At 72.8% G+C, this 82,372-nt stretch carries 63 protein-coding genes and 2 pseudogenes (1 of these 65 running past the window's edge); 20 read left to right on the top strand and 45 right to left on the bottom strand.

What is annotated here, in order from left to right; translation table 11 throughout:
• On the bottom strand, positions 1-1,056 hold a 1,056-nt coding region (locus ACPFP2_RS21270; protein ID WP_424090926.1), incomplete at its 3' end, for a pectate lyase family protein.
• Positions 1,057-1,678: 622 nt separating this feature from the next.
• Between ACPFP2_RS21270 and ACPFP2_RS21265 the strand changes: the two genes are divergently transcribed.
• Both ACPFP2_RS21265 and ACPFP2_RS21260 read left to right on the top strand, forming a co-directional pair.
• On the top strand, positions 1,679-2,116 hold the full coding sequence (locus ACPFP2_RS21265) for a hypothetical protein (RefSeq protein ID WP_424090921.1): 438 nt from the start codon (positions 1,679-1,681) through the stop codon (positions 2,114-2,116).
• Positions 2,109-5,810, top strand: a complete 3,702-nt coding sequence (locus tag ACPFP2_RS21260; protein ID WP_424090920.1) for a tetratricopeptide repeat protein — start codon at positions 2,109-2,111, stop codon at positions 5,808-5,810. The genes ACPFP2_RS21265 and ACPFP2_RS21260 overlap by 8 nt, the downstream gene beginning before the upstream one ends.
• Positions 5,811-6,172: 362 nt before the next feature.
• Here the strand turns inward: ACPFP2_RS21260 and ACPFP2_RS21255 are convergent, their stop codons facing one another.
• From ACPFP2_RS21255 to ACPFP2_RS21245, 3 genes are all read right to left on the bottom strand, one after another.
• Positions 6,173-6,661: a hypothetical protein gene (locus tag ACPFP2_RS21255; protein ID WP_424090919.1), complete on the bottom strand. Its 489-nt coding sequence runs from the start codon at positions 6,659-6,661 to the stop codon at positions 6,173-6,175.
• Positions 6,662-6,887: 226 nt separating this feature from the next.
• On the bottom strand, positions 6,888-8,156 hold the full coding sequence (locus tag ACPFP2_RS21250) for a M48 family metallopeptidase (RefSeq protein ID WP_424090925.1): 1,269 nt from the start codon (positions 8,154-8,156) through the stop codon (positions 6,888-6,890).
• A gap of 128 nt (positions 8,157-8,284) precedes the next feature.
• Positions 8,285-9,640, bottom strand: a complete 1,356-nt coding sequence (locus ACPFP2_RS21245; RefSeq protein ID WP_424090918.1) for an APC family permease — start codon at positions 9,638-9,640, stop codon at positions 8,285-8,287.
• A gap of 71 nt (positions 9,641-9,711) precedes the next feature.
• Here ACPFP2_RS21245 and ACPFP2_RS21240 point away from each other — a divergent pair, with 71 nt between their 5' ends.
• On the top strand, positions 9,712-10,761 hold the full coding sequence (locus ACPFP2_RS21240) for a GlxA family transcriptional regulator (protein ID WP_424090917.1): 1,050 nt from the start codon (positions 9,712-9,714) through the stop codon (positions 10,759-10,761).
• A 111-nt stretch (positions 10,762-10,872) separates the two neighbouring features.
• Here ACPFP2_RS21240 and ACPFP2_RS21235 read toward each other — a convergent pair whose 3' ends face one another.
• Together ACPFP2_RS21235 and ACPFP2_RS21230 are read right to left on the bottom strand one after the other, a co-directional pair.
• Positions 10,873-11,097, bottom strand: a complete 225-nt coding sequence (locus ACPFP2_RS21235; RefSeq protein WP_157745121.1) for a hypothetical protein — start codon at positions 11,095-11,097, stop codon at positions 10,873-10,875.
• Between the two features lie 126 nt (positions 11,098-11,223).
• Entirely contained in the window at positions 11,224-13,470 is a 2,247-nt protein-coding gene (locus ACPFP2_RS21230; RefSeq protein ID WP_424090916.1) for an ATP-binding protein, read from the bottom strand.
• A 164-nt stretch (positions 13,471-13,634) separates the two neighbouring features.
• Here ACPFP2_RS21230 and ACPFP2_RS21225 point away from each other — a divergent pair, with 164 nt between their 5' ends.
• From ACPFP2_RS21225 to ACPFP2_RS21215, 3 genes are all read left to right on the top strand, one after another.
• On the top strand, positions 13,635-14,090 hold the full coding sequence (locus ACPFP2_RS21225) for a carboxymuconolactone decarboxylase family protein (RefSeq protein ID WP_424090915.1): 456 nt from the start codon (positions 13,635-13,637) through the stop codon (positions 14,088-14,090).
• 107 nt (positions 14,091-14,197) lie between these two features.
• Complete coding sequence (locus ACPFP2_RS21220; protein ID WP_424090914.1) at positions 14,198-14,656, top strand: iron chaperone; 459 nt, start codon at positions 14,198-14,200, stop codon at positions 14,654-14,656.
• Between the two features lie 128 nt (positions 14,657-14,784).
• Positions 14,785-15,339, top strand: a complete 555-nt coding sequence (locus ACPFP2_RS21215; protein ID WP_424090913.1) for a hypothetical protein — start codon at positions 14,785-14,787, stop codon at positions 15,337-15,339.
• Positions 15,340-15,416: 77 nt separating this feature from the next.
• Here ACPFP2_RS21215 and ACPFP2_RS21210 read toward each other — a convergent pair whose 3' ends face one another.
• From ACPFP2_RS21210 to ACPFP2_RS21200, 3 genes are all read right to left on the bottom strand, one after another.
• Positions 15,417-16,268, bottom strand: a complete 852-nt coding sequence (locus ACPFP2_RS21210) for a hypothetical protein (RefSeq protein ID WP_424090912.1) — start codon at positions 16,266-16,268, stop codon at positions 15,417-15,419.
• Positions 16,269-16,325: 57 nt separating this feature from the next.
• Entirely contained in the window at positions 16,326-17,972 is a 1,647-nt protein-coding gene (locus tag ACPFP2_RS21205; RefSeq protein WP_424090911.1) for an FAD-dependent oxidoreductase, read from the bottom strand.
• A gap of 155 nt (positions 17,973-18,127) precedes the next feature.
• The gene (locus tag ACPFP2_RS21200; protein ID WP_424090910.1) at positions 18,128-18,361 is read right to left on the bottom strand and encodes a DUF2249 domain-containing protein; all 234 of its coding nucleotides are present in this window, start codon (positions 18,359-18,361) and stop codon (positions 18,128-18,130) included.
• A 308-nt stretch (positions 18,362-18,669) separates the two neighbouring features.
• Here ACPFP2_RS21200 and ACPFP2_RS21195 point away from each other — a divergent pair, with 308 nt between their 5' ends.
• The 6 genes and pseudogenes from ACPFP2_RS21195 to ACPFP2_RS21170 all read left to right on the top strand — a co-directional run bounded on the left by ACPFP2_RS21195 (position 18,670) and on the right by ACPFP2_RS21170 (position 25,389).
• Positions 18,670-21,108 (top strand): nitric-oxide reductase large subunit, encoded by a 2,439-nt coding sequence (locus ACPFP2_RS21195; RefSeq protein WP_424090909.1) that lies wholly within the window; start codon positions 18,670-18,672, stop codon positions 21,106-21,108.
• On the top strand, positions 21,105-21,479 hold the full coding sequence (locus ACPFP2_RS21190; RefSeq protein WP_424090908.1) for a hypothetical protein: 375 nt from the start codon (positions 21,105-21,107) through the stop codon (positions 21,477-21,479). The genes ACPFP2_RS21195 and ACPFP2_RS21190 overlap by 4 nt, the downstream gene beginning before the upstream one ends.
• Before the next feature lie 101 nt (positions 21,480-21,580).
• Entirely contained in the window at positions 21,581-22,291 is a 711-nt protein-coding gene (locus tag ACPFP2_RS21185) for a helix-turn-helix transcriptional regulator (protein WP_424090907.1), read from the top strand.
• Between the two features lie 285 nt (positions 22,292-22,576).
• Positions 22,577-22,876: a FeoA family protein gene (locus ACPFP2_RS21180; protein WP_424090906.1), complete on the top strand. Its 300-nt coding sequence runs from the start codon at positions 22,577-22,579 to the stop codon at positions 22,874-22,876.
• Positions 22,873-24,823: pseudogene (gene feoB, locus ACPFP2_RS21175) on the top strand (ferrous iron transporter B). The gene ACPFP2_RS21180 and the pseudogene feoB overlap by 4 nt, the downstream one beginning before the upstream one ends.
• On the top strand, positions 24,820-25,389 hold the full coding sequence (locus tag ACPFP2_RS21170; RefSeq protein WP_424090905.1) for a NifU family protein: 570 nt from the start codon (positions 24,820-24,822) through the stop codon (positions 25,387-25,389). Before feoB ends, ACPFP2_RS21170 begins: the two are co-directional and overlap by 4 nt.
• An 83-nt stretch (positions 25,390-25,472) precedes the next feature.
• On the opposite strand, the gene ACPFP2_RS21165 is transcribed toward ACPFP2_RS21170, so the two are convergent.
• On the bottom strand, positions 25,473-26,507 hold the full coding sequence (locus tag ACPFP2_RS21165; RefSeq protein WP_424090904.1) for a poly(3-hydroxybutyrate) depolymerase: 1,035 nt from the start codon (positions 26,505-26,507) through the stop codon (positions 25,473-25,475).
• A gap of 359 nt (positions 26,508-26,866) precedes the next feature.
• Between ACPFP2_RS21165 and ACPFP2_RS21160 the strand changes: the two genes are divergently transcribed.
• Complete coding sequence (locus ACPFP2_RS21160; RefSeq protein WP_424090903.1) at positions 26,867-27,727, top strand: mechanosensitive ion channel family protein; 861 nt, start codon at positions 26,867-26,869, stop codon at positions 27,725-27,727.
• Positions 27,728-27,843: 116 nt separating this feature from the next.
• Positions 27,844-29,034 carry an NAD(P)/FAD-dependent oxidoreductase gene (locus ACPFP2_RS21155; RefSeq protein ID WP_424090902.1) on the top strand — a complete coding sequence of 397 codons (1,191 nt, stop codon included), beginning with the start codon at positions 27,844-27,846 and terminating at the stop codon, positions 29,032-29,034.
• 91 nt (positions 29,035-29,125) lie between these two features.
• Here ACPFP2_RS21155 and ACPFP2_RS21150 read toward each other — a convergent pair whose 3' ends face one another.
• The 25 genes and pseudogenes from ACPFP2_RS21150 to ACPFP2_RS21030 all read right to left on the bottom strand — a co-directional run bounded on the left by ACPFP2_RS21150 (position 29,126) and on the right by ACPFP2_RS21030 (position 52,440).
• On the bottom strand, positions 29,126-29,419 hold the full coding sequence (locus ACPFP2_RS21150; protein WP_424090901.1) for a hypothetical protein: 294 nt from the start codon (positions 29,417-29,419) through the stop codon (positions 29,126-29,128).
• A gap of 145 nt (positions 29,420-29,564) precedes the next feature.
• Positions 29,565-30,443: an alpha/beta fold hydrolase gene (locus ACPFP2_RS21145; RefSeq protein WP_424090900.1), complete on the bottom strand. Its 879-nt coding sequence runs from the start codon at positions 30,441-30,443 to the stop codon at positions 29,565-29,567.
• Positions 30,444-30,587: 144 nt separating this feature from the next.
• On the bottom strand, positions 30,588-31,031 hold the full coding sequence (locus ACPFP2_RS21140; protein ID WP_424090899.1) for an SRPBCC family protein: 444 nt from the start codon (positions 31,029-31,031) through the stop codon (positions 30,588-30,590).
• 23 nt (positions 31,032-31,054) lie between these two features.
• Positions 31,055-31,393 (bottom strand): ArsR/SmtB family transcription factor, encoded by a 339-nt coding sequence (locus ACPFP2_RS21135; protein WP_424090924.1) that lies wholly within the window; start codon positions 31,391-31,393, stop codon positions 31,055-31,057.
• Positions 31,394-31,401: 8 nt separating this feature from the next.
• Positions 31,402-31,863: an SRPBCC family protein gene (locus ACPFP2_RS21130; RefSeq protein WP_424090898.1), complete on the bottom strand. Its 462-nt coding sequence runs from the start codon at positions 31,861-31,863 to the stop codon at positions 31,402-31,404.
• A 237-nt stretch (positions 31,864-32,100) separates the two neighbouring features.
• Complete coding sequence (locus ACPFP2_RS21125) at positions 32,101-32,301, bottom strand: hypothetical protein (RefSeq protein ID WP_424090897.1); 201 nt, start codon at positions 32,299-32,301, stop codon at positions 32,101-32,103.
• A gap of 168 nt (positions 32,302-32,469) precedes the next feature.
• Positions 32,470-33,408 (bottom strand): hypothetical protein, encoded by a 939-nt coding sequence (locus ACPFP2_RS21120; protein ID WP_424090896.1) that lies wholly within the window; start codon positions 33,406-33,408, stop codon positions 32,470-32,472.
• A 5-nt stretch (positions 33,409-33,413) separates the two neighbouring features.
• Positions 33,414-33,605, bottom strand: a complete 192-nt coding sequence (locus ACPFP2_RS21115) for a hypothetical protein (protein WP_424090895.1) — start codon at positions 33,603-33,605, stop codon at positions 33,414-33,416.
• A 46-nt stretch (positions 33,606-33,651) separates the two neighbouring features.
• Positions 33,652-35,724, bottom strand: coding sequence for a glycosyltransferase (locus ACPFP2_RS21110; RefSeq protein WP_424090894.1), 2,073 nt, complete (start codon positions 35,722-35,724; stop codon positions 33,652-33,654).
• 35 nt (positions 35,725-35,759) lie between these two features.
• Positions 35,760-36,872, bottom strand: coding sequence for an alpha-hydroxy acid oxidase (locus tag ACPFP2_RS21105; protein WP_424090893.1), 1,113 nt, complete (start codon positions 36,870-36,872; stop codon positions 35,760-35,762).
• Between the two features lie 6 nt (positions 36,873-36,878).
• Positions 36,879-39,292, bottom strand: a pseudogene (locus ACPFP2_RS21100) (SAM-dependent methyltransferase).
• Between the two features lie 41 nt (positions 39,293-39,333).
• Positions 39,334-39,615 carry a phosphopantetheine-binding protein gene (locus ACPFP2_RS21095; RefSeq protein WP_424090892.1) on the bottom strand — a complete coding sequence of 94 codons (282 nt, stop codon included), beginning with the start codon at positions 39,613-39,615 and terminating at the stop codon, positions 39,334-39,336.
• A 55-nt stretch (positions 39,616-39,670) separates the two neighbouring features.
• On the bottom strand, positions 39,671-40,573 hold the full coding sequence (locus ACPFP2_RS21090; RefSeq protein WP_424090891.1) for a hypothetical protein: 903 nt from the start codon (positions 40,571-40,573) through the stop codon (positions 39,671-39,673).
• Between the two features lie 32 nt (positions 40,574-40,605).
• Positions 40,606-41,421: a 4'-phosphopantetheinyl transferase family protein gene (locus ACPFP2_RS21085; protein ID WP_424090890.1), complete on the bottom strand. Its 816-nt coding sequence runs from the start codon at positions 41,419-41,421 to the stop codon at positions 40,606-40,608.
• 8 nt (positions 41,422-41,429) lie between these two features.
• The gene (locus ACPFP2_RS21080) at positions 41,430-42,815 is read right to left on the bottom strand and encodes an MATE family efflux transporter (protein ID WP_424090889.1); all 1,386 of its coding nucleotides are present in this window, start codon (positions 42,813-42,815) and stop codon (positions 41,430-41,432) included.
• Positions 42,812-43,957 carry an acyl-CoA dehydrogenase family protein gene (locus ACPFP2_RS21075; protein ID WP_424090888.1) on the bottom strand — a complete coding sequence of 382 codons (1,146 nt, stop codon included), beginning with the start codon at positions 43,955-43,957 and terminating at the stop codon, positions 42,812-42,814. Before ACPFP2_RS21075 ends, ACPFP2_RS21080 begins: the two co-directional genes overlap by 4 nt.
• Complete coding sequence (locus ACPFP2_RS21070; protein WP_424090887.1) at positions 43,950-44,588, bottom strand: acyl-CoA dehydrogenase family protein; 639 nt, start codon at positions 44,586-44,588, stop codon at positions 43,950-43,952. The genes ACPFP2_RS21075 and ACPFP2_RS21070 overlap by 8 nt, the downstream gene beginning before the upstream one ends.
• On the bottom strand, positions 44,534-45,337 hold the full coding sequence (locus ACPFP2_RS21065; RefSeq protein ID WP_424090886.1) for a hypothetical protein: 804 nt from the start codon (positions 45,335-45,337) through the stop codon (positions 44,534-44,536). Before ACPFP2_RS21065 ends, ACPFP2_RS21070 begins: the two co-directional genes overlap by 55 nt.
• 91 nt (positions 45,338-45,428) lie before the next feature.
• Positions 45,429-45,695 (bottom strand): acyl carrier protein, encoded by a 267-nt coding sequence (locus tag ACPFP2_RS21060; RefSeq protein WP_424090885.1) that lies wholly within the window; start codon positions 45,693-45,695, stop codon positions 45,429-45,431.
• Positions 45,692-46,945, bottom strand: coding sequence for a type III PLP-dependent enzyme (locus ACPFP2_RS21055; protein ID WP_424090884.1), 1,254 nt, complete (start codon positions 46,943-46,945; stop codon positions 45,692-45,694). The genes ACPFP2_RS21060 and ACPFP2_RS21055 overlap by 4 nt, the downstream gene beginning before the upstream one ends.
• Positions 46,942-48,297, bottom strand: a complete 1,356-nt coding sequence (locus tag ACPFP2_RS21050; protein ID WP_424090883.1) for an ATP-grasp domain-containing protein — start codon at positions 48,295-48,297, stop codon at positions 46,942-46,944. The genes ACPFP2_RS21055 and ACPFP2_RS21050 overlap by 4 nt, the downstream gene beginning before the upstream one ends.
• Positions 48,294-49,226 (bottom strand): 3-oxoacyl-[acyl-carrier-protein] synthase III C-terminal domain-containing protein, encoded by a 933-nt coding sequence (locus ACPFP2_RS21045; RefSeq protein WP_424090882.1) that lies wholly within the window; start codon positions 49,224-49,226, stop codon positions 48,294-48,296. The genes ACPFP2_RS21050 and ACPFP2_RS21045 overlap by 4 nt, the downstream gene beginning before the upstream one ends.
• A gap of 78 nt (positions 49,227-49,304) precedes the next feature.
• Positions 49,305-50,651, bottom strand: coding sequence for a nucleotide sugar dehydrogenase (locus tag ACPFP2_RS21040; RefSeq protein WP_424090881.1), 1,347 nt, complete (start codon positions 50,649-50,651; stop codon positions 49,305-49,307).
• Complete coding sequence (locus ACPFP2_RS21035; protein WP_424090923.1) at positions 50,648-51,631, bottom strand: alpha/beta hydrolase; 984 nt, start codon at positions 51,629-51,631, stop codon at positions 50,648-50,650. Before ACPFP2_RS21035 ends, ACPFP2_RS21040 begins: the two co-directional genes overlap by 4 nt.
• Before the next feature lie 5 nt (positions 51,632-51,636).
• The gene (locus ACPFP2_RS21030; RefSeq protein WP_424090880.1) at positions 51,637-52,440 is read right to left on the bottom strand and encodes a sugar phosphate nucleotidyltransferase; all 804 of its coding nucleotides are present in this window, start codon (positions 52,438-52,440) and stop codon (positions 51,637-51,639) included.
• A 411-nt stretch (positions 52,441-52,851) separates the two neighbouring features.
• On the opposite strand from ACPFP2_RS21030, the gene ACPFP2_RS21025 reads away from it, so the two are divergent.
• On the top strand, positions 52,852-53,733 hold the full coding sequence (locus ACPFP2_RS21025; protein WP_424090879.1) for a transglutaminase domain-containing protein: 882 nt from the start codon (positions 52,852-52,854) through the stop codon (positions 53,731-53,733).
• Positions 53,734-53,889: 156 nt separating this feature from the next.
• On the opposite strand, the gene ACPFP2_RS21020 is transcribed toward ACPFP2_RS21025, so the two are convergent.
• Together ACPFP2_RS21020 and ACPFP2_RS21015 are read right to left on the bottom strand one after the other, a co-directional pair.
• Positions 53,890-55,152, bottom strand: coding sequence for an LVIVD repeat-containing protein (locus ACPFP2_RS21020; protein ID WP_424090878.1), 1,263 nt, complete (start codon positions 55,150-55,152; stop codon positions 53,890-53,892).
• A gap of 373 nt (positions 55,153-55,525) precedes the next feature.
• Positions 55,526-56,968: an MFS transporter gene (locus ACPFP2_RS21015; RefSeq protein ID WP_424090877.1), complete on the bottom strand. Its 1,443-nt coding sequence runs from the start codon at positions 56,966-56,968 to the stop codon at positions 55,526-55,528.
• 424 nt (positions 56,969-57,392) lie between these two features.
• Between ACPFP2_RS21015 and ACPFP2_RS21010 the strand changes: the two genes are divergently transcribed.
• From ACPFP2_RS21010 to ACPFP2_RS20995, 4 genes are all read left to right on the top strand, one after another.
• Complete coding sequence (locus ACPFP2_RS21010; protein WP_424090876.1) at positions 57,393-57,695, top strand: glutaredoxin domain-containing protein; 303 nt, start codon at positions 57,393-57,395, stop codon at positions 57,693-57,695.
• Between the two features lie 152 nt (positions 57,696-57,847).
• On the top strand, positions 57,848-59,017 hold the full coding sequence (locus ACPFP2_RS21005; RefSeq protein ID WP_424090875.1) for a winged helix DNA-binding domain-containing protein: 1,170 nt from the start codon (positions 57,848-57,850) through the stop codon (positions 59,015-59,017).
• Between the two features lie 120 nt (positions 59,018-59,137).
• Complete coding sequence (locus ACPFP2_RS21000; protein WP_424090874.1) at positions 59,138-59,650, top strand: DUF402 domain-containing protein; 513 nt, start codon at positions 59,138-59,140, stop codon at positions 59,648-59,650.
• A 188-nt stretch (positions 59,651-59,838) separates the two neighbouring features.
• Positions 59,839-61,098 (top strand): aminotransferase class I/II-fold pyridoxal phosphate-dependent enzyme, encoded by a 1,260-nt coding sequence (locus tag ACPFP2_RS20995; RefSeq protein ID WP_424090873.1) that lies wholly within the window; start codon positions 59,839-59,841, stop codon positions 61,096-61,098.
• Between the two features lie 51 nt (positions 61,099-61,149).
• On the opposite strand, the gene ACPFP2_RS20990 is transcribed toward ACPFP2_RS20995, so the two are convergent.
• On the bottom strand, positions 61,150-62,160 hold the full coding sequence (locus ACPFP2_RS20990) for a histidinol-phosphate transaminase (protein WP_424090872.1): 1,011 nt from the start codon (positions 62,158-62,160) through the stop codon (positions 61,150-61,152).
• A gap of 207 nt (positions 62,161-62,367) precedes the next feature.
• On the opposite strand from ACPFP2_RS20990, the gene ACPFP2_RS20985 reads away from it, so the two are divergent.
• Positions 62,368-63,942, top strand: coding sequence for an MFS transporter (locus tag ACPFP2_RS20985; RefSeq protein WP_424090871.1), 1,575 nt, complete (start codon positions 62,368-62,370; stop codon positions 63,940-63,942).
• A gap of 197 nt (positions 63,943-64,139) precedes the next feature.
• Here the strand turns inward: ACPFP2_RS20985 and ACPFP2_RS20980 are convergent, their stop codons facing one another.
• The 7 genes from ACPFP2_RS20980 to ACPFP2_RS20950 form a co-directional block, all read right to left on the bottom strand.
• A complete protein-coding gene (locus tag ACPFP2_RS20980; protein WP_424090870.1) occupies positions 64,140-65,342 on the bottom strand; it encodes an FAD-dependent oxidoreductase in 1,203 nt (400 codons plus the stop codon).
• 20 nt (positions 65,343-65,362) lie between these two features.
• The gene (locus ACPFP2_RS20975) at positions 65,363-65,896 is read right to left on the bottom strand and encodes a class I SAM-dependent methyltransferase (protein ID WP_424090869.1); all 534 of its coding nucleotides are present in this window, start codon (positions 65,894-65,896) and stop codon (positions 65,363-65,365) included.
• The gene (locus ACPFP2_RS20970) at positions 65,854-66,702 is read right to left on the bottom strand and encodes a thioesterase II family protein (protein ID WP_424090868.1); all 849 of its coding nucleotides are present in this window, start codon (positions 66,700-66,702) and stop codon (positions 65,854-65,856) included. The genes ACPFP2_RS20975 and ACPFP2_RS20970 overlap by 43 nt, the downstream gene beginning before the upstream one ends.
• Positions 66,703-66,705: 3 nt before the next feature.
• Entirely contained in the window at positions 66,706-67,890 is a 1,185-nt protein-coding gene (locus ACPFP2_RS20965; protein WP_424090867.1) for an acyl-CoA dehydrogenase family protein, read from the bottom strand.
• On the bottom strand, positions 67,887-75,443 hold the full coding sequence (locus tag ACPFP2_RS20960; protein WP_424090866.1) for an amino acid adenylation domain-containing protein: 7,557 nt from the start codon (positions 75,441-75,443) through the stop codon (positions 67,887-67,889). The genes ACPFP2_RS20965 and ACPFP2_RS20960 overlap by 4 nt, the downstream gene beginning before the upstream one ends.
• Positions 75,440-81,586, bottom strand: coding sequence for an amino acid adenylation domain-containing protein (locus ACPFP2_RS20955; RefSeq protein ID WP_424090865.1), 6,147 nt, complete (start codon positions 81,584-81,586; stop codon positions 75,440-75,442). The genes ACPFP2_RS20960 and ACPFP2_RS20955 overlap by 4 nt, the downstream gene beginning before the upstream one ends.
• 264 nt (positions 81,587-81,850) lie before the next feature.
• Positions 81,851-82,372, bottom strand: the end of a protein-coding gene (locus ACPFP2_RS20950; protein ID WP_424090864.1) for an FAD-dependent oxidoreductase. 693 nt of this gene lie beyond the right edge of the window; only the last 522 of its 1,215 coding nucleotides appear in the window; the start codon falls outside the window, past its right edge — the gene reads right to left on this strand; the stop codon is at positions 81,851-81,853.

Genomic DNA, 82,372 nt, shown 5'->3' with positions numbered 1-82,372 from the left:
CTGCGGGGTGCAGTTGCCGTCCGACACCTGCAGGCCCTTGTTGGCGCCGGCGGTCTGGCTGATGACGCCGGGCACGCAGTTGGCCCCGTCGAGGCGGTAGGAGTAGGGGATGCTGACGGTGGTGTTGGACTGCGGGTTGGGGCCGGCGGGGTTGTGGTCGCTGCTGCGCGCCGACCAGGTCACGTTGTCGAAGGTGTTGCCGCTGACCTGCCAGTAGCCGGCTTCGCTGGTGTAGAAGGTGCCCAGGACGTCCTTGGAGTCCTTGAAGTAGTTGTTGTCGACCTTGGCCTTGGCGCCGGCGCGGGAGTTGATGCCGGACTCGTGGAGGTTGACGTAGTGGTTGTTGTAGATGTGGGCGATGCCGCCGCGCAGCAGGGGCGTGCGGGAGTCGATGTTCTCGTACTTGTTGTGGTGGAAGGTGACGAAGCCGTTGGAGCGGTCGCTCTCGCTGGAGCCGATGAGGCCGCCGCGGCCGGAGTTGCGCAGGATGCTGTAGGACAGCGTCACGTACTGGGTGTTGTTCTTCATGTCGAAGAGGCCGTCGAAGCCCTCCGACTCGCCGCCCGAGGCCTCCAGGGTGACGTGGTCGACCCAGACGTTGCGGACGTTGTCCTCCATGCCGATGGCGTCACCGCCGTTGGACGTGGGGGAGCCCGACTTCTTGACGTTCCGGACGGTCACGTTCTGGATGATGATGTTGCGGGAGTTGCGGATGTGGATGCCGAGCTGGTCGAAGACCGCACCGCCGCCGACACCGAGGATCGTGACGTTGCTGATGTCCTTGAGTTCGATCAGCCCGTCGGCGGTGTTGCAGCTCGCACCCGACACCTTGCTGGTGTTGCCGTGGTTGATGGTCCCCTCGACCTGGATGATGATCGGGGTGCTGCTACTGGCCCGACTGCACAGGGCCGCGTGGATCGCGGTCCCCGTCGTGGCCCGCACCGTCTGCCCACCCGCGCCGCCGGTGGTCCCACCGTTCTGGGTCGCGAAGCCGGTGACGCCGCCGACCGCTGCCGACGCCTGCGGCACCGCCAGGATCGCGCTGACCGCCGTCACCGCGGCGACCGCGGTCCCGCCCGCAACGAGCTTGAGTCTCGCCTTCGATCTCACTGTGGACTCCTCTGGAGTGAGCACGTCGGGAGGGCTGCGCCCTACAACCCCACGCCGCACGTGACTTCGACACTGACTCTTGCCCGGACAAGGATTAACATCGATGAAACACAGGCTAGGAAAGCGCTTACCGGCAAGGCAAGGTTTGCGACGTGCAGGTTTGTTGCAGATGGACGGGGCTGAGTATCCGCAGCTTCGTGGCGGCGCGGCGCCGACGGTGCCTGCTCGCTGCCCGGTCGGGACGAACAGCAGGTGGTCGTCGACGTCCGGGCTGCGGCCCGGTGCGGCTCGCCTCCGGCCCCGCCCGCTGCGATCGGCCGGGGCCGGAGGTACCACCATGCGAACCACACCGCCACCATTGCCGGCACCCCGCTGCCACTGAATCTGCCCAGCTCACGGACATCGGGTGGTGCCCGATGGACCCGCCCGACTGACCGAGCCGCCGACGCTGGTGCGGGCGAGGGTGCTGTCGAGTAGGCCAATGCGGTACCTGTTACCCCTCGTTCGGGGCGAACAGCCGGTCACGCCAGCGGATGTCCACCTTGACGTTGCGTGTCAATATCCTGCTGTGGACATCTTCAATGTCATCGTCGGCATCGTCGGTCTCCTCGCCGCACTGTTCGCCGTCTACGTCTTCATCGATGCCAGGCGCAAGGAGGCCATCGAGACACAGAAGGCGGCTGAGTATCAGCAACGGCTGGCGGACCTGCTTTCCATGACAAACGCGGTCGCCAAGCAAGCGACCATGATCACCGCACTCAGTGATCGCGACAGCGTCACCAAGAGCGAGCTCAAGCACCTGCTGATCGCGCAGCTCGCGACGGTGGAGAGCCTGCAGTCGAGTCTCGTCCGGACGCACGCGGTCGAGCAGCGCTGGCAGTTCGGTGTGCCGGCTACCTACCGCACCATCCCCGTCAGCGCGGCACCCGGGTCGCCCCCTCCAGCCCCCGCGCCCGTGTCGCCGCCGCACCAGCCTGCCAACGGCCAGCAGACGACCAGTGGCTGAGAACGTCTACACCTTCGCCCCATCGGAGTACCTACGGCAGGCGACCCCCCCGCCCGACAGCGACGACGCCTACGCCCATCGCGTCGGCGACGTGGTCCAACTGATCCTCGGGCGCCCGCCGGTGGAGGTCCTGGCCCGGCACATCGGCGGGTTCGGCGTCGTGTATGTGACCCGGTCGATCACCGACGGCGTGCTTTCTGCGGTCAAGACGCCCCGCATCGACCGTTACCGCGACAAGAGCACACTCGACGACTTCGCTCGTGAGGCGACCCTGTGGCGCAACCTGCCGCCGCACCAGTTCGTACTGCCCGCACTGCGCGTCTTCCGGTACGATTTGCGGCCGTACGTGCAGATGCCGTACGTTTCGCCCCTCACCGCATCTGGATCGTCGCTGGCCAGCCTGCTCACCGACGGGGCGAGGCACGGCGGCCTGGCCACCGGAATACTGACGATGGTGGTCGGCCAACTGCTCCAGGCGTTGGCGTTCATGGAGGCCGAGGTCCCGGAGTTCGCGCACGGCGACATCAAACCGGCCAATGTGCTGCTCAACGCTCCGGGTGGCGTGCTGTCCGACGACATCAGCGCCCAGCTGTCGGATTTCGGCCTGGCCCGCGTCCTTGATCAGCCCGGATCGCCGGACGGCGTCTCGGGCGACCTGAACTACCTGCCGGCCGAGTGGCTGCGGTCCGGAGCAGTGGCCACCAGCGCCGCCGGACAGCCGATCACCAAGCTTCAGGACCTGTACGCGTTCGGCTGCACGACGATGGAGTTGCTGCTCAACCTGCGCTGGCAGGCTCCCGATCCGGTAGACGGCCGGTGGCGGACCCTAACCGACCGTGGTCTCACCCTCGACGATCTGCGGAAGGCTCGGCCCGACGTCGGCGACGGCCCGCTGGGCGTCCTCTGGCAGTGCGTCGCCGTGCCTCCAGAGCAGCGCTGGCTCTCATTCCGTGACGTGGCGCAGGCTTGGCAGGAGGCCATGGCCGCGAAGCCGGGCGTCGCTGTCCGTGAACTGTCCTCGTGGACGCAGCTCGGAGCGGACCTCGTTAGAGACTCTACGGCAGAGTCGAACGCCACCTATCAGTACCTGACACGGTCCGGCACGGCAACGGTCGAGGAAGCGACCCGGGTGGCGGCTGCACTTTGGGACGCCAGCCAGTTCCGTGCCGTCGGCCGCGTGAAGGAGTCGTCGGAGATCCTGTCGGAGATCCGCAGGACCTACCCGAGACTGGCGACGGCGGTCGCAAGCAAGGCGCACGGGCTGTCGTTACTGGAGGACCGGTGGACCGAGGCGGTCCCGCTCTATCGACACGCCCTCGACCTGTACCGAACCGACGAGCTACAACGAGAGCTCGACAGTCTCGGATTTGCGGCTGCCTGCACGACCCTGGCCCAGCTGTTGCTGCTCGAAGACGACGAGGACGGCGCCGCGTCAGCCGCGGCCCTCGCCAGGGAAGCGATCGCCGCCAATTCCTCGATCGGGCTGGCACACGTCACGCTCGGCCACGCACTCATGGCGCTTGGCGAATTCGATGGCAGTATCGAGGCACTCGATCGGGCGGAACGACTCGACCCGGGGCGCAGCTCCGTCAAGATCGCGCGGCGAGCTGCGCGAGGTCTCGCCATGGGCGCGTTCCTCGATCCGGTCGGCATCGACGACCTAGACCCGGATCAGCGGGTCCGGGCTCGGATGTTGTGGGCCAGCCTGTCGCCGCCGCTGCGGGAGATGAAACGGCTGGAGGCAGTCGGCCGGTTCGATGACACGGCGGCCGTCGCCGCCGCCGCCGTACGCCGATGCCGGAAGCAGGGCGATCGCGGCGGGGAAGCCCAGGGCCTGACGATTCTCGCGAACGCCTTGCGCAGAGCTGGGCGCCTCGACGAGGCCGCAGTGGCGTTTCACGACGCCGCTGAGGTGTTTACCGCCATCGGGCGGCCCAACAGCGGGGCCGATGCGATCGTCTCCGTGGGAAGCATCCGCTACGAACAGGGCCGATTCGCCGAGGCGGCCGCCGCTCACCGCCAAGCGACCGAGGTCTTCAGCGAGGTGACGCAGAAGGATCGGCGGGCACACGCGGAGCTGGCGCTTTCCATGGCGCTGGGCAAGCTGCGCCGGTGGGACGAGGCGGTGGTGGCCGCGAGGACGGCTGTTCGCCTCCGGGCCGAGTATGGCGCGCCGGCCGACGAGGCGCTCGCGTGGTTCACGTTGGGCGAGTTGCACCGCGAGGCGGGCCAGGCGCAGGCGGCGCTGGCACCGCTGCGAAAGGCGCTGGAACTGTACCGGTCGGTGAAGAGCAATCAAGGGGTGGGGAGCGCTCTGGATCACCTTGGACTGGTTCTCACCGCTCTGGGCCAACCGGCCCAAGCGCTGGACCTCTACCGCGAAGCGGTGACCCTGCTGACGGCCGCCGACGACAGGAATGCCGTCCTCGTCGCGCGCGGGCACATGGTGGCGCTGCTGGTCAGTGAGAAGGCGTTCGACCAGGCGATCGAGTTGGCCAGGGACGCCCTGGAGGCCGATCCGGCCACCGCGACGGACCCGGGAGCCGCAGCGGTGTTCAACAATCTCGGTCTTGCTCTGGCCGGGCGGTCCAGATTCGCCGAGGCGGTCGACGCGCACCGGCGGGCCGCCGAGCTTCACGAGGCGAATCACAATCCGTCTGGGCAGTCGCTGGCGGTCAACAACATGGGTGCGGCCCAGCACGCCGCCGGGAACCTTGACGACGCCGAAGCGGCCTTTCGCACCGCGGTCCGCTTGGGCGCCGAGGCCGGCGATCCGGGCCGGGAGGCGGCGGCGCTGTTCAACCTCGGGCTACTGCTTGCGGACATGGATGACTACCCGGCCGCCGCTGCGACGCAGCGCCGTGCTGCCGATCTGTATGACGCGGCAGGCGAAACCGAACAGAAGGGCCGGGCGCTGCATCAAATCGGCCGCGTACTGAGCGCGCTGGGGCTGCCAGGGGAGGCTGCCGCCTCGTATGAGGCGGCGGTCGAGGCCCGTCGCTATGGTGCTGACCGGATCGGCCTCGGACGATCCTACTTCCACCTCGGCATGGTTCGTCATCAGCTCGGGCACCACGACCTCGCCGTCGACGCTCTGTCCGAAGATCTTGCGATCTGCCGAGCGGTTGGTCACGTTGCGGGAGAGGCGCAAACCCTGCGCAGTCTGGGTGACGTCCTGCACGCCGCCGGCCGGCTCGACGACGCGGACGCGGCGACTCGTTCCGCCGCTCAGCGATACGCCGACGCCGGCAACCACGCCGAGCAGGGCGAGGTTCTATATGGCTTGGGCCGGGATCTCGTCGAGCGACAGCGTGCGGGAGAAGCCGAGGAGACACTACGGAAATCGGCCGACGTGCTCGAGCGGGCCGGCGAGGTCGCCCTCTGCAGCAGGGTGCTGACCGACCTGGGCTTGCTGCTCACGAGAACCGGACCGATCGAGGAGGCAGAAGCGCAGTGTCGGGCGGCGGTGACCATGTCCGAAGCGCTGGATCAACCTCTTGTGGCCGGCTACGCCCACATGGGACTCGGTGTCGTCCTCTTCGGCGCGAGTGACCTCGCTGAGGCGGAGCGCACACTGACAGCCGCACGTAGCTACTTCGTCGAAGGGGACAACTCCGAACTAGTGTCCGCGACGAACCAATTGCTCGCGACCGTCGCAGCCGCGGTCGCCGCGGCGGGAGAAGGCAAGCCCTGACGCGCCAGAGCAGATGGCCGGCAGGTCCTGGGACATCTTTTCGGCGAAGATCTCCGCACACAGATCGAGGGCCTCGTTGGCGCTGGTCAACTGAGGTGATCGACCAGGAAGTGGATGCCCTCGACGCCCGACGACGTGCGGCAGGCACCTTGAAGAGGCCCGCCCCGCACAGCCTGGCAGCCGTCACGGGTCACGGCGGGCTGGTCCCGCATGGAAGATCAACAAAGTGGGGCGGGCGGGACTCGAGCCCGCGACCGAAGAGTATGAGATCAGGCTGCCCGTCCTTCAGACTCGCAGGAACAGCCGTGGGCGACTCTTCCTGCAAGCTGAAGCCCTGCCGCAGGTCCCCGTGTCAGCCCGCCTCAGATGAGGCAGCGGGCGAGTTCTGAGTGGTCGTAGGTCCAGTACCCGAAGAATCCGGACCATACCCAGCGCTTCACGTGCCAGTAGTGGTACTCGTACTCCAGGTAGAACCCTGGCCAGCCCGGATTCGGCTCGAGGCCGGTCCGCGCGCCTACGTACTGGTACTGGGTGGTTGAGGTGCTGCCGCAGCGATCGCCGCCGGTGGCGGTCACGGCCAGATCCGTGGCGGTGGCGATCGTTTCGCCGCTGCACCGCACGACGTAGCTGCGCTGGTAGTTGTCGGAGGCGGCGTCGACGACGTGCCAGTACCGATAGGTGCTCACGGAGCCGACCAGCCAGAAGGTCGTCGGCGTGCCGTCGACGACGCGGCTGTAGCTTCCCGCCGCAGCGCAGGCCAGGCTGTCCGGTGCGGCATGGGCCGCGGCGGGGAGGACGATGACGGACGCCAGCGCCGCGGTCGCGACGGCAAGGGCGAGTCTGAGTCTCATGGCCACGCAACCTACGGTCGATCGTCGCATTGCCGCACGTCAGTGGCGGTTTCCCGACACGGCTCCCGGCGAGCCGCCTTCCGGAGTCAGATGTCGGAGACCGTCATGACCGGCGAGCACGGGCGAGGAAGGCCCTCTTCGAGGCCCTGACCGAGGACGTCGAGATCCTGTCCGACGACAGCGTGGTCCCCCCGCCAACCGTATGCCCGCCGCCGGACACGACAGCTCAGTCGGTGGCCCAGGCGAGCTGACGGCCGACGCGCTCGAAGTGCCGCGCCAGTTCGGCGTCCAACTGCTCCGCCCGCGTCTCGGTCAGCGTCACCCGGGAATCCTGCCGGGCACGGGCGGTGAGCATCCGGTGCCGTAGGCCCTGCGGCGGATGCGAGGCGAACAGCGAGGTCCGCTCGCGGATGGAGAACTGGCGCAGCAACGGGAGCCGGTCGGCGGCGGCGGTCAGCGACCGGCCGACGTCCGCCCGCCATGTGGCCGGTCCCGCACCGCCCCGGCACGACTGCCGGACGACCTGCAGCACCGCGTCACCGTGCAACACGGTGTCCAGCATCTGGGTGGCACCGGCCGTGCCGGCCGCCCGGGCCGCCATCTCGTCGGCCAGGTACTCGGCCCGTTGGCTGTCGCGCAACGCGGTCACCACCAGCAGCAGATGGGCACCGAACAGCAGGCGGGACACCGTCCAGGACAGCATCCTGCCCAGGGCGTCGCCGATCATCTCGATGATGCCGCCACCGACCGAGCTGTGGCCGGGGCGGAACAGGTCGGCGGCGTTGCCGAGCATGGTCAGCGCCGGTTGGGTGACCAGCAGCCGCCGCACGTCACCGTTGACGAAGTGGCCCGGCTCGTGCCCGAGCAGCGCGATCCGCGCCTGGCCGTCCAACGCGCCCCACAGCGGCAGCCCCAGCACCAGGACCCGCCGCCGGCGCAGCCCGACCGATGTGGTGTAGGCGTTGAACGAGTCGTCGACCGCGACGACGTGCGGCAGCGGAGCACCGACCGCGCCGGCGACCTCGTCCACCAACGCGTGCAGTCCCGGAGCCTGCTCCCGCGAGACGACGTCCAGGTCCGGGTCGAGGCGACCGAACCGCGGCCGCAGCGCCACCGCGAGGCCGATCATGGCCACCCCGAGGACGACGGCCACGTTCGGGAACGGGAAGGCGAACAACAGCCACACCCCGATCGCCGCCAGCACGACGACCCCGGCGGTGAGCAGGATCGACGCCACCGCGGTCAACACGCCGGCCAGGCCGAGGCCGGACGACTCCAGCGGTCGATCGACCAGCACCGCGTACTGCTGGCGGTTCAGTCGCGCCGCGAGTCGATAGGTGCCGCGGTCGATCCAGGCCCAGCCGAACTCCGATGCCCGACCAGCCCGGTCGAAGGTGTCGAGGTTCCACTCGCAGACGGCACACCAGGGCACCGCCTCGCGGATGGACACGGTGGCCTGCCCGCAGCGGGGGCACGCGCTGCCGCGACTGATCATGATCACGACCGCTGATCATGCCGGGGCGATTCGTGGCGGAAACCAGCCGTTCGGCCTCTGTTGGCCTACTTCCGTGCCGGCCTCTCGGGGTACCGGGGCCAGATGCTGGTAGCGCCGCCTCCTTGCCCTCACCTGATGTCGGTCCGTCCGACCTGCGCGGTCCGCGTCCACACCCCACCGTCGGCCACCTCGTTGGGAGCCGAGGCCGGCGCTCCGGTGCGGGAGGCCCGGTTGCCCGTTAGCCGCAGGTAGAGCAGGGCCGCGCCGGTGACGATCAACGGCCACACGAGGTAGACACCGGTCATGACCAGCAGGAAGATCACCGCGCCGACGGTCGCCACGGCGGCGTACCAGGTCCTGCTGCGGCGCGGCAGCAGTCGCAGCGCCGCCGCGACGCCCACGGCGTACACCGTGACGAAGGACCCGGTGGTCAGCAGCACCAACGGGCGGGGGCCGACAGCGGCGACCAGCACCACGAGCAGGGCCAGGAAGGACAGCCCGGCGTTGACGGCGAGACTGTGCCGGGGTACCTCGCCTGCCACGCTTCCTCGGGCCAGCCAGGCGGGCAGCGCCCCGTCGCGGCCGAGGGCCGCGCCGAGCTTGGCCGCCCCGGCGTAGTAGGCGTTCATCGCCCCGAAGGTGAGCAGCAGCGCGGTCGCGGCGGCCGGCCACCGGGCGTCACCGCCGAGCGCGACGGCGAACAGCTCACCCAGCGGGGCGTCGGCCTCGGCTGCGGCCGATCCGAGTACGGCGACGACGGCGAAGGCCACCGCGAGGTACAGCACGCCCACCACGACGACCGCCGCGGCGGTGGCCCTGGGCAGGTCGCGGGCCGGACGGCGGAACTCGGCGGTCAGGTGGGTGATCGCCTCCCAGCCGACGAAGCTCCAGACCAGCAGCGCGGCGGCCGGGCCGATCGCCGTCCAGCCGTGCGGCGCGAACGGCTGCAGGTTGCCGGTCGAGGCGTGCGGCAGGGACAGCAGCACGGCCACGAGCAGGAAGGTGACCAGGATGCCGGCCAGCGCGAGCTGCACCCGCCCGGCGAGTCGGACGCCGAAGAAGTTGGTGGTCGTGACGACGACCATGAGCAGCAGGGCCGTGATCGCCACGGTCGTGCCGCCGCCGCCCACGGCCGCCTCGACGTACGCGCCGCCGAAGAGCGCCGCGGCGGCGGCGCCGGGCGGCACCGCGAAGTAGAAGCACCAGCCGACGACCGCTGCGGCTGGTGTCCCGAAGGCCATCCGGGCGTACGTGGACACACCGCCCGCGTCGGGGTAGCGGGAGCCGAGCGCGGCGAAGGTCGCCGCGAGCGGCGCGGACACGATCACCAGCAGCAGCCACGCGAACAGTGACGCGGGGCCGGCGGCCTCGGCCGCCAGCGCGGGAAGTGCGATGACTCCGGTCCCCAGGACGGCGCCGACGTACAGGGCGGTGCCCTGCGCGACGGTCAACCGACCCGTCGCCGGCGCGGGTGTCTCAGCCATGTGATCACCTTCGCCCGGACCGGCCGGGGTGAGACAGGTCGATTCGTGCCGGGCTGCGCTAGATTCCTGCCATGGCAGGGCACGTCGTCGCGGTGGCGGTGACCGACAACCTGCCGATCTTCGAGCTGGCGGTGCCCCAGGAGGTGTTCGGCACCGACCGCCGGGACATCACCGACCCGTGGTACGAGATGCGCATGTGCGCGGTCACCCCGGGCCCGCTGCGCCTGAGCGGAGGCGGCTGGCTCGACCCGCCCTACGGGCTGGACGACCTCGTCGAGGCGGACACGGTGCTGGTGCCGGCGCTCGCCCGGGCGACGCAGGTCGACCCGCCGGCCGACCTGGTCGAGGCGCTGCGGGTGGCGTACGGGCGAGGCAGTCGCATCGTGGGCCTCTGCACGGGCGCGTACGTCATGGCGGCGGCCGGCCTGCTCGACGGACGGCGGGCGACGACCCACTGGATGAACGCGCAGGACTTCGCGGCGCGCTACCCGCTGGTGCACCTCGATCCCCGGGTGCTGTACGTGGACGAAGGTGAAGTCCTCACCTCCGCCGGGACGGCTGCCGCCATCGACCTGTGCCTGCACCTGGTACGACGCGACCACGGCGCGGCGGTCGCCCATGAGGTGGCCCGGCGGATGGTGGTGCCGCCGCATCGGGCCGGGGAGCACGCGCAGTACCCGCCGCCGCCGGTGCGCGGTGTGCCGTCGGACGCGTTGAGCCCGGCGCTGGAGTGGGCCCGCAACCGACTCGACCAGCCCTTGACCGTCAACGACCTGGCCCGGGAGGCGAACCTGAGCCCCCGTACCTTCGCCCGACGGTTCCGGGACACACTGGGGACCACTCCCCTGCAGTGGCTGCTGGAGCAGCGGGTGCGGCTGGCTCAGGAGTTGCTGGAGACCACGGACGACTCGGTGGAGCGGATCGCGCACCGCACCGGCTTCGGCACGGGCGCCAACCTGCGTCAGCACTTCGGTCGGGTCAGTGGCGTCAGCCCCCGGACCTACCGGCACGTGTTCCGGTACCGGGCCGCCGCCGCGGCGCCACCCGCCGCACGGCCGGCGGTGTGGAGCACCCCGGACGGGCAGGCGACGGCCGCCCGCTCGGACGGCGGCGCGGCCTGACGCACCTGCCCGGTCGACCGGGCAGCTGGCTTCCTCGCAACGCCCCGGGAGCGCGTGCGGGCGGCGTCTTGCCGGTGCAGCCTCTGGGCGGCCGGCAGACGCGAGGTCCCCTCAGCGCGACGTCGCCGGGAGCCTGGCCGCCCACCACATCCCGACGGCGGCCTCGACGGCGCCGAGGGCCCGGGTGAGGGCGGGACGTTCGGCGAAGACGCGCATCGGCCGCCACCGTTGTGGCCCGAGGATCCAGCGGGAGACGTGACGCTCGGGCATCACCGTGCCGAGTACGCCGTCGCCGATCATGACCATGGCAGCCAGCTCGGATGCACGAACAGCCATCAAGGCCCCCTCAGGTCCGGCACGACGCGATCGGTGACTGTCGGCGGCGTATACCCGCGATCGCACCGGGCAAAAGCCCGACCCACTCCGTCGGACGAACGCCACACCCGCCCCGGTGGTACCGGGTCAGCGGGCAGCTAGCACGCTCTCCCGCGCCGCGCGGGCGCGCTCGTCGTCGTACGGCCGGCCCAGCTCACGCGCGAACTCGGTGATCCGGTCGAGCAGCGTCAGCGCCTCGTCGTGGCGGCCCGCCACGCGGCACGTCTCGGCGTAGGTGTGCAGGACGTCGATCTCGAGCTGCACCTCGGCCAGGGGTTCCAACAACTCCAGGGCGCGCCGGTGGTGCTCGAGCGCCTCCTCGGCCGACCCCGCGATCCGCAGCGCGACACCGAGGCAGCTGTGGCACCACGCCTGATGGTGCGCCAGATCGTGCTGCTCGGACAGGCGCAACGCGTCGTGCAGCGTGCGCAGCGACTGCTCCGGGTCGTCGGACGCCAGCGCGACACCGAGGGTAACCAGCCCGGTGATGCGGGCGGGCCCGTCGGCCAGGGCGACGGATGCCCGGGCGAGTTCGACGGCTTCGCCGGGCTGCCCGAGGTGAAGGGTCACCCATCCGTCGAAGGCCAGCGCCTGTGACTGTCCGGCGCGGTTGCCGAGCCGGTCGAACAGCTCGCGGGCCCGCCGGAACTGCGCCTGCGCCGCCGGCAGGTCACCGAGGTCCCGGCGTACGAGGCCGAGGCGCAGTCCCAGAGCGGCGGCGAGGTCGTCGTACGGCCCGGACTGCGCGGCCAGTTCGTAGGCGGCAAGCGCGTCGGTGAGGCGTCCGGCGGCGGCGCGGGCGAACCCGAGGTCCGCGAGCAGCGAGGCCCGCTGTTGGTCGCGGCCGAGGCGTGCGGCGGCGGCCGCGGCGGCTTCGAGCAGGCGTACCTGGTCGTCGGTGCCGCGGTGCCGGAAGAACCAGACCCGCATGGCCTGCGGCAGCTCGGCGACCACCTCGTCCACGCCGAGCCGGACGGCGGCGTCGAAGCAGGCCACCAGGTTGACGTACTCGAGGTCGAACCAGGCCAGCGCCTTGACCGGATCTCCCGGCGTGGGGTGCTTGCGGTGCGGTGAGGGCAGCGTCTCGTCGTGGGCGACGGCCTGCGCCAGGTAGTGGCGCAGGACCCGGCGCAGGGCGGCGTCGGCCTGCGGCTCCTCGTCGGCGGCGAGGTCCGCCGCGTACCGGCGGATCAGGTCGTGCATCCGGTACCGCCCGGGTGCGGGCTCCTGGACCAGGTGGGCATCGACCAGTTCGTCCAGCGCCGCGCCGGCGCGCCCGGGTGGCAGGTCGGTGAGCGCGCCCACCGTCGCCGCGTCGAAGTCGGCGCCCGGCAGGACGCCCAGCAGCCGGAACACGCGACGCTGAACGGTGTCGAGCTGCCGCAGCGACATGCCGAACACCGAGTCGAAGCGGTTGGCGCTGTCGCGCAGCCGCACGGCCAGCACCGCCACCGTCCAACCCGGTCGGTGACGCAGCCGCGCCCCCGCCATCCGCAGCGCCAGCGGGAGCCCGCCGCACAGTCGCAGCACCTGGCCGGCCGCTTCCTCCTCGGTGAGCGTGAGTCCGGCCGCCCGGCCGAACAGGTGCGCCGCGTCCACGTCGGCCAGTGGCTCCAGGGCCACCGGCGGCACACCGTCCAGGCTCACCAGGCGGTGGCGGCTGGTGATCAGGACCCCGGACCTGCCCGCGCCGGGCAGCAGCGGGCGCACCTGGTCCGCGTCGACCGCGTTGTCCAGCACGACGAGCACCCGCCGGCGCGACAACTCCGAGCGCCACAGCGCCGCGCGTTCGGCCGCGCCCGCGGGGGGATGTGGGACGTCCAACGCGCTGAGCAGGCGACCCAGCGCGGCCTGCGGTTCCAGCGGTTCCTGGCCCGGGGTGAAGCCGTGCAGGTCGAGGTAGAGCCCGCCGTCCGGATACGTCGGGGCGAGCCGATGGGCCACGTGCACGGCCAGGCTGGACTTGCCCACGCCCGCCATGCCGTCGATCGCGACCGCGCCGGCGGCCCGCAGCAGCTCTTCGACCAGCGCGGCTTCCGCTTCCCGGCCGGTGAAGTCGAACAGGTCGGCCGGCAGATCGTTGCGGCGCGGGGCGGGCGCCGCGCCGGCCTTGTTCGCCTCGGCCCACACCGCCCGCAGTGGCCGGGGGTCGCGACCGACGGCCCGGCACAGCGCCACGACGGCGTCCCAGGGTGGCACGAGCCGACCGGTCAGGTACCGCGAGAGCGACGAGCTGCTCAGACCCGCCCGGCCGGCGAGGGCGCGCAGGCTGAGCCCACTCAGCTCCTTGATCCGGGCGAGTTGGGCCACCAGTTGCTCCTGGGGGCTGGACACGTGCCACACCGTACCCGTCCCGCACCGCGCGTCTGGAAAGGTGAGGTGTTTGCGCTGCTCAGCCTCGTTGCTGGTGTCCCACGGTGTCCCACGGACCACGCGGGCACCGGTACGCCGATGGTCGGATGACTCCTGTCAGGAACACCCGCGACGAAGGAGAAACGATGTCGACCGAGCGCATGCCGAACCCGGCGGTTCTGATCCCCGAGGCGATGGAGGCCCTGATGGCGGTCAACCGGGCCGTCGTGGGCGCCGGGGTCGACGGCAGGCTGCTGGCGCTGAGCCACCTGCGGGCCAGCCAGATCAACGGCTGCGGCCCGTGTGTGGCCGGGGGCGCGCACCAGGCACGCCAGCACGGGGCGACCACGGAGCAGGTCGACGCCGTCGCTGCGTGGCGGGAGACGCCCTGGTTCAGCGACGAGGAACGCGCCACGCTGGCCCTGACCGAGGCCGTGACCCGGCTCGCCGACCGGCCGGACCCGGTGCCGGACCAGGTGTGGGACGTGGCCGCCACGCACTTCGACCAGAAGGAGCTGGCCGCGCTGCTGCTCAACATCGCGATCACCAACGCCTTCAACCGGCTCAACGCCCCGACCCGCCAGCAGGCGGGCTCCTGGTGACATCGTCCTCGACCACGATTCGAGGACAGGCTCCACACGCCGCCCCGAACAGGGCTCCACTGACCGGCACCGCCCGTAGCAACCCGCCACAGAAAGAGGACACTGCCATGTCGAACACGACGAAGACCACCGCCGCGAACGGCGACAAGTACGACGGTTTCACCGACGAGGAGCGCGCCGCGATGAAGGAGCGCGCCACGGAGCTGAAGACGCGCACGCGCCGCGGCCCCAGGCCGGACCCGGAGATCGACGTGCTCGCGAAGATCGCCGAGATGTCGGAGTCCGACCGGGCGATCGCCGAGCGGCTGCACGCCGTCATCAAGGCCAACGCGCCGGCCCTCGCACCCAAGCTGTGGTACGGGATGCCCGCGTACGCCCGCAACGGCAAGGTGGTCTGCTTCTTCCAGAGCGCGGCGAAGTTCAAGACGCGGTACGCCACCCTCGGCTTCAGCGACGAGGCGAACCTCGACGACGGCACCATGTGGGCGACCTCGTTCGCCCTGACCGAGCTGACCGCCGACGACGAGGCCAGGATCGGCGCGCTCGTGCGGCAGGCGGTGAGCTGAGGCTCGCCACGTACCGGGTCGGCCGGCACCGCTCGGTGCCGGCCGACGTGCACCCGCTCGGGCGGCGGCGCGCACTGCCGCGAGCCACGGCGGCAAACGGCTCGCGGCAGGAAGGGTCGACTGCCACGATGACCACCGTGACGCACTGGCGCAGTCCCCTGCTCGCCGGTGTCGTCGCGACCATCGAGGTCGAGCTGCGCCGGTCCTGGCACCGACTGCTGACCGACCTCGAGGTCACCCCGGACAGCGCCGACGAGGTCGAGGTGGCCTGGCTCGTCGCGCACGATCCCGCCGGGTACGAGTGGCGGACGGTCGACGGCGCGCTCGATCGGCTGACCTGCCCGTCCTGCGCATCGACCCTGACCAGAGGGCCGGTGACCTGCGAGACGTGCGACTTCCACCACCGCATGCGGTTCGGGGCACGCGAGGTCGACCGGCCGCACGTCCCGCCGGGCAACGAGCACGCCCTGCGGGTGGCGACCGCGGTGGCGCGCTGCCGTCACCGGTACTCGCCCCGGGCCCGGGTGGGCTACGAGTTGCTGCTGCCTGATCTGGTCGCCGGGGCGCTGCCCACCACCCGGCAGGCCCAGGCCGGCAAGGCGCTGATCAACAAGCTGACCGACGACGAATGCGATCGCGTCACCAGTCTCGTCGAGGTCGAGCAACTGGCACGCCACCGTTGAGCACGACGGCCGGCGCCGGCCCTGACGGCCGGCCGGGCCGGCGATTCGCCGGCGCGGCGACGGCACGGGTCGCGGGGTCAGCGCTGGTCGCCACCGGTTGGTGCGGCGAGCAGCTCGTCGATCGCGGCGTGAAAGTCCTCGAACGTGCGTATCCGAGGCAGTGCGGCGAGGTAGCGGCGGAAGGCCGCGCTGTAGTGGTCCGCCAGGTCCCACACCCGGTCGGTGGGGCCGAGGGTCTTGACGGTCAGGTAGTTGGTCCAGCCCATCGGGTAGTCGCGCACGACGGCCAGGTCGACGAAGACGTCACCGGGCCGCAGGAGATGGCGGAGTTCCGGGCGGTCGGGCCGGTCGAGCACGTCCGCGAGTCCCGGTGAGCGTCGGCCCGCCGGGCCGCCCAGGCCGAACAGGGTGAGCTCCGAGGCGGCGTCGCCACCGACGGCCAGCTCCAGTGCCGTGAGCTGCGCGAACGTGTCCAGCGGGAACAGCCCGGCCCGCTCGCGGTGATCCCGCTGCCACCGGTCGGGCGCCGGCCGCAGCGGTACGCAGGCCCTCGCCGGGACGAATCCCCGGTCGGCGGCGGGCCAGTCGGCCCGCTCGACGTCGACCTCGTACTCCCAGCCCACCGTGCGGATCGTGGCACGATCGACACCGAGCAGGTTGGCCGCCTCGTCGCGGTAGTAGCAGGGAATGGCGTGCCGCTCGGTGCCCTCGGTCAGCGCCCAGGCCAGGGCCCGCCACACCGCCGGCGCCTCCCCGCACGAGTTGTTGATCCCGTGTCGCAGGTACGGGCTCAGTTCCGGCGCGGTGGGATACGACTGCTCCCACAGCCCCGGCCAGAGCGGCTCCGGCATGTCCTGCTCACCGACCCGGGCCACGTAGGTGTGCACGCCGTCGCGTTCGGCGTGCTCGAACCGCAGGAACCGCTCCACGCACCGACTGTAGGAGCACCGGGTGACACGCTGCGGACCGCAGTGACGTGGCGCTGCTCAGCCGGCCCGCTCGGCCTGCGGCTCGGCGGTGGCGACGGACCAGGTTCGGAAGCCGCCGTCGAGGTTGGCGGCGTGGTGACCTGTGCCGGTCAGCAGGCTGGTGGCGGTGTGCCCCCGCATGCCGAGCTGGCAGTAGACGATCAGCTCACCGTCGGGCAGGTCGTCGAGCCGGCCGGGCAGGTCGTCGACGGGAATGTTCAGCGATCCGGGGATGCTGCCGGCGGCGTGCTCGGCGGCGGTCCGTACGTCGAGCAGGTACGCCCCGGCGGCGACCCGGTCGATGATCTCGTGCCACTGCACGGTACGGGTCATCCCGGTGCGGATGTTCTCGGCGATGTAACCGAGCATGTTGACCGGGTCCTTGGCCGACCCGTACTGAGGTGCGTACGCCAACTCGAGGTCGGCGAGGTCCTCGGCGGGCAGCCCCGCGCGCAGCGCGACGGCGAGTACGTCGATGCGCTTGTCCACTCCCTCGCCGCCGACGCCCTGCGCGCCGAGGATCGCCCCGTTCTCCGGGTCGAAGAGCAGCTTGAGCGACATCGGGTCGGCGCCGGGGTAGTAGCCCGCGTGGGACAAGGGGTGGGTGTGCACGGCCTGATGGGCGCGGCCGGCCGCGCGCAGACGTTTCTCGTTCCACCCGGTGACCGCGACGGTCAGGTCGAAGACCCGGACGACGGCGGTGCCGATCCGGCCGGTCAGCGTGGCCGGACGACCGGCGATGACGTCGGCGACCAGGCGGCCCTGGCGGTTGGCGGTGTTGGCCAGCGGCACCGGGATCGTCGAACCGTCGAGCCGGTCGGTCTTCTCGACCGCGTCGCCGACCGCGTGGATGCGCGGGTCGCTGGTGCGCATCGACTCGTCCACGGCGATGCCGCCGCGCGGGCCCAGGTCCAGGCCGGCCTGCCTGGCCAGCCGGGTCTCCGGGCGTACCCCGATGGCGAGCACGACGAGGTCCGCCGGGAGGACCTGCCCGTCGCCGAGTTCCACGGCGTCGGGCAGCACCTTGGCCAGGCCGGCGCCGAGCACCAGCCCCACCCCGTGCCGGCGCAACTCGGTGTGGACCAGGGCCGCCAGCTCGGGGTCGATCGGGGCGAGGACCTGGCTGTCCAACTCGACCACGGTGACCCGCAGGCCACGCCGGTGAAGGTTCTCCGCCGTCTCCAGCCCGATGAAGCCGCCACCGACGACGACCGCCGTGGCGGGGCGCTGCTCCCGCAGCAGCGCGGTGAGCCGGTCGGCGTCGGCGACGCTGCGCAGCGTCAGCGCCCGCTCGATGCCGGGAAGGTCCGGCACGAACGGGGCCGCGCCGGGGCTGAGCACCAACCGGTCCCAGCTCTCGCGGTATTCGGTTCCGGTGTCGAGGTCTCGTACCCGCACGGTCCGCGCCTGCCGGTCGATCGCCACGACCTCGCTGCGGACCCGCACGTCGAGGTCGAAGCGGGCCCGCAGGCTCTGCGGAGTCTGCAGGAGCAGGTCGCGGCGGTCGGGGATGACGCCGCCCACGTGGTAGGGCAGGCCACAGTTCGCGTACGACACCTCGCTGCCGCGCTCGAACACGACGATCTCGTGCTCCGGTCCCAGCCGGCGCAGCCGCGTCGCCGCCGACATACCGCCGGCGACCGCCCCCACGATGACCACCTTCACGTCTGCCTCCTCCGGTCGTCCACCGTGGGCCACGGTACCCCCGGGGGTATACGCGAACCAGGGTCCAACGACCCCTGCCGGCCGACCTGGGCTACGCCACCACCCCCGCCGGTCGGGCATCCGACCGGCACCGAGACCGACCGACCGGAAGCCGCCTACGCGGGGCGACCGATGCGTACCTGCCAGCGCTCCGGGCCGGTCTCCAGGTAGTCCCAGCTGAACCGTCCGGCGTGCTCGGCGGCGAACTGGTAGTACAGCGGCTTCGGGTCGTGGTCGTTGACCAGCACGAAGCTCTCACCCACGCCGAGCGAGTGATACGTGCCGAAGATGAGGTCGTGGCGGCGCGCCGGCGCCTCCTGACGGACGTCGAGCTGACGGTCCTCGATCATGACTGCCTCCCTTGAGGTCGCGGATACTCATGTTTATACGAAGCGTCTCGTCATAAATCTAGATCCGGACCGCGAGGCCCTCGTCACGAGGGCCTCCCCCAGTTCCGCCCGACGGGCGGATTGGCACCGGCAATCCCGCAAAACCCCCGTTCACTGGGTCTCTTGGCCCGAGCCGAAGGTCCTATGAGGGTTTTCACGCGGCCTCGATTGTTTCTACCAGCAGACTCGTGTTTTAAGGTCTGGCCGCTGGACCTGGTCGCACCGAGGCAGGATGCCGCTCGCGGCCTTCGCACCCACGAGGAGATCGCATGGTCGTGTCAGAAGCTCCCGGTGCCGCCGTACCCGAGCCGGCCCCGCCCCCCACCGGCACACCCGCCGGCAAGCGGGGCCGCATGATCGGCCGCGGCTGGGTGCAGGCCGCCGTCCTGGTCACCCTCGTCGGGTTCTTCGTCCTCGGGTTCCTGGCGATCCGCACCTACCAGGCGCAGCCGCCGATCCCCGACAAGGTGACCACCTCGGACGGTCAACTGCTCTTCACCGGCGAGGACATCCGCCAGGGCCAGGAGGTGTTCCTGCGCAACGGCCTCATGCAGTACGGCTCGATCTTCGGGCACGGCGCGTACCTCGGCCCGGACTTCACCGCCGACTACCTGCACCGCGCCGCGACGTCCGTGCAGGAGCAGTACGGCGGCGCGGAGGCCGGACACGCCCGCACCGTCGAGGACTTCCGGGTCAACCGGTACGACGAGAAGACCGGCACCCTGGTCTGGAGCCCCGCCCAGGGCAAGGCGTTCACCGAGTTGACCGGCCACTACGCCGCGACGCTCAACTCTCCGGACGGCAAGAACGGGCTACGCCCCAACGCGATCACCGACCCGGCCGAGATCCACGACCTGACGGCGTACTTCGGCTGGACGGCGTGGGCGGCCGCCGCGGAGCGGCCCGACAAGACGTACTCCTACACCAACAACTGGCCGTCCGAGCCGCTCGTCGACAACGCGCCGACCGGCCACACGGTGACCTGGAGCGTACTGTCGCTGATCTTCCTGTTGGTCGGGGCCGGCGCCCTGTTCGCGGCGTTCGGCCGGTGGAACTTCCTCGGCTGGCACAACCGCGACCACCGGGAACTGCGCTTCCACGCCCCGCGCGCCGTCCTGCTCACCCCCGCGCAACGCGCCACCGCCTGGTTCTTCTTCATCATGGCCGGGCTCTTCCTGGTGCAGACCCTGCTCGGCTCCGCCACCCAGCACTACCGGGCCGACCTGGAGAGCTTCTTCGGCCTCCCGCTCGACCACTGGCTGCCGTACAACCTGACCCGCACCTGGCACGTGCAGCTCTCCATCTTCTGGGTGGTCACCTCCTTCCTCGCCATCGGCATCTTCCTGGCGCCACTGATCGCCCGCGGTTGGGAGCCGAAGCGGCAGGCGCTGCTGACCCGGCTGCTGCTCGGCGCGCTCGTCGTGGTGGTCGTCGGCAGTCTGCTCGGCGAGATGGCCGGCATGCGCGGCTGGCTCGGCCCGTTGTGGGCGCAGCTGGGCAACCAGGGCTTCGAGTACCTCGACCTCGGCCGGATCTGGCAGGTGCTGCTGACCGCGGGTATGGGCATCTGGGCGTTCATCCTGTTCCGCGGGCTCCGCCGGCGGCTGCGCACCGAGCACGTGGCGAACATGCCGTGGCTGTTCTTCCTCGCCGCCCTCGCCCTGCCGGCGTTCTACGCCGTGGGTCTGCTCGCCAGCCCGGACAGTCACTTCACCGCGGCCGACTTCTGGCGGTTCATCGTGGTGCACCTGTGGGTCGAGGACTTCCTCGAACTCTTCACCACCGCCACCGTCGCCTACCTGTTCGTGCTGCTCGGGGTCGTACGGGAGCGGGTCGCCCTGTCGGTGATCTTCCTCGACATCGTCCTCTACAGCGCCGGGGGCGTCATCGGCACCATGCACCACCTGTACTTCTCCGGGGAGCCCGCCGAGCACCTGGCGCTCGGCGCGACGTTCTCCGCGCTCGAGGTCGTACCGCTGCTGTTCCTCACCGTGGAGGCCTGGAGCTTCCTGCAACTGGGCGCCCGTCGCCAGAGCGCGTCGAGCACCCCGTTCCCGCACCGGTGGGCGGTCATGTTCCTCGCCGCCGTCGGATTCTGGAACTTCCTCGGCGCCGGCGTGTTCGGCTTCCTGATCAACCTGCCGATCGTCTCCTACTACGAGATCGGCACCGGCCTGACCGCCAATCACGCGCACGCCGCGATGATGGGCGTCTACGGCATGCTCGCGGTCGGATTCGCCATGTTCGCGCTGCGCTACCTGATCCCCGAGGAGCGCTGGTCGGACCGGCTGGCCTCGATCTCGTTCTGGTCGCTCAACCTGGGACTGGCGTGGATGTCGTTCGCCACCCTGCTGCCCGCCGGAGCCCTGCAGCTCTACCGGGTCGTGGACGCCGGGTACGCCGACGGTCGCAGTCTCGGCTACCTGCAGGGCGGCACCAACATGTTCCTCGAGTGGCTGCGGCTCCCCGGTGACGTGGTCTTCATGCTCGGCGGCGTGCTGCCGCTGCTGTGGATGACCTACCTGGGCATCCGCTACCGCAGCAAGCGGACCCGGGCACCCGAGGCGCCGGCCGAGACACTGCTGTTCACCGAGGTCGTGCCCGACAGCGACGACGACGCCACGGACACCGACGCCGCCGACCTGGTCGTCGGGGTGGCCGACAAGCTGGGCGGCGGATCCGGCGAACCGGCAGAGGCCCCCCGATGAGCGGCGAGGCGGCCTTCGCCGCCGGGTACGTGCTGGTGCTGCTCGCCGTCGTGGTCGCGCTGCAGATCTGGGGGCGGCAGCCCACCAGCGCCTGGGCGTCGCGGGTCTTCGCCGGCTTCCGTCGGGCCGTACCCGACGCGCCTCAGCCGGCCGACCAGACCGACTGGCCGCACTCGGAGGTGGGCCGCTTCCACGCGGTGATCGCGCTGTCGGTCGCGGTGATCGCCGTGTTCCTGGTGGCGGCCGCGTTGGTGCGCAACCACCGACCGGTCGAGGTCGCCATCCTCGTCGCGGCGGCACTGCCGCACTGCGTCCTGCTCGCCCGGCAGACGCCGAGGCTGCTCCGTCGGCCGGAACCCCCTCCCGGCTGACCGCGGTCGCCTCTGGTGATGGCGAGGAGGTGGGGCGAGCCCTACCTCCTCGCCATCATGCCCGACAGTTTCTACTAGTTTCTATTGGATAAACTACGCCTGTGGACAGGCGACGGTGGATCGACCGCGAGCAGCGGACCGGGCTCGGTGAGAGCCGTGAACAGGTCCTCGACCTGCTGCGGACCGCGGAGCAGGCCCTGGGCGTACGGGAGGTGGCCGAGCGGACCGGCCTGCACCTCAACACGGCCCGCTTCCACCTCGACGGGCTCGTCGACGCCGGACTGGCCGTACGCGAGACCGAAGCCGGCGGCCGGCGCGGCCGTCCCCGGGTGATCTACCGGCCCTCGACCACCGCGGCGACCCCGGCCGCCACCGGCGCCCGCAGCTACCGGCTGCTCGCCGAGATCCTCACCGGCGTCGCGACGCGCGCCCACGCCGAGCCCTCGGCCGTCGCCAGGGAGGCCGGCCAGGACTGGGGACGCTACCTGGCCGACCGGCCCGCGCCGCTGCGCCGCACCACGGCCGGTGAGGCGGTCGACAAGCTCACCGCGATCCTCGCCGACATCGGCTTCGACCCCGAGACCGTGCCGGACGAGCACCGGCCGCAGATCCTGCTCCGGCACTGCCCGTTCCGGGAGATCGCCGAGCACAGTCAGCAGGTGGTCTGCGCGATCCACCTCGGGCTCATGCAGGGGGCGTTGGCGGAGATGCGGGCGCCGGTGACGGCCGAGCGGCTCGATCCCTTCGTGCAGCCGAACCTGTGCCGCGCGCACCTGAGCCGCCAGGACGGGACACGCCCCGCCGCCGGGTGACCGCGCCTGGGCGCCGGTTCCCGGCCGAGAGCAGGACCAGCCTCGTCCGATCGGCGACGACGACCGGCTGCGCGCGGTCGCGGGCGCCCGATCTCCCCCGTCGCGTGGGTGCGGGCGACGGGCCGAGGAACACCGACGCGCCCATCTCGTCGGGGCCGCTGCGTCACGTGTCCGGCTCGGGACCATGGTCCCGTGCCGGACGGGCAGAAGGTCCCGGATCATGAGCGGTAAGTGAGGTTAGCCTCGCCTTAGGAGCTGAGAGCCGATCGGCAGCGGGGAGGACCGATGAAGGGCAACGCGGCGGAGGTTCGGCACGGCGACCGGGGCGGCCTCGACGACGGGGACGAGGTGCCGTTGGCCGAGTTGCGTCCGGGCGCGGAGGCGACAGTCGTCCGGGTCGAATCCGCAGCCGCCCCGGCGATCGCCCGACGCCTCGCCGATCTGGGCTTCACCCCGGGCACCCGGGTCCGGGTGCAGCGCCGAGCGCCGTTGCGCGACCCGGTCCTCTACCGGGTGCGGGACTACGAGGTCTGCCTGCGTCGGGCGCAGGCCGCATGGGTACGGGTGGTCGGAGTGGGTTCGTGACCGAGGGCTGCCACGGTGGCGGCGTCGACGCGCCCGCGCCGACCGAGGCGATCCGCATCGCCCTGGTGGGCAGCCCCAACGCCGGCAAGACCAGCGTGTTCAACGCGTTGACCGGGCTCACCGCCAAGACGGGCAACTACCCGGGAGTGACGGTCTCCCGCTACGTCGGCACCTGCCGCTCGGACGACGCCCGGTTCACCGTCGAGGATCTGCCGGGAGCGTACAGCCTGGAGCCGATCAGCCCGGACGAGCAGGTCGCGGTGGACGTCCTGGACGGGCGACTGGACGGCTCCGCGCGTCCCGACGCGCTGCTGATGGTCGTCGAGGCCACCACACTGCGCCGCTCCCTGGGCCTGCTGGCGCAGGTCCTCGGTCGCGGACTGCCGACCTGTGTGGTGCTCACCTTCACCGACGAGCTGACCCGCCGACAGGGGCACCTGGACACGGCCAGTCTCGCCACGGCGCTCGGCGTGCCGGTGGTGCCGGTGCTGGGGCACCGCGGCCACGGCGTGGACGTGCTGCGCGACCGGCTCGCCGGCTGGCGGGAGTGGCCCGTCCCGGTGGTGCCGCCGCCGGTCGACCCGACCGAACGGGACGCCTGGATCGAGTCGGTGCTGGACTTCGCCCGCTACCGGGCGGCACAGCCGCACCGGGCCACGCAGCGGGTCGACGCCGTGCTGCTGCATCCGATCTGGGGCACGGTGGTGTTCCTCGCCGTGATGACGCTGTTCTTCCAGACGATCTTCACGCTCGCCGCGCCGTTGCAGGATGCCGTCGAGTCACTCTTCGTGCTGCTCGGACGCCTGGTGGACCGGCACGTCGACAACCCGTGGCTGGCCGGGTTCCTCGGGGACGCGCTGATCGGCGGAGTCGGCGGCGTGCTGGTCTTCCTACCCCAGATCGCCCTGCTGTTCCTCCTGCTCGCCCTCCTGGAAGGGGTGGGCTACCTGTCCCGGGCCGCGTTCCTGATGGACCGCGTGATGGCCCGGGTGGGCCTGGAGGGCCGCGCGTTCGTCGCGCTGCTCTCCTCCTTCGCCTGCGCCATCCCCGGGATCATGGCGACGCGGACCCTGCCGTCGGCCCGGGACCGGCTGGCCACCATGCTCGCCGCCCCGCTGATGACCTGCTCCGCCCGACTGCCGGTGTACGTGCTGCTGATCAGCCTGTTGGTCGACCCGTCGGCGCGGTGGGGGCCGTTCGGCGTGCAGGGCCTGGTCATGTTCGGCATGTACCTGCTCGGCACCGTCTCGGCGATGCTCACCGCCTGGCTGTTCAAGCGCGTGGTGGACCGGCGCGGCGCCGTGCTGCCGTTCTACCTGGAACTGCCCCCCCTACCGGCTGCCGTCGGCCCGGTCCGTGCTGATCGCGGTGTGGGACGCGGCGAAGTCCTTCCTCCGCAAGTGCTCGACCATCATCCTGGTCACCACGGCGGCGCTGTGGCTGCTGCTCAACCTCCCCCAGCACTCCGACGCCGACCTGCGTAGTGCCGGGGTGGACACCGGCAACCCGGCCGCGGTGTCCGCGTACGTGGTGGACCACAGCCACGCCGCCGGCCTGGGGCGGCTGGTGGAGCCCGTCTTCGCCCCGCTGGGCTTCGACTGGCGGATCAGTGTCGGGGTGCTGTCGGCCCAGTCGGCCCGGGAGACGTTCGTCGCCACTCTCGGGCAGGTGGCCGCCGCCGAGGACCCCGAGCAGCCGACGCAGGCGCTGCGGGACCTGACGTACTTGGACGGTCCGCGGGCCGGCCAGCAGGTCTTCACCCCGCCCACTGTGATGGCCGTGCTGGTCTACTTCGCATTCGCCCTGCAGTGCATGGCCACGGTCGGAGTGATCCGCCGGGAGACCGGTACGTGGAAATGGCCCCTCGTAGCGTTCGGCCATCTCACCGGCCTCGCCTGGGTGCTCGCCTTCCTGGCCCGGCAACTCACCACCCTGGTCCTGCCATGAGCGTCGTCCCGCTGCACCCGCAGGCGGATCCGGACCGGCCGGAGCGGGTCCGCTGGGTCGTGCCCGCCGGTGCCGTACCGGCGGCAGGACGACCGGCCGTGCTACCGGCGTCGTTGGCGGCGATGCTGGCCGAGGGAGTCCTGACCGCCGTGGTGGTGGAGCCCGGCGCCGTGCTGACCGACCTCGCCCCCGGCCGCAGCTGGACCGACGAGGGCCCACGGGTCCGGACGGCGCTGCACGCCGCCCTGACCACACCCGACGGCTGGCAGTTCCGGCCCGCTGCGGGCGCAGAGCAGGACGCGGCGCTCCGGAGATCTGTCCAGCGGCTGCTCGACGGGCCGGTCGGCGACGTCGCCCGGTCCCACGGGGGTCACCTCGAACTGGTCGACGTCCGCGACGGGCAGGTGCGGGTCCGGCTGGCGGGCGCGTGCGACGGGTGCCCGGCCTCCCGCTTCACCCTGCGACACCGGCTCGAAGCCGAACTGCGCCGCCACCATCCCCACCTGGGTGGTGTCGTCGCCCTCCCGAGAGCACCGTCGGCTTCCCACGGTCGATGGTGGGAGTGAGGAGGGGTTCAGGCGGTCCTGCGGACCCTACCCGCCCTGCCGCCGCACCGGTGGCGGTCGAGCCCGGCGGCGGCGTGCGCCGATCAGCCGTCCAGACGGCGGACCATATTCATGATCGTCTCGACCTGGTAACCGCCCTTGATCGGGTAGTTGGTAGAGCCGAGGTAGCCCCACCAGTCCCAGCAGCCGTTCGGGTTCACCCCGGTCGCGATGGCCTGCGGGTAGAGCACTATCAGGCGGTTGGTGTCGGCGTACTGGTTGAGGTTGGCCCGGTCGACGAAGGCCGTGCCGATCTTCGCGTACCCCTGGGCGCAGCCGTGCAGGGCGACCAGCAGCCGGCAGGTCTGCCCGGCCGCACAGGCGCTCGGGACGTACGCGAAGCCGGCGGAGTCCATGCTCAGCCCGTTGGCCCAGCCGTTGACGGCGAAGGTGTTCTGGCTGAACCGGACGAGGGTGCCGCCGAGCGGGCCGGTGTTCGGCGGGGCGACCGAGCCGAGCAGCTTGCCGAGGAAAGTGCCCTGTGGGTCGGTGCCGCAGTCGTTGAGGTACGGCGAGGCGGTGGCGGTGCAGCCGACGGTGCCGTACGGGGTCACCCAGGCGTGACCGGCGCCGCCGGTGCCGTCGTAGCGGACGCTGGCCCCGAAGTCCTGGTAGTACCGGACGAGATCGTCGGTGACGGACTTCTTCACGGTGGCGTCGCCGCTGCCGTGGTAGACGTACACCGGCTGGCCGGCGAGGTTGCCGGTGCCGTCGATCCAACCGTAGGACGCCCAGGTACGGGTGTAGTTCTCCAGCGCGGAGACGTGCGTCGGATAGATGTTGTCGCCGCAGCCGTAGAGAGCCTGGGCGACGGTGTTCTGGGCGCAGTAGTACGGGCCGGCGGCGAAGACCGCCGCGCCGCGGATCCGCGACGAGTACGCGACCTGGAGCTGGGTGGCCATGTACCCGCCGGAGGAGACCCCGGCGACGTACACGGCGGAGACGTGGTAGGTGCCGAGCGACCCGGAGACCGGGGTCCTGGTGTACGGCGTGGTGGCGGCCCGGGCGGCCAGGCCGCCGGGCAGGACGAGGAGGAGGGCTGCGGCGAGGGTGGTGACGGCCTTCCACGGTGTCTTCATGGTGTTCTCCCGTCGGAGTGCCGGCGGGACGGGCCGGCGTGCGGGAACGCTAACGTGACATCGACCACACCGGATATCCGTGCGGCCGACACCCCGCCGGCGGTGGTGGTGTGGGCCGACCACCCGGTCCGCGCTCCGCCTGGCGGAGGCGCGGTGAGCCGCTCACCGCCAACGGCCCCTTCGCCCAGGTGCTCGAGCTGGTACTGGCCGCGCGTTTGCGAGATTCCGCCGCCGGATGCCGCCTATGGTGGCAACGACGCGACAGACACGAGTCGGCGGCCGCGCCGGGACGATGGGCAAGCAGCATGGAGCGGTTCCTTGAGGCTGTCTGGGACACCAGCAGCGTGAGCGGTCGCCTCGTGACGAGCATCGTCCTCATCGTGCTGGCCGTCGTCATCGCGATGCTCGCCGGCCGCCTGGCCACCCTTCGGGTGAAGGACACCACCAACCGCTACTACCTGCGCAAGGCGGTGCACTACCTGACCGTCGTGGCGTTGCTGTTCGCGCTGGCGCTGCTGTGGCGGCCGTTCGCCGGTCGGATCGGCGTGGTCTTCGGACTGCTCGTCGCCGGCCTCGCCCTGGCCATGCAGGAGGTCATCGGCGCGTTCGCCGGATGGGTCAGCATCCTCACCGGGCGGCAGTTCCGGGTCGGTGACCGGATCCAGATGTGCGGGGTCCGCGGCGACGTCCTGGACATCACCCCACTACGGACCCGCATCCTGGAGAGCGGCTCCTCCGCCGACCCGGAATCCTGGATCCGCGGCCGCCAGTACACCGGACGGGTGGTGTCCCTGTCGAACCGCTTCGTGTTCAGCGCACCGGTGTACAACAGCAGCGCGGTACTGGACCATCTGTGGGAGGAGCTGACCCTGCCCGTCCCCTACGAGGCGGACTGGCACCTGGCGGAGCGCATCCTCTGCGACGAGGCGACGAACGTCTCCTCCACGGTCGAGGCGCGGCGCGCCATCGAGCAGATGCGCCACCGCTATCCCGTCGCCGAGGCGGAGGTGGATCCCCGCGTGTTCGTCCGTGCCACCCCGAACTGGGTCGAGCTGTCGGCACGGTTCGTGGTGCCGGTCCGCGCCGCCCGGCAGGTCAAGGACCAGGTGACCCGTCGGGTGTTGGACCGTTTCGCCGAGCACGGCATCCGGGTGGCGTCGGCGACGCAGGACATCACCATCCATCCGCCGCACACCTCGCAGCCCGCCGACAGGCGGTAGCCCCCGGCGTAGCCGACGGCAGCAGCCGGCAGCTGCCGGGTGACCTGTCCCACGCCCTGTCACGACTGCCGGCCGGGCGGCGTCTTCAGACCGAACCCCCTGACGAAGGAGACGCCATGACCGGGAACACCGATGTCGTCGTGATCGGCGGCGGATACGCCGGCGTCCTGGCGGCCAATCGCCTGACGCGGCGCAACGACGTGACGGTCACTCTGATCAACCCGCGCCCGAGGTTCGTCGAGCGGATCCGCCTGCACCAGTTGGTGGGTGGGTCCGACGACGCGGTCGTCGACTACCGGGACGTCCTGGCCGAGCGCGTCCGGCTGGTCGTCGACACGGTGGCACGGATCGACGCCGCCGAACGCCGCGTGACGTTGGCGACGGGCGGCACGCTCGACTACGACTACCTGATCTACGCGGTGGGCAGTGGCAGCGCCGACCCCGCTGTGCCCGGAGCAGCCGAGTTCGCCTACCCGATCGCCACCTTGGAGGAGGCGCAGCGGTTGCGGCCCGTTCTCGACGCGGCCCCCGCCACGGCCGCGGTGACGGTGGTCGGAGCCGGTCCGACCGGCATCGAAACCGCCGCCGAGCTGGCGGAGGCGGGCCGCACGGTGACCCTGGTCTGCGGCGGGGTGCTCGGACCGTACCTGCACCCTCGGGGTCGACGCTCGGTCGCCGAGCGGCTGACCGGACTCGGTGTGACCGTGCTCGACGGCCCCGACACGACAGTGACCGCCGTGACGCGCGACGCCGTGCGGCTCGGAGACGGCCGCGACGTGCCCAGCACGGTGACCGTCTGGACCGCCGGATTCAGCGTGCCGGACCTGGCCGCGCGCAGCGGACTGCGCACCGACGCCCTGGGGCGCCTGCTCACGGACGAGACGTTGACCAGCGTGGACGACGTACGCATCGTCGCGGCCGGCGATTCGGCGGCGCCGTCGAACCTGCCGTTCCGGATGAGCTGCCAGGCGGCGGTCCAGCTGGGTCCGCACGCCGCCGACACGGTGCTCAGCCGGATCGCGGGTCGGCAACCCGCGCCCGTCAGCGTGGTGTTCGCCGGCCAGTGCCTCAGCCTGGGTCGTCGCGCCGGCATGTTCCAGTTCGCCCGCCGGGACGACACCGCGGTGAGCCTCCACCTGGGCGGCAGCCCTGGCGCGAGGCTCAAGGAATTCGTCTGCAAGCAGACCGTCAAGCAGTTGGCCGACGAGGCACGCAAGCCCGGCTCGCGTAGCTGGGCCTGGCCCAGGGACGGCAAGCGCCAGAAGCTGCTGCGGGCCGAGCGGGGTGAGGCACCGGTGACCCGCTGAACGGACCGGCCCGGCCAGCGGCATTCGTGGCCGGGCCGGTCGCCCTCAGCGGCCAGGTGCCGGGGGTGCGGATCGCCGACCGGCTCGGCCTTCAGCTGAGACCGCGGTGGGCCGCCCACATCGCGCTGGCGACACCGGCGGCCTGGTCGACGAGGGCCGCCAGCTCGGGCTTGTCGGGCAGGGGAAACGAGACGTATGTGCCCCGACCTCCGCCGGTCGGGCGGCCGTATGCCTTCGCCGCGAGGCGCCCGTCCGGGAGGAGCCGGACGTTGAGTGTGCTCAGCTGGAACTCCTCACCGCGTCGCATGTCGGTCCAGCGGAGTTCTTCCGGAATCGTGACGTTGATGGCCAGGGCGCTGACATCGGGGAGCAGGTCGTCGCTCATGGACGCATGTTCGCACGCGCCCCGCCGCCTGCTCCTTCCACTTACCGTATGGTCGCGTCACGTGCCCGCCACGTGGGTCGCCATTTCCGGACATGGGGCTCATTCGACATGGGTGGACCGCACCCGGCCGTTCTCGGCGGCGGGGTCAACTCCCGACGCCGGGAAGCCGCCCGTCCAGCCAGGAGAGCAGGACCCGCTCGTACTGTGGGCTGATTCCGGCCAGCTCCTCGGCCTCGTTCAGGGTGGGCGCGTGGTCGCAGCCGGCCAGCCGGGCGACGGTCAACTCCGCGGCGCGGGCGGCGCGGCGCCAGGCCGCCAGGCTCTCCTCGATCGGCGTCCAGGCGTCGGTCTCGCCGTAGCAGAGCAGCACCGGGCAGGACAGCGCGGCGAAGACCGGCTCCGGGTCGAAGTCCATGTCGGTCCAGGTGCCCGGCTCGGGTATCTCGCGCGGCAGGAACACCAGTGGGAACCAGGGGCGCTCGACGGCTGCGTCCAGCTGCGCCTGGGCGACCGGACGAGGCAGGTCGCCGCGCAGGTACGCCTCGGCCGCCCGCCGAAGCCGGTCCAGCTCGGCGAGGTCGGCGTCACCGTACCCGTGGCGGCGCAGTTGCTCGGCGGTGCCGTACCGCATCTGCCGGGCGGGGCTGACGCCACTGCACGCGACGAGAGCGAGGAAGTCGACCCGGTGCCGGCTGGCGGCCAGCGCCGCCGCCCACGCGCCCTGGCTGAACCCCCACAGCCCGACCGGGACGTCGCCGACCTGCCGGCGCAGCACGTCCAGGGCTGCCGCCGCGTCGTCGGCCTGGGCGGTCAGCGGCACGTCGCGGCCGTCGACCCGGGGGCGGCGGTCGTAGCGCAGCACGGCGAAGCCGGCCGGCGGGAGCAGCCGGGCCAGGTGCTCGTAGAGGAAGTACGACCGGGTGCCGGCATGGGAGCCGTGCAGCACCGCGAGGCCGCCGCGTGGCGGCCCGGCCGGCAGGTCCAGGACGGCGGGGAGTTGCTGCTCGCCGACGTACAGCTCCATGGCGGTGAGTCAACCACGGTCCGGTCGTTCCCGTCCGCCCCTCCCCCGCCGCACCGACACGACAGCGGACACGCGCGAGATCGACCCGCTGGCGGGGACGGTTCCCGCCGGCGGGTCGGTCGAGCCTGGTTGCTCGGATCCGGTTCAGTTCCAGTCGTCGATGTGGACGTCGTGTGGCGCCGGTGCGCCCCGTCCGGTCTCCACCAGCGACTTCAGGCTCATCAGGAACGTGGCCCACTTGGTGCTGCAGTGGTGCATGAACTCCACCGGCTCCTTCCAGCCCTGGTGCGTGAAGAGCACGATGGTGTGGTCGCCGTTCTGGCGCAGCTCCCAGTGGATCGTCGTGCCGATCCACTCCTCGGGGCCGTCGACGACCCGCCATGTCACCCGCTCGGCCGGCCGCAGCTCGACGACCTCCATGTCGAAGCCACCGGCGGGGAACCGGAACTCCAGGACGCCGCCGAGGTCGCCGCTGCCCTTCGTGTCGTGTGTCCACCAGTTGGCGAGGCCCTCGACGGTCGTCAGGGCGTCGTAGACCTTCTCCGGGGTCGGGGTCTTGATCCCGACCCGGTGCAGGATGTCCACCATCTCGGTTCTCCTCAATCTCGTCGTCAGTCCGGTCGGGTGCGCTGGATCGCCTCGGCGATCCGCTTGATCCGCCGCAGTCGGGCGTCCCAGGTGGACCCGACCGACGCCAGCTGGGCCACCGCGCGGGCGAGTTGGGCGTCGTCGACCTGGTACCGCTTCTCCCGGCCCGTCGGCGTCGCCCGGACCAGGCCGACCCGGTCGAGGACGGTGAGGTGCTTGGCCACCGCCTGCCGGGTGACCGGCATCTGCTGACTCAGCGTGGTCGCGGTGCCGTGGCCGTCGATGAGCAGCAGGTCGAGCATCCGGCGCCGGGTCGGGTCCCCGATCGCGGACCAGAGGTCGTCGTCGACCTCTGCGGTCAGGGTGGGGCTCACGGCCGCAGCTCCAGCGTCGCGACGTACGGCGCCAGCCGGGGCAGATAGAAGTCCCAGCCGGTGACGTGGTCCTGGTACTGCTGCTCCAGGAGCGCGACCTCCCAGCCCATCTCGCGGAAGCCGGTCTCGGTCATCCTGAGCAGCGTCCCGCTGCCGGACGGGGTCAGGTCGAAGGTGACCAGCAGCGAGTTGCCCTCCGCCGCGACCTGGTCGGCCGGGTGCGTCCAGCGGAACGCGAACATCCGGGGCGGTTGCGCGTCGACGACGGTGAACGGCACCACTGTTCCGCCGGCGTCACGGTCCCCGAAGACGATCTCCCCGGTCGATCCGGGCGTCGGGTCGTACCGGGCGTCGTCCGGCCACCACTGTTTGAGGTGCTCGGGGCTGCTCACCACCTCGAAGACGATCTCGGGCGACGCCTCGACGTAGATCTCGCGCTCGATGGTCCCGAACTCCATGACACCCTCCTGCAACATTTGGTTGCGCATGACGGTACCGGGGCAGCCGACATCGCGCAACCATTAGTTGCGCTTTGGTCGTGCCGACCCGCCCTTTGAACTGCGGCGTCGCGCACCACCACCGGCGACGGGTTGCATCCTGCCCCGCGCCGGCCTGATCTCGTCGGCCACGTCCCCCGGCGCCCGCCGACGCACGCGTCCCCTCGCGATCTCACCGAGGTTGGCAGATACGACCGCTCAGGGCGGGTCACCTTCCCGGAAGGTGCTCCACAGCGGGTTGACGGCCGGCACGAGCGGCGGGGACTGCCAGGCGGCCCCGAGTCGCTGCGGCACGGCGTAGCCGCGCCAGGGCTGTGCCACCGGCTGCCCGGCCGGGAACTGCACCGCGCGCTCGTGGATGGCGCGACGGTTGAGCAGGCCGCCGTGCAGGGCCGGCACCTCGACGACCGGTATCCGGGAGGACTACCCGGAGGGCGCCGGCGGTGAGCCGGTCTGCCAGGTGGAGCCGGGAGCACGTCGGCACCCGGCCTCCGGGCCGGGCCGGCACGGCCGCATCAGGGCACGCCCCGACGCAACGCCACTCTGCCCGTCGGCCGCGCCGGTCGGTCAGGCCGCCGCCGGCTTCGCCGCCGACCCGGCGGGACTGACGTCGAGGGCCCGCGTCAGCTCGTCGTGCAGCTGTGCGTAGGTGGGTCCCAGCGCACGCCACAGAGCCGCAGCCGTCGCCCGGTCCCCGGCCACGAGCGGATGCTGAAGGGCGCCGACGAGGCGAGCCTGGTGCTCCAGGACCCGGGCCGGGCCGGCACACCCGATCTCGCCGAGCAGCACGGCGGCGTCGCCGAGCCGGCGGGCACCGCCTTTGACCGCGTACTCCACGAGGTACTTGTACTGCGAGTCGGTGAGCCCGTCCTCGACGATCCGGGCGATCCGCTCGGCGGTGGACGCCGCGTCCGGGGCGGCGAGCCAGCGGACCGCCGCGGGCAGTGAGCCGCGCAGCGCGGTGGCCAGGTCGACCTCGCGGACCCGGCGGAACGCGCTGCGGGTGATGAACGGCTGCACCGGGTACACGAACGCGTCGGTCTGCCACGCGGCGAGGAACGAGTCCAGGGGCAGCGTCGCGTAGGGGAAACCACGCGGATCGTGCATCCGGACGATGTCGCCCTCCAGCCCGAGGACCAGAAGGTAGTGCTCCGTGCCGATCGCCTGCCCCAGATCGGGGTGGTGCGGCAGCAGACCCATCTCGAGCGGGCCGGTGACGACCGGGTTGGTCGGGGTGGCCTGCGCGATGCGGGCGATCGCCTCGTCGACCGAGCCGCTGGTCCGCTCGCAGGTCCAGCCGAGCAGGTCGAGCGCGGCCGTGACGCCGATCTCCGGGTTCCACCCCGGCGGGGAGAGGACCGGCAGGTCCGGGCCGTGCAACGTCAGGCCGTACGGCGATCCGGTGAGCACCTCGATGGCGGCGGGACCGGGACCGTCCGGGCCGAGCGCCATGGTCAGCGCGTCGGCGTAGCAGTTCGGGCCATCGCCGACGTAGCGGACGGCCATGCCGTTCACCCTCGTCCGCCGGGGCCGGTGACGGCCGGGAGCGACGCGTCCCCGTCGGCGACCCGGTCCATCGTCTCGGTGCCGGCTTCCGCGCCGGCCGGCCCCTTGATCGGCGCCTGCTCCGGGCCCGGACCGGGGGTCGACACGTCGTGGACCTCCCGCGTGCCGTCGGGGTCGGCGGTGACAACCGCCTTCATGGCTCCTCCTGTCCTGTCGTCGCGTCCAAGGCCCCCCGGACCCCCGTCAGCGTCGCTCCCGCAGCCCGACGACCTGGCCGCGCGCGACGTCGATGTCGAACTCCGCGCCGTCCCAGACCGCGGCCGGATCGACCTTGGGCGGTTGCTCCCGCAGCGCGTTGCGGGACTCGGCCACCCCGTCGAGCAGCCACGACCAACAGTGCGCGGGCACCTCGTGAGCGGCGAAGAAGTCACGCAGCGTGGCCTGATAGAACTCCATGATCTCCACATAGTGGTCGGTGATGATCGTCTCGGCGGCCCGTTCGGCCAGTTCCTGCTTGCGGTGGTACGTGGCGTCGGCCACCGCCGACAGGGTGGCCGGGGTGAGGATGTCGCGGTCGATGCGGGCGGCCGTGTCGGGCCGGAACATCACCCGCAGCACCCGCGCCCGGACGGTCTCGTGCTCCGGCTCACCGTGTGCGGCGTACCGGACGGCGTTCTGCAGCATCCACCGCAGCGGGAAGATCACCCGCTCCGGGAACGCCGTCTGCGCGAACACCTCGTCGTCGTAGTCGTCGCGCAGCTCCCGCTCGATCTCGTTCTGGATCCGGGTCATGTGCACGTACAAGCCGGTGGCGCGTTCCAGTGCGGCGCTGCGGGTCTCGCCGTAGAACACGGACTGCCGGCGGACGAAGTTGCGGATCATCTTGATCAGCCGGTCGGTCTCCGTCTCGGTGAACACCTCGGCCGGCCCGAGCCGCACGGTGCAGCCGATGGCCTGAAGCACCCGCCCGGACTGGTAGTCGCTGCCGGTGGCGATCCGCAGCCCCGGCCGGCTGAGCTGGTGCTGTCCGCCGATGGCGAGGCTCCACACCCGGGCCGTCTTGAGGGCGTCGCTGGTGTCCGGGAAGACCATGCTCTCCGGCAGTCCCATGCCCGCGAAGGACCAGTACAGGAAGAGGTCGTGGCCGACCACCGTGTGCCAACGCCACTTCTCGTCCGGCCGGACCCCGCCGTTCTCCAGAAAGACCAGGGCGGCGTCGAAGCCGGACACCGGGGCCTCGGCGAGCACCAGGTTGCGGTCCTCGAAGAGGTACCCGCGCCGGCCGTCCCGGTCGGCGAGCACGCCGAACCGCCGACCGTACGGATCCACCGCCGACAGCGGGACGCTCACCGTGACGCCGTCGTCGTCGGTCAGCCGCACGGTCTCCCCGTCACGCTGCCGGCCGGCACGCGGCAGCCTGCGGTGCGCGTGCAGGGTGGTCAGGTCCGCGCCCACCGGGACGGGCTCGGTGTCCGCGGCCCGTCGGCGCAGTTCCTCCGGGTCCGCCGGCCGGTAGTCCTGGAACAGCCGGAGAGCGGCGGTGAACTTGTAGGTCAGGAACGGCATGACGGCGTCGACCGTCGGGTCCTCGTCGAGCATCCGCCGGATGGTGCCGACCGTCGACGGATGGTAGACGGTGTCGCCGTCGGACACGGCGATCGTCGCGGTCTGCAACCGGTCCCAGCGGCCGTCGGTCCGGCACATCTCGTACACGGTGGCGATGCAGGTGTCGACGCCGAGGCGGGCGGCGTTGCCGGCGCCCGGCATGGTCTGGTTGCGGTACTCGATGCGCGCCGCGCCGGGGTTGCCCGCGATGGCGTCCCGCACGACGGCGTCGGAGCCGTCGGTCGAGTTGCCGTCCACCGCCAGGATCACCACTCGGCCGAGGTCGACGTCGCGCTGACGCACCAGCGACGCCAGGGTGGCGGCGAGATGGGGCCGCTCGTCCATGAACTTGACCACGATGAAGATGTCCCGGCCCTCGCGCACCAGCGCCGGGACGTCGTCGAGCGGGCGGCTCTGCGCGATCCCGAAGCGGGCCCGCCGCCCGGCCAGGAACCGTTCGACGACCTGCCGCTGCCCCTGGACCACCGACTCCCGCAGATCCGTGCGGCCCTCGTCGACGAGGGCACGGCGCTGCCGCAGCACCCGCCGGGCCTCGGCGACCTGCTCGGGTTCGAGCGGGTTGACGTCCGAGGTGTGTTCCAGGGTCAGCAGTGGACTGTCGATGGCGGTCTCCGGCGGCTGGCTCTGGTTCTGCTCGGTCCACAGATGGTGGTACGGCGCCTTGTCGGCGGTACGGACAAACGGATCCACCAGTAACCCCTCGCAATCGTCGGCACGCGGTCGTGCTACCTGTCGGCCGGGCGGTCGTCCGGTCGGTCGGTCGGCCCGAGCAGGTGTGGCCCGATGCTCGGCACGTCCGGGCACCCACACACCGCCATGGCCAGGTCGAGTTCGGTCAGGTACAGGTCGAGGGCGGTACGCACCCCGTCCTCTCCGCCGGCGGCCAGCCCCCACATGACCGGGCGGCCGACGAACGCCATCCGGGCGCCCCGGGCCACCGCCGCCAGCACGTCGGTGCCACGCCGCACCCCGCTGTCGAGGTACACCTCGCACCGGTCGGCCACCGCGCTCACCACGTCGGGCAGCGCGGTGATGCTCGCCGGGGCGCCGTCCAGTTGCCGTCCGCCGTGGTTGGAGACCAGCACCGCGTCGGCGCCGATCCGCGCGGCCCGGTCGGCGTCGTCTGCCGCGACGATTCCCTTGACCACGAGCGGCAGCGGGCTGATCTCCCGGATCCACTCGACGTCCCGCCAGGTCAGCGCGGGGTCCACCAGCGCCCGGTTCAGCTCCACGAGGACGCTGCCGCCGGGGGCGACGCCGGTCGGCAGGTTGACCGGCGCCACCGAGGGTGGCAGTCGGAACCGGTTGCGGATGTCCCGGTCGCGGTAGCCGATCACCGGCAGGTCGACGCCGAGCACCAGCGCCCGGTAGCCGGCCGCCGCGGCCCGCTGCACCAACTCCCGGGTCACCCCCCGGTCGCGGAGGCAGTAGAGCTGGAACCACAGCGGTCCGGTGGCCACCTTCGCGACGTCCTCCAGCGACACGCTGGAGAAGACGCTCACCACGTCGAGCAGGCCCCGCGATCCGGCTGCCCGGGCCGTGGCCAGTTCCCCGTCCGGATGGGCCAGGGTCTGGTAGGACGTCGGCGCGATGCCGACCGGCGCGGCCACCCCGGTGCCCAGGACGGTGGTGCGCGGGTCCCGCGCGGCCACGTCGACGAGCACCCGGGGCAGCAGCGGGAGCCGGCGGAACGCGTCGCGGTTGGCCCGGACCGTCCGCTCCTCCCCGGCGCCGCCGGTCACGTAGTCCCAGACGGGGCCGGGGAGCTTCGCGCGGGCCAGTCGGCGCAGGTCGTCCACGCTGGCGATCCCGGCCGCCGCCGCAGGTTCGTGGGCCATCACCGGTCAGTCGGTGCCCGGGCGGGCGCTGATCAGATAGATCCGGGGCAGGTTCGGCACGTCCGGCGGCGAGGCGTGCTCGCTCCACCGGCCGAAGCTGGCGCCCTTGTTGCCCGGCTCGAGGACCGCGTCCGCCGTCCAGCCGCAGGTGCGCATCCAGGCCGCCGGGTCGTCGGTGCCCCACCGCCACGGCGCGCCTGCGTCCGAGAGCCGCTGCAGGTAGTCCTGCGTGTACGGGAACCGGAAGATGCCGGTCCCGATGACGTCGATGGCGATCCGGCTGTCCGGCGCCGAGACGCCCCGCACGTCCCGCAGGACCTGCGCGGCCTTCTCCTCCGGCAGGTAGAAGAAGACGCCCTCGGCGAACCACACGGAGGGCCGCTGCGGGTCGAAGCCCGCCTCGCGCAGCGCGGCCAGCCAGTCCTCGCTGAGGTCGGCCGGCACGAGCCGGCGCTCGCAGCGCGCCGCGTCGGCGCCGGCCGACAGGTGTTCGGCTTTGTACGCCAGCACTGCGGCCTTGTCCACCTCGTACAGCACGGTGTCGGCCGGCCAGTCGAGCCGGTAGGCGCGGGTGTCCAGTCCGGCGCCGAGGCCGACGACCTGGCAGCCGGGCGACGCCGACTCGAGCAGGAACTCGTCGAACCAGCGGTGCCGGATCGCCAGGTACGGGTTGCCGGTGTCCGCGCCGCGCGAGGTGTGGTAGTAGCGCAGCAGGTCCGGCCCGCGCGGGCCGGCGAGCTTCTCGGCGTACGGGTCGTCGAAGAGCCGGTCGGGACGACGGCTCTCGCGGGCCCGGGCTGCGGCCATCCACAGCGCGGTCTCGCCGACTCCGTCGATGCTGCGCGGTTCGCGGGAAGCAGTGGTGGTCATCGGGTCACCCCCAGATAGGTGTGTGTTCACGGGTGGACGTGTGCTGCCGGGCCGGGCCGGGACTGTTCGACCAGGGCGAGCAGCCGCTGCCGGTCGACCTTGCCCATGCCGCTGCGCGGCAGCCGGTCGATGGTGTGGACGTGGTGCGGAATCTCGTACGGCATCAGCGAGGCGGCCCGGCAGTGCGCCAGCACCTCGTCGACCGTGGTGGCCGGGTCGAGCACCACGGCCGCGTGGATCTCCTGCTCGCCGTCGGGCCGCTCCGCGCCGTAGACGAACGCCTCCTGCACGTGCGGGTGGCCGGTGAGCACCTGCTCGACGCGGCGCGGGTTCACCTTGCGGCCGCCGACGTTGACGAAGCTGTCGTTGCGGCCGAGCACGAACAGGTGCCCGTCCGCGTCGAGGCGGACGACGTCGCCGGTGTCGTAGAAGCCGTCGTCGGTCAGTCCCCGCTCCGGTGTGCCCCAGTAGCCGCGGAACAGCGCCGGGGTGCGCACCAGGAGACGACCGGTCCGGGCCGCTCCGCCGGGGCCGGTGTCGGTGGTCGCCGTCGTGTCCACCGCGCCGGCGCCGACCTCGCCGTCGATGCGCAGGGTGACGCCGGGGGCGGCGGGCCCGACCGACCCGGCCGGCCAGTCGGTGAGCGCCTGCGGCACACAGGCGACCAGCCCCGCCTCGGTGATGCCGTAGATCTGCCGGATCGGGCTGCCCAGCAGGTCACCGATGCGGGCGGCGGTGTCGGCGTCGAGCGGCCCGCCTGCGGACAGCGCGATCCGCACCCGGGTCGGTCGTCGTCGCGCCGCCAGCACGGGCACCAGCAGCTTGTAGAGCAGCGGGGTGCCGAGCAGCACGGTTGCTCCGTCGTCCAGCCCGGCGACCAGCGCCCGGATGCTGAACCGGGGCAGCGTGACCAGCAGCGCCTGCGAGAGCAGGGCGGCGAGCGTGCCGGCCAGGCCGTAGGAGTGCGCCACCGGCACGGCGACGAGCACGACGTCCGCGCCGGTGATCCGGAAGAGCTCGCAGTACGCCCGGGCGCCGGCGAGCACGTTGTCGAGGGTCTGCCGGGCGATGCGCGGCTGACCGGTGGAGCCCGAGGTGAGTTGCAGGATCTCGCCGGGGCGGCCGCTGGTCGTCGCGGTGGCCGCCCCGCCGACCGCCGCGGCGGGCAGCCGGCCCGGTTGCCGCACCGCGTCGTAGCTGAGCCGGAGCGGCCCGTGCGGCGTCGACGCGTCCGGCATCGACGGTGGACCGATGACGGCCGGGCTCGCGAGGCGGTGCACCGGTGACTGCGGATCGGCCAGGTGCGAGGTGCGCTCCTCCAGCAGGAGGACGTCCACGCCGGCGTCGACCAGGCCGAGCACGGTCGCGATGCTGTCCGCCGTCCCGTCGACCACCACCACGACCGGGGCGTCGCGCCGCAGCCGTCGGGCCCGGTCGGTCATCGCCGCGGCGGTGTCGCCCAGGGCGGCCCAACTGGTGTCGACCCCGGCACCGTCCGGTATGGCCACCCGCACGGCGGGCGCGTGGGCGTCGCGCGGTTCGATGAACATCCACCCTCCCTCGGTAGCTGGCCGGTCGGCGCCGTCGCCGGTCAGCGCAGGTGCTCACTCACCACCGCCGCCAGGGCCGACGGCGTCGGCTTCTCGAAGATCTCCTCGAGCAGGATCGCCTGCATGTCGGTCGATCCGACGACCGGCGGAATTCCGTCCTCCGCGATCAGCCGTTGCAGCACCTCAATGGCGCGAAGCGAATCGCCGCCACTGTCGAAGAAATCGTCGTTCGGGGCCAGCGCACCGCGCTGGAGAACGTCGCCCATCACCTTTCCGATGGCTGCGGAAAGGGCAGCGGAATCTTGTGCCATGGACGTGGACATGAAACCAACCTTTCACTGGGGTTGAATCTCCGAATTCGCTTTGTACGCCGCGCGCCTAATCGAGATCCTCGATCAGTGCCCGCCGGAGCCGGCCGTAGGTGGGCGCCAGTTCCCGGAAGGTCGCCGCCGCCTGGGCGGCCTGGTGCGTCACCAGTTGCAACTGCAACGAGCCGATCAGCAGGGCCTGCCGGTCGGTGACCGCGGCCGCGCGGTGGCATCCGATCTCCGCCAGCAGCACCGTGGCGTCGGCGAGGCGCCGGGCGCCGGCCTGCACCTGGTACTCGACCAGGTACTTGTACTGCATGTTGGTCAGGCCGGCCTCGACGATCTGCGCCGACCGTTCGGCGGCGGCGGCCGACTCCGGCCCGTCCAGCAGCTCGATCGCGGCCGGCAGCGACCGGCGCAGCGCCGTGTGCGGGTCGACGGGCCGAGAGCGACGGAAGTTCGCGCGCACCGCGTACGCCTCGACCTGGTAGGCGAAGGTGTCCGTCTGCCAGGCCTTGAGCAGGCTCTCCAGCGGCATCGTGACGTACGGCCAGCCCTGCACGTCGTGCGCCCGGACCAGGTCGCCCTCCATGCCGACGACCACCACGTTGTGGTCGGCGCCGATCGCCCGGCCGAGACCGGGGATGTACGGCAGCAGCCCCATCTCGACCGGACCGACGAGCACCGGCGACTCACGGCTGGCCCGGCGCAGGACCGCGACGGCGTCGTCGGCCGAGCCGGCGCTGCGGTCGCACTCCCAGCCGAGCAGGTCGAGCGCCCTGGTCATGCCGAACTCCGGGTTCCACCGGTCCGGCGTGAAATATGTGTGCTCGTCATCGCCGTGAATGGAAATCCCATATGGCGATCCGGTGAGCACCTCAATTGTCGCAGGACCCGGCCCGTCATCGCCGAAAATGATGGAGAGCGAGTTTGCCGTGCAATAGGGGCCGTTGCCGAGATAACGAAGCGCCATGTCACCGATCCTGCCATCCGGACAAGGAGCCGTCACGTCGGGCAGAAGGGCTCCGCAACGTGAAAGAAACACCGATCCGGGATGTTTAAATGCAGGAATGGTGGTGTCGAAACGGTTGTGGCAGGCCAGAGTGGACGGACCGGCCGGGTCCCGGCGAGCGCCACACAGGCCGCGTGCCCGGGCGGGGCCGGCAGGTCGTGCAGCAGCCAGCTGCCCGGGATCCGGCCGGCCGGGTCACGTACCGGAAGAACGGGGCCGGTGCCGGCGACCGGCAGGGCCAGGCCCCGCCCTACCCGGTCCCCCGCCGCCTTGACCCAGGCCTCCTTGCGGGTCCACAGGCGCAGGAAGGCGTCCGGACCGCCGGTGCGGACGAGGTCCCGCTCGACCGCAGGGAAGTACCGGTCGGCAAAGGTCGTGGCGGGAAAGCCGGTTCGTCGCCGCTCGATGTCGACGCCCACCGGGCGTCCCCCGGTGATCGCGAGCAACGCGACGTCGGCTGTGTGCGCGAGGTTGAAGCAGAGCGTCGCCGCGTCGGCCAGCGCCGGCTTGCCCCAGCGCCCGGTCGACCAGCACAGCGACGCCGCCGGCCGGTCCAGGTAGCGGCCGAGCACGACCCGCGCCACGCCGCGGGCGACGACGAATCGCCGGGACAGGGCGGCATCGCCGTGCTCCGCCGCGCGGCGGCGCTCCCCGGGGTCCAGCGTCGTGTGCAGCGTCGCCACCACCGACGGCGGTTGATCCAGCGCGATCGGCCAGAGGTGGACCACCCCGTCGGGCAGCGAGAACGGGCCGGTGCCCGCGGCGGGCCGGAGGGGAGGCTCGCCGCGGGCACCGCGCGTGGGGTGCACGCTGCCCGTTATGCCGGGCCACCGCCGACCGGCGCCGGGGCCGGCCCGGCGGGAGCCGGCAGCCGACTCGCGCGGCGCACCGCGTGCAGGCCGGCCAGCACCACGACCACCCCGGCGAGGTTGCACCAGGCGATCGTCCGGTAGAGCGCCACCGGTTCCGGCACGGCAGCCACGACGATCGCGCCGATCACGACGATCGCGGCGAAGTAGACCAGGTTCAACACGACCGCGAGCAGGCCCGAGCCGATCTGCTCCATCACGGTCAGCGAGGTGAGCACCGGTCCCATCAGGACGTAGGTGAGGCCGACCGTGCTCAGGTACAGCGCGGTCTGGTCGGCGATGCTCGGTGTGTCCGTCATCAACCGGCCGAACAGGTCGCTGCCGGCCCACATGACGACGGAGACGAGCAGATAGACCCCGACCGTGATGGCCAGCCCGTTGTGCATGGTGCCCGGCAACCAGTCGGCCCGGCCGGCGCCGCGCTGCTGGTTGAGCACGATCGCTGTGGCCGATCCCAGCACGATCGCCGGCATCAGCACCAGGAACTGCAGGGTCACCGCGCTGGAGAAGCCGGCGATGACCCGCGGGCCGAAGTCGCCGAGCACCCACAGCAGCCCGAAGTTCGCGCCGAACAGGATGAGTTGCGTGGTGGCCACCGGCAGGCCGACCGCCCGGATGTGCCGCACCGATTCCGGCTGCCAACGGGTCAGTTCCGCACCGAGGCGGAGCAGGCCGTGCCGGCGCATCAGCCACACCCCGAGCAGCGCGCCGACGACCGAGCCCACCGCGATCGACAGCGGAACGCTCATCGCGCCCATCCCGGCCGCCAGCCCGAGCAGGGCCACCCCGGCGAACTGCACGACGGCGCTCACCACCACCACCGCGGCGCCGGCACCCGCGTGCCCGAAGCCGCGCAGACTCGACGAGCAGAGGATCGAGGCGACCTGGAGCAGCTCCGCGACCGCCATCCAGCGCAGGAACGCCACGAAGTCGGGCCGGGACGCGTCGGGCACGTCGAACACGTCCGCGAGCAGCGGGGCGGCCAGCAGAGCGGCGGCCGCGAGCACCACGGACACCACCGCCCACATCCGGACGAAGCTCATCGCCATCGGCGCGACGTCCTCGGGTCGGCCTCGTCCACGGCTGATCGCCGCCGCGACCTGGTTGCTGAAGCCGAAGGCGACGTAGACCGCGATGAACAGGTGGCCGATCGGCAGGTACAGCGCCCGGACGTAGAGCGCCTCATCGCCCATCCTGCCCATCAGCGCCATCACGCCGACCAGCACCAGCAGGCCCGCCACCTCGGCCAACGCCATCGGGACCGCCAGCCGGGCGATCGCCCGTCGCACCGAGGCGCCGTCCGCGCCCGCTACGTCCCAGGTCTCTTGTGTCATGTCGGATGACCCCTCCGGATCAGGTCTTGGGAGACGATCAGCTTCTGCACATTCGATGCGCCCTCCATGAACTCAACGCCGCGGGCGTCGCGGGCCAGCTTGCCGAGCAGCGGATGGTCGAGGCGGGCGCCGGAGCCGAAGAACTCCAGGCTGGCCACCGTGACGTCTTCGGCCAGCCGGGCGGCCCGGGCCTTGGCGGCGGAGGCCAGCCGGCCGTCCGCCGGGTCGGCGTCCACCGCCGCCGCGGCGGCCAGGTTGAGTTGTCGGACCCCCTCGACGCGCCGGCACAGCGCATCGAGCCGGTCGCGCTCGGCCGGCCGCAGGGCGCGCCGGTGTGCGCGCACGTACTGGCAGGCGGCGCGCGCGATGCCGATTCCCATCGCGGCGACGCGGGGACGGATGCGGTTGAACACGCGCACCCAACTGAGCACGCCACGCCGGGTGGCCGGCAGGTGGCGGCCGAGCATCCGGTCGTCGGTGACCGCGACGGACGACATGGTGATCGCGCCGAGCGCCGCGCCGCGCAGCCCGATGGTGGGCAGCGCCTCGATCGTCAGACCTGGCGCCGGGGCGGTGACCAGCACCGCGCGCAGGCCCAGCGGCCCGGGTCGGACCCGCGCGAAGACCACGCCGAGCCGGGCGCGTGGCGCGTTGCCGACGTACCGTTTGGCGCCGGTCAGCCGGAAGCCGTCGCCGTCCGGGTCCAACCGTGTCGTCAGGCCGGCGGCGTCGGAGCCGTGTGCGGGCTCGGTGAGCGCGAAGAAGACCCACGTCGGTCGGCTGCGCAGTTGCTCGAAGAACCACTCACGTTGCTCCTCGTCCCCCAGCAGGTCCACCAGCGGGCCGGCCATCGGCGCTCCGGGCGCGGCGAGGACGGCGCCGACGTCGACCGTGGCCAGTTCCTCGAAGAACACTACCTGTTCGAGCACGCTGTCCAGGTGGAAGCGGTGCCCGTCGGCGGTCAGCGTCGGCGTGTCGGCGCTCGGGGCGTACCGGGCGGTGGCGAGGTAGCGCATCACCGGCGTGTCGAGCACACGGTGCACGGCGTCGGGGTCGAGGTCGAGCGCGACCGTGGCGAGGTCGCCGGCCCACTCCGCGGCCCGTGTGCGCAGCGCGGTCAGCCGTCCGTCCAGTTCATACATGGCCGTACCCTCCGGCGTACACGTCGGCGAGCAGTTCGGAGACGTACGCGACCCGACCCGGGCCGTCGGCGACGAAGCCGCTCGCGCCGAGCAGTCGCAGCAGCGCCCGGTCGGCGCCGGTGATCCGGCGGTGCACGTCGAGGACGTGGGCGTTGCTCGGGGTCGCGTCGTCGAGGACGGCGGCCACCTCCAGGTGGTCCATCCTGATCTCGGCCAGCTCGCCGCGTACCAACTGCTGGCCGATCAGCGGCTCACCGCCGGTGGTGCGCCCGTCCAGATACGCGAGACAGTCGTCGAGCAGCCGCTCGGAGAGCCCCAGCCGCAGCCAGGCCATCGCGAGCGCCACCTCACGTGCGGCGGCCGCCGGTACGGGAGGCTCGGTGCCGCCCGGCCGACGTACCACGACGAGTCCTTCGGCCGCGAGCAGCGGGTCGGTCACCGCAGCCGGTTCGTCCGGACCGGCCGCGACGACGGCGTACCGGCCCCGCCATGCCGGGCCCGGTCGAATCTGCCGCAGGGCGTCGGCGACGGTCCCGGTCCGGGCCACCTGCCGACATCGCCGCCAGTCGTGCCCGGTCACGGTGCCGGCTCCGCGACCGGCGGTGGCGCCACGACGCAGATCCCCAGGCATCGGGCGGCGGGGTCGTAGTCGGCGAGCACCACCGGCCCGCCGCCGGCCAGCCGATCGGTCAGCTGACGCCAGAGACCGGTCCCCGGTAGCCCGACCGGGCCCTGCGGCCCGGTGGACGCGGCCGGCGGCGGGGACAGCGACGAGCCGGTGACGACCGCGCCGGCGAAGTCGGCCAACGACGACGCGAGGACGGACCGGGCCTGCGGTGGCGGCACCCCCGGGACCACCCGGGTGGACAGCTCTCCCAGCGTGCCGTCGCGCTCCAGCACCAGCGCGACCAGCCCGGCGCCGACCTCGGGCGGCGGTCCGGCCGTGAGGAACGTGCCCTGGTCCAGCAGTACGACCACCGCCCGGTCGAGCCCGTCGGCACGGGCGTACGCGGCGGCGATCCGTAGCGCCGTGAACGGTGCGGCGACGCCCTGGTCGGCCACCGCGAACGCCAGCGGGTCGCCCGGCAGGGCCCCGGTCAGGAAGCTCGCCGGCCAGCCCGGCTCGGCGTCGGGGGTGACGTGGGCGAGCACGATCAGGTCGGTGGGCGCGTCGGCGACCTCGGTCACCAGCGGGCGGACCAGGTCGGTGAACGTGGTACGCGCGATGCCCGCGAAGTCGTCCGGCCGCCGGCGCAGACCGTGCAGCCTCGCCAGGTCGGTGAGGTAGTCGGCGAGGGCCGGGGTGTACCGGCCACCCGCTCCGGTCGCCCCGGCCGGATCGGTGATCACCCGGGCCAGCCGCAGCGGCGTGGTCGGCACGGGCCGGTCGGCCGGCCGACGTGTGCCGGCGTGGACCGAGGCGGGTCGGTGTGCCTGCGGACGCGCATGATCCCCGGTGACGTACACCCGCTCAACCACCCGCCTGCTCGACGATGTAGTCGGTGAGCGAACCGACGGTTTCCAGGTGCCGCGACTCGAGCGTCTCGGGGTCGAACTCGAAGCCGAACTCGTCCTCCAGCGTCATCAACAGCTCCAGCGCGTTGGTCGAGTCCATACCGAGGTCGGCGAAGAGCCGGGTGTCCTGGTGCAGCGTCTGCGGGTCGCGCTGCACCACGCCGGCCAACACCCTGACCGTCCGCTCGGCGAGCCGGCCCCGGTCCATGTCGGCTGTCGTCATCGTGTGTCTCCTCCCGTGGTGACGAGGCTTCTCTGCTGGCGGAGCAGGTCCGCCACCTGGTCGCGGCGCCGGATCAGATGCCCGACGCCGTCTCGCACGAGGACCTCGGCCGGATGGCCGTGTCCGAGGAACAGCGTCGGCGAGGCGCTCGGGCCGTACGCGCCGGAGCGGAGCACGCCGAGCAGGTCACCCCGGCGCAGGTCGGGCAGCTCGGCAGCCCGGGCCAGGGTGTCGTTCGGTGTGCACAGCGGGCCGGTGACCGTCCACCGTGCGGTGGGGCCGTCGGCGGGCCGGCCCACCAGCCGCAGCGGGAAGTCGCGCTTGACGAACGAGCCGATGCCGACCGCCGCCATGTGCTGGTGGGTGCCGCCGTCGGTGACCGCGAAGCGCTCGCCCATCGAGGTCTTCACGTACCGCACCCGGACCAGGTAGGTGCCGGCCGGCGCGACGAGGTACCGGCCCAGTTCCATGATCAGCCGGGTGTCGCGGTGCCGGTCGTGGAACTCGGCGATCACCGGGTTGACCAGGTCGGTGAGGCGGTCCACGGCCAGGTCGCGCTCGCCGTCGAAGTAGGCCACGCCGAGCCCGCCGCCGACGTCCACGAACTCCAGCGGGAAGTCCAGGTGGGCGGCGAGGCGTTCGGCCAGCCGCAGGATGCGCCGGGTGTTCTCGGCGATCACCGTCTCGTCGAGGATCCGGGTGCCCAGGTAGACGTGCACACCGACCACCCGCAGGTGCGCCAGACGCAGACCGGGCAGGGCGAACAGCTGCTCCTCGTCGATGCCAAACTGCCGTGGCTTGCCGCCCATGGTGAGCCCGGAGCCCTTGACGGCGAAGGCCGGGTTGACCCGGAGCGCGACCCGGGCCCGGATGCCTCGTTCCCGGGCCAGCTCGTCGACCAGCTCCAGTTCCTCGAACGACTCGCAGATGATCGCGTAGATCTCCTCGTCCAGGCAGGCGGCGATCTCCTCCCGGCTCTTGCCGGGACCGGGGAAGACGATGTCGCGGGGCGGGACGCCCGCTTCCCGCGCGGTGGTCAGTTCGAGCAGCGACGACACCTCGGCGCCGGCGCCGAGCGAGCGCAGGAAGCCGCAGATCGCCAGGTTCGGGTTGGCCTTGAGCGAGTAGAAGACGTCCACCGCCGGGTGCAGCCGCTGCCGCAGGCCCGTGTACTGCGCGGCGAGGCTGTCCGCCTCGTAGACGAACAGCGGGGTGCCGTATTCATCGGCCAGCGCGGCGTGATCGATCATCTCGTCTCCTCGGTGACGGTGGTCAGGCGGCGCGTGACCTCGGCGTCCAGCGCGGCCAGCCGCACCGTCGTGTCGGCCACGAGCAGGGCGTACAGGCGGCCGTCCGGCGGGGCGGCGTTGACCGTGGCGAAGGCGGTCACCACCAGGCCCGTCCGGTCGCCCGGGGTGAGCAGGACACCGTCGAGCAGCCGGCGCAGGGTCGCGTACGGCAGCGGCTCGGGCACCCGCAGCGGGTAGTGCCGGGCCAGCACCTCGGCGCCGGGCGGCACCAGCCGCTCCTGCACCACGGTCTGGTAGGTCGACATGTTGTTGCGGGCGTTGATCTCGACGATCGGGTACAGGCCGTCGTCCGGGTCCACCATGGCGTCCACGCCGACGACACCGAAGTAGCCGTCGCGGGCCAGCCGCCCGCCGATCGCCTCGGCGGCGGCGACGAGCTCGCCGACCTGTGTCGCGGTGAGGCGTGCCGGGAAGCGGTGACCCTTGTGCACGCCGTTGTCGGTCAGTGCCTCCTTGACGAAGTCGAAGCTCACCGATCCGTCGCGGCCCACGACGAAGTGGTAGTTCAGGTCGGTGCGCTTGGCCACCCACTCCTCGACCACGAGCGCCACGTCGGTGCGGCCGCTGCGGGCGGCCCGTGCCTGCACCATCCGCCCCACCTGGTCGAGCCGGCGGCCGGTGTCGACCACGGTGATGCCCTTGCCGGACACCCCGAAGGCGTCCTTGACCACCACCCGGCCGCCCGCGTCGATCACCCGGGCGGCCCAGGCGAGCGCGTCCGCCAGCTCGTCGAGGGTGACGCAGGTACGGCCCGGCGGCTGCCGCAGCGCGAGGTCGGTGGCGAGCAGGCGGCTGTAGATCTTGCTGTTCACCGCCTTGCAGGTCGCGGCGGACGGCGCGGCCAACGGCAGCCCCGCCCGACCGGCAAGCTCTTCCTCGACGGCGGAGACGCCGTGCGGGGCGAGCCGGAAACCGGCGTCGCCCAGCGTGCCGAGCGTCGCGAGCAGGGCGTCGTCGGCGAGCGCGTCGGCGCTGACCGTCCGCTGCGGATCCTGCGCACGCGGCACCAGGATGTGCGGCAGGGTGAGGCCCAGCTCCGCCAACTGGGCGAGATGGTCGGGGTCGGGCGCCGCCTTGAGCACCACCCGGTCACCCTCGGCCGCGAGCAGCAACGCGAACTCGTCCATCCGGTTGACCACGGCGCGGCCGGAGCCACCCACGGTGAGCCGGGGCAGGCCCCGCTCCGTGCGGGCCCACTCGTCCTCGACCTCGAAGTTGCCGAGCAGGACCAGCGGGGTGTCGGGCCGGCCGGTCACCGCGGTGCGCAGTGTCGTACGGAAGTCCTCGGTCATCGCCGCAACACCATCGCCGAGAAGGTCGCGCCGACGCCGACCGAGGTCATGAGGTACGGGTCGCCGGGACGCAGCCGCCCCAGTGCCTGCGCGGTCCGGTAGTTGATGAACGGGTCGGCGCCGAAGCAGTGTCCGAGCACGGGCACGTTGTCGAGCAGGATCCGGTCCACCGGCAGCCCGATCATGCGGGCGACCCGGTACCAGGACATCTTGTTGACGTTGTGCGGCAGCACGAGCGTCAGGTCGGTGGCGGTCAGTCCGGACGCGTCCAGGGCGGCCTCGATCACCTCGGCCAGCGCGGCCGGGTAGAGCTCGTCGAACCGCGCGGCCAGGTCGGGCGGCTCGAAGGGGCCGACGTGGAACTCGCTGTACGTCCGGGTCGCGTACCCGAGCACCCGGTCGGGGCCTCCGCCGGGGCGGATGAGCACGGCCGCCGTCGACTCCCCCATCACGGCCGAGTTCGGCATCACCCGGGTGACCCGGGTGAACGTCTTCTCCCCCGCGAGCACCAGCGCCAGCGCGTCGGGGTCACCGTCGGCCGTCAGCAGCTTTCCGCAGGCGTCCACGGCCAGCAGGGCCGACGCGCACGCGTGCTGGGTCAGCGAGAACGCGGCGGCGTGGGTCAGGCCGAGCGCGTCGCGTACCTGGCCGAGGACGTCGGTCGGGTACGGCGCGGCGAGCTGGATCGTCGGGGCGTACGCCAGGTAGCGCACCCGCTCCTCGCGGCCACGCAGGTGTTCCAGCTTGCGCGCGGCGGCCAGCAGCAGGTCGCCGACCGCGGCCCCGGAGTCCCTGCGGACCTCGGCGAAGCCGTAGTAGCGCTGGTACAGCCCGATCTGCGCCGGGCTGTGGTCGAGTTCGGTCAGGATCTGCGCGATCGGCGTCGTCTCCGGCGGCAGGTAGGTGGAGACCTCCTCCAGCGCCGTCATGTTCCGTCCTCCTCGTCGGGTCGCGTCCGCCTCGGGTGCCCGTCGCCCGCTGCGGCGGGGTCGTGCCGTGGGCGTGGGCTACACCGCGACGGGCCTGCCGAGCGTCCATCCGGCCACGCCCAGGCGTCGGTAGTCGATGTCCTCGGCGCCGGCCAACTCCTCGGCGAGCACACCCCACATGTCGAACACGACCGCCGGCAGGCGCAGCCGCTCCCGCAGCACGCGGTGGCCCAGCACCTCCCGGTAGCCCGGGTGGTCGACCAGCAGCAGCACCGCGTCGGCGTCGGTGAGCCCGTCGTCGATGCCGACCGGCGAGAACCCGGCCCGGCTGATCCGCTCGGGCGCCACCACGAAGTCGTGCCCGCGCAGCTCCGCCACCCGGCCGCGCAGCGCCCGGGCCACCTCGACCGACGCCGAGCCGCGGGTGTCGTCGGTCACCGGCGAGCCCTTGTACGCGATGCCGCAGACGAGCACCCGGGCCTGCGCGGCGTCACGTCCGGTCGCGGCCAGCCCGTCGAGCACCTGCTCGACGGCGAACAGCGGCACCTGCTCGTTGACGGTCCGCGCCGCCGCCACCATCGGCGGGTGGTAGCCGGCCTGGCCTGCGGCGTGCATCAGCAGGTACGGGTCCTTGGTCAGGCAACTGCCGCCGACGAAGCCGGGCCGGGACAGGTCGGGCCGGGGATAGCGCAGGTTGGCCGCGTCGATCACTTCGTGGGCGTCGACGCCGAGTGAGTGCGCCATCAGCGCCACCTCGTTGCCGAATCCGTAGATCAGGTCGGTGTGCGCGTTGCACACCAGTTTCACCATCTCGGCCGCCTCCAGGTCGGACACGATCACCTGGTCGGGGGCGAGCCGGCTGAACAGATCGGCCGCCCGGCGGGCGGATCGGTCGTCGACGCCGCCGATGACCTGGGGCAGCGCTGCCAGTTCGGTCAGGGCGCGGCCCTGGATGGTGCGTTCCGGGCAGACGGCGAGCAGGGGCCGGGCGATCCCCCGCTCCCGCAGCCGGGCGAGGATGAGGCTGCGCGTGGTGCCCACCGGCACCGTGCTGCGCAGCACCACCAGCGTCTCCTCGTCCAGGTGGGCGGCGATCTGCTGCACCGCGGCCTCCAGGTGCCGCAGGTCGGGCAGCCGGGTGTGCGGATCGACGGCGGTGCCGACGCAGATGACGACCGCGCGCACGGGGGTGTCGGGCAGCCGGTCGGTGACCGTGAACCGGTCGGCCGGAAGGGTGGCGAGCAGGTCCTCCACGCCGGGTTCGAACAGGACGCTGCGGCGCTGCGCCAGCGCGGCGCGGACCGTCGGGTCGGCCTCCACGCCGATGACCGGTGTCCCCTCCCGGGCCAGCGAGACCGCCAACGTCAGTCCGACGTAGCCGAGCCCGATGACGGCGACCGGTCCCGGATCGTTGTGCGGGTTCATCTCCCCGCCCTTCTCGGCTGGCTCATCTGTCCCTCCTCGGGGTCGGTCGAGTCGTGCGGTTCGGTCAGTGCCGCGCGTAGCGCGTCGCACGCGAGTTCCTCGCACCGTCGCGCTGCCGGCAGCACCGCGCCCAGGCCGAACGCGCCATGGAAGAGCCCGCTCACCCGGTGCGTCCGCACGGGCACGCCTTCGGCGGCGAGCCGGGCGGCGTACGCCTCGCCCTCGGCGCGCAGCGGGTCGTGCTCCACCGTCAGCACGAATGCCGGCGGCAGTCCGGCGAGGCTCTCGGCGCGCAGCGGTGAGGCGTACGCCTGCTCGCCGTGCGCGCGATCGGACAGGTACTGCTCGACGTACCACCGCATGTGTCGGCTGGTCATCAGCTGCCCGTCCGGGTCGTCGGACCAGTCCGCGAGGCAGTCGGTCACCGGATAGACGAGCAGTTGGAAGCGGATCGGTGGGCCGCCCGTGTCGCGCGCTCGCAGGCAGCACACCGTGGCGAGGTTGCCACCCGCGCTGTCGCCGGCGACGGCGATCCGGTCCGGGTCACCGCCGAGCGCCGCCGCGCCGACCGCGTGCACCCAGCGCACCGCGGCGAACGCGTCGTCGACCGCGGCCGGGTACGGGTGCTCGGGCGCGCGCCGGTAGTCGACGGAGACGACGATCGCGGGCGTGCCGTCGGCCAGGATGCGGCAGATCCCGTCGTGCGAGTCGAGGTCGCAGAGGACGAATCCGCCGCCGTGCAGATAGACCACGACCGGTGGGTTCGCCCCGGCCTCCTTCGGCCGGTAGACGCGGGCCGGCACGTCCGGCGTGCCGGGGATGACGATGTCCCGGACCTCGCCGACGTTCGGGCCGCGGGGGAACCGGGCGCGCTCGTGGCGGCGGCGGGCGTCGACGGCGTCGGTCACGACGCCCCCGACATCGGGGTACGCGGCGGACATGAGCCGCCGGACGCCGTCGGTGTACGGATCCAGCGCCATCGTGGTCAGCTCCACGGCGACAGTTCGGCGACGGACAGCCGGTCCCCGTCCGGCTCCAGGGCGACCTCGACCTGGTGTCCGGAACGGTTGGACTGCCGCGACGCGCCCGGCTTGAGGTACCGGTCGGGGTGGGCGAGGAACTCCTTCATCGCCTTCTGGTAGCGGAACGGCGTGCCGATGTCGTGCCACTGCCCGCTGAAGCCGTACCCGGTCACCTGTCTGCCGTCGGCGAGCAGGGCGTTGATCAGGCCGGGCATGTCCGCGGCGTCGCTGCGCGGGATGTAGTCGCGCACCTGCGGGTCGGCCACGTAGATCCCGGCGCTGATGTTCCACTCGACGTGCGGCTTCTCCCAGATCTGCTGGACCTGTCCGTCGCTCACCTGCAGTACGCCGACGCCGGCGGACAGCACGCTCTGGTGGAACGCCACCGTGAGCAGGTTCCCGCTCGTCCGGTGGCGTCGATAGAGGTCGGCGAAGTCCACCGTGGTGAGGATGTCGCCGTTCATCACCACCGCCGGCGTCGTCCAGTCCGGTACGAGGTGCAGTGGCGCGGCGGTGCCGAGCGGGCGTTCCTCGGTGCAGTAGTCCACGGTGACGCCGAGGTGACGACCGTCGCCGAACTCCCGTCTGATCATCTCGCCGAGGTGGGCGATGCACAGGGTGATCCGGTCGAACCCGCAGTCCCGCAGTCGCCGGATGATGATCTCCAGGATCGGGTACTGCCCAATTTTGACGAGTGCCTTCGGCTGTGACCGGGTACGTGGCCAGAGGCGAGTGGCCTTCCCGCCAACCAGGACGATCGCGTGCATGGCTGGTGGCCTCCCATCGTGGTGGACCCTGTACCCACCGTGCCATTCGCCGTTCGAGTACGGCATCTTGCGGATTGCGTCGATCGTCCATGCTCGTCCCTGTGTAGGACGACTTGTTGTGGGGTATCACCGCCGTGCGCAACACAGCGTGGTGGAGTCGTCGCGCTGCGGTGAGGCCGGTGACGATGGAAATCGGCACGCCTGCGCTCGGCACGGCGGCGACCCGCGCCCCGAATCCCCCCGCGGGGCATCGATCGGGAGTAAGGTCTCATTTGGGTACGATCCAGATCGTGCCCGCGCTTCGGTCCACTTCGGCCCCGGCCCGGTCCGGCTCCGGTCGACTCCGGTTCAGCGCATCGGCCCGGTGAACCGCGGCGCGCCCTCGAGACGAGACTGCAAGGAGTCGGGCTCATGGATCGGCACATTCTCGAGTTCTACTCGCGACCGTCGGAGATGAGCTCGGTGGGACGCCACCTCGCCACCTTCGACGGGCTGCCCACGGACCTCGACGCGCTGGTCCGCACGGTCCAGCACCTCGTGGTGTACGACGCGGTGGCGGGAGACTTCTACGGAGCGGAGATCCCTGAGGAGCGCCGCGACGAGATCCACATCCGACCCGTGGACCGCAAGCTCGACCAGATCCTGGCCCTCGACAACCGGCCGCTCACCGCCGAGCGTCCGGCCGGGCGGCGGCTGGCCGGGCGGTGCCACCACTACACCCTGCTGCTCGTGTCGCTGTTGCGGGCCAACGGGGTGCCGGCCCGGGCCCGGTGCGGCTTCGGCGCCTACTTCATTCCGGGCAAGTTCGAGGACCACTGGGTCTGCGAGTACTGGAACACCGACCAGGAGCGGTGGGTGCTGGTCGACGCGCAGATCGACGAGGTCTGGCAGGCCAAGCTCTCCTTCCCGCACGACAACCTGGATGTGCCTCGCGACGCGTTCCTCGTCGCCGGGGACGCCTGGCAGCGCTGCCGCACCGGCGGCGTCGACCCCGAGCTGTTCGGCATCGAGTTGGCCGGCATGCGCGGGCTGTGGTTCGTCGCGGGAGACCTGGTACGCGACCTCGCCGCGTTGAACAAGGTGGAACTGCTGCCGTGGGACGTCTGGGGCGCCCAGCCCGGTCCCGACGAGCAGCTCGACGACGAGCAGTTGGCGTTGTTCGACCAGATCGCCGCGATCACCCGCGACCCGGACGCCTCCTTCGACGAGGTGCGGGAACTCTTCGCCGACCAGCGGCTGCACGTGCCGCAGAAGGTCTTCAACTCGCTTCGGCAGCGCACCGAGCAACTCTGAGAACAGCCGTGCAGCTGGTCCTCGCTCTGCGGTAGGAATTCGTCCACCGTCAGCATGGTGGCTGGCGGCCGTCCGCCTGGCCCGATTCCCCGGAACGGGTCCGGGACAGGCAAGCGGGCGGGCGCCGTCGGCGCCCGCCCGCTTGCGGCAGCACTGTCAGTCGAGCAGGAACGTCTGCGTCTGCGGGTTCAGCATCGGCAGGTGGCGTGCGCCAGCGGTCTCACGGCCGCTGAACCGGATCACGTCCACCCCCCGGGAGATGTCGTTGGCGATGATCAGGCCGTTGTACCAGTACGTCGACCACTGGTTGGAGCGCATGTCGTAGAAGGCGATCTCCTTCGGGGCGCTCGGGTCGGTCAGGTCGACCACGGAGGTTCCCGAGGCGTACGCGGAGGAGACCAGGATGTTGCGCCCGGCGACCGGCACGTAGTTGAAGTTGTGGTACGTACTGGGCTCGGCGCGCGGGATGCGCAGGTGGCTCAGCGGCGTGCGGGGGTCGTCGACCGCGTATGTCCAGAGCGCGCCGAACGGCTCTTGTGCCGGGCCGAAGTACTCGTCGCCGAAGGTGACGTGCTTCCCGTCGTGGGTGAACGCGGCGCTGTGCCAGATGTCGACGTCCGGCGTGTCGATGTCGGCGCTCACCCGGGGTGCCAGGGGGTTGCTGATGTCCCACAGTTGGCCCTGGGAGAGGCAGGCCGCGGCGGCGAGGTTGCGCGGGGTCAGCACCTGGATGTCGTGGCAGGCGAAGAAGTCGCCCGAGGCACCCGGGTACAGGTCGATTCCCTTGATGGTGGGCTCGGCGACGACCTCCGCGGCGAGGCCGGCGGTGGCGTCGTCGCCCGGCACGTCGATCACCGAGATCCGCTCGAACGGGGCTCGGCAGTCCGGGCCGATGGCGCTGGCGCTCAGCGGGTAGGAGGCGACGTAGATGTAGGTGCCACCGTCACGTCGCGGAACGAGGGTGTGCGTGTGCGAGCCGCAGTCGGTGCGGATCGCCTGGAGGAACCGCGGCGTGCTCGGGTCGCTGACGTCGAAGACCCGCACCCCTTCCCACGCGCCAGGGGTGGAGGCGGTGACATTGCGGGACCCCTCGCAGCCGGGCGTGCTCTGCGGGGTGTCCACGGACAGGAACAGCAGGTCACCCCAGACCGACACGTCGCCCTGGGGGCCGTTGCAGTGCACATCGGCCAGTTCCACCGGCTCGCCCGGCTCGGAGATGTCGATGATGCGGAAGCCGCCGTAGTGGCCGGCGAACACGAGGTCGCCGGAGAAGGCGAGGTCGGAGTTGACGCCGCCGGTGTGGGTGGCGGTGGAGAGCAGGTGCATGTCGCGGCTGTAGCCGTCGGCGGGGCTGCTGGGCGGGGGCGGCGGCACGGCCCCGTCGTCCCACGGCTCGTGTGCGTGGGCGGGAGATGACATCACGGCGAGCAGGATCGCTGCGCCCGCGAGTGTGAGTGATCGGATTCGGGAAGGTCTACGCACGGCATCCCCTCACGTCGTGCGTGTCGCCACTTGGCGCGATCACGCTGCCAGCGTCACACTGTCAAATATTCACCGCTGTCGCTAGCCCTCGTCCCGAACGGACCCGGTCCGGAGGGCGTCGGAGAAGGCGCTGCCGGTTCCCCCGGTTCACTGCGCGCAGGATCCCGACCGCCTCGCTCCCCCGGGGTCCACTGCGGATCTCCGCTCGCCGCGCCCCGACCTGTCCGACGTCAGGCGCTCGGGGACGCCGGAGCCGGCGGGGCGACCAGAGAATGGTTGCCCCACCGGCCGACGAACCGGGACCGTGAAGTCACTGCCCTCCGGCGACCCGGGTCCGCTCCTTGTCGGGCTCGACAGCCTCCGCCGGCTGCCGCTTCGCCGTGTGCAGGGTGAGTCCGGCGATGACGGCGCCCGCGGCGGCGATGGTTCCGGCGCCGACGAACGCGGCGGAGTAGCCGTCGGTGAGGGCGGGCAGGTCGCCGAGCCGGTCGGCGCCGGCGGCGGAGGCCAGGGCGGTCATGGCGGCCAGGCCGAGCGCGGAGCCGACCTGGTAGCTGGTGTTGACGATGCCCGAAGCGAGGCCACCCTCCTCGGGGCGGGCGCTGGAGATGGCGGTGCCGAGCGACGGAATGAACGCCAGGGACATGCCCAACGCCGCGACCAACGAGGCGGGCAGGACGTCCACGGCGTAGGAGCCGTCGGGGCGGACCAGGGCGAGCCAGCCGAGCCCGATGGCGAGGACCGCGAGGCCGGTGACCACCATGGGCTTCGGGCCGAACCGGGCGATGGCCCGCGGGGCGAGCACGATCATGCCGACCATGATGAGGATCGTCATCGGCAGCAGGGCGGCCCCGCTGGGGAAGGCGCTGTAGCCGAGCACCTGCTGCAGGTAGAGGTTGAGGAAGAACCACATCGGGATCCAGGCCGCACCGAGCAGCAGTTGGGCGACGTTGGCCGCGGCGAGGTTCGCCGCGCGGAAGATCGACAGGCGCATCAACGGCTCGCGTCGGGCCGCCTGGATGGCGACGAACGCGGCCAGAGCGACGACGGCTCCGGCGAGGACCAGCCAGGTCTGCCCGGAGGCCCAGCCGACCTCGGGGGCCCGGACGATGCCGTAGACGGCCGCACCCAGACCGACGGTCACCGTCAGGGCGCCGAGGACGTCCAGCGAGCCGCGGCGCCTGCCGCCGGCGGGCATCAGCACCGGAGTGGCCAGCAGCGCGAGGGCCGCGATCGGGATGTTGATGTGGAAGACCCAGGGCCAGCTGACGTATTCGGTGATGACGCCGCCGAGGAAGACGCCGGCGGTGCCACCGGCCGGTGCGGCGGCGCCGTAGAGGGCGAGAGCCCGGGTGAGCTCCTTCGGCTCGGCGCCGAAGAGCATCATCAGCAGGGTGAGCGCCGACGGGGCGATCAGCGCCGCGCCGACACCTTGTCCGGCGCGGGCGGCCAACTCCACCGCGACGGTGTCGGCGAGCCCGGCGACCGCTGAGGCGACGAGAAGGACCAGCCAGCCGGCGGCGAACACGCGCCGGGCGCCGAGGAGGTCGGACAGCCGGCCGCCGAGCAGGAGCAGGCCACCGAACGCGACGACGTAGGCGTTGAAGACCCAGGACAGGTTCTCCGGTGAGAAGCCGAGATCCGCCTGGATGCGTGGTAGTGCGACACCAATGATCGAGGTGTCCATGATGACCATGAACTGGGCGAGGGCGATGAGGCCGAGAGCCCACCACCGCTTCGAGACGGACGACATGGCGACCACTCCTTCGGTACCCCTAGGGGGTATAGGTAACGGCAAGATTGATACCCCGCACCCGTATGGAATGTCAAGTTGTCGACCCTTCATCGCAGCGAGAGCTGCGGCCCTGAGGGCTTGAGTGCAAATACGGGGGAGGGGTATTGTCGAGCATCCGTTCGACCGGGAGCGGCACGGCCGATGTCGGCCACCCTGACGCGCCGTCGCAGCGGAACGTCCGTAACCCGAGGAGATCGACGTGGCCGCCGGAACCATCACCGTCATCAGTGCTGACCCACTGGAGATCACTGACGTGCGCGCGGCGGTGGAGCGGGCCGGCTACCGGCTCGCCGACTGAGCGTCACGTACGCCGCGGCGCCGGCCACGCTCCGATGCCGGCAGATGTGGATACCTTCCGTCCGAACGACTTCAGGAGATCGTCATGGCCACCCGAGACCTTGCGCACCGAGACGACGCCGAGCCCGAGTTGGTGGTGTACGGCACCGGCTGGTGCCCCGACGTCCGACGCAGCCGCGCCCTGCTCGACACCGCCGGCATCGCGTACGACTACGTCGACCTCGACGAGGACCGGGCCGCGACCGAGTTCGTCCGTGGGCTACAGCAAGGGCAACGACGCGTCCCCACCCTGCGGTGGCCCGACGGGAGTTTCCTCGTCGAACCCACCGACGACCAGCTACGCACGCACCTGAACCGCGCCACCCGCACGGTCGACCTCGCCGGTTGACCCGCCGCGTCCTCGTCTGGCCCTCCGCCGACGGCAGCGAACAGGGACAGCCGGCTCACCGACCCGGGCCGGGCGGGTCCGGGCCGCCAGGCCGGCGCGGTGCCCGCACGATCAGCAGCAGGAACTCATGACGACATCGGGAGATTCGCGCGATGACCGACCGTTCGCCCCTGCCGAGGCTGTCCTGGTCCGACGTGTGTGCCCGCCGACTCGAACGGCACGGGCTGTCCGCCACGGCACCCGGGAGCACACCGGTCGACGTCGTCGCCGCCATGTGCGGCGCGCACGCTCAGGTGCTGTCCGCTGCTGAGGTGTCGATCGGGCTGCGCGTCCCCGGTGCCACCCGGGTCGACGTGGGCGATGCGCTGTGGCGCGAGCGGAGCCTGGTCAAGACGTTCGGACCGCGGGGCACGGTGCATCTGCTGCCGACCCGTGAGCTGCCGCTGTGGGCCGGCGCGCTCGGCGCGATCCCACCGTCCTCCCCCGCCATGTCGGCCGACGTGCGGTTGACTCCCGGCCAGACCGACGAGGTCGTCGCCGCGATCGCGGCGGCGTTGGCCGACGCGGAACTGACCGTCGACGAACTCGGCGCCGAGGTGGCCGCCCGCACCGGCTCCTGGGCCGTCGACCCGGTGCTGCCCGCCTTCGGCGGCATGTGGCCGCGCTGGCGGCAGGTGACGCATCTGGCCGCGCACCGCGGAGCACTGTGTTTCGGGCCGAACCGCGGGCGGATGGTCACCTACACCAGCCCCCGGCGGTGGCTGCCCGGATTCCAGCCGGCCCCGGCCTCCGAGGCCCTCGCCGGCCTGGTCCGGCGCTACCTGCACGCCTACGGCCCCGCCACACCGCAGCAGTTCGCGCAGTGGCTGGCCGCGCCGCGCCGCTGGGCGACGGCACTGTTCGACTCCCTCGCAGGCGAACTGGAACAGGTCGAGGTCGACGGCCGTCCCGCCTGGGTCCGCGCCGGCGACACCGCGCCGCCGGCCACCGAGCCGCACGGAGTGCGGCTCCTGCCATATTTCGACGCGTACACCGTCGGCTGCCATCCGCGTGAACTGCTCTTCCCGGGACCTGCCGCGCAACGCGCGCTCGCCGGCGGTCAGGCCGGCAACTTTCCGGTACTGCTCATCAACGGCACGGTCGCGGGCGTGTGGCACGGACGCCGCTCCGGACGCAGGCTGGACGTCACCGTCGAGGCGCTCACCCCGCTCACCGACGCCGAGCGTCGGGGACTCGGCGACCGGGTGGAACGTATCGGAGAGATCGTGGAGTGCACACCGCGGTTGGTCCTCGGCGCGGTGACCGTGGGCGGGCACGCGTGAGCCCGCGGCCCTCCGGGAGGCTGGCAGCCCCCGTGGTGGCCGGCAGGGTGACCCGCGGCAGATTGGACGAGGCATGGTGCGCCGGGCGCGGCGTACTCCGTCTGCCTCTAGCGTGCTCCTGTGGGCGAGGTTCAGGACAGCAGGAACATCCGCCTGTACAAGATCAAACGTCCCGGAGGCGTCTTCTGGTTCGACCTCGAGCAAGTTCTCCAGGACCGTGACGGGACGTGGCTGCGAGGCCCGTCCGGTTCACCGTGGGGCGCTCCGCACGACCGTGGTGCCCTTCCGATACCCGTCGTGGTGCTGCTCACGGTGGACCGCCCCTGGGTGGCATGGTGGGTCGCCGACCCTGCCGATCGACGCCTTGAGATCGACGTGTGCCTCCCGCCGGAGCGTACCGAAGCAGGCTGGCGGTACATCGATCTCGAACTGGACCCGGTGCTGCACGAGCGGGATCTGCGGGTCGAGATCGAGGACTGGGACGAGTACGAACAGTCCTGCCGTGACGGCTGGATGAGCGCCGACGACGCCACGCTCGCACGGTCCACCGCCGAAGATCGGGCCGCGGCACTCCGACGCCGGGACGAGCCCTGGCAGGAACGCGGATGGCAGCTGCTCGCCCAACAGACGTAGGGCCCTGATGCCCTGCGCTCCATCGGCATGACAGGACGTTGCCGGTCACGCGCCGGCCGCGTCACAACCTGTGCGGACAGCGCACCCGGAGCACACCGAAGGGTGACGGCAACCTGCACGGTTGGGGTGGCCGGTTGTCGGGTTGACCGGGGATCGGACAACGGGCGTCACCCGTGTGGCATGACGACATGAGTGGAGACCTCTTCGCCAAGGTTCGCGCGTACGAGTCGTACGCCTTCCGACAGGAGTTGGAGGCGCAGCGCCTACTCCCCTACTTCCGGGTGGCGGAGGGGCCGCCGACGGCGGTGACCATGATGGGCGGCGTCCCGCGGGTGAACCTCGGCTCCAGCAACTACCTCGGCCTGTCCGGGGATTCCCGGCTGACCTCCGCGGCCCACCAGGCCAACCTGCGGTACGGCACGTCGGTCAACGGCTCCCGGTTGATGAACGGCACCACCGAACTGCACCTGCGGGTCGAGGACGCGGTGGCGAACTGGTTCGGCGAGGAGGACGCGCTGGTCTTCGGCACCGGCTACACGACCAACCTGGGGGTGATCAGCGCGCTGGTCGGCGACGGGGACGTCGTCCTCTGCGACGCCGCCGACCACGCGTCCATCGTGGACGGGGCGCGGTTGGCCCGGGGACGGCTGCTGGCGTTCCGCCACAACCGGATGGACCGGTTGGAGACGCTGCTGCGCCGGGCCAGCAGCACGGACGCGGGCGTCCTGGTCGCGGTCGACACGGTCTACTCCATGCAGGGCGACCTCTCCGACATCGTGGCCGTGACGGGCCTGTCCCGCCGGTACGGCGCCCGGCTGCTCGTGGACGAGGCGCACGCCGTGGGGGTGCTCGGCCCGGACGGACAGGGTGTCGCGGCGCTCGCCCGGCTCGCCGACGGGGTGGACCTGCGGATGGGCACCCTCTCCAAGGCGCTCGGCGGAAGTGGCGGCTTCGTCACCGGACCGGCTGACGTGATCGACTTCCTGCGGGTGCAGGCGCGCGCGTTCATGTTCACCGCGGCGGCCCCGGCCGGCGGGCTCGGCGCCGCGCTGGCCGGCATCGAGATCGCGCGGTCCGCCGAGGGCGAGGAGCGCCGCGAACGCCTGGCGGCGAACGCGGCCCGGCTGCGGGTCGCGTTGACCGAGCTGGGCTTCGACGTGGCGCCGGCACCGGTGTGGGAGAGCGGGGTCGAGGTGCAGACCCCCATTCTGCGGGTGCCCGCACCGGACGACATGACCGCCGCCCGGACGTGGCGATTCCTCTACGACCACGGTGTCTACGTCAATGTCGCGCTCTACCCGGCGGTGCCCCGGGGCCGGGCCCAGCTACGGCTGTGCGTGATGGCCACGCACACCGCGGAACACCTGGAGCGGGTCGTCGACGCGTTCACCGTACTGGCCCGCAAGCTCACCGTCCGGCCGGCGGCGGCGGACCTGGTGGCCGGGTGACAGGGGGCGCCGGGCGGCCGGCGAGGACCGGCCGTCCGGCGCCCCGGGCGATCAGGAACGGACGAACCCGCCCGTGCCGGCCACCTGCAGCAGCAGGTCGTTGCTCTCCGGCGTGCCGATGGTGACCCGCACGCCCTCACCGGGAAAGGTGTGCACCATCAGACCCTGGGCCGCACAGGCGGCACCGAACCCGGCGCTCCGCTCGCCCAGCGGCAGCCAGATGAAGTTCCCCTCGCTGGGCGGCACGGGCATCCCGGTGGCGACCAGCGCGCGGGTGATCCGCTCCCGCTCGGCGGCGAGCGCCCGACGGCGGGCCGCGTATTCCGGCTCCGCGGCCAGCGCGGCGATCGCCGCTACCTGCGCCACCTCGGGCACCAGGAACGGCATCGTCACCGCCCGCAGCCCGGCGACGGGTCCGGGGTGCCCGATCGCGTACCCGACGCGCAGACCGGCCAGTCCGTACGACTTGGAGAAGCTGCGCAGCACCACCAGGTTGGGGTGCCGGGGCAGGGTGGTCAGGCCGTCCGCGGTCGCCGGATCGGTGGCGAAGTCCCGGTAGACCTCGTCGAGGACGACGAAGACCCGCCGAGGCACCCGGTCCAGGAAACGGTCCAGGTCGGCCTGGCCGATGGCGGTGCCGGTCGGGTTGTTCGGACTGCACAGGAAGATCAGCTTCGTCCGCCGGCGCACCGCCTTCGCCATCGCGTCCAGGTCGTGATGGTGACCGCGCAGCGGGACCCGCCGCACCGGCACGCCCATCCCCTCGGCGATGAGCGGGTACCCCTCGAAGGAGCGCCACGCGAAGAGGGCCTCCCCGCGCCGCCGGCCCCGGGCCACCAGGTGCAGCATCTGCTGGATCAGGCCGGCGCCGCCCGCGCCGACCGCGACGTGGTCGACCGGTACGCCGTGGTGCGCGGCGATCGCCTCGGCGAGGGCGGTCGGGTAGACCTCCGGGTACCGGTTGACCCGGGTGGCCGCCGCGGTGACGGCGTCGAGGACCGCGCGCGGCGGCGGGTACGGGCTCTCGTTGGCCGCCGCCCGGTGGATCTGCTCTTCGGACATCTCGCCTCCTCGGCCCGACGCTATGCCGGCCCGTGGATACGGGAAGCGGCCGTACGGCGCGGCCACGAGGGCGGGACAGGGCTGCCCGGTCGGGCAGTCCGGTCGGCGCGTCGCCCTTCGGCTGGTGAGGGCCGGCCGGCCGTGGCAGCGTCGCCGGCTCGGGGCGGGTCTCGGCCCCACCGCCCTCCCGACGACGACAGGAGCACCGTGGTCACCACGCCGGCGCCATCCGCGCCGTCCCGCACCGCCGTCCTGGTGGTGGTCTGCCTGGCCCTGTTCATGGCGCTGCTGGACAGCACCGCGATCAGCCTCACCCTGCCCGCCATGCGCGCCGACCTCGACGCCGACCTGACCGGGCTGGTATGGATCGCCGACGGGTACGTCCTGGTCTTCGCCGCGCTGCTGCTCACCTCGGGCAGCCTCGGCGACCGGATCGGACGCGCGCCGATGTTCCTCGCCGGGCTGGCGACCTTCACGGCCGGCTCGGCGGTCTGCGCCGCCGCGCCGACGGTGGAGGCGCTGGTGACCGGTCGGGTTGTGCAGGGACTCGGGGCGGCCCTGGTCACCCCGCAGACGCTGGCGATCCTGACGCACACCTTCCCGACGCCCCGGGAGCGGGCGCGGGCCTTTGGAATCTGGTCGGGGGTGTCGGCGTTGGCCCTGCTGCTCGGTCCGGTGCTCGGCGGCATGCTCGCGGCCCAATTCGGGTGGCGTTCGGTGTTCCTGGTCAACCTGCCGGTGGGCGCGCTGGCGCTGGTGCTGGGCGCCCGCGTGCTGCTCGGGCGGGACGGCACCGCCCGCCCCGACGGCCCGCTGCGCCGGGTGGTCGACCTGCCCGGTCAGGTCCTGGCGGTGTTGTGGCTCGGCACGCTCACCTACGCCCTGGTGGAGGGGAGCCGGTACGGCTGGGGCTCACCGATGATCATCGGGCTGCTCGTCGTCTCCGTGGTGGCGCTGGTCGCGCTGCTGGCCGTGGAGCGTCGCTCGGCGCATCCGATGCTGCACCTGGAGCTGTTCCGGTCGGCCACGTTCTCCGCCAGCACCGTGGTGATCGGCCTCGTCGCGTTCGGCATGTACGCCTCGTTCTTCCTGGTCAGCCTCTTCCTCCAGCAGGTCCAGGGGTACTCCGCGGCGCAGGCCGGGGTGCGGTTCCTGCCGGCGATGACGGCGGTGATGGTGACCTCCCCGCTGGCCGGGCTACTGGCCGGACGGGTGGGCGCCCGGGTGCCGGTGTGCGGCGGCGCGCTGCTCATCGGCGTCGCGCTGCTGCTGCTAGCCAGGGTGGACACCGCAGACCCGTACCGGGGGTGGTGGCCGCTGCTGGTGCTCTTCGGCGCCGGCATCGGCCTGGTCATCCCGCCGGTCAACAGCGCGCTGATGGGCAGCGTCCGGCCCGAGCGGGCGGGCCTGGCGTCGGCCACCGGGGAGACCGGACAACAGATCGGCGCGTTGATCGGCATCGCGGTGCTGGGTGCGCTGGTCACCGACGGCTTCCGCCGGGTGGTGGCGGACGGGGCCGGGGCGGCCGGCCTGTCCCGGGCCGACTCCGCCGAACTGGCCCGGCGGCTCTTCGCCGAGGACGGCGACGTGAGCACCACGGGTCATCCGGCGGTGGCGGCGCTGGTGGACCGGGCGCTGACCACGGGGGTCCAGTGGGGGCTGACGGTGGCCGGGATCGCGGCTCTGGTCGCGGCCCTGGTCGCGGTGCTGATCCGCGAGCCCCGCAGCCCGGCCGGGGCGAGCGCCGACGTCGGAGAGCGGGCGGCTGCGGCCGTCCGGTAGCCGCTGCCGGCGATGCTCTGGGGCCGCGCGGTTCGCGGTACCCGGAATTGGGTGCGGTCAGGCGGGTGCGGCCCTCCGGCGCGAGGATCACGTGGCCGGGGCGTGCGCCATCCGTGCCCCACGCGGACGACCCCCCTTCCCAGGCAGGAAGGGGGGTCGCGGCGACCCGCGGAAGGGGAAGGGGCCGCTGCGGATGGTCAGGAGAGAGCCCGGTCGGGGGCGGGAGCGGTCAGCTCCGGGGGCCGCTGCACCTCACGCCACATCTTCGGCGCGCTGGACGCGACCACCACCTTGGCGATCCGGCCCACCACCCAGCGCAGCGCCGGGTTGCGGACCGGCTTGAACCGGTTGACCCGCAGCACCCGCTCGCGGATCCAGTGCACCCGCTCCCGGCGGCGGCGCTCGTACTCGCGCAGCCCGCCGGGCACGTCGGCGGCGGTGGCCAGGCAGTCGGCCAGCACCACCCCGTCCTCGATGGCCATGCAGGCGCCCTGGCCGAGGTCGGTGGGGAGGGCGTGGGCGGCGTCGCCCAGCAGGGTCACCGGTCCCTCGCCCCAGCGGTCGAGCCACTCGTGGTAATAGACGTCGATCCGGCTCACCGTCTCGGGTGCGGTGGCGCCGACGAACTGGGGGGCGGGGCCACCGAGCACGTCGGCGATCTCCCGGGCCCGTGCCGGGATGCCCTGCGGGTCCTCCGTGCCGGGGGTGCGTTCGCAGGAGAGCGTCCATACCACCCGTTCGCCGCCGATCAGCCAGGCGCCGCCGCCGTAACGGCTGTCCGGGTCGGAGAAGAGGTGCACGGTGCCCCGGCTCAACCCGCACGTGCCGGGGGTGATGCCGCGGTACGTGGACCGTCCGGTGTAGACCACCGGCAGACGGCCGTGCAGTTGCTGCAGGACCGTGGAGCGGATGCCGTCCGCCCCGATCAGGGCGGCGCCGGTGACGGTGCCGCCGTCGGCGAGCGTCAGCACGACCCCGTCGCCGGTGATCTCGTAGCCGGTGGCCCGCTGCCCGTACCCGATCGTCACGCCCCGTTCCAGGCAGGCGTCGCGGAGCAGGCCGATCAGGTCCCCTCGGCCGATGCCGACCGTCGGCATGCAGCCGGGCCAGATGCTCTCCGCGGTGTTCATGCGGAACATCACCTGCCCGCGTGAGCTGCGGCTCTCGGAGCCGGTCATCGTCTCGGCCCGGGCGAGCAGCCGCTCCCCCAGCCCGAGGGTGCGCAGGGAGGTGGTGGCGTTGCTCCAGATGGTGTGCCCGAAGCCGGCGTTGCCGGTGATCTCGTCCAGCTCGCGGCGTTCGTACACCTGCACGGGGAAGCCGTGGCGAGCCAGCGCGAGCGCGGCGGTGAGGCCGCCGACGCCGGCACCGGTGATCAGGATGGGACGGCTCAGGTCCATGGGGTCGCTCCTCCGGCTCTTCAGCGGCGGGTCATCAGCAGCATCACGGTGCGCGGACGGGTGGGCAGATACTCCAGGTCGAACGCGTCGCCGAAGAGCTCCTTCTCCTCTCCCGGGGCGATCATCGGCGCCATCTTCGCGCCGCCGGAGAGCTGGCTCTTGTCGCCCTGGAAGCACCAGAGCAGCACCTTCCCGCCGGGGCGGCTGAGCCGGTGGATGGCCTGGGCCACCGCCGTGCGCTGCTCCCCCTCGGTGTCGTTCAGCGCGCCGAAGTCGCAGATCAGGTCGTACGCGTCGGCGAGGCCGGGGATCGGGCCGGCGGTGAGGTCGGCCCGGATGAAGGTGCACCGGTCGGTGACCCCGGCGGCCCGCGCGCGGGCACGGGCCCGGCGCAGCGCCACCGGGGAGAAGTCCACCCCCGCCACCGGGCCGAAACCCTTGCCGGCCAGGTAGACGGCCTCCGCCCCGGTTCCGCAGCCCAGGTCCAGGGCGTGGGGCAGCTCGGCGGGGGTCAGCCGGCCGGTCTCCACGAGCTCGGTGAGCTGTGGACGCACTTCCCTGTCCCAGGGGGCCAGGTTGAACCGATAGAGCGTGTTGTAGAACCAGGGGCGCAGCCGCATGAGGAGGTCCTTCCGTTCTCCGCCGCCCCCGTCGGGGCCGGCTCCAGGTCCGCGGCGATCCCCTTCAGCAGGGCCGCCGGGTCGTCGTCGAGGAAGAAGTGCTGGCCGGGCAGGACCCGCACCTCGCACCGGTCGGAGGTCAGCGCCGACCAGGCCGGGAGTGTGTCCGGCGGGGCCTCCGGGTCGTCCGCGCCGCCGTAGACGGTCAGCGGGCAGCTGATCCGGGGGCCGGGTCGCCACCGGTAGGTGTCGGCGGCCTCGAAGTCGGCGCGCAGGATCGGGATCACCAGATCCAGCAGCTCCTCGTGGACGAGCACCTCCTCCGGGGTGCCGGCCAGCTCGCGCAGCCGCTCGCGGAACGCCGCGTCGGGCAGCCGGTAGTCGTACTGGCCGGGAGGCCGGGGCAGCTGCGGGGCCCGGTGGCCGGAGACGAACAGGTGCGTCGCCGGCCGGCCGTGCAGGTGCTCCAACCGCCGGGTCAGCTCGTAGGCGACCAGCGCGCCGAGGCTGTGGCCGAAGATGGCGTACGGGCGGTCGATGCGGTCCAGCAGCGTGCCGAGGACGTCGGCGGTGATCGCCGGCACGTCGGTCAGCGGCGTCTCGGCGATCCGCGCGCCTCGGCCGGCCAGCTCGACCGGCACCACCTCGATCGGCTCCGGCAGCTCCCGCTGCCAGCGGCCGTACACCCGCATCGCGGAGCCGCCGGCGTACGGCAGGCAGAACAGCAGCGTGCGGGCCACCGGTCAGCCCTCCACCGGGGCGGCGCCCCGGCCCGTGGTGGCGGCGATCGTACGGAACTGCATGTTGGACGTCCCCTCGTAGATCTTGCCGACCTTGGCGTCCCGGTAGAACTTCTCCACCCCGTGCTCCGGGACGAAGCCGTTGGCGCCCAACGTCTCCACGGCCAGCGCGGCGGCCCGCTCGGCCACCTCGGACGCGACGTACTTGGCCATCGCGGTGGCGCGCAGCCGCTGCACCGGTGAGCCGCCGTGCTGCAACAGCCGGGCGGTGTCGTAGAGCAGGGCGCGGGCCGCCTGGAGTTCGGCGGCGACCCGGGCCAGCGGGAACGCCACCCCCTGGAAGGCGGCGATGGGCCGGCCGAACTGCTCGCGCCGGGCCGCGTAACCGGTGGCGGCGTCGAGCACCCCCTGGGCGAGGCCGACGAGCTGGGCGGCGATGCCGACCTTGCCGACGTTGAGGGTCTCGGCCGCCAGCAGCTCCCCCGCGCCGAGGCGGGCGAGCACATCGCGCCGTCCGACGCGCACCCCTTCGAAGGTGACGTCGCAGGTGGAACTGGCCCGGATGCCCATCTTGGCCACCGGGGGCCCGACCGTCAGCCCCGGCGTGTCCCGGTCGACCAGGAAGGCGGTCAGGCCGGTGTCGGCGAACCGCGCGAAGACCACGAACAGGCCGGCCTCCGCGGCGCCGCTGATCCAGCGCTTCGTGCCGTCGATGACGAACCCGCCGCCGTCGGCCACCGCTCGAGTGCGGCCGGCGAAGGCGTCGCTGCCGGCCTCCGGCTCGCTGATCGCGTACGCGCCCACGGTGCCGTTGGCCAGCCGGGGCAGGTGCCGTCGGCGGGCATCGCCGTCGCCGTGGTGCAGCAGGGCGCTGGCCACCAGGGCGTTCTGCACGTCGACCAGGACGGCGACGGCCGGGTCGACCCGGGCGATCTCCTCGATGGCGAGCACCACCGCGAACAGGTCCCGGCCGCCGCCGCCGTACACCTCGGGGATCTCCACTCCCATCAGGCCGGCGGTGAAGAGTTCCTCGACCAGCGTGGGGTCGATCCGGGCGGCCTCGTCCATCGCCCGTACCCGGGGCGCGACCGCCTGCGTGGCGAACCCGGCGACCGTGTCGCGCCAGGCCTGGTCCTCCGGCGGCAGCCGAGTGACCGGGGGCGGCACCTTCAGGGCGGGGTCGGTCATCGTACGGCTCCCTCCGGGTCGGTGTCCGGCACCGGCCGGGCGGCTGCGGGCCGGCGACTGGTCACGGCGGTCAGGAAGGCGGCGAGGTCGTCGCGGCCCAGGCCGGCGAGGGGGAAGTCGGTGGGGTCCACCGTGACGGCGTGGGGTCGGGCGCAGTGCGCGGCGAGCCCGGTCAGCGCGTCGGCCAGCGCGTCGGCCAGCGTGTCCAGGGTGGCCGCGTCGGCCTCCCCGGCGGCGGGGGCGTACAGCTCGACCAGCAGTGCCCCGCCGGCGAGGTGGCCGGTGACCACGAGCCGGTGTCCGGGGCCGTCGTGCGCCCGGGGCGCGGTGGCCGGTTCTTCGGCCGTGCCGCCGAGGTTGCCGAGGTGCCGCAGCAGCAGCTGTGCCGGCCGGGCACCGGGCACCGGTGTGGCCTCCCGATACCGGCGCTTCACCGTCGGCACCAGCTCGGCCAGGTCGTCGGTCAACGCCAGGTGCAGCGGCACGACGGCGGCGAACGGGCCGACGGCGCCAGTGGCGTCGAGCTCGGCGACGCCGTCGGCGCGCAGGTCGCGTTCGACGTCCAGCACCGCCCGGCGGGCGCCGGTGGCGTGCAGCGCGGCGGCCAGCGCCACCAGCACCACCTCGTCGGCGGCCAGCCGGTACGCCCGCGACGCCGCGTCGAACAGCGCCGACGCCCGTTCGGCCGGCACGGTCACGGTCCGCCGGTAGCCGTCGCCGGGCCGGGCCGGGTCGGGCGACAGCGGCACCACGTCCTCGCCCGACGTCGTCGCGGGGGTGCCCGCGTCGGCGGCGTCCGCCGGCTCCCCTCCGGTGTCGGCGGCCCGCCGCTCGGCCCAGCGGGCCAGCGGCACCGGCGCCGCGGCCGGCCGAAGGTCCCCACCGTCGGCGGCCGCGGCCAGGGCCCGCCGCAGGTCGGCGCGGAGCGGCGGCCAGGAGCGGCCGTCGACGGCGAGGTCGGCCACCAGCCACACCAGCCGCCGTTGTCCGCCGCCGAGGTCGAACAGGGCGGCCCGGGTCAGCGGCCCGTCGACCGGGTCCAGCTCGGCGCGGATGTCGGCGACCATCTGGGTACGGGCGGCGTCGCGCCGGGCCGCCGGCAGCGGCGCCAGGTCGATGAGCGGCACGTACGGCTCGTCCTCGACCCCGACGCGCTGCCGCCAGCCGCCCGGGTCCGGCACCAGCCGTAGCCGCAGCGCGGGGTGGGCCGCGAGCAGCGCGCCCAGTACCCGGCTCGCGGCGTCGGAGTCCAGCTCTGCGGGGACCGGCACGTCGAGCACCTGCACGCCGAGCGGGCGGGCCGGCCCGTCCGGGCCGACCAGGCTGCGCTGCCACGGGGTGAGCGGGAAGCTGCCGCCGGCGCCGGCCCGCCCGCCGGCGGATCGGGCGTCGGCCACCGCCGCCAGTTCGGCCACCACCTGGTGGGCGAAGAGGTCGGCGGCGATGAGTTCGATGCCCTCGGCGGCGGCCCGACTGACGATCTGGATGCCGGTGATCGAGTCCCCGCCGACGGCGAAGAAGTTGTCGAACGGGCCCACCCCGGGCTCGTCGAGCACCTCGCCGATCAGCCGGGCCAGCAGGAGGGCGGTCGGGGTCGCCTCACCGGTCGGCGCCGGCGCGCCGGCCGCCCGGGCGGGGTCGGGCAGCGCCGCCCGGTCGACCTTGCCGTTGGCCGACAGCGGCAGCCGGTCGAGGGTCAGCAGCACCTGCGGCACCATGTACGCCGGCAGGCCGCGCGCCGCCTCCGCCCGGACCTCCTCGACGAGGGCGTCGCGGTCGGCGGCGGGATCGGCGGGCACCAGGTAGGCGACGAGCCGGCGGTGGTGCCGGTCGCCGGGGGCGGCGGCGACAGCCGCGGCGACCCCCGGGTGGCGGCCCAGGACGGCCTCGATCTCGCCCAGCTCGATCCGGTAGCCGCCGATCTTGACCTGGAAGTCCTCCCGGCCGAGGAACTCGATGGTGCCGTCGGGTCGCCACCGGCCCAGGTCGCCGGTGCGGTAGAGGCGCTGTCCGGTCAGTGGGTGGGTGACGAACCGACCGGCGGTGCGCTCCTCGTCGCGCCAGTACCCGTCGGCCAGGCCGACGCCGCCGATGAACAGTTCGCCGGTCACCCAGACCGGGCACTCCTGCCACCGGTCGTTGAGCACGTGGAAGCTCTGGTTGCGCATCGCCCGTCCGTACGGGATGGACTCCCAGGACGGGTCGACCTCACCGATCTCGTGGCAGATCGACCAGATCGACGCCTCGGTGGCCCCGCCGAGGCTGACCGGCAGGCAGGCCGGGGCCAGCTCTCGCAGCCGGTCCGGCAGGTCCACCGGGATCCAGTCGCCGGACATCAGGAACAGCCGGACCGCCGCCAGCGCGTCGGCCGGGCCGTGGCCGGCGACGTGGTCGGCGAGCATCTGGGCCAGCGCCGGCACCGAGTTCCAGACGGTGACCCGGTGGGCGGTGACCAGGTCGACCCAGTGGCCGGGGTCGCGGTTGCTGCCGTGGCGGGGCAGCACCAGTCGGCCACCCGCGCCGAGCAGCCCGAACACGTCGTAGACGGAGAGGTCGAAGCTGAGCGACGAGAGGCCGAGGACGGCGTCGTCCGGGCCGATCGACCAGCGTCCGGTGACGTCGTCGACGGTGTTGCGGGCCGCCCGGTGCCGGATCATCACGCCCTTCGGCGTGCCGGTGGAGCCGGAGGTGAAGATGACGTACGCGAGGTCGTCGGGGTCGGCCGCCGGCAGGGGCGGGTCGGCCTCGGGCGGCGCGTCGGCGCTCAGGTCGACGGTCAGCTCGGTGACCCCGTCCGGCCAGACGCGACGTGGGCCGTCCGCGCGGGCCAGCACCGCACGGCAGCGGCCGAAGGTGACCAGGTGGTCCTGCCGCTCGGCGGGCAGGTCCGGGTCCACCGGCAGGTACGCCGCGCCGGCCAGGAGCACCCCGAGCGCGGCGGCGACCTGCGCGGCGGACTTGTCCACCGCGACGGCGACCAGCTCGTTGCGGCCCACCCCGAGGGCGCGCAGCCGGTGGGCGACGGCGTGGGCGTGTCGGGACAGCTCGCCGTAGCTGACCACCACGCCGTCGGCGTCGACGACGGCCGGGCGGTCCGGCTCGCGGCGGGCCCAGGCCAGCAGCGGGTCGTGCAGCAGCCCGTCGGCGGGCGGCCCGGCGGTGTGGTTCGCCGACGCCACGAGCTCGCGTTGGGCGCTCGGGCGCAGGTCCCCCGGGTCCTCCCGCCACGCGGACTCGTCCTCGGCGAGGGCGGTGGTGAGCCGGCTGAACGCGGTGAAGACCGCGTCGAGCACCCCGTCGGGGAAGAGCTGGCGCACCCCGTGCCAGCTCATCCGGACCCCGTCGGCGGTCTCCAACAGGGCGAAGTCCAGCCACACCTGCGGGGTCTGGGCGACCTCGTGGACCATGTCGCCGAGCCAGCCGAACCAGGTCTCGTCGCCCGGCTCGCTCTCCTGCACGACGGTGCTGGTGAAGACGACCGGCATCACCGCGCCGGCCGCGCCGCCACGGGCCCGGGCCATCTCGCGCAGCACCTCGACCCCGCTGACGTACCGGTGTTCCAGGTCCTGCCAGCTCTGCTCCTGCAGGTGCCGGGCCAGCCGCTCCACGCTGCCGGCCGCGGTCAGGTCGACCGGGAGCAGGTCGAACGAGGCGAACTCGCCGACCAGGTCACCGACGTGCGGGTGCACCGGCAGCCGGTTGGTGACGGTGACGTTGACGGTGAAGCGACCCGACCGGCACCAGGCCCCCAGCGCGTACGCGTACACGGCGAGCAGCACCGACGAGGGGGTCAGGCCGTACCCGCCGGCCCGCTCGGTGATCCGCCGCCAGGTGTCCCGGTCCAGCTCGAGGTCGAAGGAGACCGGCTCCGGCCGGGTGACCGCGGCCGGGGCGACGGCCAGCGGCAGGTCCGGCCGCGGTGGCAGCTCGGCGATCCGCTGCCGCCAGTAGTCCAGCGAGCGGCGGTGCAGCGGGCTGCCGCGCAGCTCCTCGGTGGCCAGCACGTAGTCGCGGTAGGACAGGTCGAGCGGGGCCAGGTCGCCGGCGCCCTGGTGGATGCGCCGCCAGTCCCGCGACAGCAGCCGGATGCTGCCGATGTCGGCGATCATCAGGTCGAAGCCGAGGTGCAGCCGGGTCCGGCCGCCGGGCAGCAGGGTGGCCCGGACGTCCCACAGCGGCCACACGTCCACCGGCCGCATCTGGTGCGACAGCGTCTCGCGCAGCTCGGCGAGGGTCCGTTCGACCTCGTCGGCGGGGCGGTCGCGCAGGTCTGTGGCCTCGATGACGTACGGGCCAGGGTCGGGCAGGATGCGCTGACGGCCGTCCTCGCCGATCACCGCCCGGAGCATGCCGTGCCGGCGGACGACCTCCTGCCAGCTCGCGGTGAGCCGGTCCAGGTCGACCTCGCCGGTGTCCACCTCCCAGTAGACGTGCGCGGCGACGTTGCCCCCCTCCACGCTGCCGAGCCGGCCCAGCCACTGCGCCTGCTGGATCTCGGCGAGCGGGAACGGCTCGTGCAGCCGGTCCGGGTCGGGCCGGGCCGGCGGCAGACCGGCGACGGGATCCTCGGTGTCGGTGGCGTCGGCCCGGGCCGCGGCGACGAGGGTGGCCACCCCGGCGACCGTCGGCGCGGCGAGCATGTCCCGTAGCCCGATCCGGGTGCCGAACGCCTCGCTCACCCGGGCCACCACCCGGGTGGCCAGCAGCGAGTGCCCGCCGAGTTCGACGAAGTTGTCGTCGACCCCGACGTCGGTGATGCCGAGCAGGTCCTGCCAGATGCCGGCGATCAACCGTTCGCGGTCGTCGCGGGGCGCGACGTACGGGGTGCGCAGGTGCGGTCGTCCGGTGTGCTGTTCGGCCGGGTCGGCGGCCGGCACCTCGACGGCGCCGGGCAGGGTGGCGAGGTCGAGCGCGGCGGCCCCGCCACCCGGGGAGATCCAGTGGCGGCGGCGCTGGAACGGGTAGCCGGGCAGGGACACCCGACGTCGCGGTCCGTCCGGGGCCAGCGCGACGTGGACGCCGGCCGCCCAGAGGCGACCGAGCAGGGCCGGCCCGGGGTGCGCTCCGGTCGACGGCTCGCCGGGTCCGGGCAGGGTGGCCAGCACGGTGGCCCGCCGGTCGACCTGGCGGGCCAGGGTGCCGAGGGTGCTGCCCGGGCCGACCTCCAACAGCACGGTGTCGGGGTCGGCGACCAGGGCGACCGCGTCGCCGAAGCGGACGGTGTCGCGTACGTGCGCCGCCCAGTACGCCGGGTCGGTGGCTTCCCGGTCGCTGAGCCACGTGCCGGTGCGGTTGGCCACCAGCGGGACGGTGGGCGGGGCGAGGTGGACGCGGTCCAGTTCGGCGGCGAACGGGGCCTGGACCGGTTGCATCATCGGCGAGTGGAAGGCGTGCGAGGTGTGCAGCCGTCGGTGCGCCACCCCGCGTTCGGTCAGGGTCGCCGCCAGGGCGGCGACGTCGGCGTCGGGGCCGGAGACGACGCACAGCTCCGGGGCGTTCGCCGCGGCCAGCGCCAGTGTCGGGCTGAGCAGGGGCCGCACGTCGTCCTCCCCGAGGGCCACCGAGAGCATCGCGCCGCGCGGCATCGCGGCCATCAGCCGGCCGCGGGCGGCCACGATCCGGGCGGCGTCGGCCCGGTCCAGGACGCCGGCGAGGCAGGCGGCGGTGAGTTCCCCGACGCTGTGCCCGATCATCGCGTCCGGGGTGACGCCGGCCGCGCGCAGCATCTCGGCGGTGGCGTACTCGACGGCGAACAGGGCCGGCTGGGCGAGGTCGGTGGACTCCAGCCGGCGGGCCGCCTCGGCCGCGTCGACGTCGGCCGCCGGGTGCAACACGGTCCGCAGGTCCAGGCCGAGGTGCGGGGCGAGGTCCTCGGCGACGGCGTCGAGGGCGGCCCGGTAGGCCGGCTCCTCGGCGTACAGCTCGGCGCCCATGCCCGGGTACTGGCTGCCCTGGCCGGGGAAGAGGAAGACCAGCCGCGGCCGGTCGACGGCGACCCCGGTGGCGCCGCGCTGGGCATCGGTGAGGGCGGCGGCGGCCTCGGCGGCGTCGGCGGCCACCACGGCGCGGCGGTGCCGGTGCCCGACGCGGCCGTGCCGCAGGGTGAAGGCGACGTCGGCCAGCGGCGGGGCGTCCGGGGCGGCGAGGGTGGCCGCCAGCGCCGCCCCGGCCTCCGCCAGCGCCTGGGGGGTACGCGCGGAGAGGGTGATGACCTGGGTGGCGCCGGCCGGCGGCGGCACCGGTGCGGGCGCCGGCGCCTCTTCCAGGACGACGTGGGCGTTGGTGCCCCCCATGCCGAAGGAGCTGACCCCGATCCGGCGGGGAGCGTCGCTGACGGTCCACTCGCGCAGCTCGGTGTTGACCCGCAGCGGCGAGCCATCGAAGTCGATCTCGGGGTTGGGCTGGTCGTAGTGCAGGCTGGGCACCAGCTCCCGGTGCTTGAGCTGGAGCACCGCCTTGATCAGGCCGGTCACGCCGGCGGCGGTGTCCAGGTGGCCCACGTTGGACTTCACCGAGCCGAGCGCGATCCGACCGCGCCCGCTCACCCGCGACGCGAAGACCCTGTTCAGCGCGGTCACCTCGATCGGGTCACCGAGCGGGGTGCCGGTGCCGTGCGCCTCGACGGCGGTGACGGTGGCCGGGTCGACGCCCGCGATGCCGAGGGCGGTGGCCACGGCGCGGGCCTGCCCGTTCACCCCGGGAGCGGTGTAGCCGACCTTCGCCGACCCGTCGTTGGTGACGGCGCTGCCCTTGATGACGGCCTCCACGTGGTCGCCGTCGGCGAGGGCGTCCTCCAGCCGCTTGAGCACCACCACGCCGATGCCGCTGCCGAAGACGGTGCCGGTGGCGGCGGCGTCGAACGGCCGGCAGTGCCCGTCGCGGGAGAAGATCAGCCCCTCCTCCCACAGGTAGCCGCTGGGCTGCGGCAGCCGGATCGCCGCGCCGCCGGCCAGGGCGACGTCACACTCCCCCTCCAGCAATGCCTGCGCCGCGACGTGGACGGCGACCAGCGACGAGGAACAGGCGGTCTGCACCGCCACCGCCGGCCCGCCCAGGCCGAGCTTGAAGCTGACCCGGTTGGGCAGGTAGTCCTTGTCGTTGGTGATCAGCAGCTCCAGCGTCTCGCCGATGGTGCCGGCCACCCGGCCGGCCAGCACGTTGCCGAGCAGGTACGTGGACAGGGCGCTGCCGGCGTACACGCCGACGGTCGCGTCCAGCGCGCCCGGGGCGTACCCGGCGTCCTCCAGGGCGTGCCAGGCGCACTCGAGGAAGAGGCGCTGCTGGGGGTCGATCAGTGCCGCCTCGCGCGGGTGGTAGCCGAAGAAGGCGGCGTCGAACTCCTCGATGCCGTCGAGCACTGCGGCGGCCCGCACGTACCGGGGGTCGGCCAGGGTTTCCGCGCTCACTCCGGCGGCGCGCAGCGTGTCGTCGTCCCAGAAGGTGATGGACTCGACACCGGCGCGCAGGTTGCGCCAGAAGGTGGACACGTCCGGGGCGCCGGGGAACCGGCCGGCCATGCCGACGATCGCGATGTCCCCGCTCGGCGCGCTCACCGGGACACCTCCACCGGCTGGGCGGCGCGCCGGCCCCGGCGGGCGGTGGCCCGGCGCAACGCCCCGTCGACCGCGTCGTCCCCGGTGTCGCCCCGGCCGTCCAGTCCGGCGGCGAGCCGCCGGATCGTCGGATGCTCGAACATGTGCATGAGCGGGAAGTCGCGGCCCAGCGCGGCGCGCAGCTCCCGGTAGATCTTCACGATCGTCACCGAGTCCGCACCCAGGTCGAAGAAGCGGTCGTCGACGCCGATCCGGTCCACGCCGAGGACCCGCCGGAACACCTCGGTCACGGTCCGCTCCACCTCGGAGGTCGGCGCGGCGTACGCGGCCCCACCGGACCGTCCGCCCCCGGTCTCCGAGTCGGCCCGGCGGTGCAGGGCCGCCCGGTCGACCTTGCCGCGGGCGGTCAACGGCAGCCGGTCCAGGGTCACCACGGTCGCCGGAACCATGTAGTGCGGCAGGGTGGCCGCGGCGTGCGCGCGCAGCCGGTCGGCGAGGTTGCCGCCGGCCGGCCGGGGGGTCGGGTCGAGCACCCCGCCGAGCAGGGTGTGCAGCACCAGGTCGTCGTCGTCGAGGGCGAGCAGGTCACGGACCGCGTCCTCGTCGGCGACCAGGCCGAGCTGGCAGAGCCCGAGCTGGACCCCGGGGGCGCTCTCGTCGAGCAGTTGGCTCATCTCGCCGGCCTCCAGCAGGCAGAAGTGCAGCGCCCGGGTGCCGTAGAGCGGTTCGATCGCGGACATCCGGCCGACCAGGAAGATCTGGAAGGCGCTGCCGTCGTAGGTGGGCTGGTTGGTGGAGACGTGCGCGCCGCGGTCCAGGTCGACGTCGGGGCGGACCGGAACGAGCCGGTGGGCCACCGGATCGTGGTAGTAGCTGCCGGCGGGCAGCCCGGCCACCCGACCGGGGCGCACGTGCACGTACGTCTGGACCGGGTAGAGCGCGCCGGCCGAGGCGTAGCGGTACTTCGGCAGCACCTCCCCGTCCCGGCTGCGCAGGCACTCCAGCAGCCGGGCCAGGTCGGCCAGGGGCACCGGCCGGTCGGCGTAGACCCGCCGGCTGGCCCGCCGCGCCCAGCGGGCGTCGGCCTCGGCCCGTTCACCGGTGGAGGGCAGCGCGACGGGCGGGCCGGTCAGGTCGGTGCGCAGGCCCCGCCGGGCGAGGGTGAACTCGGCACGGCGTACCGGGTCCGCCTCCACCTCCCCGAGGATCTTCTTCTCGGCGACCTTCGGGTCCAGCTCCGTGCCGGCCGGGCCACCGGGCTCGGTGGGGCCGTCGGGTACGACGAAGGCGACCAGCCGGCGACGCTGTCGGTCCGGGCCGGCGGCCACCACGGCGGCCTGTCGTATCCCGGGGTGCCGGGTCAGGGTGGCCTCCACCTCGCCCAGCTCGATCCGGAACCCGCCGATCTTCACCTGGTGGTCGTCGCGGCCGAGGATCTGCAGGGTGCCGTCCGGCAGCCAGCGACCCAGGTCGCCGGAGCGGTAGAGCCGTTCGCCGGTGTCCGGGTGCGTGACGAAGGAGGCCGCGGTCAGGTCCGGGTCACGCCAGTAGCCGTCGGCCAGGCCGGCGCCGCCGATGTACATCTCCCCCGGCACGCCGACCGGGCAGGACCGCATCCGGTCGTTGAGCACGTGCACGCGGTGGTTGGCCAGCGGCCGCCCGTACGGGATGGACTCCCACGTCGGGTCGACGGTCGTCACGTCGTGGGCGACGCACCAGATGGCGGTCTCGGTGGGGCCGCCGGAGGCGACGAAGCGGACCCGTGGGGCGAGCGCCCGGACCCGGTCGGGCAGGGGCACCGGGATCCAGTCGCCGGAGAGCCACATCAGCCGCAGGTCGGCCAGGCCCGGGTGCCCGCCGTCCGCCTCGGCGTGCTCGACCAGCATCTGGGCCAGCGCGGGCACCGAGTTCCAGCAGGTGACCCGGTGGGTGGCCATCAGCTCCAGCCAGCGGCCCGGGTCACGGGCGGCGGCCGGTTCGGGCAACACCAGCGTCGCCCCGGCGCCGAGGACGCCGAAGACGTCCCACACGGACAGGTCGAAGCTCAGCGCGGACAGGCCGAGGGCGACGTCGTCGGGGCCGAGCGCACAGCGGTCACGGACCTGCGCGACGGTGGCGAGGGTGGCCCGGTGCGACAGCATCACCCCCTTCGGCTCCCCGGTGGAGCCGGAGGTGAACAGCACGTACGCCAGGTCGTCGGGACGCTGCGCCGGCTCCAGGTCGGCCACCTCACCGTCGGGCTCGACGGTGGCGTCGACCGGCAGCACCCGCAGCCCGTCGGGCCAGTCGTCGCGGGTCGGGCCGTCGGCGCGGACCAGCACGACGCCCACCTCGCCCCGGCGCAGCAGGTGGTCCTGCCGGGCGGCGGGCAGGTCCGGGTCGACCGGCAGGTACGCCGCCCCGGCGAGCTGCACCGCGAGGGCCGCGACGAGCTGGGCGGCGCTCTTGTCGGCGGCCACGGCGACGAGCTGGTTGGGGCGTGCCCCGGCGGCGCGTACCCGCCGGGCCAGCGCGGTGGCACGCCGCCAGAGCTGCCCGTAGCTCAGGGTCGCGTCGGCGCCGATGACGGCGGTGCGCTCGGGGTGGGCGGCGGCCTGCCGGCCGATGGCGGTGAACAGCAGCTCGTCGGGGATGTCGACGGTCGTGGCGTTGGCGGCGGCGATCAGGTGCCGCTGGGCGGCCGGCAGCGCGTCCGGCGCCCCGGGCGCCCACGCGTCGTCGTCGGTGGCAAGCCGCTCCAGCAGGTCGGTGTAGGCGTGGAAGAGGTCGTCGAGCATGGCGTCGGGGAAGAGGTCCTCGACCACGTCCCAGTGGTACGACAGCGCGCCGTGGTCCTCGTAGACCTGGTGGTCGAAGAGCACCTGCGGGGTCTGCGAGATCACCGAGACGGTCTCGCCGAGCCAGGCGGCGCCGAGCGCGCCCTGCGCGCCTTCCTGGTCCCGGCCCTGTTCCCGGGCGCTGGCGAAGACCACCGTGGCGAAGGTGCCGGGGCGTACGCCGCGCTGGCGGCTCAGTTCGCGCATGACCTCGACGCCGGAGAAGTAGCGGTGCTCCAGGTCCTGCCAGAGCTGCCGTTGGATCCGTTCGGCCAGCCCGCCGAGGCCGTCGCGGGGGGTGACGTCGATCTCCAGCAGGGTGACCGCGGTGAAGTCGCCGATGACGTCGTCGATGCGCGGGTGCAGCGGCATTCGGTTGAACAGCGGCACGTTGACGGTGAACCGGCCGGTCCGACTCCACCTGCCGAGCACCTCGGCGAACGCGGCGAGCTGCACCACCGACGGGGTGACGCCGCGCCGGGCGGCCCGGGCCCGCAGCCGCGCCCACCGGTCGGCGTCGAGCAGGTGCGAGCGGCGCCGCCGGCGCCGCCGGTCCGCCCCGGCGACCAACGGCAGCTCCGGGCCGGGCGGCAGGTCCGGGATGCGGGCCAGCCAGTAGTCCCGGGAGCGCCGGTACGCCTCGGAGCCGGCGACCTGGTCCAGGGCGAGCACGTAGTCGCGGAAGGAGACCGGCAGCGGCTCGGGGTGGGCGTCCGGGTGGGCGTAGTGGTCGCCCCACTCCAGGAAGAACAGCCGCACGCTGGCCACGTCGGCCACCAGCAGGTCGAGGCTGACGTGCACCCGGGTGGTGCCGCCGGGCAGCCGGCTGGCCCGGACCTCGAACATCGGCCAGTGGTCCATCGGCAGCACCTGGTGGCTCAGCTCGTCGCGGGTCTCGGCGAGTTGGGCATCCCGTTCCGCCGGGTCCACCTCGGACAGGTCGGCCAGGGCGATGTCGATCGGGGGGACCTGGTCGGCGGGGAGGATCTGCTGGGTGCCGTCGCTGCGGACCACGGCGCGCAGCATCTCCTGCCGGGCGACGAGCCGGTTCAGGGCACGGGTCAGCCGGTCGAGGTCGAGGTCGGTGGCGTCGATCTCGACGTAGATGTGGATGGAGACCTCGCCGAGGTCGTAGCCGGCGCTGCGGCCGACGAAGTAGGCGTACTGCTGCTCGGTGAGCGGGAAGGGTTCGTGACGGTGCCCGGGGTCGGCGACGACCGGCCGCCAGGCGATGTCCCGGCCGCCCGGGGCGGTGTCGAGCTGCCCGGTGACCAGGTCGGCCAGTCCGGTCACGGTGCCGCGCATGAACTCGGCGATGGGGATGCCGACACCCAGGTCACGTTCGAGGTCGCGGCGCAGTTCGATGGCGCGCAGCGACTCCAGGCCCAGCCCGGCCAGCGGCAGGTCGGTGGCGACCCGGTCGGCGGTGGCGCCGAGCAGGGCGGCGAGCCGGCGGCGCAGCTCGGCGACGAGCACCGGGGTACGCAGGGTCTCGTCGAGGGCGAGGAGCATGTCCCGCATCGGGGCGGCGGCCGGCGGTGGGCCGGCCGGCACGTCGGCGGTGGGCCGGCCGGCACGGGCCAGGGGCCGCAGTTCCCCGGCCAGGTAGCGGTCGCGGCAGGCGCCGCGCTGCACCTTGCCGCTGACCGTCTTCGCGACGTCCTCCGGGCCGACCAGCACCACCTCGTGCGCCTCGACCTCGTGCTCGTCGGTGACGGCGGCGCGCAGCCGGGCGACCAGGTCGTCGAGGTCGACGCCGGTGGTGTCGGCGATGGACTGCACCACGACCAGTCGTTCCTCGCCGTCGGTGTCGACCGCGAACGCCGCCGCGGGGGCCCCGGCCAGCGCCGGGTGCACTCGCTCGCAGGTCATCTCGACGTCCTGCGGGTAGAGGTTGCGACCCCGGATGATGATCATCTCCTTGAGCCGGCCGCAGAGCACCAGGTCGTCCCCGTGCCGGAAGCCCAGGTCGCCGGTACGCAGGAACGGGCCGACGCCGTCGGCCAGCCGCGCGCCGAAGGTCTCCTCGGTCAGCTCGGGACGCTGCCAGTAGCCCTGGCAGACGACCGGGCCACGGACCCACAGTTCGCCGACCCGGTCGTCGTCGCAGACCGTGCGGGTGGCCGGGTCGACCACCAGGATCTCGCAGTGCGGCCCGGCCGGACCGACGCCGACCAGGGTGAGGCTGCGGTCGTCGCCGTCGACGGGCACCACCCGGCCCTGTTCCAGCTCGGTGGCGTCCACCCGGAGCACCAGCGGCTCGGGGTCGGCGTGCCGGCCGGTGAGGAAGAGCATCGCCTCGGTCATCCCGAAGCCGGGCGCCATCGTCTCGGGCCGGAAGCCGTGCGGGCGGAACTCCTCGGTGAACCGGGCGATGGTCGCGGCGCGGACCCGCTCGGCGGCGTTGAACGTGGTGTGCCACCCGGACAGGTCCAGGCCGGCCCGGCGCTGCGCGGGGACCTGGGTCAAACAGCGTTCGAAGGCGAAGTTCGGGGCGCAGCCGAAGACCGGGCCGGGGGTGTCGGAGATGGCCCGCAGCCAGCGCAGCGGGTCGGCGACGAAGTCCTCCGGGGCCAGGAAGACCGCCCGGCCGCCGAGGTACTGGGCCAGCAGCAGGTGCCCGGCCACCCCCAGCGCGTGGTACGGGGAGATCCAGCTGACCACGTTCGCCCCGGCCGGCAGCCCGGCCAGCGCCACCGTCTGGTCGATCTGGTGCAGCAGGTTGCGGTGGCTGACCATGACGCCCTTCGGCGCGCCGGTGGAGCCGGAGGTGTACTGGAGCAGCGCCAGGTCGTCGCCGGTCAGCTCCGGCGGGGTCCAGCCGTCGGCGGCGGCCTCGTCGATCCGGTCCACGACGAGCCACGGCACGTCGGGGCCGAGGCGTCCGCGCAGCTCGGTGAGGCGCTCGGCCAGCTCGGCGGTGGTCACCACGACGCTGACCTCGGCGTTGCCGGCGATCTGCACGGCCCGCTCGGTACGCGGGTCACCGGCGCCGTCGACGGGGGGTGGGCAGGCCACGGCGACGCCGCCGGCGTACATCACCCCGGTGAGGCCGACCAGGAAGTCCAGGCCGGGGGCGAGCAGCACCAGCACCCGTGCGGCCGGGGCCAGGTGTGGGGCGAGGGTGGCCGCGAGGGCCGCGGAGCGCCGGTCGTACGTGCCGCGGGTGAGTTCCCGGGCGACACCGCGCCCGTCGGAGGTGTCGGTGCCGGCGGGGTAGGTCAGCTGCGCGAAGGCGACCGCCCCCGGATCCGACGCGGCGTTGGCGCGCAGGATGTCGATCAGGGTGGTCGCCTGGATGCCGCCGTCGATGGCAAGGTCGGTCATGCGCGCTCCTGGCTGGAAGTCGGTCGGTCCGGCGCGGTCGCTGCCCCGTCGGCGTGACGGCGGCGGGCAGCCGCGCCGGAGGGCCGGTGATCTCACGGGGCTCTCCCACCGTGCCAACGGCGGCGTTGCCGAACGGCCCTCCAACGGGCCGTCCGCCCGGGCACCCTCCGTCCCGCCCGCACCTCCCACCCCGCCGGGGTACCCGGTCGGGCACCCCGGACCGAGGCGCCGATGGCCCCGGTCGGCGACCGGGGCCATCGGCGTTCAGGAGGCGACGGGGGTGGGGTGGACGGTCAGTTCGGGGGGCTGCTGCATCCGCTGCCACATGCCCTTCTCGGCCACGGCGAGGTAGAGGCGGGTGAGCCTGCCCATCGCCCAGCGGCCCAGCGCGGTACGCGGCTCGGCGGCGGTGGCGACCTGCACGGACTGCTGGCGTACCCACTTCACCCGGTCGAGGCGGCGGCGCTCGTAGTCGCGCAGCGCGGCGGCGACACCGGCCGGGGTGCCGAGGTCACCGGCGGCCAGGGCGTCGGCGAGCACGACGCCGTCCTCGACCGCCTGGCAGGCGCCCTGGCCGAGGTCGTTGGGCATGGCGTGGGCGGCGTCCCCGACCAGGGTGACCGGCCCGTCGCCCCAGGTCTCGTGCCACTCGTGGTACCAGATGTCGGTCCGGATGATCGCCTCGGTGGGGGTCCGGGCGACCCGGTCACGCAGCACCGGCGGCAGCATCTGCGCGAGCCGGACGGCGTGCTCCCGCTCCCCGCCGGGCTGCTCGCGCTGCCCCGC

Source organism: Micromonospora citrea, assembly GCF_049629545.1.
Taxonomy (GTDB): domain Bacteria; phylum Actinomycetota; class Actinomycetes; order Mycobacteriales; family Micromonosporaceae; genus Micromonospora; species Micromonospora citrea_A.
This window is presented reverse-complemented; position numbering and strand designations above follow the sequence as displayed.

Bases quoted from the DNA above. Each gene is read 5' to 3' on its own strand.
- ACPFP2_RS21245 (WP_424090918.1), bottom strand. From the start codon at position 9,640: ATGGCTGAGACACCCGCGCCGGCGACGGGTCGGTTGACCGTCGCGCAG.
- ACPFP2_RS20980 (WP_424090870.1), bottom strand. From the start codon at position 65,342: ATGGACCTGAGCCGTCCCATCCTGATCACCGGTGCCGGCGTCGGCGGC.
- ACPFP2_RS21060 (WP_424090885.1), bottom strand. From the start codon at position 45,695: ATGACGACAGCCGACATGGACCGGGGCCGGCTCGCCGAGCGGACGGTC.
- ACPFP2_RS21050 (WP_424090883.1), bottom strand. From the start codon at position 48,297: ATGACCGAGGACTTCCGTACGACACTGCGCACCGCGGTGACCGGCCGG.
- ACPFP2_RS21080 (WP_424090889.1), bottom strand. From the start codon at position 42,815: ATGACACAAGAGACCTGGGACGTAGCGGGCGCGGACGGCGCCTCGGTG.
- ACPFP2_RS21075 (WP_424090888.1), bottom strand. From the start codon at position 43,957: ATGTATGAACTGGACGGACGGCTGACCGCGCTGCGCACACGGGCCGCG.
- ACPFP2_RS21240 (WP_424090917.1), top strand. From the start codon at position 9,712: ATGGCAGGGCACGTCGTCGCGGTGGCGGTGACCGACAACCTGCCGATC.
- ACPFP2_RS21225 (WP_424090915.1), top strand. From the start codon at position 13,635: ATGTCGACCGAGCGCATGCCGAACCCGGCGGTTCTGATCCCCGAGGCG.
- ACPFP2_RS20995 (WP_424090873.1), top strand. From the start codon at position 59,839: ATGAGTGGAGACCTCTTCGCCAAGGTTCGCGCGTACGAGTCGTACGCC.
- ACPFP2_RS21095 (WP_424090892.1), bottom strand. From the start codon at position 39,615: ATGTCCACGTCCATGGCACAAGATTCCGCTGCCCTTTCCGCAGCCATC.
- ACPFP2_RS20990 (WP_424090872.1), bottom strand. From the start codon at position 62,160: ATGTCCGAAGAGCAGATCCACCGGGCGGCGGCCAACGAGAGCCCGTAC.
- ACPFP2_RS21015 (WP_424090877.1), bottom strand. From the start codon at position 56,968: ATGTCGTCCGTCTCGAAGCGGTGGTGGGCTCTCGGCCTCATCGCCCTC.
- ACPFP2_RS21220 (WP_424090914.1), top strand. From the start codon at position 14,198: ATGTCGAACACGACGAAGACCACCGCCGCGAACGGCGACAAGTACGAC.
- ACPFP2_RS21070 (WP_424090887.1), bottom strand. From the start codon at position 44,588: ATGCCTGGGGATCTGCGTCGTGGCGCCACCGCCGGTCGCGGAGCCGGC.
- ACPFP2_RS21215 (WP_424090913.1), top strand. From the start codon at position 14,785: ATGACCACCGTGACGCACTGGCGCAGTCCCCTGCTCGCCGGTGTCGTC.
- ACPFP2_RS21040 (WP_424090881.1), bottom strand. From the start codon at position 50,651: ATGAACCCGCACAACGATCCGGGACCGGTCGCCGTCATCGGGCTCGGC.
- ACPFP2_RS21005 (WP_424090875.1), top strand. From the start codon at position 57,848: ATGACCGACCGTTCGCCCCTGCCGAGGCTGTCCTGGTCCGACGTGTGT.
- ACPFP2_RS20955 (WP_424090865.1), bottom strand. From the start codon at position 81,586: ATGACCGACCTTGCCATCGACGGCGGCATCCAGGCGACCACCCTGATC.
- ACPFP2_RS21155 (WP_424090902.1), top strand. From the start codon at position 27,844: ATGACCGGGAACACCGATGTCGTCGTGATCGGCGGCGGATACGCCGGC.
- ACPFP2_RS21145 (WP_424090900.1), bottom strand. From the start codon at position 30,443: ATGGAGCTGTACGTCGGCGAGCAGCAACTCCCCGCCGTCCTGGACCTG.
- ACPFP2_RS21255 (WP_424090919.1), bottom strand. From the start codon at position 6,661: ATGAGACTCAGACTCGCCCTTGCCGTCGCGACCGCGGCGCTGGCGTCC.
- ACPFP2_RS21180 (WP_424090906.1), top strand. From the start codon at position 22,577: ATGAAGGGCAACGCGGCGGAGGTTCGGCACGGCGACCGGGGCGGCCTC.
- ACPFP2_RS21115 (WP_424090895.1), bottom strand. From the start codon at position 33,605: ATGAAGGCGGTTGTCACCGCCGACCCCGACGGCACGCGGGAGGTCCAC.
- ACPFP2_RS21165 (WP_424090904.1), bottom strand. From the start codon at position 26,507: ATGAAGACACCGTGGAAGGCCGTCACCACCCTCGCCGCAGCCCTCCTC.
- ACPFP2_RS21105 (WP_424090893.1), bottom strand. From the start codon at position 36,872: ATGGCCCACGAACCTGCGGCGGCGGCCGGGATCGCCAGCGTGGACGAC.
- ACPFP2_RS21055 (WP_424090884.1), bottom strand. From the start codon at position 46,945: ATGATCGATCACGCCGCGCTGGCCGATGAATACGGCACCCCGCTGTTC.
- ACPFP2_RS21090 (WP_424090891.1), bottom strand. From the start codon at position 40,573: ATGGCGCTTCGTTATCTCGGCAACGGCCCCTATTGCACGGCAAACTCG.
- ACPFP2_RS21130 (WP_424090898.1), bottom strand. From the start codon at position 31,863: ATGGAGTTCGGGACCATCGAGCGCGAGATCTACGTCGAGGCGTCGCCC.
- ACPFP2_RS21195 (WP_424090909.1), top strand. From the start codon at position 18,670: ATGGTCGTGTCAGAAGCTCCCGGTGCCGCCGTACCCGAGCCGGCCCCG.
- ACPFP2_RS21020 (WP_424090878.1), bottom strand. From the start codon at position 55,152: ATGTCATCTCCCGCCCACGCACACGAGCCGTGGGACGACGGGGCCGTG.
- ACPFP2_RS21140 (WP_424090899.1), bottom strand. From the start codon at position 31,031: ATGGTGGACATCCTGCACCGGGTCGGGATCAAGACCCCGACCCCGGAG.
- ACPFP2_RS20965 (WP_424090867.1), bottom strand. From the start codon at position 67,890: ATGACCGACCCCGCCCTGAAGGTGCCGCCCCCGGTCACTCGGCTGCCG.
- ACPFP2_RS21035 (WP_424090923.1), bottom strand. From the start codon at position 51,631: ATGGCGCTGGATCCGTACACCGACGGCGTCCGGCGGCTCATGTCCGCC.
- ACPFP2_RS21235 (WP_157745121.1), bottom strand. From the start codon at position 11,097: ATGGCTGTTCGTGCATCCGAGCTGGCTGCCATGGTCATGATCGGCGAC.
- ACPFP2_RS21010 (WP_424090876.1), top strand. From the start codon at position 57,393: ATGGCCACCCGAGACCTTGCGCACCGAGACGACGCCGAGCCCGAGTTG.
- ACPFP2_RS21200 (WP_424090910.1), bottom strand. From the start codon at position 18,361: ATGATCGAGGACCGTCAGCTCGACGTCCGTCAGGAGGCGCCGGCGCGC.
- ACPFP2_RS21025 (WP_424090879.1), top strand. From the start codon at position 52,852: ATGGATCGGCACATTCTCGAGTTCTACTCGCGACCGTCGGAGATGAGC.
- ACPFP2_RS21190 (WP_424090908.1), top strand. From the start codon at position 21,105: ATGAGCGGCGAGGCGGCCTTCGCCGCCGGGTACGTGCTGGTGCTGCTC.
- ACPFP2_RS21045 (WP_424090882.1), bottom strand. From the start codon at position 49,226: ATGACGGCGCTGGAGGAGGTCTCCACCTACCTGCCGCCGGAGACGACG.
- ACPFP2_RS21030 (WP_424090880.1), bottom strand. From the start codon at position 52,440: ATGCACGCGATCGTCCTGGTTGGCGGGAAGGCCACTCGCCTCTGGCCA.
- ACPFP2_RS21120 (WP_424090896.1), bottom strand. From the start codon at position 33,408: ATGGCCGTCCGCTACGTCGGCGATGGCCCGAACTGCTACGCCGACGCG.
- ACPFP2_RS21150 (WP_424090901.1), bottom strand. From the start codon at position 29,419: ATGAGCGACGACCTGCTCCCCGATGTCAGCGCCCTGGCCATCAACGTC.
- ACPFP2_RS21170 (WP_424090905.1), top strand. From the start codon at position 24,820: ATGAGCGTCGTCCCGCTGCACCCGCAGGCGGATCCGGACCGGCCGGAG.
- ACPFP2_RS21250 (WP_424090925.1), bottom strand. From the start codon at position 8,156: ATGATCAGTCGCGGCAGCGCGTGCCCCCGCTGCGGGCAGGCCACCGTG.